We start from the raw sequence: 112682 nt of genomic DNA, 5'->3' as shown, positions 1-112682 counted from the left end.
TCGGGGAGTCACCTCCATTAACGTTAAGTCGTATGTCGTTCAGGAGAATCCCTGAAAACGAATAGTTTGTTTCAGTATAGTAGATTTACCAAAAATATTCAAAAAACAGGCGGAAAGGTTTCGACAAGAGGGGAATGAGGGAACTACAAATCGAGAAGAGATGAAGGAGGAATTGATATGGCTAACTATCCAGAACTAAAGGGAAAAGTCGCAGTCATCACCGGGAGTTCGAAAGGACTCGGGCGCGCCATCGCGGAACGATATGCGAAGGAAGGGGTTCATGTCGTCTTGAATTATCGTAGCAGCGAGGACGAGATGAACAAAGTCATTGAAGGCATCGAGGCTGCTGGCGGGAAAGCGGTCGCAGTCAAAGGGGACGTCGCCGAAGAGGGTCTCGCCGAGAAGATGATTGAAACGGCCGTATCGGAGTTCGGGAAGATGGACATTTTCGTCAACAATGCCGGCGTACAGGTCGAGGCGAAGACGCACGAGATGGAGCTCGATAACTGGAAGAAAATCATCGACACGAATTTGACGGGAACGTTCCTCGGTGTACGTGCCGCCCTCAAATACTTCGTCGACCATGAGATTCAAGGAAACATCATCAATATGTCATCGGTGCACGAAGTGATTCCACGTCCAGGCTATACGCATTATGCGGCGAGTAAAGGTGGCGTGAAGATGTTCACGAAATCGGTCGCCCTCGAGTACGCACCGAACAAAATTCGTGTCAATGGCATCGCACCAGGCGCCATCGACACACCAATCAATGAAGAGACGATGCAAGACCCTGAAGAGAAGAAAGGGCTCGAGGCACTCATCCCGACTCATGAGATTGGTCGTCCGGAACAGATTGCGGCCGTTGCGGCATGGCTTGCTTCAGACGAGTCATCATACGTCACCGGCGCGACGATTTTCGCGGACGGAGGCTTGTCGCTCTATCCATCATTCGGTCCTGAAAATAAAGTGCAATGATAAAAGGGAGGCTCCGCGTCAAGCGGCGTCTCCCTTTGTCTATTAACTGCTTAGTTGATCTTCCGCCGCGTATTTCGGCAAGATGATGGTGAATGTCGAGCCGTGGCCGACGCTCGAATCGACGCGAATCGTTCCGCCGTGTCCTTCGGCAATTTCTTTACAGATGGCGAGGCCAAGGCCCGTGCCACCGATTTTACGACTGGCCGAGTTGTCGACGCGATAAAACTTGTCGAACAGTTTCGGTAGCGCCGACGTCGGAATGCCGATGCCGGTGTCCTGAATCGAAATCTCGATGACATCGGACTTGTCATTCGTGACACAGACGGCGACTTTTCCACCTTCTGGTGAATATTTGATCGCGTTGTGGAGCAAGTTCGTGAACAGTTGACTCAAGCGATCTCGATCACCGTATACATATAGATTCGTATCACATTCGAGGTCGAGCTGATGATGTTCACTCGCACCTTGATGGATGGCGATCGTTTCTTTTAAAATCGTATGCAAGCTCTCGGGTCGGCTATGGTACGTCTGTTTTCCGGACTCCATCCGTTGCACATCGAGCAGGTTGGAAATCAAGTCTTCGAGACGGAGCGTCTCTTGGTGAATCATCCCTAAATATTGATCGATGCGCTCCGCGGGCATCGTCCGATAGCGAAGCAGCTCGGTGAAACCGATGATGCTCGTGAGCGGTGTGCGCAGTTCGTGCGACACGGTCGACACGAGTTCCGTTTTCAAACGGTCGACCTCGGTCTCTTGTGTCACGTCCCGGAAGACGAGCATCGTGCCGTGACGGGTGCCGCGCAAGTGGATTTTCTCCGCATACATCTGAATGAAGCGTTCTTCTTGATTCATCGAGAACGTCACACTTTCTTCCATGCTCTCGCCATCAAACGCGCGGCGCATGAATGAGAAGAACGAGTCTTTCTGATCGACTTGGAAACCAAGTTCTTCTAAATCGGCATCCAAACGATACAAGTCCATCTCGTTCCGTTTCGTGGCGGCTTGATTGAACATGATGAAGAGGGCCTGGTTGGCGAACTTCTCATGTGTCGTATGCTCGACATAAATGACCGCATCACGAATCGAGTGCAGGAGGCGCGCCGTCTTCTCGCGTTCTTCCTCGACTTGGTTGCGTTGTGTCGCGAGCGAAGAGGCCATTTGACGGAATGAGTTCGTCAATTGTCCGACCTCGTTTCGTGAAGATACGGCCGCTGGAATCGGAATGATGCGTTCATCCGCCAATCGTTCACTGTTGACGATCAACTCTTGAAGTTGACCGGTTAATCGTTTCACGTAAGGACGAGCAACGATAAAGAGGACGAGCAACACGGCGAGGAGGGAGAGGAGCCAGAGCACTTGCGCCCACTTTGTATGAGTGGCGAGTTGTTCTCGCAACTGATTCTCTTCTTCATTCAACGAGTTGCGGTATTCGGTGAACACCGTCTCCATATCGACGATGCTCGCACTCATGTCAGCTGCACTTTTTGAGTTGATTTTAAATTTGCGGTCGGCAGGCGGTTCCGCTTGCGGTGTCACTTTACCGAGCGTCGGCATTTTCAAAAACGGTTCTGTGACCGTCCCTTCGCGTTTGGCGATGACATATCGCTCTAGACTCGGCATGACGCGTTGTTGATAGGCCGAGAATAGCGTCCGTGCGTCGCTTGCATACGTCTTCTCTTTTTCAGTGACCGCGTTCGTCTCGAACCATGCGGTCTGAATCTCAATTAAGTCTTGTTTTTCTTTCACGCGGGCGAGCATCGCATCGTCGCCGAGGATGACATACCCGCGCATTTCATATTGCATCGACTGCCACGTCTCGAATAGTTCAGTCGCGTTCGTGCGACGTTCACTAATGTTCTCGAGCGATGACGTCGTTTGTTCGATTCGGTTTTCCGTATACATGTACACGGCGAGTGAGGTAAGGAGGATCAGTCCGATGAATAAATAGAAGACGAATAAAAACTGTCTTCCGATCCGCTGGTCAATCCATGCTTTCATAAAGACCGTTCCTTCCTGGAACTGCGTACGTTCCTACTGTGACAAATATCCTGCGAGTGTCGTTCCTTCATTGTACAGATTTGAACCAGTTGTTTCCACCAATCAAGAAATAAGCGGAAATTTAACTATTATCTATTGAATAATAGTGAATGATAAGCTATTGTTTAATATATAGTAGAGGAGGCGAAGAAATGAACCCTCAGTTCAAGAAAGGCGTACTCAATTTATGTGTGCTCGCGCTCGTCGAGACGCATGACCGCTACGGGTATGAGCTCGTGCAAGCCATCTCGGCAAAAGTCGCCATCTCGGAAGGGGCCGTCTATCCGCTCCTGCGGCGACTCACCTCGGACGGGTACTTCACAACGTACTTAAAGGAGTCGGCAGAAGGACCACCGCGAAAGTATTACACGATCACAGAGCAGGGGAAAGCTCATTTGGCAGAACTACGTGCGGAATGGGAAGCGTTCACGACCGGTGTCAACGAATTGATTGAAGGGGGAACGGACAAATGACAGAAGAACAATATTTATTGGAACTCGAACGGTTACTGATGGGAATGAGCGTCATCGAGCGGGTCGACATTTTACGGGATGTGTCGGAATACTTTGCGAGTGGACGAATCGACGGGAAGACAGATGCGGCGATGATTGAGGAACTCGGGGCGCCAAGCGCGCTCGCGAGCGAGTTGCTTGGTTCGGTCGACCCATCGCCTGACGTACGAAAAGAACCGGCCGTTGTCAAAAGCCAGAACGTGGCGTTTCGCAACGTCTCGATTAACGTCCTGCAAGCACACGTCCAAGTCGTGCCGTCTCATGACGGCTTTGCCTACGCCACGCTCGAGACGGAACGGGACCACGGGGTGACGATGGAGATCGTTGGGGACACCCTGGAGATTCGAATCGAATCAGAGCGCCGGTTCGGTCTGTCGAACTTGTTCGCCTGGGCAGTGACAAAGGCACCGGTGTTACACGTCGAGCTACCACGCCATGCGTATGAGCAAGTCGTCTTGAAAAATCGTCTCGGCTCCTGTGACGTGCGCAATCTCGAGGCCGCATCGGTCGAAGTTGAGAGTGAGAACGGGAGCATCACGGGCCATACTGTTAGCGCCAAGCGAGGCTCGTTCCGCTCTTCGAACGGGAAAGTCAGTCTCACGTCGATGACAGGGCAGGACCTTGACGCGCAATCGTCGAACGGACGCGTGGAAGTGCTTGGCTCGACTGTGGATCGTCTCGAGGTTCAGTCGTCGAACGGCCGTCTCGATATCCATGACGTGACAGGGGCAGTCGAGGCGAAGACATCGAACGGACGCATCGACTGTGTCATAGATGTGCTCGAGCATCCGGTCCGTCTGAAAACGAACAACGGACGCATCGATGTGCGTCTGAAGCGAGATCCGCGTGACGCCGTCATCCGGGCCAAGACGAGAAACGGCAAAGTCGAACTGTTCGGCGACCGGGCGAACGAGCGGACGTTCGGGGACGGGACGGTCGAACTCAAACTGACGAGCTCGAACGGGAGCATCACCGTCGAATAAGCATGAAAAAGACTCGCGCGTGAGCTATTCACGCGCGAGTCTTTTTGTTTACAGATCGTGGACAAGCAAGTAGGCGACACGGACCGGTCCGTGCACCCCAACAACCAAATTCATCTCGATATCGGCCGAGTTCGATGGACCTGAGATGAAGTTGACCCCGTTCGGCGAGTTGAGCTCACCGGAGCGGTCGAGGTCGGCTAGTTGTTTGGCCGCCTGCGTCATCCGCGGGACGAGCACCGATTTCGGGATGATGGCGATATGGTCGCGCGGCAATAGGCTGATTGTACGTGACTTGCCGGGTGCTGCGTATTGAACGATGGTTGCACTCTCGGCGAGGGCCTGGTCGGCAATCGTGATGCCGATATCGGCTTTTATGGCGAGGGAACGGCTGTCTTCCGGTCGCTCCACATCCCACCAGTCAAACGATTCGCTCGTGTTTGGGGCCCACGCCTGAATCCGGTCGTCATGTTCAGCGATGATGGCTTTCCCTTCATACCGATCAATTAACAGACGGAGCGTATCATCGAGGTTGGCCGACTCGCATTCAACGACGTCGGTGTGGATGCGCGTCGCGACCATACGGAACGTCTCGAGCAGTTCCTCGTCTGACGCGTCTTTCAACACCTCGTCTTGCGGCCGGTACTTGTATACTCGTTTCGGCGGCGTCAAGTCGACGTCACGTCCGAGTTGCCCCGCGATCCGTTTTAGAAAATCCTCGCGATTGGTGATTGTGCCTGGATTCATTCTGCATTCCCCCGTTTCTTGAACCAATCCCGCACCGTCTGTTTAGCCGGTTGCGGTAAGTCTTTCGAATCCGTCCATGCCGGTAACCCTTTATCGATTTGTCCCGCTTTCGTGAACGGCGACGACGCATAAGGGGCGATGTGTTCGGCCGCTTCAAATAAGAACGGACTTGAGGACGTGACGGCGAAGCCTTTCATGGCGATGCGCTCGACGAACGGTGATTGTTTCTTCTCTTCGACGATGACCCGGCGATGCTCAATCAACAGCTCGTGAAGCGGGATTTTGACCGGACAGGCTTCCGTACAGGCACCGCATAGGCTCGAGGCGTATGGCAATTCTTTATAATTCTCGTATCCATCGAGGAGCGGGGCGAGCACGGCACCGATCGGGCCCGGATAAATCGAGCCGTAGGCGTGACCACCGATATGGCGGTAGACTGGGCATACATTGATACAGGCCGCACAGCGGATGCATTGGAGCACAGACTGGAACTGTGTGCCGAGGATACCAGAGCGTTTGTTGTCGACGATGACGAGATGGAACTCCTCTGGTCCATCGACTTCGCCGTGACCGCGCGTGCCAGCGAACGTCGTGATGTACGAGGTGAGTCGTTGACCGACGGCGCTCCGACATAGCATATTGACGAGCACCTCGAACTCTTCATATGATGGCACGATCCGTTCCATGCCCATGACCGAGATGACCGTGTCCGGAAGCGACGTCACCATGCGACCGTTCCCTTCGTTCGTCACGAGCCCGACGGCACCGCTCTCGGCGATGGCGAAGTTACAGCCCGTGATGCCGACTTCTGCTTTCAAAAAGTCTTTCCGCAACTCACGGCGAGCATAACGCCCGAGCTCGGTCGGGTCGTTCGATCCTTCATAGCCGTGGGCCGTGAACGTCTCGTGGACGGCGTTTCGGTCTTTGTGCAAGGCCGGGGCGACGATGTGCGACGGTGGATCGTTGTCGAGCTGCAGAATCCATTCCCCGAGATCGGACTCGACGACCGTGCATCCTTCCTCATGGAGCGCCTCATTCAACCCGATTTCTTCTGTCACCATCGATTTCGATTTGACGATGTGCTTGGCATTCTTGGCGCGAACGACTTCCCGGATGTAACGGTTCGCTTCTTCCGGCGTCTCGGCGAAAAAGACGTTGCCGCCCCGTTTGGAGATATTCTCGCTCAATTGATACAAGTAATAGTCAAGATGTTCGAGCACATGTTGGCGAATCTCTTCCGAATGGTCCCGAAACGCTTCCCAATCCCCAAGCTCACCTGCCGCGTTCAGCCTTCCGTCACGTAATCGGTTCTGGGCCGAACTTACGGCTTGGCGCATGAATGGATTATCAATCCCGTCTTTGCGTCGATCTTGAAACTTCTCATCTAACCGAATCCCCATGCTCATGCTTGTTTCACCCCTTCGTTCAACACTTCCGCGATATGCATCACTTTGATCGGATGACCTTGTTTATGCAGGCGTCCCCCGATATTCATCAAACACGAGGCGTCCGCCCCGATGAGCACCTCGGCCCCCGAGTTCAAGATCGATTCAACTTTCTCATCGACCATCTGCACCGAGACGTCTGGCATCTTGACGGAGAATGTCCCCCCGAAGCCGCAACAGTTGTGGACATTGTCGAGCGGGAGCATCGTCAAGCCGTCGACATTTTTGAGCAACTGCCCCGGTGCCGCCTCGATGCCGAGCAGGCGCGTCATGTGGCACGAGGCGTGGTACGTCGCCTTGGCGGAGAACTTGGCCCCGACGTCCGTCACTTCGAGCACGTCGACGATGAACTGCGTCAATTCGAACGTCTTCGCCGCATGGGCCTCGGCCCGCATCTTCCAAGCCAGGTCATCTTTGAACAAGTGCGGATAGTCGCGCATCATCATGACACATGAACCGGACGGGCCGACGATATAATCGGCATCGGCCTTCTCGAACGTCTCAATCATATGCTTCGCAATCTTCTTCGTCTCTTCATGGTAGCCGCTGTTATAGGCGGGCTGACCGCAACACGTCTGCTCAAACGGGAAACTGACGTCACAACCTAGATGTTCTAATAGTTCGACCGTCGCTTGTCCTACCGATGGGAACAACGTATCAGAGAGACAAGTGACGAACAGTGCCACTTTAGGCATGTCCATTCCTTCTTTCCTGTTCATAGTTTTATTCGTAAACGGTTTCACAGTTATTATTCCATAACAAATAGCCACAAAACAGAAAAATGGGACGAATCTCTCAAATAAATGTAAAATCCTACCTAACTGAGAACTAAATGATAATGAATCAAGATTCAGGATGGAACTGATATACGACAGTGTTCCCGTGCTGAATAACAGAAAAACCCTCGTCGGTCGACGAGGGTTCGAATCTAACTTATAAGAAAAACATTTCCAAGATGAATAGCGCGCCGAACAAGTAGATGAGCGGGTGGACCGTCTCTTTGTTCATCGCTTTAAAGATTGGGTACAGGATGAATCCGAAGGCGATCCCGCGTTCGATACTGCCTGAGAGCGGCATGATGAGAATCGTCATGAACGCCGGGAAGTATTCGCTGAAGTCCGTCCAGTCGATATAGCGGACGTTCGTCAACATGAGTGCTCCGACGATGATGAGCGCCGGCGCCGTGATGGCGGCGACACCAGAGATGGCACCGATGAGCGGGCTGAAGAACAACGTCAGTCCGAACAAACCGGCTACGACCGCTGTCGTGAGACCGGTCCGTCCGCCTTGGGCGACACCGGCAGCTGATTCAATGTAGGCCGTCGACGGGCTCGTCCCGACGAGCGAGCCACCCATTGTCGCGAGCGAGTCGGCGAACAAAGCGCGGTGACCATTCTCAATCGTCCCATCCTCTTTCAACAGGTTGGCCTGTTTTCCGACACCGACGAGTGTTCCCGTCGTATCGAATAACGTGACGAGGAAGAATGACAAGACGGCACCGAACAAGCCGTATTGGATGACGTCTGAGAACGCCGTGAGCGGATTGACCATCAGTCCTTCCGGCAATGTCGGCATCGCCGTCACGCCTTCAATCTTCAAGAGACCCATGAAATAGGCGGCGATTCCGGTAAGTACCATCCCGATGAGGAGCGAGCCTGGGACGTTCCGAGAGAACAAGAGCGCCGAGACAATCAAGCCACCGAGGACGAGCAAGACACTCGGCGATGACAAGTCCCCGAGCCGGACAAGGTTCGCCTCATCCGCAACGATGAGACCTGACAACTTCAATCCGAGCGAGGCAATGAACAAACCAATACCGGTCGTGATGGCATGCTTGAGCGACGCTGGAATCGCTTGAATCAGTTTCGTCCGAATCGGTGACAGCGACAAAATCAAGAAGAAGACCGACGAGACGAACACGACGCCGAGCGCGGCTGACGGAGCAATCTGTTGCTGGGCGACGAGTGTATACGCGAAGAATGCGTTCAGTCCCATCCCTGGTGCAACGGCGATTGGGAGGTTGGCGTAGAACGCCATGAGTCCGGTACCAATCAAGATGGCGATGATGGTCGCCGTGAACGCTTGTGCGAACGGGATGCCGGCATCTGACAGAATCGCAGGGTTGACGACGGAGATGTATGCCATCGTCACGAACGTTGTGATGCCGGCCATCACTTCTTGTTTAACGTTCGTCCCATGTTGTTTCAATTGAAAAAAGTTCATGAATAAAACTCCCTATCATTAGTAATTTCCGAACAATAATGTTCGTCAATCTTCGAATTAACGTTATCAACTTGATGACTATACAAAATGAGCTGGCTGGCGTCAATGATTTTGAGTGAAAATACCTAAAATATTCTCATGTAAGCGCTGAATGTTCGGAAATAGACAAAATAAAAATAGTACTTGCTCTGAAACGCGTTTCAGACTGTACGGTTAAGTCAAAGGAGGGAAAGCTCATGAATCCGACAACGTGGAAGACATGGTGTAGTGGGATCGTCTACGAACTCGTCATCAATCAGTTGTATACGCCGCTCGGAAGAATGTTGTGCGCCCGTTTCCAAGACGAGTTTCTTCATCTACCCGTCGAAGAACGGTTTCGTCTCGTCCAAGCCATCCGGAAACAAGTGATTGCGAAAGGTGACAGTCAGGAGTCAGAGTGGGTACACTATATGCAAAGACTGACAGATTGAGGTGAAGCGGAATGGCGAACATCCGAGATATCGCGAAATATGCGGACGTATCCGTGACGACGGTATCGCGCGTGCTCAATGAGCATCCGTATGTGTCGAAAGAGAAGCGGGAACGGGTGCGACGGGCGATGGCCGAACTTGGCTATTTACGGAATCAGCAGGCGCTGACGTTATCGACCGGTCGCACACAGCGTTTCGTCGTCGTGTTGCCGTATTTGGATCATCCGTATTATGGACTGTTCGTCAACGGGCTCGCGAAAGCTGCCCTCCAAAGAGATTATCGACTCGTCATGTGGCAGACAGAATATCAACTCGACCAAGAGCGGCAAGCGCTTGATTTATTGAAGCACCGTGAAGTCGATGGGGCGATTCTGTTATCCCATACGATGTCATTCGATGAGATGGAAACGTATAGACAGTTTGGTCCGATTGCGGTCGCGACCGTCGGAGCGCCGCAGACGATTTCTTCGGTCCACGTCGATCATTACACCGCGTTCGTCGCCGGTTTGCGCGTGTTGGCGCAAGCGGGATATGCCGAAATCGGCATCGTGTTGTCAAGACAAGACAGTCCAAGCTCGATCGCGCGTCAGCAAGCGTACTTCGATGAAGTCGAACTTGCGCGTGAGCGGTGGGTCTGGACCGGTTACTTGACGAGCGAGGACGGAATCGGACTGGCCGATGCGTTTCTGCGTCAACAAGAGCGTCCTCGAGCGCTCTTTTTCTCGTCGGATTATGTGGCGCTCGGTTTTTTAGGGGAATTACGCCGTCGCGGTGTCAGCATCCCCGATGAAGTCGCCATCCTGGGCTTCGATGGTCATCCGATCGGTCAGGCGTTCGGTCTGTCGACGATGTACTCGCCAAATGAAGACATCGGACGGACGTTGTTCGATGTGACGTTCGAGGAGATGAGCGGTGGGGCTTCAGTCACAAATAGTTTAACCGTCACGTATTTGCCGGGTACGACCCTTTAAGCAACTTCCTCGCTCGGTTTTTCTGAAACGATTAGAATGGAGACAGAAGTCGAGAGGAGGATGACAGATGAAGATTAACGTGACAGAAGAAGCACTCCAATTTTTTAAAGATGAGATGGAGGTCGAGGCAGGCCAGACGGTGCGTTTATTCGCTAAATATGGGGGTTCGACCGATTTGACGCACGGCTTCTCAGTGGGCGTCATCACAGAAGACATCGACAACGCTGTAGTCGAAACGGAAGAGGACGGGATTCGCTTCGTCGTGGCTGAACAGGATGAATGGTTGTTCCAAGGACAAGACGTCAACGTCGAGATCCGTGGCGACGAGGTCGTATTCGTTCAAGCGTGACATCACAGTTTGTTAACAGAAAGAATACATCCGTTTGAAGCCATCCAGCTCGGGGAACAGTCTACGACATGACAAAACCGAAAGGATGAGACAGATGTCAGAACAAGATAAAAAGCGTGAACAAGAAGAACAAGAGAAGTTGAAACGAGACCAACCGGATATTTCGCACGAAGAAGATTCAAAAGGGGATCATTCGGACCTTGAAGAGACGGACGAAGACGAACAAGCGTAAAGAGCCCCTAGTGGCTCTTTTTGTTTGGGAATTGAAAGAATGAGTATAGACGTTATAATGGATAAGGGAAAACTATCATAGTGAGGAGAATGTATGATGAGTACAGTACTAGTCTTTGGACATAAAAATCCAGACACAGATACGATTTGCACGGCGCTCGCTTACGCGGAGCTCAAGAAAAAGTTAGGGATGGACGCCGAGGCGATCCGCCTCGGTGAAGTGAACGGGGAGACGCAATATGCGCTCGACCACTTCCGCGTCAAAGCACCACGCCTCGTGGAACGCGTCTCGGACGAAGTGAACTCGGTCATCTTGGTCGACCATAACGAGTTCCAACAAAGCGCGGAAGACATCGAGGACGTACGCATCCTCGAAGTCGTCGATCACCACCGTATCGCCAACTTCCAAACAGCAGATGCCCTCTACTATCGGGCGGAGCCTGTCGGATGCACGGCGACGATTTTGCTCAAACTCTATAAAGAGCACGGTGTCGAAATCGCGCCTGACATGGCAGGATTGATGCTATCGGCGATCATCTCGGACTCGCTCTTGTTCAAGTCACCGACATGCACGGACGAGGATATCAAAGCGGCAAAAGAACTCGCAGCTATCTCAGGTACAGACATCGAGACATACGGTCTTGAGATGTTGAAAGCTGGAGCTGACCTTAGCCAAAAGACAATTCCAGAACTCATCTCGCTCGACGCGAAAGAGTTTGCGATGGGTGACTACCGCATTGAGATTGCTCAAGTGAACACGGTCGACGCGAACGATGTGTTGAGCCGTAAAGCTGAAGTCGAAGCGGCAATGGCCGTGAAGATGTTAGACAAAGAACTCGATTTGTTTGTCTTCGCCATCACGAACATTTTGACGAACGATTCAGAAGCACTCGTTGTCGGTAAGAAGACGGATCTATTCGAGCAGGCGTTCAACGTTAAATTGGTCGACGGTCTTGCGACACTCCCTGGTGTTGTCTCACGTAAAAAACAAATTGTGCCTGTGTTGACTGCTGCAGCCACAAACTAAGAAATGCATGGACGTCCTGTCGATCGACTGGGCGTTCATTTTTTGTTTTATAACGAACAAGGCTCGAAGCGTCTGCTTCGAGCCTTGTTCGCATATATATTGTCAGGATTTCGTAATCACGAACAGCATGAACCGGCGTCCCTCTAGTTGGATTGTCTTCCATATGTTCCGATGCGCCATAACTTCTCGAACGGACCATATCGATGCGATTTGAGCCACCACATCGAGAAGAACGCTTGGGCAATCAAAATTGCGATGCTTAAGAACAATCCTTCCGTCAACGACAGGCGACCGTAGTAGCCGAGGGCGATGACCGGCAGGACGACGACGAGCGTGTGCGTCAAATAGTTCGTCAGCGCCATACGGCCGAGCGCCTGCAGTGGACGAAATGCGCGCCCGTTACGGACGGCAATCGTAAAGAGACAGACGTACGTCGTCGCGAGCAGTTTCCCAGAGACGAGGACAGCCGCAGAGTTCGTCGCCGAATACTCGGCACCGCTACCGTAGTGATGCCAAATAATGACTGCGAAGAACGGTATGGCCGCTATCGTACAGATGATGGCCGTCCGTGTCAATCCTCGGATGCTCCACGTGAGGAGTTTCCGTTCCCGTCCGATATAAAGTCCGAACAAGAACAGGCTTAGAATTTCAACCCCGACAAAAAATGAGTTTTGGAACATGTCAAAAATCTCTTCGTCTAAGCGATAGTCGAACCATGGGCCGAATCCAGAATTAAAGATTGCCGGGAAAGGATCACCACTAAACCTAAATCCGAGCGATAATTCTAAGTACATGGATGAGACATAGAAGAGTAAAAAGCTCCCAATCAACAAACTCCATGCCCATGTCAAAATCGCCCGGTTGCTTAATCCATAAAACAGTGGGAGCAACAAGCCCCACATCGCGTACGTATGTAAGATGTCACCCGACCAAATGGCCAGGTGAACGAGTCCGAATAGAAACAAAATCACGATACGGCGGATATAACGGGCGACCGAGTCCCCGCGCGCATACGAGCGCTCGAGAAAAATCGAGAAGCCGATTCCGAACAAGAGCGAGAAAATCGTGTAAAACTTCGTCTGGACGAACAAATCGAATAGCGTCCGAACGAGTAAATCGCTCCCCGCATAGTCGGCGCGACCGGAAATCCAGTCGCTTCCGAGCATTGTGGGGATGTTGACGAGAAAGATGCCGCATAGGGCAAACCCTCGAATGATGTCATATAGAACGATACGTTCGTTTACTTGAATCGGGCCAGCCATACGCCACTTCCTCTACACGGATTAGAATACTTTTGTCGTCCACGATTCGCAGTTCCAGACGTCGGTGACGATGTCTTGATAGAACTCCGGTTCGTGACTGATGAGTAGGATACTGCCTTTATATTCTTTCAACGCGCGCTTCAACTCTTCCTTTGCGTCGACGTCCAAGTGGTTCGTCGGCTCATCGAGGAGGAGCAAGTTCGATTCGTTGTTTTGGAGCTTACAGAGACGGACCTTCGCCTTCTCTCCACCACTGAGGACCGCGATTTTACTCTCGATATGCTTCGTCATGAGACCGCATTTCGCGAGCATGGCACGGACTTGTTGCTGGTTGAGTGATGGGAACTCGCTCCAAATCTCTTCGATACATGTGTTGTTGCTGACGGCCGCTTCTTGTTCGAAGTACCCAATCTCCAAGAACTCACCGCGTTCGACGGTTCCTTCAAGCGGGTTGATCATGCCAAGAAGGCTCTTCAACAGTGTCGTCTTCCCGATCCCGTTCGCACCGACGAGGGCAATCTTCTGACCGCGCTCCATTTGGAGGTCGAGTGGTCGTGAGAGCGGCTCATCATAACCGATGACGAGATTTTTGGCGTCAAAGATGAGACGACCTGACGTGCGTGCCTGCAAGAACCGGAACTCTGGTTTTGGACGTTCCGCACTCAGTTCGATGACGTCCATCTTATCGAGTTTTTTCTGGCGCGACATCGCCATGTTCCGCGTCGAGACGCGTGCCTTGTTGCGGGCGACGAAGTCTTTCAAGTCGGCGATTTCTGCCTGCTGGCGTTTATAAGCCGATTCAAGCTGCGAGCGTTTCATCTCGTACACTTCCATGAACTTGTCGTAGTCCCCGACATAGCGTGACAAGTCTTGGTTCTCCATATGGTAAACCAAGTTGATGACGCTGTTTAAGAACGGGATATCGTGCGAAATCAAGATGAAGGCGTTGTCGTAGTTCTGGAGATAACGCTTCAACCACTCGATGTGGGCCTCGTCCAAATAGTTGGTCGGCTCATCGAGGAGAAGGATGTCCGGCTTCTCGAGAAGCAATTTCGCGAGCAATACTTTCGTCCGCTGACCACCTGAGAGGTCCGTGACGTCACGGTCGAGTCCGACATCTAAAATACCGAGACCGCGTGCGACTTCTTCGACTTTCGCGTCGATGATATAGAAGTCGTTCGAATCGAGCATTTCCTGCAGTTCGCCGACTTCGGCGAGCATGTCGTCCATCTGTTCAGGCGTCGCATCGCCCATTTCCATGTAGAGCTCACCGATTCGTGTTTCGGTGTCAATCAAGTATTGGAATGCGCTCTTTAACACGTCCCGAATCGTCATCCCACGCTCGAGGACAGCGTGCTGGTCGAGGTAACCGACACGGACGTTTTTCGCCCACTCGATTTTGCCTTCGTCCGGTTGGAGCTTACGTGTGATGATGTTCATGAACGTTGATTTTCCTTCACCGTTCGCTCCGATGAGGCCGATGTGTTCGCCTTTCAATAGACGGAAAGACACGTCGTTCAAAATGGCGCGGTCACCGAAACCGTGGCTCAAGTTTTGTACTGTTAATATACTCATATTTCTTATTCGTTCCCTTCAAAGTTGACTATCCGATATTGTAGCATGGATTCAAAAAAATTAGTACGCCAGTCCGACTGATTGGCGGATGAAGAGTTGGTCTTCAACGGCGTTCAGCATGAACTGGGCGACATCGGCCCGTGAAATCTGTTTTCCGTTGTCTGGAATGCTGTCGATAGACGTTCGATACACCGAGGTCCGGGGACCGTCCGTCAATTGCATCGGCCGCACAATCGTGTAATCGAACGACGAGTTGCGCCATAAATCGACCGCGGCCCGGTGATCACGGAGCGGTTTCCGAAGCATGAACGTGACGACCGTGCCGGCGATACCTGGAATCTCTTTGTCGATTCCGGCCGAGGCGAGATAGACGACCCGACTGATGGCGTTTGCTTTCAGCGCCGGGACGAGTGCGTCGGTGACGCGGGCCAAGAAGTCCGAATCGCTCAAGTCGGTCCCGAGACAGCTGATGACGGCGTCATGACCAGCGAGGGCATCTGTCAAAGCGGCGCTGTCTGTGACGTCGCCTTCGATGATTTCAAGTTGCGGGGTCGGAATCAATTTTTTCTGTTCCCGTACGAAAGCGGTCACATGATGACCATGCTCGATGGCTTGATCGACAAACTGATGACCGGTCCGACCGGTGGCACCTAAAACGAATAGCTTCATAATGGATGTGGCTCCTCTCGTTTTTCCAGTATCTTTAGTATACAGCAGTTTCAGAAAAATCGAACTTTTAGCCGTCTTTTCCAAAACGGGTTGCAATTTATAAAATATCGTCTAGAATAAGTCCTATCTTATATAAATAAAAGATTCGCACTCGTATATCCGTGAGAATATGGCTCACAAGTCTCTACCGAACCACCGTAAATGGTTCGACTACGGGTGACGCTTGTCGTGTGCATTCGTTTTGTTTCCATGCGGTTCGTCGTCCCCGGGTTGGGGTGACGAATCGCATTTTTTTATTGGAGGGAAAACAATGAAGCAATTAGAAGACAAAATCAGAGATGAAGGGCAAGCGTTGTCCGAACACGTATTGAAAGTCGATGCCTTCTTGAACCATCAAGTTGATCCTGTCTTGATGCAGGCGATTGGTCGTGAGTTCGCGGACCGGTTCCGTGACGCGGGAATCGATCGTATCGTCACATTGGAATCGAGCGGAATCGCCCCAGCCATGATGACGGCGCTTGAGATGGACATCCCGTTCGTCTTTGCCCGTAAACGTAAATCACTTACGCTCCAAGACGATCTCGTCGAAGCGGATGTTTACTCGTTCACGAAACAAGAGACGAACCGCATCAGTTTGAGCCGTCGCTTCGTCCAACCTGGGGAGCGCGTGCTCGTCATCGATGACTTCCTCGCCAACGGGGAAGCCGCACTCGGTTTGACGCAACTCGTCGAATCCGCCGGTGCGGTCGTCGCCGGTGTCGGCATCGTCATCGAGAAGTCGTTCCAACCGGGACGGGACAAGTTGCTCGAGCGAGGCTATCAAGTCGAGTCACTAGCCCGAATTGCCAAGCTTGAAGCAGGTGAGATTTCCTTCGTGGAGGTGGTCCGATGAATACGTTTAAGACAGCCAGCCTTGGTTTCCAACACTTACTCGCCATGTACACGGGCGCGGCCATCGTCCCGCTCATCGTCGGTGGTGCCATCGGACTCGGTCCGACGGAACTCGCGTATCTCGTCGCCATCGATTTGTTCATGTGTGGTGTCGCGACGCTGTTGCAAGTCTGGACGACTCGTTTCACCGGTGTCGGTCTGCCAGTCGTACTCGGTTGTACGTTCACCGCGGTCGGTCCGATGATTGCCATCGGTAGTTCGAGCGGCATCACCGCCATCTATGGGGCACTCATCGCGAGCGGAATCATTGTCATCTTAATTTCAGGCTTTGTCGGGAAACTGGCTCGCTTCTTCCCGCCGGTCGTGCTCGGCTCGGTCGTGACGATTATCGGTCTCTCGCTCATCCCAGTCGCTGTCAATGATATCGGCGGTGGGATGCCAGGTGAGCCTGGCTTCGCTTCGATGCAAAACTTGGCGCTCGGTGGCTTGACCATCGGTTTGATTCTCGTCTTGAACCGAATCGGTACCGTGTTCACGCGCGCGGCCGCTGTCTTGTTTGCGGTCTTGATCGGTACAGGGGTCGCCGCGTTCCTCGGTCTCGTCGATTTCAGTCCGGTCCGTGAGGCCGGTTGGTTCCAAATGGTACAACCGTTCTACTTCGGGATGCCGACGTTTGACGTCTCGGCCATCCTCGTCATGACGCTCGTGGCCATCATCTCGATGATTGAATCGACCGGTGTCTTCTTAGCATTGAGCGATATCACGAAAAAACCGATTGGCTCGAACGAGTTGACGAAAGGGTATCGGGCCGAGGGTGTGGCAACGATTCTCGGAGGGATTTTCAACAGCTTCCCGTACACGACGTTCAGTCAAAACGTCGGTCTCGTCCAATTGTCAGGCGTCAAATCACGTCGCGTCATCTTCTGGACGAGCGGTCTGTTGATTTTGCTGGGCTTCTTGCCGAAAGTCGCGACGTTCACGACATTGATCCCGAAACCGGTTCTCGGCGGGGCGATGCTCGTCATGTTCGGCACGGTCGCCGCGTCAGGGATTCGGATTTTGAGCCAAGTTGATTTTGCGAAAAATGAGAACTTGATTACAATCGCCTTGTCGATCGGTGTCGGGCTTGGCATCACGGCCAACCCGGCCATCGTCGCAAATATGCCGGAAGCGGTGCAGTTGTTCACGGACAGTGCCATCGTCGCCGGATCGTTCACTGCCTTGTTATTGAACGGGTTCTTCCGACTCGTCGACCGGTTCCGTCCGGCCGAGGTCGTTGCCGATAACCGGCAAGTCAGCTAGACTGAAAGGAACTACGTAACTAGGGGGGAACAAGCATGGGGAAAACTGCACTTGTCGTTGGCGCCACCGGATTGATTGGACGCGAACTCGTCGAACAGTTGCTCGAACAAGAACGGTATGATCAAGTCTGGATAATCGTCCGCCGCTCGAAACGATGGAGTCATCCGAAACTGCATGAAGTCGTCGGATTCGAAGAGATGGACGAGGCGTTGCCGCACATTGATGACGTCTACTGCGCACTTGGGACGACGATTGCCGTCGCTGGTTCACGTCAGGCGTTCAAACATGTCGATCTCGACTTGCCGCTTGAAGTGGCACGTGTCGCGAAACGACACGGGGCGACACGTTACGCCGTCGTCTCGGCACAAGGCGCGTCACTTCGGTCACCTTTCTTCTACAACCGGGTGAAAGGGGAGCTCGAGAACGGGCTCAAAGTGTTTGGCTTCGAACACTTGATTATCGCCCGTCCGTCGCTCTTGCTCGGGGATCGAGAGGAGTTCCGTCTCGGCGAGAAAGCAGCCGAGGTCGTCAGCCGTCCGCTCCAACCGTTATTGCTCGATAAATTACCAGATGCTGCACCGATTCAAGCGCTCCATGTGGCGCGCGCGTTGATTATGGCCGCGGAAGAAGGACAAGGCATCGAAGTATTGACGTCTGGCATGATGCAGAGGATGAGCCAATGAACCCATTAACGAAGAAACGGACCAAAGCCGTCTTGATTGACGGTGTCATTGCCGGATTGCTAAGTTTTGGTGTCGAGCAGCTCGTCCGCAAGAAAGTGAAGAGCGAGTTCGTCCACGTCGTCATCACGCCGACACTCATCGCCTACGCGCTCGAGGCATGTCAGATGCGCCGTGGCGGACAGACGCTCGGGTATAAGCTGATGGGTCTCGAGTTGAAAAATGACGATGGGACACCGGTGACGGCCGAGCAGGCGTTCAAACGAGCACTGCACCGCGATACGCGTTCGATTGTCACCTACGTCAAGGACCGCGCACACTTCGAGGCCGAAGACGGTGCCGTCTTGCCGCACGACGCTGCGTTCCATATGCACGTAACCGAAAAAAACTGACCTCACGCGAGGTCAGTTTTTTTTAGTCTTTGATACGGCTGAGGATGGCTGTCGTCAAGGCGACGATTGTTCCGAGGACGAGTCCGTTCGAGAACACGGTCGCCAAGAGCGGCGGCAAATCGTTCATCGCCCCAGGTGGGAGCAACATCGCGCCGGCCCCAATCACAAGTGGAAGACCGACAGTGAGTGACGCCGTCTTTTGGTTCAATTCGAACGCTGCCTCGTTAATCCCGATGATAATCATCGTCGCGATGAGCGGGGTGACGATGGCGTATCCGACGGCGGCTGGGATGCTCGCGATTAGCGAGACGAACGGACCGATGAGGGCGAGCACCATCATCACAGCATGGGCCACGAGATGGGGTGAGCGATGAACGCTCTCCGTCGAGGATAAGAAACCAGCCGTTCCAGAGATGGCGACCGGTCCCGGTGTCCCAAACATGCCCGCCACCATTTGACTGATCCCACTGACGACACCAGATGCCGGGACGTTGCCTTCGATTTGACGCTTCTCACGCGAGCTGACGATGCGTTCAATCAATTTGATATTGGCAAGGACGTTCGTCATGAGAAGGAGCGTGATGACGAACGCAGTCGGAAGCAAGTTCCAATCCCACACCCACGTTCCGAACGGGAACAGTTCAGGAACAAGGAAGAATGACTCGGAACGGACAATCGGGTTGCCGAGTCCGAGCAAGTTGAACAACCAAAATCCGGCGATGAGCGTCATGACGAGTCCATACTGTTTGAACCGGCTACGCTCGAGTGTGAGCGCGAACAACACGAGACCGGCCGTCGCGACGGCTTGAACGATGTTAATGCCGTCCTCGGTCACGCCAAAGCCGCCTTTGATGACGGCACCCGACAGTTGCAGGACGAGCAGAATCATATAGACCCCGAGCACTTGCGGGGTGAACAACGACAGCATCCGTCGCAACAGGCCGGTGACAGTCATGACGACACCGAGCACACCACTTAAGAACAACATGAAACCGAGCGCTTGGAGCGTCTCTTGTCCGCTCCCATAAAGTGCTGGACCGATGGAGGCATAGAGTGTGAACACACCCCACCAAATCCCGGCTGGTCCTTCTAAGATGGGCAGGCGGTGGCCGAGAAGCGTCTGGATGATGCTGAAGAGTGCGAAGACGAACAGTGAACGTGAGATGAACGTCATCGTCTCGCCTGGCGACAGTTCAAATAGGGCAGCGATCGAGAGCGGTGGTACAATGTTTGTAGCTAAAATAAAAATAAACCACTGAATCGTCGTGGTTACAGAACTTTTGGTCATGGTGTCCCCCTGGTATTTCCCTTTTTTAATATTAGTGTACCGTGACGGGGAAGTGGATGCAAATGGAGGTATATAATGAAGAAAAAACTGAAGTGGATTGGCCTCGGCCTATTAGGAGTCATCTTGGTCGCCATCATCGGCTTCCTCGTGTGGACGCAACTGACGTACGGACCGACGGAAGAAGCGCGCGGTTACGCGGCTGAGGCGACGAAAGTGGACAATCGACTCGAGTTCGGGCAGACGGACAGCGAGGTTGGGTTCATCCTGTATCCTGGGGCGAAAGTCGAGAAAGAGGCGTACGCTTACTATGGCACCAGACTGGCAGAGGAAGGTGTCTTCGTCGCCATCCCATCGTTGCGCTTGAATCTCGGGATAGCAGATATCGATGCTGCGGAGACGATTATCGCCGCCCATCCAGACATCGAACGTTGGGTCGTCGGCGGTCATTCACTCGGCGGTTCGGCGGCGTCCGGTTATGCGCTCGAACACGAGGAGCAAGTCGAGGGGGTCATCTTCCTCGCATCGTATCCGATCAGTACGATGGCGGATAGCAATTTGCGTGTTTTGTCCGTCTCCGGGGAGATTGACGGTCTGGCCACACCAGCTGATATCGAGGCGAGCCGTGACAACGTCCCGGATGACGCCGTCTTCTATCAAATCAAAGACGGCAATCACGCCAACTTCGGGATGTACGGCCCGCAAGACGGGGATAACGATAGTCCGCTCAGCGCCAAAGAGCAACTCGACGAGACGATTGACCAAATTATCGAGTGGCTCTAAAAAACAGCGTGCCCACATCATGGGGCACGCTGTTTTAACGTTGGTCGAGCTGATGACTGACCGCGGTCAATAAGGCGGTCACGAGCGCGACGGCGCCGGCGACGAGGGCGAGCGTCATCACGGGTGCGTTGGCATAGACAAGACCACCGAGCGCCGAGCCCATCCCGATGCCGACATTACTTGCGACCGGCATGAGCGATGACGCCAGTCCTTTAGCGTCCGGATTGAACTTCTCGGCCAAGTCGATCAAGTAGATTTGCGTCGATGTCGTCAGTAGAATCGCCATGAACGACATGAGTGCGATATTGATTAGACCGAGCGTCACGTTCGACGTCGTCACATACAAGGCCGCCAAGACGAGCGCTTGGATGAGAAAGACGAACCGGAGACGTCCAATCGGATTATGGCTGGCGATTTTCCCGGCCGCCATATTGCTGAAGATGGAGATGAACCCGTAAGCAAACAGGATTGGGCTAATCCAGGCGACCGGGACGCCGAGTACACCTTTCAAAATCGGGACGAGATACGTATAGACGACGTACGTCGCGCCGAAGCCGAACGCCGGGATGAAGAACGCGATTAAAATCCGCGGGTTCGTCAGTAGGCGCAACTGATCGGCAATCGACGTCTTGACGCTCGTCAACTGACTCGGGACGACACGGTAGACGGCGAAGAGCGCGATGACACCTAAGGCGGTCGTCAACAGGAACGTCGTCTCCCATCCGGCCCGTTGGCCGATGAACGTGCCGAGCGGGACACCGAATACGTTCGCCATCGTAAAGCCACCGAAAATGAACGAGACGGCAATCCCGCGCTTCCCGGTCGGCACTGATTCACTGGCGACGAGCATGGCGAGCGAGATGAGCACACCCGTCACGACGGCGGTCATCATCCGGAGGACGAGCAATATCCCGTACGTTGGAGCGAGGCTACTAAACAAATTGAAGACGATGAACGCAGCGGTGAGTGTGAGCATCAGTTTTCGTTTCGGCAAATGGCTTGTGAACGACATCGTTAGTGGTGTTCCAATAGCGAAGGTGATCGCGAACGCCGAGACGAGCGTTCCGGCCGTGGCAATCGAAATCGATAGGCCATCGGCGATATCGGGTAAAATCCCGACGATGACAAATTCACTCGTGCCGAGCACGAACGTGAGCAAGGCGAGCGATAAGATAAGCGTCCAGTCGGTCCGACTGAGCGATGGGGTAGTCGTCAAAATAAAATCACTTCTTTCGTTCAAGGTTGTTAGACTTCAGTCGTTTTCAACCATACAGGATTTCCACGCAAAGCAAAACCCTTTTCCCTTCCGTGAGGAAAAGAAAAGGGTACCATTTACCGCCAAAATGCCGTTGCTTCGACACCGGCATGATCCGAGACGAGCGGACCGTTCTCGCCATCAAAGACGACGGCATGGCGTGAGACGTGGATCGGGGCGTTCGTCAGCATCAAGTCGATGCGAAGCGCCTGCTTGTTCTCGTCCCAGCCGGCAATCTTGCCTTGGACGGTCGCATCGCCTTCACGCTCGGTCGCCAAATGGAACAAATCTTGGAGACCGTGCTCAATCAAGTAATCGTACCCTTCGCCACGGATGAAGGCGTCGTTATTGAAGTCACCGAGCAGCAAGGCGCGGTCGTCGTCCTCTACGCGGCGCAACAGTTCATCGAGCTGATGGCGCACCGGTTCATCGGCATCATGCCACCAACCGAGGTGACAGGAGTAAATCGCCGTCGGCGCGTCCATGCCGTCCACGACCGCCTTGACGATTTTCCGAGATTTGTAATCGTTCGGGTCGGTCGTCTGGGAGACGAAGAACGATTCGGTCGATACGAACGGGGTGCGCGACAAAATGGCGACGCCTTCTTCGTAGATATCATAGCCATAATGGGCGAAGTCCCACGTCATGTAGTAATCGACGCCTTGCTCTTTCAAACGCTCGACGAGCACGTAGGCGAAGTTGTTCTCTCGAATCAAGCCGTCGATGAGCGGGGCTTCTTTATGTTGATTCACTTCTTGGAGTGCGATGATGTCATATTCCTCGCTCGCGATTCGTTCGACGATCGAGTCGATTTTCTCTTGTTGACGGTCCTCTAACCAGGCGTGACAGTTCAGCGTTAAAATATTCACGATAGTCCTCCTTTAGAAAAAACAGGCCAACTCGTACGAGCTGGCCTGTTGATTATGCACCGATGACGTCTTGAATATCTGACTTCAATACGTCGGCTTTCGGGCCGTAGATTGCTTGGACACCGCGGTCTTTCAAGATGAGACCCATGGCGCCGTTCTTTTTCCATTCGCTCTCTTCTGAGACGAGCGACATATCTTTGACTGTGACACGGAGACGCGTCATGCAGGCATCGACGTCCTCGATGTTCTCTTCCCCACCGAGTAGAGCGATAATCCCCATGACCTGTTCGTTGCCTGTCACGTTCGATTTCTCTGTCACTTCTTCCATATAGTTCCCGTTACGACCTGGCGTCGGAAGGTTCATCTTCTTGATGAAGAAGTTGAACACACCGAAGTTCAAGAAGAAGAAGGCAGCCGAGACGAGGAAGAAGTTAATCAAGTCTTGCAAGAGTCCCGCTTTGACAATCATCGGGATGCGTGTGAGCAATTCAATCGCACCGAACGCGTGGACACGAAGGTCGATGACATCTGCTAAAGCGAAGGCGGCACCGGCCATGAGCGCGTAGACGACGTAAAGGACTGGAGCGACGAACATGAACATGAATTCGATTGGTTCTGTGACACCCGTCAAGAAGACGGCGAGACCAGCCGACAAGAACATCGGTTTGTATTGTGCTTTCTTGTCTTCGTCGACGTTGCGGTACATCGCGTAAGCAGCACCGATCAAGGCAGCGAATGACAAGATGACTTGACCGACTTTGAAGCGGGCCGGTACGACGTCAGCAAGCAAGGCGTTGTAAGCGGCTGTATCACCAGCGGCGCGAAGGTTAACGAGGTCAGTGACCCAAGCCAACCAGAGCGGATCTTGACCCGCAACGACCGAACCAGCTGTCGCACCTGTCAAAATCGTGTACGTGCCACCGAGCTCCGTGTAGTTCATCGGCACAGTGAGCATATGGTGAAGGCCGAACGGCAAGAGGAGACGTTCGAGCGCACCGTAGATGAACGGCGCGAGGACTGGTGCCGTGTTGCGTGATGTGGCAATCCATTCACCGAAGCTGTTGAGCGCGCCTTGAATCGTCGGCCAAATGATTGACAACGCGATGGCGGCAACGACCGAACCGAGGATGACGACGAATGGCACGAAGCGCTTCCCGTTGAAGAACGAGAGGGCGTTCGGCAATTTGTTGAAGTTATAGAACTTGTTATAAAGGGCTCCACCGAGGAAACCAGCGATAATCCCGACGAACACGCCCATGTTGAGAGCTGGTGAACCGAGTACAGATGTGAAGTAGTCGGCGACGACAAGGTCGGCTCCGAAGAGAGACTGGACTGTCGCTTCCGGGTCTTGGAGCATCGTTCCATTGACGGCAAAGATGGCGCCTGTGACGCGGTTAATCAAAATGAAGGCGATCAGTGCAGCGAAGGCACCGCCGGCTTTATCTTTCGCCCACGAGCCACCGATGGCGACTGCGAACAAGATATGCAAGTTGACGATGATTCCCCAACCGAGATCTTCAATGATGCGAGCCGTCGTGAGCAAGATGCTGACGTCTCCGGCTGACATGCCAATCAATTTACCGATCGAGATCATGAGACCTGCGGCCGGCATGACGGCGATGACGACCATTAAGGCCTTGCCGAGTTTCTGCCAAAAGTCGAACGAGATGAGTTGTTTCATGTGATACGCTTCCTTCCTATACGGAACTTTTTATCTGTCTATGGCGACTGTCAATGCAATCGCTTGCATAGATGATTGTAATCGATTGCATAACTTTGTGCAACCGTTTTCCTAATTTTCATAGAATTTCATAATTGAAACCAATTTGGCTCGTTTCTCACCTAACTTGTCAGTCGGAACGAATCTCGCTACAATACTAGAGGTTGAAAGGGGCGAGAACGATGGGATGGAGACAGACGACATCGGCATTATCAAAAGAAGAGCAGACGGCCATGCTTGAGGAGTTGTTGCAATCGGGCCTGTTATTAGAAGAAGACCGACTGCTATATAGCATGTTGATGCCAGACCGGGTCAAACGGATGCAAGAAGTGTTGGAGTTACGGACGAACCATATCACGATTTTGACAGAAGGGGTCGATGATCCGCACAATCAGTCGGCCGTGCTCCGTTCGGCGGACGCGTTCGGTGTCCAGACGTTGCACGTTGTCGAAGGGCGGGCTAAGTTCAAACCGAACTCGATTATCGCCAAGAGCGCCGATCGGTGGGTCGACGTGGTCGAACATCCTTCGATCGAGGATGCGATTGATCGGTTGAAGGCGGACGGTTACCAAGTGCTCGCGACGGCACTCAGTGAAGAAGCGGTCCCACTCGAGGATATCGACGTGTCAAAACCGACCGTGCTCTTGTTCGGGAATGAACATCACGGCGTATCGGAACGGGCGCTCGCCAAAGCGGACGGCAATTACTTGATTCCGATGCAAGGATACGTCCAAAGTTTGAACATCTCGGTCGCTGCCGCCATCTCGTTGTACGATGTGACGACGCGGGCGCGCCACGTCGTGACGGAAGGCTATGGACTGAAGGCGAAAGACAAGCAACGCATCTTAAAAAATTGGATGGTGAAGAGCCTTCCGAAGCGGTCGCTCGGCGTGTATAAGCAAAAAGGTTTGACCGCTTTTGCGCGCGAGACAGGAAAAACGGAGTAAACGGCGAAAGGTACAGGCGTACGAACAACTTGTCCATATTCGGAAAGGGGATGGAAAGATGAGTACGACCAGTTCATTTATCGTGAAAGATGTGACGACGCATTTCAAAGACTATGAAGAGGAATTCTTTAACCTGTACCGAACGCTTTACGGGGACATCGATCAACTGCGTTTTAAAGAACGGCTGTATCGCCATGCGAACCCGCTCGTGTTGCTTGCGTTTTCAGACGAGCGTCTCGTCGGGTTCAAAATCGGTTACGAGGCCGAGCCATATCGCTTCTATAGCTGGGCCGGCGGCGTCCACCCTGAGTTTCAAAAGCATGGCATCGGCCGCAAGCTGATGGATACGCAACTCGAGTGGGTGAAAGCGCAAGGGTTCCATTCGATTCGAACGAAAGCCCGTAACACGAACAAAGGGGTCATCATCTTGAACCTGTTGTGTGGCTACGACATCATGGGGGCGTATACAGAGGATAACGAGCCTCGCATCATGATGGAGAAACAATTGAACTGACCGAAAAGCCGTGGCGCATGCCGCGGTTTTTTTGTGGGCATGAAACCAAATGGGGCCGCATCCGTATTATAGAAAAAAAGGGGGAGACATCATGGTCCATGCGTTTGCATTTGGAGAAGAAGTATACATCGATTCGACGGGGATGGGGGATTCGTTTTTCGAAGGGATGTTCGGTATCTTCCCGATTGTAATCATTAGTATCATCGGATTGTTTTTGTTCGCCGTGATGGCAGGCATCCGTAATCAAGTGAAGACGAATAGTATCTTGAAAGACATGCAACGGTTCGCCTCCGATTTAGCCGACCATCCGAGTGATGAATCGGCGAATCGGCTCGCCGACTATTTGCGGGACGTGACCTCGTTCCCGGTGCATCGCACACAGATGGAGCCGTTTCGGGTCGCGCTCGGGAGCTATCAGTTGGTCATGGAGTCGCCGCACGTACACGACGAGACGAAAGAGCGGATTGACCGCCAATATAAACGGCTCGGCATTTTGGACGGGGAAAAGTTCGCCGACGAGCCGGCACCGCGCCGCCGTTCAAGCTCGCATCATCACAATCATCATGACCATCATAATCACCACATGTGAAAAACGCGCCAGGGAATGTTCCCCGGCGCGTTTTCGGCGCACTTGAATCGTATCTGGTTAGGAACGAGTGACAAGTAAAGGTGTCATCGGTCATCGGTAATTGGTTGGTCCATGGCCGTATGCTCATCCTAGACGTAGGAACAAGTGGTGGCGCCAATCCTTGACCCGGAGTCTCACCGGGCCAAGGTCACATGTAACGACTCGGGTCAAAGTCAATCTCCGTTCGATAGTTGGCCGCGTTGATGGCGTTTGAGATGCGGTTCGCCCGCTTCTCGACGTCAATCGCTTTCAAGCGATATAGCTCCGGATCGTAGAGTGCATGCTTGATGACGGCAGTCCCTTCACCAAAACCGTATTGAAACTCGCGCTTCGGACGCTCGGATAGTTCTTGATACATGCGGGCCTGAGCACGTAGTTGAATCGCGAACTCAATGGCCTCGACGAGCGGGAGTGGCCCGTCGTGCGTCTCGATTACCGTCTTCAAGTTCGCCTCATAAACGAGACGATCGAGACAACGCATATCTCGACGAATCGACTCGAGTTCGACTTCGATATCCTCGAGTGAGCGCGATTGAATCGTCGGGAGCGGCTCGTCTTTCTCGAGTTCGATGAACGCGACGCGCTCGACTTCTTCTAACAATTTATCAATCTGCTTATGGAGCAGGCTCTTCAGTTTGATGGCATCTGCCAAGTACATAGGGATTCCTCCTTCTGCTTTTTCTAACCGTACCATAATGTGACTCCTAAAAAAAGGAAGGCGTTACTTTTTCGAGACGAGGCGATATGATGAAAGAAAGAGAGGAGGGCGACCGATGAACAAGTGGAAAACGCAATGGATGATTGCCATCGTCTTGGTCGTGTTCGGGACGGCGATGTTCCTCTATCAATGGATCGATTTGCGACCAGCGGAGATTCAGGATTATATCGTTCAATTCGGTTGGCTCGCCCCGCTCGTCTATATCATCCTGTTCACGTTTCGTCCGCTTATCCTGTTTCCGACGTCCGTCCTATCTGTCGCCGGCGGCTTGGCGTTCGGGACGTTCGCCGGCGTTGTCTATACGGTCATCGGGGCCACACTCAGCGCGCTCGTCGCGTATTACGTGGCGATTCGCTTTGGCGACCGCTTTTTGCATCATTTCGAAGCGAGCAGCTATGAGAAGCTCCAACATAAAATCGAAGAGGACGGGTTCTTTTACGTTTTGATTTTACGCCTGATTCCGCTCGTCAACTTTGACTTGGTCAGTTATGCCTCCGGGCTGGCGAAAGTGCGACTCCCGGCATACGTGCTCGCGACGACGGTCGGCATGATTCCGGGGGCGTTCGCCAACAACTTCCTCGGCAGCAGTATCGCGAGTGGAGACTTTAAGATGATCATCCTCGCCCTCGTCGTCTTAGTCGTCCTGACGCTCGTTGCAACCGTGTTCCGCGAACCGATTAAACGACAAATTAATCGCTATAAAAAGAAGTAGGCGCTCAACGGGAGCGCCTACTTTTTGATTTATCGGTTGTCGACTGTCTCAGGATACAAGTCGTGATTGAACAAACGATGTTCAGCCATTCTTTCGTATTTCGTGCCCGGTTTTCCGTAGTTGTAGTACGGGTCGATCGAGATGCCGCCGCGGGGCGTGAACTTGCCCCACACTTCGAGATAACGTGGCTCCATCAACTTGACGAGGTCTTTCCCGATGACGTTGATGCAGTTTTCGTGGAAATCGCCGTGGTTGCGGAAGCTGAACAAGTACAACTTGAGCGATTTCGACTCGACGAGCTTCTCGTCCGGGATGTATGAGATGTAAATCGTCGCGAAGTCCGGTTGATTCGTGATCGGGCAGAGTGACGTGAACTCTGGGGCGTTGAACTTCACGAAGTAGTCGTTCTCCGGGTGACGGTTCGGGAACGCCTCGAGGACGTCCGGTGCGTATTCAAAAATGTATGGGACGCTCTTCTGTCCGAGGAGCGACAAGTCTTGTAAGTCTTCTGGTCTCATAGGTATTCTCCTTAGACGCCACGTTCGTTGGCGTACAGTAATGTGTGCAGTTGTGGCAGGACACGGACGCTTTGCCATGACGGGTCACGGGCTACGTCCTCCCACAGTTCTTTTAAGCGACGGAGCTGGGCGTCGGTGATGTCACCGTCCGCACCGGGCTCAGGATTGCCGGCCGATAAGTACATGACGTCCGGGGTGTAGCGCGTCTGGACCGATTTCGCATAGGCGAGGTCAATCTCGTCGAAGACGGCGACTTTGAACGTTGTCTGTTCGGGACGTAGCCGTTCGACGATGGCGTCGAGTTTCTCCCAGTCGGTCGTCATGCCGGAAGACGGTGGTTTCGGACTGAGCGTCACGTCGTCGATGTCAGCGAGCCAATCCTGATAGCGACTGCCTTGCGTCTCGACGGCGAGTTTGACGTCACGCGCCTTCAGTTTCGTCACCAAGTCTTTCATCGCAGCGATGAGGAGCGGGTTGCCGCCCGAGATGGTGACATAGTCGTACACGCCGAGCGCGTCGAGCCGTTCGATGATTTCGTCGGCTGTGAGCATGTCAGGTTTTTCTGAGCCGTCCCAAGTGAAGGCGGAGTCGCACCACGAACAGCGATAATCGCAACCGGCGGTCCGGACGAACATCGTCTTTTGCCCGATGGCGCGGCCTTCCCCTTGAAACGTCGGGCCGAACACTTCGAGGACAGGGATTTTCATCAGTCCACCAACCATTCGCGGCGGAACTCGGCGTACGAGGTCGGCGTCTCGTACAGTTTGACGAATTCGACGCGGACGTCGCGCTCGTCAGGCAAGTGCTTGGCGAGCTGTTCGAAAATCCAGTAGCACATGTTTTCGGCAGTCGTATTCATATAAGGTAACGACTCATTCAAATAACGATGGTCGAGGTATGGTTCGAGTTCTTCTTTAAAGATGGCTTTTAAATCACCAAAGTCGAGCGTCATGCCACGGTTATCGAGAAAACCGCTGATGCCCATTTGCAATTTATACGTATGTCCGTGCAGCGCGCGGCATTTGCCGTTGTAATCGAACAAATGATGGGCGGCATCGAATGTCACTTCTTTGACGATTTGGACGCGGTGCGGACAGTAGATGAGCGAGCCGTCTTGTTTAGCTTCGACACTCGTCGGGGCGAGGAATGGAGCGTTCTTCATACGCGCACCTCCTCATAAGCGGCGAGGCCGTTTTGACGGAGTACGCAAGCCGGGCATTCGCCACAGCCTGATCCAAGGATGCCGTTATAGCACGTGAGCGTCCGTTCTTTGACGTAATCGAACGCACCGAGTCGGTCCGCGAGTTCCCACGTCTGTTTTTTGTCGAGCCACATGAGCGGTGTATCGATGACGAACGGATAGTCCATCGCCAAGTTGAGCGTCACGTTCAAGGATTTGACGAACTGGTCCCGGCAATCCGGATAACCTGAGAAGTCGGTCTCACACACGCCGGTGACGATGTGATGCATACCGAGCTGTTTGGCCATGACGGCCGCAAAGGATAAGAATAAGTGATTGCGTCCATCGACGAACGTGTTTGGGACGTCCGCATTGTCGATGTCGAGATCATGTCTCGTCAACGCGTTAGAGGTGAGTTGTCCGAGTAAGGACAAATCGAGGATGTGGTGCGGGACATCGAGTTCGGACGCAATTTCTTTTGCGACCTCGATTTCCGCGTCATGGCGTTGCCCGTAGGCGAACGTCACCGCTTCCACATGAGAGAATTGTTGTTTTGCCCAAAATAGGCAGGTGGTTGAATCTTGACCGCCGCTAAAGACGACCAATGCTTTTTCGTGTTGCAACGTGCACACTTCCTTTTTCGCTAGTTTTGATGTCGGAGGAGGTTACGAACTCCGGAGGTCACCCTCGAGCGTTTACTTTACCATAAAAAGACGTTTGACAGGGAAAAGAGAAGCAGGTATAGTAAAGAACATCACTGAAACACTTTCGCGCATAAAAGCGTTTAAGCGGTTAGGTAGAAAATAATGGAACTGAAAGGAGGGGACGTCGATGCAGATGAAAGGAAAAGAGGCTGTATTCGTCGTGCTGATGAGCGGTATTTCCCTGCTCGCACTGATGTTTTTGGCCAAAGCGACGCCACATATGGCGATCTTTGGCACAATGGTATTAATAGGGGGTTACGCGTATTATCGGACGCGTGATTTCAAACGAATTGAAGCGGCGATGATTAGCGGGATTCGTGAAGCCATCATGCCGGTCTTGATTTTACTGTTGATCGGGATGTTGATTGGCGTATGGCAAATGTCTGGCACGGTGGCGACAATCCTCTCCATCGGTTTAGATACAATTTCAGCACAATGGTTCTTGCCGAGCGTCCTGCTCATCACGATGATCGTCTCGTCGTTCACGGGTAGTGCCTTCACGACAGTCGGTACGGTCGGGGTCGCCTTGTTCGGAATCGGGATGGCGCTCGGGATCTCTCCGGCGCTCGCGGCCGGGGCCATCGTTTCGGGTGCACTCTTCGGTGACAAGATGAGTCCGCTATCGGATACGACGAACTTCGCACCGGCCGTGGCTGGTGTCAAACTGTTCGACCATATCCGCTTTATGATGGGGACGACCGTACCGGCCATCCTCATCACCCTCGTCTTGTTCACGCTTCTCGGTCGGAGCGGTCAAGCGGCGGATACGACGCAAATCGCTGAAGCGCAGGCAGCACTCGCTGGACGATTCAACTTGTCATGGTTGACGCTACTCGCGCCGGTTCTCGTCGCGGTGCTTGCGTTCCGTCGCATGCCGGTCTTGCCGACGATGCTCGTCGGGATGTTCGCCGGAGTGTTGACAGCTGGTTTCGTTCAAGGCAACTGGAACGTCACAAACTGGTTCGGTGTCATGCAGGCCGGGTTCAAGTCGGGTGTCGAGAACGAGACGATTGCAGCTGTGCTCGATCGTGGCGGACTCGAGTCGATGCTCTGGTCGGTCAGTCTCGTCTTGATTGCGCTCGCGTTCGGTGGCTTGCTCCGTGAGCTCGGCGTATTCCAAGCAATCGTCGATGCGTTGCTCGAACGATTGAAATCACCAGGCAGCTCGGTGTTGTCGGTCGTCCTCAGCTCGATTGGCGTCAACTTGCTCGCGGGCGAACAGTACTTGTCAATCTTGCTCCCAGGTCAAGCGTTCAAGCAAGGGTTCATCGATCGCGGCATCGATCCCCGTTACTTGTCACGTGCCCTCGAAGACGGTGGGACGGTCATCAACCCGCTCATCCCATGGGGCGTGTCGGGTGCGTTCTTCGCGGCCACGCTCGGGGTGCCGGTGCTTGAATACGCACCATTCGCCTTCTTCCTCTGGCTCAGCCCGATTTTCTCGATTATTCTCGGATATGTGAAGTTGGGAAAGCAGCGTGAGACGATGCGAATCGCATCTTAATCGAATCACTCAAAAAAACCATCCAGGACAATTAGCTGTCCTGGATGGTTTTTGAGTGTCTCAGATAAAAGAGTTCTCGAGTTGCCATAACGCATCCCCGAACTGGTCGATGAGCGCCTGAGCCCTCGATTCGATGTCCGATGGCAAATCAGCTCTTGAGAAATACTGCAAGTCCAGACTTTCTCCGTCGTTCATGGCCAACGTCCCTTGCACGTGCTTCGCATGGAAGAGGTTGATGACACTATGCGTCTCGTCCCCGTTCGGATACTTGAAGTAAAACTTTGGTCCCGAACAGACACCGACGAGTTCAAATTGATTGGTTTCAAGACCAGTCTCTTCATTCAATTCACGAGCGGCCACTTCTTCTAACGTCTCGTTCAACTCCATCGATCCCCCGGGCAATCCCCAATCATTCGTATCGGAACGATGTTGAAACAGCAACTCATGATTGTCATTCAAGACGAGCACGGTCGCCCCGACACTGATGAGCGGCCTGCTCCCGACTGTCTGTCTTAACTCTAATAGATACCCCACCTTGTTTCGCCTCACTTTCTCGTATGTCATATAGTTCGGCTCTCATCATGAAATCCCTTTGATCAGAAAAGGCATCTTCTTTGTGTCACCCCGTCTTCATTTGAGAAAATAAACCGAAGGAGGGATGACGATGAAACGACTCGATTTATCATTTTACGAGCAACCGACGCTCGAACTCGCCCGGTCACTACTCGGTCATTATCTCGTCCACGATCATCTCGACGGTCAGATTGTCGGCAAAATCGTTGAGACGGAGGCCTATCTAGGTGCCGTCGATCGGGCGGCCCATAGCTTCGGCGGCAGACGGACGAATCGGACCGAGGTCATGTTCGGGATGCCGGGACACGTCTATACGTATCAGATGCACACGCATACACTCTTGAACGTCGTGAGCGGTCCGGTCGGCACGCCGGAAGCCGTCCTCATCCGAGCCATCGAGCCGATTGAAGGACAGGCGATTATCGACATGCATCGTCCTGGCATCAAACGGTTCGATCAGACGAACGGTCCTGGGAAACTGACGAAAGCGCTCGGGATCACGATGGACCTGTATGGGCATTCGCTCCAACATGAACCGCTCTATATCGTCGAAGGGGACGTCATTCCAGACATCGAGGCCGGTCCGCGCATCGGCATTCCTAACACGGGTGAAGCGCGTGACTATCCGTATCGTTTCTTTGAACGCTCGAATCCGTACGTCTCCAAGTTTCGCTGAATGTTTATGCTCCGGTTAGGTGTGGAACACTCCCTATGTGCATAAAAATAATGAGGGAGTGTTTCAATATGGCAAAAGTAGCAACGCTAATCACAGACATGTTTGAAGACGTAGAGTTCACGGGTCCACGCGACGCATTGGTGGAAGCGGGGCACGAAGTTGTCACGATTGAAAAAAAATCTGGGAATACAGTCGAAGGCAAACAAGGGGAGTCGAAGGTCACAATCGACAAAGCCATCGACGACGTTTCACCAGAAGACTTTGACGCACTGCTCTTACCGGGCGGATTCTCACCTGACTTGTTACGCGAAGATGACCGTTTCGTCCAGTTCGCCAAGGCGTTCATGGACGCGAAAAAGCCGGTATTCGCCATCTGCCATGGACCACAGCTGTTGATTACGGCGAAGACGCTCGAAGGCCGCGATGCGACCGGCTACAAGTCGATTAAAGTCGACATGGAATACGCTGGAGCGAAGTATGCGGACAAAGAAGTCGTCGTCTGCCAAGAACAGCTCGTGACGAGCCGACAACCGGATGACATCCCGGCGTTCAATCGCGAGATGCTCAATCTGCTTAAATAATGTGCAGGCCACGGAATTTTTCCGTGGTTTTTTTTGTGCCAGCGGGAATAGACAAATAAGGAGGAGATGCATGATGAAACGAGCACGTTCACCTAGTTAAGTCGGTCGAAACGTTGTGTTGCTCGGCTGGATCCGTTGGTTCGATGCGCTTATCCCAGCCTACACGATTGAACGTCTGTTTTGGGAGTCACGGACGATCACGATTCAAGAGGTCGTCTATCTCGAAATACTTTACGCCGTCCTCGTCGTGATGCTTGAAGTGCCAACAGGTGTGTTGGCCGATCGCTTCGAACATCGACGTCTGTTGCAGATTGGGACTGCGCTCGAGTGGGGTTCCTTTGTCGTGTTGCTTGTTTCCTTTTCGTTTGGCGGTTTTGCCTTAGCCATCGCCTTGTCGGGCATTGGGGCGGCGTTTCGGAGCGGGGCCGAGAACGCGTTGTTGTACGAGACGCTCGAACAGGACGGGAAGGCGGGAACGTTTGAACGCACGATCGGTCGATTGAATGTCATTGGAATCGTCGCAGCCGTTCTCGCTGCCATCAGTGGTAGTCTGCTGGCGACACGCTTCCCGTTCGAGCTGAACTACGTGCTGTCGATTGTCAGTTTGTTCATCGCGACAGCATGTAGTTTTGGCCTTGTCGAACCGAGACGAGTCGTGTCGGACGAGCGCTTGACGTGGGCGGACATCGCGGCCGGTTTCCGCTTTATTCGGCAACATCGTCGCGTGTTTATCGTAACGTCGTTGTTTGTTGTGACCATTAGTGCGTTCAATTTTATCGATGAGTTCTGGCAGTTGTATGCGCGCGATGTCGAGCTTCCGCTTTATTGGTTCGGGATGATGTCAACGATTCTGCTGCTCATCCAAATACCTGGACAGTTAATCGTACCGATTCTGTTACGCTTTACTACGGCCGAGCGTTGGCTGCGCTGGATTGGGTGGGGCACCGGTATCGGCTTTGTCGTTCTTGGCCTCTATCCAGGGCCTAGCGGTCTCCTGTTGATGGCTGGAATGGCCTGTCTTATTGGAATCGTCGAGCCGCTCTATCTCGGGGCGTTGCATCACCGTGTCCCATCCGGAATCCGGGCGACGACAGAATCGTCGGTCTCGATGTTGCTGCATGGCGGCATCATCCTGTTCTGGCTCGTGTTTGCCGTCGGGGCAGGGGTGACGCTGTTCGCCGCCTTTTTGTTCATCGGAATTACCGTTTGTGTGCATCAAGCGATTGTCACGGTCAGAGCGTGGAAAGAGGATGCTTCCTGAAGCGTCCTCTTTTTTTACGCCTCAAGACCTAGGGCGGTTGAGAATAAATTTGTGTATGATAAGAAACAATACTGGAGTAGGAGATAAACAATGGAATGGTATGAATTATTTATTGGCTTTTTGTTAGGCGTCGTCGAAGGACTGACAGAGTTTGCTCCGGTATCGTCAACGGGACATATGATCCTCGTGGACGACCTGTGGCTCAACTCGAGCAGCTTTCTCGGCCAAGAGGTGGCGAACACGTTTAAGATCGTGATTCAGCTCGGTTCGATTTTAGCGGTCATCGTCGTATTTCGAAATCGGTTCAAGGAGTTGTTGAATCCGAAGGAATTGCTCGCGATTCGTAGCAGCGGGCCGACAAAGAAACTGAACTTGCTACATATCTTCATCGGGCTGCTCCCGGCAGGCGTGCTTGGACTGTTGTTTGAAGACTACATCGATGAGAACTTGTTCTCCATCAAGACCGTCTTGATTGGGCTCGTCATCGGGGCATTCTTCATGATTGCAGCGGACTTGTCAGGCGTGAAGCGTCAAACGACGGCCACGCTCGATGAGATTTCGTATAAACAAGCGCTCGGTGTCGGCTTGATTCAATGTTTCTCGCTCTGGCCAGGTTTTTCACGATCAGGGTCGACCATCTCAGGGGGCGTCCTCTTAGGGATGAGTCACCGGGCCGCAGCGGACTTCACGTTCATTATGGCCGTACCGATCATGTTCGGTGCTAGTGCACTGTCGCTCTACAGCAAATGGGAGTACTTTACGATGGCGACCCTCCCGGTCTTCGTTGTCGGATTCATTAGCGCGTTCTTGTTTGCGCTCTTGTCGATTAAGTTCTTCTTGAAGTTGATCAACAAAGTGAAGTTGACGCCGTTCGCGATTTATCGCATCGTGTTGGCGGCTGTGATTTACTTCTTGTACTTCTAAGAAAAAAAGCGCATGTCAGCACATGCGCTTTGAAACCAATGATCCATCAAGTTCGTATAACCAAGTAGAGGTGAGAACATGGAACATATCGTTGTCGTATTGGGAACGTTAATCGGCTTAGGAGCTGTCGGTACATTATTGTACGTGACACGCCTTGCCTATGAATCATGAGAACGGATAGTGATAGAAGCGCTCACGTTGGAGTAACTCCATGACGTGGGCGTTTTCTGCGTTGTCGATGGCGCGTAACAGGCCTTCCGTCTGTGAACGGTGGGCGAGCAACGCTTCACGCTTCGCCGCGCTCTCTTGACCGACTTCGATGACGACGTGCGGTTTTCCGAGTTCGGCGTCGGTGCGATGGTCGAACGCGACTCCTAAAAATTCAGGACGCTTCGAGGCATCGATGTCTTGCAACGCTCGGACGACCGCACGTGCCGTCGCCTCGTGATCGGGGTGGACGGCGTAACCCGGATAGAAGGAGATAACGCGTGCCGGCTGTACTTCCTCGATTAAGGCGCTGAAACGTGCCGCGAGTTCCGCTTCGTCTTCGAATTCGACGGTCTTGTCGCGAAGTCCCCACATGCGGAGGTCGTCGATGCCCATGACGGCACACGCTTCCTCGAGCTCATGTTTACGAATTTTCGGCAACTCTTCACGCGTCGTGAAAATCGGCGAGCCCATATTGCGGCCCATCTCACCGAGCGTCAGACAGACGTACGTGACCGGGAATCCGTGTTTATGGTGTTGGATAATCGTCCCGGCCGAGCTGAACGCTTCATCATCGGGATGCGGAAAAATAACGAGTAATGGTCCATTCATTGGCTTTCCACCTCCGAGGCTCCTTGTGGGAGCGGTTTGATGTCTAAGTGTAAGGCGCAGGCGAGGCGTCCGAGACGGTCATGGCCGGCGAGCAGGAGCTGGTCTCCGTGCTGTTCGTAGTCGGTCAAACCTTCGACGTAAAGCCAACCATGATCGAGCTTCAAGCCGACCCGGTATGGTCCATCGCCCTTGATTTGGCCGATGCTATATTCGATGACGACGTTGCGGATAAACATACCGGCGTTATGAAAATCAGGGTCGTTATGCGTCGCATACGCCCCGTTCGTCGTCTCGACATGGACATAGAGCGGCATGGATACATGCGCGTCCAAATAAGTCTGGATGGTTGTAGGTTGAATTGATTTCACGCGGTTCCCTCCAATGGAAACGATGACCCGAGACACGCGTCCCGGGCCACCCGTTATGATTGTGTTGCTAGTTTTTTGCGGTAACCGGTATGGTTCGTTGGCCCAACATATTGGTTGAGGCGGAACGAGTGACGGACAGCTTCCGTGATGAACTCTTTTCCGATTTCGATGGCTTCATCGACCGAGTGACCGTTCGCGAGTGAAGCCGCGATCGCTGACGAGAACGTGCAGCCGCCGCCGTGTGTGAAGGCAGGGTCGATTTTTTCGCTCTCGAGGAGACGATACTCGTTGCCGTCGTAAAGCACGTCAAATGCTGTGTCGAAGCCGAGCTTGCCACCGACTTTGACGATGACGATTTCAGCGCCGAGTTCATGGATCAAGCGAGCAGCCTCTTTGATTTCTTCCATCGTTGAAGGTGTCTTATCGAGGCCAGCGAGCATACGCGCCTCGAACAAGTTTGGTGTGATGATTTTAGCGACCGGTACGAGGTGCTTGCGCATCGCGACCGCGACGTCCGGGTTGAGAATCTCGTCGGCACCTTTACATGCCATGACTGGGTCGACGACCGCGTTTTGGATGCCGTACTCTTTAATTTTACGGGCAGCGAGTTCGATAATCTCTGGAGTCGGGAGCATCCCTGTCTTGACGGCATCGACACCAATCCCAGCGAGGACCGTATCAATCTGTTTCTCAATCAACGTCGTGTCGATTGGGAACACTTCGTGATGCCACGCGTTATGCGGGTCTTGAGCCACGATGACCGTGAGGGCGGTCATGCCGTAAACACCTAGCTCTTCCATCGTTTTCAAGTCAGCTTGGATGCCTGCACCGCCACTCGTGTCCGAGCCAGCGATTGTTAAAGCTTTTTTCATCGTCATAGTCGTTCAATCCCCTTTGTCTGTTTGGATAGTTTCACTATAACGACTTTTTGGCGTTACGACAAATCCCGAGGTCGCATCCAGACCGGAATAAGTTTTGAAAATTGATGGCAGGATTTCAATCGTATTTGGGGAATAGTAATGAATAGGGTGTAGACCACTTTCAATTTGGCTAGGAGGAAAACCGCATGTTAGTGCATAGCTTATGCATTCCGAAGAAAGATGTCGTCACAATCAGTGAAAAGGCGACATTGCGCGAAGCGCTCGACACGCTCGAAAAGACAGGCTACCGTTGTGTCCCTGTGCTCGATGAGACGGGAACGTTTTTCCGCGGTAATATTTATAAAATGCATATTTATCGCCACGGGATGAGTGGGGCGAGCCTAGACGATAACGTTATGGAACTCATCAAGAACACGCAAAAGTACGTTCACGAGTCAGACGGCTTTTTCAAAGTCTTCTTCTCAATCAAAGAACTTCCGTATATCGCGGTCTTGAAAGACGAGAGCAACGAATTTTACGGGATTTTGCCACACGGGAAGATGCTCGGCATGCTCGAAGAGGCATGGAGCCGTGACACGGGGAGCTATGTCGTCACGATTGCACTCAGTGAGCAGGCAGGGGCGCTCGAGAAAATCACGAAAGTCATCAGCAAATATTCATCAATCGCCAGCCTCATGACGCTTGACGCCAAGAGCAAGGTGTTGCGTCGCGTGTTAATCACGTTGCCGCCGGACTGTGACGAGAAGACAAAAGACAAGATTGTCGCCAAACTCGAACAAAAAGGGTTCCGCGTCGTCGAAGTCGAGAATTTAAATAACTGACGAAAGGCCTTCCTCGATGCGAGGAAGGCCTTATTCAATCCAATCGTTTTTCCATCCGGATATCCGGCCAAAATTGACCGTCCCAGTATGTGAATGCCTCGATACGGGCAATTTCGTGATAACCGAGCTTTTGATAGAGGCGATGCGCCGCTTCGTTGAATCCGAACACACCTAGCTCGATGCGTGGCACACCTTGGGCACGAAGTCGATCTGCCAGCAACGTGAGGGCTGCGGTGCCGACGCCTTTCCCGCGACCTGTCTGTTCACCGATGACCAGACCAAGCCAAGCGCTGCCGCGTTCTTTGTCATACAGGTGCGGGGCGTCATAGATGACGTTCACCTCGCCGACGAGCCGGTCATCGTCGTAAATCAAGAAAATATCGTGCGTGTCCAGTCGTTCCGTCAAGTCTGCGACCGTCATCTGATGTTCCGCGACGAGTTCGGCTTCGGATCGGGCCGGACGAATCAAATGGACGATGGCGGGATCGTTATTCCAACGATTGAACGTCGCGACGATGGCGTCGGACGCTTCTCGCAATGGGACGAGCGAGATGGGCATCGAGTCCCCCTCCTTTCCTTTCAGGCATACTTCTTCGCCCTCGAACTGAAAACTCTCCCTTTTACTGAATCGGCTTCAAGACGTTGAGGTGGCTCGGAAGCACTTCGAACGTGAGCGGGAGTTTACCGCCCGTATCTCCGTCGGCATTGACCGGAAGTGATTCTGGCGAGTCGACATGGACCCGTTTCGTCGTGAAGGACGTGACGCTGTCCGTCTCTTTCAACTTGCCGGTGAAGAGGGCCGGCGCGAGTTGGATGGCGTCTTTAAAGCCGAGGTTCTCAAACAGATAGACGTGAAGTAACCCGTCGTTCAGTTCGGCGTCCGGTTCAAAGTTTTCAAACCCGCCGACCGAGTTCGTGAGGGCGATGACGACCAAATAGGCGTCTCCATCGAACGTGTGCTCTTCGGCTTGGACCGACAAGGCGTATGGACTATGCTCACGGAACGCTTTGATTCCTTCAATCAAGTAGGCGAACGGGCCCCATTTTGTTTTCTCCTCGACACTGACCTCGTCGACAGCCTCGGCGATGAGGCCGATCGCGATGACGTTCATGAAGTAGCCATTCTCGTATTTGCCGATATCCATCGGTGTCGGTTGCGCCGTCTTGAGTGCCTCGATGGCATCTGCGGGGTCGCTCGGGACGCCGAGCGCGCGTGCGAGATCGTTGACGGTACCGAGCGGGATGATGCCGAAATCAGGACGATGATCCGCTTCGGCGAGCCCCGTTACGGCCTCGTTCAGCGTCCCGTCGCCACCCATCGCGATGACAGCTTTATATTGTTTCGATGCCGCTTCTTTCGCAAAATGTGTGGCATCGTCTGCTTTCTCCGTGAACCGGACATCGACGTTGCCGTAACGCTCTCGCAAGACTTCCTCCGCGGCCGCGGCGTGTTCTTTCCCTAACTCTTTCCCGGACGACGGGTTGACGATTAACATGACTGTATCCATCAAAGCACATTCCCCTTTTCACATTCAGATATTGTCATCTATTCCCGTCCTGTGGCGAGACTAGTCATAAAAAAACAACACAGACGTGTTGTTTAATAATGGCGGAATGCCGACATATCGAGGTGGCTTGCATCTGATTCGTCGACGGCGAGTTCAATCTTCAAATGTTCATGGAACGGCGAGTCGAATGCACCCATGCAGGCGACCGGCTCATGGTCCGGGACGGGGGACTTACGTTTCGTTTTGACGAACAAATAGTCCTCACGCGACAACGTCAATAAAAAGCGTTCGACCGCATGGGGTTCGCGCGTGACGTTCGGCCATGGCAAGTGGTTGAATAGTAAAAAGACCGCGCCTTCTTTTTCGAGCGCATAGTCTGGGGCGATCCCTTCCCGGTTCAACAACTCGATGACCGTACTCAAATAGGCTTGTTTAATCGTCAATGATATCTCGTAATACTCACGCATACCGTCCACCCTTTCTAAAAATCGCAATAATTCCATTCTATACGTTTCAGACAGGGGCGACAACGAAGAAGTTTCTTGACGAAGCGTTTTTCCCACCGTATACTGCTCATGTCCTGCTATACTAAAGGTAAATGATGAACGAATTGAGGTGAAACCGACATGATTGAATCACTCGAATTGAAGGCATGGATCGTCTTGGCACGAGCGATGGACGCGATCAGTGACCGTGTGAAGGACGATTTACGACGCCACCAATTGAATTCAACAGAGTTCGGTGTTTTATCCGTCTTGTATAAACGAGGGGATACCCCGCTCCAGCAAATCGGAGACCAAATTTTGATTACGAGCGGAAGCGTCACGTACGTGATTGATAAGCTTGAAAAACGTGGCTTAATCGAGCGTGTGGCTTGTCCTTCTGACCGACGCGTCACATACGCCTCGTTGACAGAGGAAGGCAAGCGCTTGATGGACGTCGTCTATCCAGAGCACATCGAGATTTTTAAAGACATCTATGGTCCCCTTAGCGACCAAGAGACTGAACAGTTAATCGATTTATTGAAACGAGTCGGTTATAACGCGGCAGGCAAATAACGCCTGCCTGTTTTTTTGACTAATTATCTTGAAGTTAAACTAATTGACTGCGAGATATACAGATGATATAGTTCTAACTGTTGTTACAAAATAGAGATCACACTTATGGAGGAACCCATTTATGAAAAAGGTATTATACGTATCGGCTAACCCGAAACCAACAGAATTGTCATACAGCAAACAAGTCGCAGAAACGTTCATGACGACACTCACGAATGAGAATGCGTCACTCGAAGTCGAAGCAATCGAATTATACGATGTCGATGTTCAAGAAATCGACGGCGACGTCCTCAGCGCATGGGGCAAATTCGCTTCAGGCGAAGTCCTCACTGACGTCGAAGCGGCTAAAGTCGCGACGATGAACGGCATGCTCGAGAAATTCATGGAAGCTGACATGTACGTGTTCGCAACACCGATGTGGAACTTCTTCTTCCCAGCTCGCATGAAAATGTTCCTCGACAGCGTATTGACTGCTGGTAAAACGTTCCGTTATACAGAACAAGGCCCAGTCGGTCTTCTCGAGAACAAACAAGCGATCCACATCCAAGGTACGGGTGGAATCTACACAGGTACAGACCTCAACTTCGCAGACGCATACCTTCGTCAAGCACTCGCATTCGTAGGCGTGACAGAAGTGACGACACTTCCAGTTGAAGGCATGAACCAATACCCAGACAAAATCGAAGAAATCGTTGCTGACGCAAAAGCGAAAGCCGAAGCACTTGCGAAAGAAGTCGCAGGCGCAGTCACAGTATAATGATCAAGGGCGAGTCCAATCGGGCTCGCCTTTTTGTGTGCCATCGATTCGGGTATGATAAGACGGAAAGGGGAGAAACACATGGGAGAACAGTTATCAAATCGCCTGCTCGGGGATTGGAGCGACATCATCGCATCCGAGATGGCCGAGCCTTATTTTACTAACTTGAAAGCGTTCGTCGATGAGGCGTATGCGTCATCGACCGTATATCCGGCCCGAGAAGACATTTGGAATGCGTTCGTCTATACGAAGTTCAAGGACGTCAAATGCGTCATTCTCGGACAAGATCCATACCATGGGCCAAACCAAGCGCATGGACTGAGTTTCTCGGTCCAAGACGGTGTACGTTTCCCACCGTCGCTTCGAAATATCTTTCAAGAATTGCATGATGATATCGGCTGTCCCGTGCCGACCAGCGGGAATTTAGAAGCATGGGCCCGTCAAGGCGTGTTGCTGCTCAACACCGCGCTCACGGTCGAAGCAGGCAAAGCCGGTTCGCATCGGGGACAGGGATGGGAGCAGTTCACCGACTCCATCATCGAGCGACTTGGGCAGCGGGAAGATCCGCTCGTGTTCATCTTATGGGGGAACGACGCGAAGAAGAAACAGAAATTTATTGGCCCGCAACACGCCGTCTTGACCTCGGTCCACCCGAGTCCGCTCTCGTCGCATCGCGGCTTTTTCGGATCGAAGCCGTTCTCGCAAGTGAATGCGAAGTTGAGTGAGTGGGGTCAACCTGAAATCGATTGGTGTTTGTGACAGTCTGCAGATGCGGACTGTTTTTTGTTGACGGCGTCCAAATCGTCTGTTATCGTTACTAGCAACAAGATACTTTAGTGCTTAAAAGCGAATATGCATAGAAGCATAACTGTATAACAGTATAAAAGCGATGACCGAACCGAAGTAGAGACATCTTCCCTGGCCCAGAGAGCGTGTGGTGCTGTGAACACGCCCATAGGATGAATCGAATTACAGTTCGCGAGCTCTCACGTGTTGAGCGGTCCCCCGTTATCGGAGTAGAGTGACTAGACGTCCGTCTAGTAATCAGGGTGGTACCGCGGCATCGTCGTCCCTATCGAGTGAATCGATAGGGATTTTTTTACGTTCAGTCAACTAAAGGAGGAAACATCATGCTCACACAAATCATTCCACGCCATTTGGCCCCTCATATTTCGCCACAGTTCTACGACGAGTACACGCCGACCGATCATGCTGTCTGGCGCTTCGTCTTACGACTGAACTTGCACACGCTTGAAGGGAAGGCCCACCCGTTCTACATCGAAGGGTTGAAAAAGACGGGGATGGGACCGGAGCGTCTCCCGAACGTCGAACAGATGACCGAAGAGATGCGGTCGGCCGGTTGGTCGACGGTCGCAGTCGATGGTCTCATTCCAGGCGTCGCTTTCTTTGATTTCCAAGGCAACGGGATGTTGCCGGTCGCGACCGATATCCGAAAAGTCGAGAATATTTTGTACAGTCCGGCACCGGATATCATCCACGAGGCGGCCGGCCATGCACCAATGTTGATGGATCCTGAATTTTCACAGATTGTGAAGCGGTTCGATCAGCTCGGGGCGAGGGCATTCATGAATCGAGAAGAACATGCCTCGTTCGCAGCACTTAAACGATTGACCGTCGTGAAGGAGAATGCGAACTCGACGGACGAGGAGATTGCAGCCGCGGAAGCGGCAGTTCATGCGGCCAAAGCCCAAGTGACCGGCTTCTCTGAAGCACAACAAGTCGCCCGCATCTTTTGGTGGACGGTCGAGTTTGGCCTCATCGGTGATGTAGACAATCCGCTCATCTACGGGGCAGGCCTGTTATCTTCGGTCGGAGAGAGCCGTCACTGTTTGACAGACGCCGTCACGAAGCATCCATTCAATTTGGAGCACGCCCTTGAGACGAAACAAGACGTGACGAATATGCAACGCGAGTTATTCGTCATTCCAGACTTTGAAGCGTTGAAGGACGCGCTAGACGAACTCGAGTCACGGATGGCGGTCAACCAAGGTGGGATCGCTTCGCTCGAGAAGGCGCTCGCGTCGGGCAGTCAATCGACCATCCGACTAGAAGACGGGACGGATCGCGTCGGTGTGATTCGTCACGTGACACGCTCTGGGGCACGTGCCCTCATCCAATGGGACGACTGTGTGAACGTCAATCACGGTCAATTGACGAACTTGCATAATCATGGCCTGCTCGTGCTCGATGGACCGCTTCAAGACGTGTTGGCGACAGCGGACATTCGGTTAGACGGTCAAGTCGTCAGCGAGACGACAGAGGCGTTGCATCTCGAAGACGTCGTCGTCACCATCGAAGGACGACAGATTAAACTGGAGACACTCGAAGTGAGACAAGATACGCTGCCGTCGATTTTCCCGGGTACCGAGATTGAAGAACTCGTCATCTTGGAGAAGCCGGTCCAGATCGAACGTGACGCCCGAGTATGGACGAACGATGACCCGATGTTCAATCAGGTCCGCAATATGCGGGAGCAAGGCGAGTCGATTGATGAGCTCGTGCCGACGATTCTTGCTGATCATCCCGATGCTTGGTTGCTCCACATCGAATGCTTGGAGCTCGTCGAGTCTGATGCGCTTCGACAGGCGTTGACGGAACGGTTGCACGCGTTACGTGAGACGTCACCGTCGCGGCATGAGTTGATTGGCCGCGCGCTCGCATTGCTCAACTGACAAAAATAATCCCCGCCCAATGATGGGCGGGGATTATTTGTTAACGCGTCGTTTCACGCAAGAACGTGATTAAACGGCGATACGTTGCACTGGCTGCCGGCTTATCCATCTCAAAATGGTAGTCGTGGCCGAGTGTGTGCTCGTTTCGGTCATAAAAGACGCTCGTGACGTCCGCACGACCTGAGAGGATCGTCGCAAATTCTTTCGCTTGCGTTTCGAACGAACCGGTGTTGCCATCGGTGATAAACGTCGGAACGAACGTGGCCGGGATATTCACGAGCGGCGACGCTTCCGCGACGACCGGCAAGTCTTCCCAATTGTACGTTCCGAAGTAAGCCCAACCGATCCGTTTGAACAAGAAACGGTTGACCGCCTTCGATGACTCGATGATGCTTCGTTTCAAGTCATAAGGACCTGACATGAGAATCGTGCCGAGAATCGACGTTTTCGGAACGACTTGATTCACTTCGGCCGATGGTGCGTAGTCGTCGTTCAATTGAATACCGACGAACTGAGCGACGAGTTGGGCACCGTTCGAATCGCCCGCAAAAAAGACGCGGTCGAGGTCGAGACGGAAGCGGTCATTGTTTTCCGCGATATACGTGTAGGCTTCTTCAAGCTGCTGGAGCGGGACGGGATACGTGACATCAGGGGCAAGCGCGTAGTTGACGCTAACGACGTTATAGCCGTTGCTCGCGATTGACGTCGCATATTTGAAGACGTCGGCCTTGTCGCCACCGACGAACGAACCGCCGTGCACCCAAAAGATGGTCGGAACAATTTGTTTCTCGCCTTCATAGCGAATCAAGTCGAACGTCCCGTTCTCATAGGCTGAATGGTAGTCGATATCTTTCCGGACCGATGTTTTTTGAACGACTTCATCGAACCCTTTGATGGCGACTTCGTTCCCGCCGGCAAATGAGGTCTTGACGAGACGTGAGGTCGGTTTCGGGGACAAGAATACATAGGCGGCACCGGCGACAGCCGTACCGACCAGTCCAAGTCCTGCTCGTTTCAATCCTTTATTCATCGTAATTCCTCCTTGGTACAATCCAGTTTGTTCACTTACCGATCGACGAGGACCGTTCCCATGAACGTCTCAATGACGTGGGCAATCCCGTCTTCGTTGTTTGATTTCGTGATGAAGTCGGCTTTGCCTTTGACTGTCGTGTTGGCATTGCCCATGGCGACACCGAGGCCGGCCCATTCAATCATCGTAAGGTCGTTGTTCCCGTCACCACAAGCGATGACGTGGGCCTGTTCGATTCCGACGTGTTCGGCGAGGAAAGCAAGGCTCGTCCCTTTCGTCACACCCGCTTCCGTGAACTCAAGGAAAAACGGCTTCGAACGTGCGACCGCAAGTTTCCCTTCAAGTTCGACTTGCAGTTTCGTTTCGATTGGAGCGAGCGTGTCGCCGTCACCGAGCATGAGACATTTGACGACAGGCGTCTTGACCGCTTCTTTGAAGTCGGCGACATGGATGACCGGCATCCCCGTCAATTCACCTTCGATATCAGTATACGGGTTCGGTTGATCGGTTACGATTTCGTTACCGATGTACGTATGAATCGCGATTTCTTCCCGGACACTGATATCATGGAGATGGGCGACCGTTTCCGGAAGCAACGTACTCGAGAAGATTTCTTCATTCGTCTCACAATTGATGATGGAGGCACCGTTGAATGAGAGAATATAGCTACCATATTTGGCAAGTTCGAGTTCACGGGCGGCATCCCACATCGCGTATGTCGGGCGACCGCTCGCGAGCACGACTTTATGTCCGCGTTCTTGTACATCTAGCAAGGCTGCTTTCGTCTTGGCGGAAATTGTATGGTCGCTCGTGAGGAGCGTATCGTCCATATCTAAAACAATCATCTTGTAACTCATAATGGTAAGGAGTCCTCCTTCAGAATCTAATGACTCCATCCTAATACGATTTGAGGTCAATTGACAACCTTGTCGCAAAAACGTAACTATAATGTAGAGTAGTGAACTTCAGAAGAGGTGGATATATGAATCGAATATTAGTAGCCGAAGATGAGCATGCGATTCGCAGCTTTATCATCGTTAATTTAAAACGAGCCGGATTTGACGTCTTTGAGGCGACGAACGGACGCGAAGCGGTCACAGCGTTCGACCGTGAGCCGTTCGATGTCGTCTTGCTCGACGTGATGATGCCTGAGATGGATGGATTCGAGGCATGCGCCGCCATCCGCGACTTAGATGAGAACGTCGGCATCATCATGCTGACGGCACGCACGCTTGAAGAAGATAAGATTGAAGGGCTCGGCAGAGGGGCGGACGATTATATCGCCAAGCCGTTTAGCCCAGGTGAGCTTGTGGCACGGATTCAAGCACTCCTGCGCCGTGTCGAGAAAGTGAAGCGTAAAGAAAAGAAACGGTTGAAGTCCGGACCGTTCGCCATCGATTTGGCGGCGAAGCAAGTGACGAAGTATGGGCAGGCGATTGATTTGACCCCGACCGAATACGATTTGATTTGTCACCTCGTCCAAAACGAGGAAGTCGTCTTATCGCGTGACGCGCTGTTAGATGCCGTCTGGGGCATCAATTACTTCGGGGACAGAAAGACGGTCGACGTCAACATCCGTCGTCTCCGTCAAAAGATTGAAGACGACCCGAGTCACCCGGCTTATATCGAGACGCTATGGGGGCATGGGTACAAGTGGCGGAGACATGACGGATGAAGCAACAGCTCGTCATTCGGATTATGCTCGTCATGACGCTCGTGCTCGTCTTGCTCGTGAGCGTCCTGTCGTACGGAACGTACCGCTATTACTATGAATATGAATCAGAGGCACTACTCAGCCATGCGACGACGAGCGCCTATCTGTATCCACAGGCGCAAGTCGGATTCGAGACACCGAGCGCGTTCTCGGTGCTCGTTCGGACGTTCGGCTATCCCGGTACCGACTTAACGATTGTCGACCGGACCGGTCAAATCATCAAAACGACGGGACAGCGGGCGCAACAGGCGGCCTTTTCGACCGAACAGTTGCAAGATCTCGCTCGAGGCGAGTCCGTCGTCCAAGACTACGATGCCGATGGGAATCACTATTTGTCGGTGACGAGTCCAATCATCACGGAAGAGACGAGTGAATTCGCCATCAGCTTCACGCGGCCGCTCGCCGACCTTGACACGTTGATTCGCGAGATTTGGATGGCTGTCGTCATGATTGGCGTCTTGATTTGGTTGGTCGCGCTCTATGCTGTCATTCGGATTGCAGACCGATTCGTGCGACCGATTCGAGACATCATTGAGACGGCCGATGAAATGGCGCAAGGTGATTTCGATGTTGAAGTCTATTCCAATGAAAAACATGAGCTCGGGGCACTGGCCCGGACGCTCACATATTTAGGTGCGAAAGTCCAGCAGCACCAATCGACGCGAAATGAATTTCTATCCAACGTGTCGCACGAGTTGCGGACGCCGCTCACTTCGATTAAAGGGTGGACGGAGACGATTCGAGGCGGGGACGAGAAAGTGTCGGACGAGACCGAGCTCGGTTTGAGCATCATCCATTCGGAGACGGAGCGGATGATCGGGCTCGTCGAGCAGCTGCTCGATTACACGAAGATTGAAGAGAGCCGGCTCGTCTTGTATCGGCAAGAACTTGATCTCGTGTCGTTGTTACGGAAAGTGACGATTCAATTGAAACAGTCACTCGAAGACAAACAGATTACGCTCATTGAGCGATATCCGCAAAAGTCGATCGGACTGTTCGATGAGAACCGACTGAAGCAAGTATTTTTAAACTTGCTCGAGAACGCCATCCGCTTCTCGCCAGAAGGTGGGACGTTGACGGTAAGGTTCGTGCAATCGGAGCGAGTCGCGTTCATCTCAATTATTGACGAGGGACCTGGTATTTCACGGGAACACTTGCAGCGCATCACTGAAATGTTCTATCAGGCGCAAGTGACGAAAGGGAGCAGCGGGCTCGGCCTGGCGATTGCTAAGGAGTTAATCGAGGCCCACGAAGGAAAGCTCGTCATCGAAAGTGAGATCGGTCATGGGACGACGGTGACCGTTCTCTTGCCGCTCGACCCGAGCGAACTGCATTAAAAGGGTTAAACCTTCCGAATTCAGGATACATGTAATTGTATGTAGAATGAGGGAGGTTTTTTTCATGGCAACGAAATCATTGAAGCCATTGTCAGGTAGTCCGAACGCCGTCTCGACCGAAACGACAATCGAAGCGCTACGCATGGAGCCGCTCCCGTACGGGCGAGACCGCGCCGAGAGCATCGAGACAATCAAGATGGTGATGGGGCAACTGCCTCGGACCGAGCTCGTCAAGGAGACGGAGGACACGCTCCATTATGTCGTCACGACGAAACTGATGCGCTTTAAAGATGACGTCGAATTTCGATTCGACGATGAGACAAGACAAATTGAATTCCGCTCGGCATCACGACTCGGTCACTCTGACTTTGGAGTGAACCGGAAACGGATGCAAGACGTGAGTGAACGCTATCGGAGGTTGATGAGATGAAGGATTATCAATTGATTGTGATTGGTGGGGGTGCGGCCGGGATGACGGTCGCGGCCGGTGCCGCAAATTTAGGGGCGAAAGTCGCTTTGGTCGAGAAGAAAAAACACCTGGGTGGAGACTGTCTTCACGTTGGGTGTGTCCCGTCGAAAGCGCTGATCGCCGCCTCGAAAGAAGCGAGCAGCATGATGCAAGCTGCCCGAGTACTCGGAGCCGAGTTTGACGGCCGCGACCATTACCAGACGACGAAAGCACGCGTCGACCGTGCCCGTGCCATCATTCAAGACCATGACGGGACGGAACGTTTCGAAAAACTTGGGGTCGACGTGTATATCGGCGAGGCCTCGTTCCAAAGCCCATACGAACTCAAAGTCGGTGACGATTTACTGATTGGGAAGAAATTCGTCATCGCGACCGGCTCGCAACCGACCATACCGCCGATTGACGGCTTGGACGACGTGCCATACTTAACGAATGAGCAAGTGTTTGAAGAAGAGACGTTGCCGGAGAGCATCATCGTCATCGGGGCCGGGACGATCGGTCTCGAACTCGCCCAGTCGTTCGCTCGTCTTGGTAGTCAAGTGACCGTGCTCGAGGCTCAGGACACGTTCTTACCGCGAGAGGACGAATCGGTCAGTAAGTTGCTCCGTTCGCAGCTCGAGATGGCGATGCGCCTTAAAATCGGCATCAACATCAATCAAGTCTCGGAAGTCGAGGGACGCGTTCACGTCACCGGCGAAATCGATGGCGAAACGGTCACGTACGAGGCGGACAAGCTGCTCGTGGCGACAGGACGGAAACCGAGAATCGATGAGCTTCGACTCGACCGGGCTCACGTCCACGTCAAAGACGGATTCGTCGACGTCACGTCGACGTACCGCACGTCACAACCTCATATCTTTGCGATTGGCGATACGATTAAGACGTTACCGTTCACGCACGCAGCTGGCGAGGAAGGAAAAGCGGTCGTGGCCAACGCCTTGTTCGGACTTTGGAACAAGGTCGACTACACGAAGATGCCGTGGATCACGTTCACGGAACCGGAAGTGTTCCACGTCGGCATGACCGAAGCTGAGGCACGGGAGCGTCATGGTGACGATGTCGAGGTGTTTGAAGCGAAACTGTCCGAGGTCGACCGCTTCGTCGCCGACCGACAAGAGACAGGTTTCGTCAAAATCATTACGCGTAAGAACGGAAAAATCATCGGCGGACACGCCATCGGCATGACAGCCGGGGATTGGATGCAAATCGTCGTCTATGCGATGCAACGAGGCGATAAAATCGGCAAGCTGTCCCGCATGATTTATCCGTATCCGTCGCGGAGCGAGGCCGTGAAAAAAGTGGCCGACCTTTACTGGCGGAAGCGCTTGTTCAACAGCCCGCTCACGGATTTGTCACGCAAGTACTTCGAATGGACCCGATAACGAAAAATCCCACTCTCGACAGAGTGGGATTTTTTATGGCAAGACGATCGTTTCGAGCATCTTCGGTGAGCCTTCTGATAAATCGACGAGTGGTTTAATCAACACTTCGACGCGGCGGTTTTTCGAGCGCCCTGCTTCGGTGTCGTTCGTCGCAATCGGTTTGTATTCTCCGTAACTGGCAAGCGTGAATTGTCCGGGATTCAAAGCATCGTTCGTCAACAGGCCGCGCATGAAAGCCGTGGCCCGGGCTGAACTGAGTTCCCAGTTCGACGGGAACCGGGCCGTGTTGATCGGGATGTTATCGGTGTGACCCGATACGACGATTTCACGATTGCCGGCTTTTTCCAGGATACCGCTAATCGAGCCGGCCACCGTTCTAGCCTCGGCGTCAAGCGTCGCTTCCCCCATGCTGAACAAGGCTCGGTCTTGAATCGTCAAAACGAGACCGCTCGAGTTGATGGTCGCTTCAATCTCTTGTTCGAGCCCGTTCTTTTTGATGTATTGATTGACCTCTTCTTTTAACTCATCCAGTTTGGCGAGCTCATATGTCCGAGGATTCGCTGTCGTATCTGTCTTGTTCGTACGGCTGATGTCACTGTTCGAGGCGGTCGACGCTTGGAACACGCTCGTCCCGCCAGAGAACACTTGATTAAAGGATTGAGACATTTTCTCGAGCTTCGTCTGGTCGATGTTACTCGAGGCGAACAAGACGATGAAGAGGGCGAGTAAGAGCGTCAATAAATCGGCGTACGGGATTAACCAACCTTCCGGGATATGTTCCTCATGATCATGCTTCTTTTTGCGCTTCATAGTCGGCTCGCTCCTTTGGAGACAAATACACAGACAATTTATCTTCTAACGTCTTCGGAGACTCCCCACTTTGAATCGAGAGAATCCCTTCAATCATCATCTCTTTGATGATGACCTCGCTCTTCGAATACTGCTTCAATTTATTGGCGAACGGGAACCAGAGGACGTATCCTGTGAAAATCCCGAACAACGTCGCGACGAACGCGGCTGAAATCGCGTGACCGAGCTTTTCGATATCAGACAAATCTTTTAGGGCCGCAATCAACCCGATAACGGCTCCGAGAACCCCGAGTGTCGGCGCATACGTGCCGGCTTGGGTAAAGATGTCCGAGTTCGCTTTATGGCGTTGCTCCATGTTCTCGATATCGCGCGACATGACCTCGGCGATATATTCGGACGGTTGGCCGTCGATGACCATCATCATCCCTTGTTTCAAGAACGGCTCTTCGACTTGTTCGAGCGCTGTCTCGAGCGACAAGAGTCCTTCTTTACGCGCTTGCGTCGACAAGTCGACGAACTGTGTCAACAGCCCGGATTTACTTGGCAACTCCTGCTTTTTGAAGAGAATTCCGAACAACTTCGGTACGTTTTGCAGTTGTTCTTTGGAGACGGCGATACTGACTGCGGCCGCTGTCCCTACAAAAATGATGACGAGTGCTGCCGGGTTGATGAGCGGGGCAATCCCGGCTCCTTTCAATACCATCCCTCCGACGAGGGTGAGGAACCCAAGTATGAGTCCTACTAACGTGACGACATCCATGTCTATGTTTTCCACCTTTCTAAAAAAAATCAGGAGACAAAAAAAGCGAGAGACTTAACTCGTCTCCCGCAAATGCGTTCCCGATGGTTAAGCGCCGTTTTCGTCAATCAGCATTTGGATGCTGATATTTCGTTCTTCACGCTCTATATCGGTTAACACGTCGTATTTTTTTAATAATGCGTACAATTGATTCACAACTTCTTGATCAAGTGACCAATGTAGCAGTTCTTCGAGCTGGAAATAAAGATGGGCGGGCATACATTGTGACTGACGCTCCAACCTTCGCGAGACATCCGTTAGCGAATGATCTACCGTACTAGGGTCCACGGTTTCATTCAACCTCCTCAACATTCATAAAGTCTATCTCTCATATTACCAAAAAATCTGGCAAACAGTTAGCGATACATTTTTCTAGTTGGCAATTTTATAAGTGAGGAGTAATATGAGCCTTAGAAAACTTGATTTGAAGGAGATAGCGAGATGCGACATCGATTGACCGTACGGGAATTGCGCATAAAACGAATTGAGGCGCTTTACCGGCTCGTGTTTGAAAAGCCGGCCCGTTTTATCGCGACAGGCTTTTTGCTCGCCATTTTTTTAGGGGCGACGTTACTCTATATGCCGTTCGCACAGACACAGCCCGTGTCCTGGATTGATTGTCTGTTTATCGCGACGTCGGCCGGAACGGTGACCGGATTATCGACAATTGATATTGGGACTTCCTTTAATACGTTCGGTGAGCTCGTCATCGTCGCCTTGATTCAAATCGGCGGTTTAGGTTTTATGACGGTCGCGCTCATGCTGCTTAGTGTGCTCGGAAAGAAAATCGGTTTAAAGCAGCGCATCTTGCTCCAAGAATCACTCAACTTGTCGGGACCCGGCGGCACGGTCCGTCTCGTCCGCAACATCGTCTTCACGACGCTCATCGTCCAGTTTCTCGGCATGTTGTTTTTGACGGTCGAACTGTACAGCACCGGTGAGTATCGCTTTGGTGAGGCGCTGTATTATGGCTTTTTCCACGCGGTCTCAGCGTTTAACAACGCCGGGTTCGCCCTATGGCCGGACAATTTGATGCAGTTCGAGCAGAATACGGCCATTGTGATCACGATTGCTGTGCTGCTCATGATTGGGGGTCTCGGCTTCACGACCATCGCGGATGCGACCGAGGTGAAACGTTGGAAGCGCCTCGCCCTCCATTCGAAAATCATGATTGCCTCGCTTGCCATCGTCAACGGGATTGCCTGGTTCTCGCTCATGTTGTTTGAGTGGGTATCGAATGAGGGCGGACTGTATGGCCGTCCGTTCGGAGAAGCGATGCACGTCACCTTCTTCCAGGCTGTGACGACACGGACCGCAGGCTTCAATACAATCGACCTCACGACGATGGCGCCGATCTCAATCGGGGTCGTCTTGATTCTCATGTATATCGGTGCTGGAGCCGCTTCCACTGGGTCTGGGATTAAAGTGACGACCGTAGCCGTCATCTTGGCCGATATGTGGGCGTTCATCGTCGGGAAAAAAGAGACGGTCATCCTCGAGCGGACGATTGACGCGTTCCAAATTAAAAAAGCGTACATCGTGGCTATTACGAGTTTCTTCTTCATCTTATTGATTACCGCACTGACTATCTTGACGAACGGTCATATTCCGGCGACAGCACTCTTGTTCGAGACAGTCTCGGCCTTCGGGACGGTCGGGTTATCACTCGGGATCACGGCGGAACTGAACGATGCAGGTAAGAGTTTTATCATGTTCATGATGTTACTCGGTCGTGTCGGTTCGTTGACGATCCTCTTCACGGTCGCACGCCAGATGGACCGGAAGATTCGCTATCCAAAAGAGAAGTTGCTAATCGGATGACACACAAAAAGCCCTAATTAGGGCTTTTTGTGTGTCTCGTAATAGGCAACGACTTTTGGCAGATAGTCCTTTAAATCCGGACAGACGATATCAGTGCCGCTGAGTGCGCGGAGCGTCTGTGTCGTATCGAAATGGACTTGATGCTTAAAGTAGGCGAGTAGCTCACGCGGAACGCCGTAACGTTCCGACAGATGTAGCGCCGAGAATCCGGTCTCCGCGACCGCATGCGGGATGGTCCCGCGTGGAGGGCGACCGAACATCTCTTCGTGAATCATACGGTACACTTCGCGGGCCCCGTGTGGAAACGGGTCGGTCAAATGAAACGTCCGCTTCAAACCGACCGGAGCGTGAGCGAGATAAGCGGTTGCCTCGACGACGTAATCATAAGGAACGAGGTTTACTTCGATATTCTGTCGTCCAATGTAAGGCAGCGGGGCAGCTTGACGAAGTTGGTCCATTAACTTTAAGACGAAATAGACCCCGTCAAACTTCTTCGTCTCGCCGGTCTCGCTATGGCCAATGACGATGCCCGGACGGATGATGGTCACCGGCATCGAGCCGAGCTCGCGCGAGACGATGGCCTCGGCCTCATACTTCGTCGCCTCGTAATGGTTTTTAAAACGGACGCGGTGCCATAACTCGTTCTCATAAACGGTCCCTTGACGGCGTCCAGACACATAGGCGGTGCTGAAGTAGACGTACCGCTTTAAATAGGGTGCCCGTTTCGCCAATGAGGTGATGTGTTTCGTCCCGAGCAAGTTGATGCGATATCCGACATCATACGGGATGCTCAAATCGTAAGCGGCTGCCAAATGGAACACGTAATTCACTTCACGCTCGATGACGGAGCGCATGATTGGATCAAGCACGACTTCAGGTAGCGTGATATCGGCCTCGACGAGCACGAGCTGATCATCTCGTAACGACGTCGCTTCCAACAGCTCCTGTTTTAAAGCATGTGCGCCGGAACGTTCGGTCGGGAGGTGGAGTGCGTAAATCGTCCCGATCTGATTCGGCAATGACGCGAGGTGCGTGATCATCTTTCCGGCTAAAAAGCCGGGGAAACCGGTGAAAGCGTAATGGTTCATAGTGTCTCCTCCGCTAAGTCCAACGTGAACGTGAATGTCGAGCCAACGCCAACGCTCGATTCGACCTCGATACTTCCGCCGTGCGATTCGATGATTTCCTTACAGATGGATAGCCCGAGACCCGTCCCGCCGATTTGGCGTGTATCCGAGTTGTCGACTCGATAAAACTTCTTGAACAGTTCTTCGAACGCATGCTCCGGAATCCCGATACCAAAGTCTTGAATCGAGACGTGGGCTTGATTTCGTTCTTTGCGCACCCGTACCTCGATTTCGTGATGGTTCGGCGAATACTTGATGGCGTTCGATAACAAGTTGATGATGACCTGCTCGATGCGGTCCTGATCGGCGACGAGGTGGAGCACTTCATCGGCATCATCGAAATGGATGGAGTGGTTGCTCGTCTCGCGGAAGCGTTCGACGACGTCACGGACGAGTTCGTTCAAGACGAAATGGTCTTTCTTATACTCTTGATTGCCGTCTTCCATGCGTTGAATGTCGAGAAAATCGTTTAACAAGTCGGTCAAACGCTTCGCTTCTTTCGCCATCGTCTTTAAGTAACGCTCGCGCTTCTCGGGATTCAAGTCGCGGGTAAGCATCAGCTCGATATATCCCGACAGTGACGAGAGCGGGGTGCGAAGTTCGTGTGAGACGGTGCTGACCAGTTCGTTTTTGATTTGGTCCATCCGCTCTTCCTCGGTCCGGTTGCGGAACACGAATAAGAAGCCGCTGTCCATTCCGATTTGGCGTTTTGTATCCATACCGGTCCCGTACATCTCGTAATACTGTTCATCCCGGTCGTTCGGCTGCGGGATGGAGAAACGCATCGACACTTCGCGGGCAGAGCCGTCGAGTAATAAGTCGATTTTTTTCAACATCTCGGTGCGGTCGCGCGTGCGGAACGTCGACAGGAGCGGGATCCGCTCTTGCATCTTGTTCGGGGCGATTCCTGGCAAATCGAGCAGGCGACGGGCGTGCACGTTCATGAACAGGACGCTGCCGTTCGATTCGGTCAAAACGAACGCTTCATTGGAGGCCTGTAAAATCGATTGGATGATATCTCGTTGCCGGGCGATGGCATTCTTCTCCCGCTCGAGCATCCGCTCGACTTTCTTCCGATCGCTAATGTCGCGCATGACGGCGACCCGGAGCGTCTGGCCTTGGAACGTCACTTCTTTCGGATACACTTCCATCTCGAGGAACGTCCCGTCCTCACGACGGCCGATGACCTCGTAAGGTGTCTGGATGTGGTTCCGGATCCGGCGCAACACGTCGGCCCGATAGCCTTCGGCGATAAATTCAATCGTTTGGCGACCGACCATCTGTTCGGCCGGGATTCGGAAAATCGATTCGGCCGCCTTGTTCGCATCTAAGATGGTCCCGCCCTCGTGAAACAGGACGGCTTCGATGACCGATTCGGCGAACATGCGATACCGTTGTTCTTTATGCAGCAACTCGCCTTTCAAGGCGATTTCAGGACTGACATCGAAGACGAAAAAGAAAAAGCCGATGATGCGAGCTTGTTCGTAGACCGGATGCATGAACAGTTTTCCAACGAAATGGGTCCGGTCTTTTCGTTGAAACTTCCATTCACGGTCGCCACGGTCTAGTGCCACACGCAGCATCTGTTCGAATGACAACAACCGCTCTGTCTCGTCTTGATAATGGGTCCGTTTCTCGCTCAGCTCGCGCGACTCGAATAGACCAAACGGGGTCATTTCGTAGAGTACTTCATGCGGCTCGTAACCGAACAGCTCGGTCGCTCCTTTATTGAAGCGATTGATTAACAGATTGGCATCGGTCATAACCATCGCCATGTCGAGTTCGGTGTGCATCATCGCTTCGAACGCGTTATGTTGGACGGTCACCCGCGTATCGAGCGGGAGAGGTTCAATCGATAAGATATAGACGTCACCGTTCGGGATGGCGTGGATGCGGATTGTCGGCATCTCGTACGTCCAAGGCAAGCCTTGCTCCATTCGTCTCGATAGCTCCATCGTAATCGGTGATTGGTTGACCATATGAAAGATGTTTGTTCTCGTTTGTAAGTCTTCAGGGAATTGCTCTAAAAACGGCCGGTTCGCTTGGACGATTGTCCCGTCCGTCATGATTAACGCTACACCGTAAGGCAAGGCGTGCAGCAATTCGTTTTGGAGATGTCCTCGGTTCTCCATTAACGATGATCCCTCCTTCTGTATGTCACACGGGTACATCTTCAATACATTCGACAGCTCCCCCTTTGTTTTCCTGCCTCCAAACGGTAAAGTGAAGACAAGAACAGATAGAGAGGACGATAGATGTGAAGGGAATGGGGCTCAGCTTGTTGATCGCCATCGGATTATGGTGGGGAGATGCGCCGATATGGAGTATCGTCGCGTGTTTAGGAATCGGCCTGCTCTGGCTCATCTGGCGTATGCGTCTGTCGACGATTCACCGCATCGATCGGATGGACGGTCGTGAATTTGAGTTATTTTTAGAAGAAGTGTTCACCGCACTCGGTTACACGGTGACGGTGACGCCGGCGTCGCGTGACTTCGGGGCGGATCTGCTCCTTGAAGCGGAGGACGGATGGTCAATCGCGGTCCAAGCGAAGCGCTATGAAAAAGCGGTCGGGCTTGAGGCAGTCCAACAAGTCGCAGCCTCCGTTCCATACTATGGTGTGAACGAAGGTTGGGTCGTGACGAACTCATTTTATACCGATAGTGCATACGAATTGGCGGAGCCAAATCAAGTTCGTCTGATTGCAAGAACGGAGCTCGAAGAGATGTTGAAACAGGCCGGTTTCAAGCGATAATATCAGGCGTGTTCACAAGTTTGACAGAATGGCGGATTGTGTCGAAGAAAAAGGGGTTGTCTTTTTCACGAATAGGTGCAATAATCATCTTCGTCATATGAAATATGTAGTCGCTGAAACGAGAAAAAGCGACGCGCAGTACCAATTTGGGGGTTTCATAGAAATACCAACCAAACACACACAAATCAACGGTTGGAACGTATTAGGAGGAAAAGCGGTGCGCAAATTAATTTATGTAAAAGGTTGCGTCTTTACGCAAGGAGAAGCGACCATTTATGACGAGACAAATGATGCGATCGGATCTGTTCACCGCGACGCGGAGGGCAGTGTTCAAGTGCACAACTTGTCAGGCCGTCAAATCGCTCACGGGAAGTATATCCCGAACTGTCAGAAGTGGGTCGTCATGAACCACGATGGACAAGCGATTGGTCAGTTGAAGGACAAATTCTCGTTATTCGGGAAAAAGTGTGAGTACAACGTCTACGAACGCGGTCTCTATACGATTCAATACGATGTCGAGCGTTACAAGTTCAGCGTTCGAGACAAAGCAGGTAAGCTTGTGGCGGAACTCCGCAAACAAGACGATGATTGCTTCTGCCTGACGAAAGAGGCCGACCAACTCTCGATGTTCGAGTTGTTGTCTGTCCTTAAAACGTTGACAGTCAAATCACGGATGCCAATCGCGGTATCGGTGTAACCAATATGACGAACACCAGTCACTGCGACTGGTGTTTTTTTCTAAAAAAAAGCCTCATTCGACGAAGATCAAATGAAGCGGTTCAAATAGTGTTTTGCCTCGATCTCGAGTGTCGTCACGCGATGGGCGTATAGACAGAGTTTGAGGACGTGCAAGATGTTCGGGTGGGTGACCCCCATCTTTTCAATCGAGCGCTTCGCACGCGTGTCGAGGAGCTCGATCGGGCTCGTCGACTTGGCGTACTCGGCATAGAGACGATAAAAGTCAATGGGCGAGATGAGGTCGTCCTCGTCGCGGTCAGGATTGTTGAAGATGAGTGCGAGGAGAGAACTCGTCTCTTCAAGTGAGAACAAGTGCTTCAAATCATCCAGCAAATAAATGATAGCCGCTTGTTGGAGCGAGTATTTCTTTCCGACCCGGGGGACCCCGATGATTTTGCGGACTTCTCGCTTCGTCCAGTTTTGAATCGTGGTCGCGGATAAATGTTCTCCGGTCAACGTGTTCGCCAAAGCGACGATTTGATTGATTGACAGTCCGTTCTTTTCAATATGAAACAAGTGGATTTTGCGAAGCTCTTTCGGGAAATGCTCGCGCACGTCCTCGGGAAAGAGCGAGATGGCCCGGTCAACGTCGCCAACCCGCATATAGTGAAGGCAATCAGCCAAAGTTTGAATCGAAATTGCGTCGCGCATACAGGCATCCTTTCTATAGCCGCCTTCGTTCGTTGGCTATACAGTCATTTGACCTCATTCTACCAAATGTTTGAAAAGGAAGCTAGGCTATCGCTCGATTAAGGTATAATGAAAACGTACAAAAAAATGTAGATAAAGGTGGTTCAAAGATGAATGAATGGGTCAGTTCCATCCTGTCCATCGTCATTGTCCTGGTGTTTCTCGTCGGTCTTGAACAGATTGGCAAACGCCTCGGCTGGACGGATGAGACAATTCGTAAAAGTGTACATATCGCGGTCGGCCATTGGTCGCTGCTTGCAGTTTGGTTAATGGAAACTTGGTACGTCGCCGCCGTGCCGCTCGTCTTTTTCACGTTCGCGAACGCGTTCCTTCTTTATAAGAGTCCGTCACCGGTTCATCAGACGGAACGTAAATCGCTCGGCACCGTCTATTATCCGATCGCCTTGCTCGTCATCCTGTTCTTCTTCTTTGAATCAGAGCCGCTCGCCTTTTTGGCAGGATCGCTCGTCTTGGCGTGGGGCGATGGCCTGGCCGCGCTCATCGGTCGGAAGTACGGGACAGTGACCTATGATTTATACGGACAGAAGCGCTCGTTCCAAGGTAGCATGGCCATGTTCCTCAGCTCGTATGCCGTTCTCTTTTTATTATTTTTGTGGGATGATATTCCACTTTGGCAAGTGGTAACATATGGATTCATTATTTCAATCATTGCCACACTCACAGAAGCAATTTCGTATCGAGATTGGGATAACTTTACAATTCCTATCGTCGTTGCCGTTGCTACATCATTATTGTTATAAACCAATTCCTTTATTGTAAAGAAAACGTTGCTTGTCACCCCTGTCAAAGATTTGTATACTGTGTTTCGTACTGAAATCATTCAGTGACGTGCCTGCCTCTCTCTTGACGAACCGAGGCATGCTTTAAAATTGAACGTAAAGGATTGAGGCAACGCATGAGCTTTTTAAATCAACTACTCACTATCATTCCGGCCGATCGCGTGAAGCAAGATGAGCCGCTGTCGGCACACACGTATACAAAATTAGGTGGGCAGGCCGATTATTTCGTGGCCCCGCACACGTATGAAGAAGTTCAAGCCGTGCTTGAGCTCGCCCATCGCGAGAGCGTCCCATTCATGATTCTCGGGTTCGGGTCGAACTTGATTGTCCGTGACGGAGGCCTTCGTGGCATCGTCTTAAACTTGAACGAACTGAAAACGATTCGTCGAGACGGGAATCAACTGATCGCCCAAGCCGGTGCGGCCATCATCGACGTCTCACGTCAAGCGTTGACCGAAGAGTTATCTGGCTTAGAATTTGCCTGTGGCATCCCGGGAACGGTCGGTGGCGCGGTGTATATGAACGCAGGCGCCTACGGTGGAGAAACGAAAGACGTTATCACGAGTGCGGTCGTATTGTCGCCTGAAGGGCAGCTCATGACACTTACGAAAGACGAACTCGATCTCGACTACCGGACGAGCCGGATTTCGAAAGACGGGTTGATTGTGCTCGAAGCGACGTTTGAACTCGAACCGCTCGGCTATGAAGCGATCAAAGACGTCATGGACGACTTGACGTACAAGCGCGAGTCGAAGCAACCGCTCGAGTATCCATCATGCGGTAGCGTCTTCAAACGACCACCGGGCTACTTCGCCGGCAAATTGATTCAAGACTGTGGCCTGCAAGGGAAGCGGATCGGTGGAGCGGAAGTCTCACTCAAACATGCCGGATTCATCGTCAATATCGATGAAGCGACAGCGACTGAGTACATCTCGCTCATCCGACACGTCCAGGCGACGGTGAAGGAGAAGTTCGAGATTGAGCTTGAACCAGAAGTGAAAATCATCGGTGAGGACATCGCCGTCGAGAACGCATAAGCACAAAAACGCTCGAACCGATCGGTTCGAGCGTTTTTTTATAGAGTGCCGACATCAAAAAAGCCGCCAGCAATAATGCTGACGGCTTTACGTTTATGCTTGTAGTTGCTTCGTGATGGCTTCGGCTGGAGCGACGAATGTGTAGCCAAGGTCGCGGGCGACGGCTTCATACGTGACCGTCCCGTCGATGACGTTCAATCCTTTAAGCAAGGCTGCGTTCTCGCGGAGTGCCGGGAAAATCCCTTTTTGTGCGCACTCGACGATATACGGCATCGTTGCGTTCGTCAAACCGAGTGTCGACGTGCGTGGGACGGCACCTGGCATGTTGGCGACGGCATAGTGTTGAACCCCGTAACGCTCGTACGTCGGCGCGTCATGTGTCGTGATATGGTCGATGGTTTCGCAGATTCCGCCTTGGTCGATGGCGACATCGACGATGACCGAACCTGGTGACATCTGTTGGACCATTTCTTTCGTGACGAGCTTCGGTGCTTTCGCGCCTGGAATGAGGACGGCACCGATGACAAGGTCACTTTCAGCGACTTGTTTGGCGATGTTGTAGCTGTTTGAGATGAGTGTGTTGATTGTGTTGCCGAACTGATCATCGATTTGGCGCAGGCGAGCCGGGCTGATGTCCATAATCGTGACGTTGGCACCAAGACCGATCGCGATGCGGGCGGCATTCATCCCGACGACACCGCCCCCGATGACGGTGACGTTCGCACGTGGTACGCCTGGCAGGCCAGACAAGAGAATCCCTTTTCCACCGTGTGGTTTTTCAAGGATTTGGGCGCCGATTTGAGCAGCCATCCGTCCGGCCACTTCGCTCATCGGTGTGAGGAGCGGCAATGTGCGGTCGATCTCGACCGTCTCATAGGCGATGGCCGTCACACCAGAATCGACGAGTGCTTTCGTAAGTTCTGGTTCGGCCGCCAAGTGCAAGTAAGTGAAGAGGGTCAAGTCAGGACGGAAATAACGATATTCCGATGGTTGCGGTTCCTTTACTTTCAACGCCAATTCCACGTTTCCCCAAACGTCCGCGGCGGTGTCGACGATGGTTGCCCCCGCATCGACATACTCCATATTTGTGAAGCCGCTACCGACGCCCGCTTCCGTCTCGACGAGGACCTCGTGTCCAAGTTCAGTTAATACAGCTGCACCCATCGGCGTCAAGGCGACGCGGTTTTCGTTGTTTTTAATCTCTTTCAATACCCCGATTTTCATGTAAAGTTCCCCTTTCTCTACTGACACAATTTGTTCACACCTCTAGTATAGACCCATCCGAAAACGCTGTCTTTAGCATGGATTCTAAAAGTGATAACGCCCACTTTGTGAAAAAACACAAAGTAGGCGTTAATCGTCTTGGCGGTATTGACCGGCCTTAATGGCAAGATAAACGGCGGCCCGTTCAGGGAGCGAGACTTGTGTGATGTTCGTCAGTTCTTCAATCCGCCGAATCCGGTAGAGCACGGTATTCGGATGGATGTGAAGATGAGCGGCGACACGCTTGACGTTCCCATCAAAATAGAAATACCATTCGAGCGTCGTGACGAGCTCGGTATGATGTGTGACATCATACGCCTGTAGGCGCTCGATGGTCGGATGCGTCTCGAGACGAAGCCCGATGCGTCGGGCCAAATCGGGTACGAGCTGATAAATTCCGATCTGTTCGAACGTGCGCGATGTCGCAAGCTCATACGGGAACTTTCGGCGAAGCGACGTGACGCGTCGTGCTTCTTCCATCGCCGCATAGAGCATGTCGCTCTCAAAAAAGCGTCGACTGATGCCAAGGCGCGGCTCCGCTTCAATGAACTTGTCTCGGAGCTGCGTTTCAAAGCGGTCGGCCCACTGCAAGAGCGCAGTTTCTTCCTCGGCCAGGTCCGATTTCATATAATGCCAGACGAGTAACTGCTGGCCATCGATCGCGTGCAGGACGACTTCAATCGCTTGCTGGGTCGCCAATACATAAAACAGTCGTTCCGCCAGTTGGGGGGTGACCGGCTGGGCACATTCAATCACGGTGAGACGGCTGGCGACGGCAATCGGTGCGAGCTCATTCAAGCGGTCGCGGTGGGATGGCGATAAAACGGGAGTGGCCAGCACTTCTAAAAAGAAGCGTTCCAATTCGGCGTCGATGCGCCGTTCGTGCATCGCGATGGTCATCAACAATTTTTTGGCGATGTTTGCCCCTTCCTGTAGGACGGTGAGTTCCTGTTCTGAGAACGGCGTCGTTCGGGCCAGGCTCCAAATGTAACCGAGCACGTCACCTTGTTGCTTGATGACGACGGCCGCCCGCTCACCGAGACCGACGGCCATTCGGGCCGGGATGACGACCGGTTCGTCGCGGTCGATCACTTCTTGAAGGATTCCACTTTCCCACAAGTCCTCGATGACCGCTTCCGGGACACGGCGGCCGATAATCGTCGCGATTCGTGCCGGGTCCGTCGAGTCGGGGTGGGTGCTATAGGCCAGTAACTGATGGTGTCGATTCTCAATCGTGATGGGGGCCCGAATCGCTTGTCCGATTGCTTCGGCGAGCGTATCGAGCGACTCATAAGATTTCTGCAAAAAAGGCATGTCGATTCCTCCTCTCTTTCACTATACCGTCTCTGTTGTGAAAGTTCACAAAAAGATGGTGAGTTTTTAGAAGGAGGGAACGACATGCCTGCATCATTCACATTAAATTGGGAAAAACAGTCCGACCACGAGACCGAGTAAAGCCCCGACGATGACTTGGAACGGGGTATGACCGACCAGCTCATTTAAGATGGGTGTCTCGTGCTTGATTCCTTTGAAGTAGTCGTTCAACAAACGGGCCTGGAATCCGACCGCTTGACGCACGCCGGTCGCATCGTACATGACGATCGTCGCGAAAATCAAGGCGAGTGCGAACATACTGGAATCGATTCCTTCGACTCGACCGATGACGGTCGCTAAGGCGACGACGGTCGAAGAGTGGGAACTTGGCATCCCACCCGAGGCAAACATGATTTCTAATTCAAAATCTCGTGTTTTAATGAGTTCGGTTACGAGCTTGGCTGCTTGTGCGATGAACCAAGCGAGCAAGGCGGCGAGTAAAGGTTCGTTAAAGAGCAATCGATTCACTTCCTGTCTGACAATGGTATCTACACTATACCCGATTCTGTCATCGGCTAGACGTAAAGTTTCTGTCAAAAAAGCACCTCGAGCATAGGCTCGAAGTGCTTTCTGGTCGATTTTTGTTACCCGACGACGCCTTCAGTCTCCTGAAGTTTGTCCGCGATATTCTCGATGATATAGCGGTTACGTGGATGCTCCTGGCACTCTTTCGAGCATGAACGCATTTGTTTCGGTTCACACTCTTCACAACAGAAGTGTTGGGCATTACACACCGGGTTGGCACAATTAACGTAGCGGACCGTCTTCGTTCCGCAGTGCATGCACTCCGAAACAACGGACGGATTGACCGTGTTGACCGGGACGTTGATGCGCTCGTCAAAGACGTAAAGCTCACCTTCCCAGTCTTCGCCTTTCGTGGCTTCGTCTTTGCCGTACATGGCGACGCCGCCTTTAAGGTGGAAAATGTTGTCGTGACCTTGGTCACGCATATATGCGGTAAATTTCTCGCAACGGACGCCTCCGGTACAGTACGTGAGTAACGTTTTCCCTTCGTAGAGGTCCTTGTTCTCTTCGAGCCAATCTGGCATGTAACGAGAAGCCTCTACATCGATTTTGATCGCGTTTTTAAAGTGACCAAGATCGTACTCGTAGTTGTTACGAACGTCGAGGATGACGACATCGTCGCGATTCATCATCTCTTTCCATTCTGCCGGTTCGAGGTATGCACCGTGCTGTTTAGGCACGTCGAACTCACCATCAAAGCGCCACGTCACAAGCTCTTTCTTATGACGGACAAAAATTTTCGAGAACGCATGCTCTTCGACTTCATCGATTTTGAACTCGATGTCGCTGAATAGCGGGTTCGCTTTCAAGTCGCTCATGTACTGCTCGGTCTGTTCCCAAGTCCCAGAGCACGTCCCGTTGATTCCTTCGGAAGAAATCAAGATGCGTCCTTTGATACCGAGGTCCTTGCAATACTTGAGGTGCTCTTGTGTGAGCGTTTCTGGGTCTTCGATATTGACGTACTTATAGTACAGCAAGACCCGCATTGGTTTTGTTTCCATGTGTGTTACTCCCCTGTGTTCAGTTTTTTGCAGGAAAACGAACGTTGGGTTGTGTCGTTCGACGAACGGACTTGCCTGCAACCACAAGTCCATATTATATGATAGATATCACAGCGGAATTTCGCAAATACTTTTTATTTTTTTACGGCGGTGGGCAGGGGGATGCGTCTTCCTGAGCGAAATCGGGTAAAAAGGGAATAACGAAAGTTGAAGGTGGAAACTGACATGCTGACATCACTCCAACAATATATTTTAAACTTGATTGAATGGCTACAAGGACTTCCGGGCGGACCTTGGGCAGGACTCGGGGCACCTTTCCTGGAAGCCATCTTTCCATTTCTCCCGCTCGTCCTCATCATCTCGGCGAACGCAGCAACGTACGGTTTTTGGCTCGGGACGTTATTGTCGTGGGTCGGAAGTTTGCTCGGGACGATTCTTGTGTTTGCAGCTGTTCGCTACGTCTTTCGAAAGCCGATGACGCGATGGCTCGAGAGGCACAAACAAGGCGTCTATTGGCTCGAACGCATCAATCATATGAGTCCGGTCTCGCTCGGGTTTCTCTACTCGCTCCCGTTCATTCCGGTCAGTTTGATTACGTATTTACTCGCCCTCATCCAAATGCCGCTCCGGACGTTCATTATGGCGGCCGGGTTTGGGAAGTTGCTCGTCGTCTTGATTTTCTCTGTCATCGGTGACCAGTGGGAAGAGTTTATCCAAAGCCCGTTCCGATTATCTATGCTCGTCCTGTTGCTGTTCGTTCTGTGGGTAATCAGCCGCGGACTCGAAGAACTGCTCAAACGGCGTGCCTTCAGAAAACGTAACGAGCAGCTGAAACGTGAACTTGAAGCGAAACGACAAACGACCTTGTGAAGCGACAGCTTCACAAGGTCGTTTTCGTTAAGCGCGTTTTTTGAAACGCGGGAAGTTAAAGGCGATGGCCAATCCTCCGCAAATGAACAACAAGAACGGATAGAACATATACGGCACGAGCGCCGGTGATGCCGTGTTCGTCAGTTCGGCCGCAATGAGAAGCTGTGCCCCGTAAGGCAACAGACCTTGGACCCCACACGAGAAGATATCGAGTACACTCGCAGACTTTTTACGTTCGATGTCATAATCGTCGGCGATGTTCGCGGCGAGCGGCCCAGCCACGAGAATCGAAATCGTGTTGTTCGCCGTCGCGACGTTTGTCGCACTGACGAGCCCGGCGATGCTCCACTCCGCGCCGGCCCGTCTTTTAATTCGGGACGTGAGCGCGTCACGCAAGTACGTGAGTCCGCCGTTATGCGAGATGAGTCCGACGAGCCCACCCATGAGCAATGTCAGGAGTGAAATCTCGGCCATGCCCATCATGCCGTCCGCCATGGCGGTGACGTACGTGGTGACGGCTAGACTGCCATCCAACAGACCGATGATGCCGGTCAGGGCGATGCCGCCGAGCAAGACAAGGATGACGTTCATTCCCGTCAAAGCGAGCACGATAACCGCCAGATACGGAATCAACTTATACCATTCAAACGCCGCCGGCTCGATGGTGGATTCTCCGCTCGATAGGACAGCGAGTAAAATCGTTGTGATGACGGCTGCCGGCAAGACGATCCAAAAGTTGGTGCGGAACTTGTCGCGCATGTTCGTCCGCTGGGTGCGGACGGCTGCGATCGTCGTGTCTGAAATGAACGACAAGTTATCTCCGAACATGGCACCCCCGACGACGGCTGCCGCCGCGATAGCGATATTGACGCCGCTCTCCTCATGGATGCCGAGAGCGATCGGCGCCAGTGCGGCGATCGTCCCGGTCGACGTACCCATCGCCATCGAGATGAAGGCTGCGATGACGAATAGGCCGCTCAATAGGAGCGAGGGCGGTAGTAACGTCAATGCCGCATTGACGGTCGCGTCAATCGCACCGATTGCTTCGGCGACGCTTGAAAACGCACCGGCGAGCAAGAAGATGAACACCATGATGAGGATGCTCGGGTTCCCGGCACCTTGGGCGACGCGTTCGACCGTCTGGGTGACGCTCCCTTTCGTCATCATCGCCGCGACGATGACGGCAATCAAGGCCGCGATCAAGACGGGAAATTTATAAAAGTCGTCATAGTAGATGCCTGCCCCGATAAAGAAGACGAGGAAGACGAGTAAGGGCAAGAGCGCCCATTTGTTAGCTGTTGGTTGTTCCAATCGATTCACCTCATTCATTAAAATAAAAAGAGAGCCTTCTGAAAAAAGGCTCTCTCGACAAGAAACACTTTTTTCATCTTTCGAGCAGACCGCTCGCTGGATTTGGCACAGGTTACCCGCTGCCGAGACGTCATCGGGCCAGTCCCTCAGTCTCTCTTGATAAAAAAGTTGTGATATTTAGTTATAAGACACGTTCCCTAACGTACCTGTTTCAAATCTGCTTGTCAATAGCAAACCCCCACGCGATGAACGTGGGGGCGAGTCAGGTCGTTAAGAAATTATAATGGGCGACGCGGTTGCGACCGGCGTATTTACCGCCGACGTAGAGCGCGCGGTCGGCGTTACGAATCGTATCGTCAAGACGTTTGTCGCCGAACGACTGAATCGTATCGACACCGATTGAAGCGGTGACGGGTATATCGATTCCATCGACGTGGAACGGTTTGTTCTCGATTTGTTGACGGATGCGCTCAGCAATCTCGACGGCGGCCTCAACATCACAACGGTTTAAGAGCAAGATGAACTCTTCACCACCGTAACGGGCGGCAAAGTCTTCGGTGCGGAGCACTTGACGAATGCGGCGACCGAATTCTTGGAGCACACTGTCTCCGACTTGGTGACCGTGCGTGTCGTTGATTTTTTTGAAGAAGTCGATATCGAGCATCGCGACGGAAATCGGATACATCGAGCCGTCCGAGATCTGTTGAATCCCGTATTCATAAAAAGCCCGTGCATTGGCAAGCAGCGTCAAGCTGTCCGTCCGGCTCTCGGTATAGAGGCGGTCGCGTTCATGACAACGACTGATCGTCCGATTGAACGACTTGAGCAGTTTGACAATCTCGCGTTGAATGATGGGCGGATAGCCATAGACGTGCTCGCCCGTCATCACAATCCACGTGCGGATTCCTTCGATTTCCTCGGAACGGACCGAGATGAAGCTATGATAGTCTTCATTAAATTCGTTCGACAGCGGGGCGTCCCATTCGAAGCGCATCTCGTACTCGACCGAGGATTCGTTCGGATAGGTTGCATCGAGTAATTCAAAGACGACATGGCGATCGATCGGCTGGCGCGTCTTCAAATCAAAGTAAAGTGTGCGATCAAACAGTTTGAACTCGACGTACCCTTCATCGTACTCGTTGAGTCGCTCACATTGACTGAGGAACACTTCGATGGCTTGTGCCTCGCTTTGCGATAGCGATACGGCTTCTTTTGCTTCATCATATTGTTCAATCAACGATTTGAAGGCGTCTTGTCGACCTTTTTGAATGATGAGTCGCTTAATAAAGAACGTGAGTGCGGCGGCGATACTGCTGACGACGAGCAAGTTCGTCTCTCGGAAGAGCGAGGCCGCCAAAATGAAGACGAGACTGACGATATACGTGTAAAACGCGATGCTTAAAAAGTCGCGGACCGGGATGTCGACGCGGAACCACCAGCCGACTTGATACTTTTGGACGACCGTGTTCAAAATGATGGCAATAATCAAACCGGCAAGCGGAAGGAACGAGTCTTGGGAATAGAATCCGAGACCGGTCACACCACCAAGTGCCAAGTAGACACTGGCCGGGATGGCGATTTCCAAAAATGACGTGATGGCATTCCACGGATACGTAAAACGGAACCGTCGAAGCGCGACGCGCGGTTTCAAGTTGACGAACTGGAAGACGAGTAGTCCAATCTGATTGACGAACAGCGCTGTCTCAAAATCAAAGAATAAAAAAATAATTAAGACGATACTTTCTGAAAAGGTAAAGTAGACGCCTTTCCGTTCAATGGAGTCCATTTGAAAAATAATGACGAGCAACGCGATCAAGATGAACGGTAACGGCTCGATGGCCGGCATGTTCAATCCGCCTGTAGCGAACAAGATGAGCGTCAAACCGAATAGCATACTCCAAATACTCCAACCAAGGACGGACATCTTGCGGAAATGGTTCATGGTTCCCTCCTATGTGGGAAAAATTCAATTATGTATGGTAGGAGATTCGGCACAATCACGCCTGAGTCCTGCCTATCCATCATAATGGCGGAATTCTAGCATTGAGTCTATATGAAATATCCTCTATAATGAAATTGCTTTTCAACCACATAGACGAAAGTCGATGAAAAAGAGAGTAACGATCGTTCCGTCAACAAAGCGACCTAGGGATTGGTGAGAGCCTAGGCTGACAAACATCGCGAAACGCACTTTTGAGATGCTATCCGAACTTGAGTAGGCGTAGCCGGGGGACCCCCGTTATCACCGATAAAGCGGTCTGCGTCAAGCAGGCAAGAAGAGTGGTACCGCGGGCCATCCCGTCTCTTTGCATCTGTGCAAAGGGCGTTTTTTTTATGAACAAATGATAAGGAGGAATTAGAATGAGTTATGAACGCAAATATGCGGAAGCCTTGTCCCGTGTCATCGGGGACGAGTTGACGCTCGACCAGATTGAAGCATTGATTGAAAAACCGAAACATGAGGCACACGGGGACCTTGCTTTCCCGTGTTTCCAACTTGCGAAAGCCTATCGTAAAGCACCGGTCATGATCGCGACGGATATCGCGAACGACTTGAACGACGAGTTGTTCACGAAAGTCGAGGCGGCCGGCCCGTATGTGAACGTCTTCTTGAGCCGTGACGTCGTCTCACAAGAAATCATCAACACGGTGCTCGATGAACAAGCGGACTATGCGACGCATGCGACACGCAACGAGACAATCGTCACCGATTTCTCGTCACCGAACATCGCCAAACCGTTCTCGATGGGACACCTTCGTTCAACGGTGATCGGGAATGCCATCAACCAAATCGCCCGTAAAAACGGCTATGACGTCGTCGGCATCAACCACCTCGGGGATTGGGGCACACAGTTCGGTAAACTGATGGTCGCCTATAAAAAATGGGGCGACGAGGAAGCGGTCCGGGCACATCCGATCGCTGAGCTCTTGAAGCTTTACGTCCATTTCCACGAAGAAGCGAAGACACAACCGGAACTTGAGGACGAAGGCCGTGCGTGGTTCAAGAAACTCGAAGACGGCAACGAGGAAGCGACTGAGCTTTGGACGTGGTTCCGCGAAGAATCACTCAAAGAGTTCCAAAAAGTATATGACCTCCTCGGTGTCGAATTCGACAGCTTTAACGGGGAAGCGTTCTATAACGACAAGATGGACCGCGTCGTCGCCATGCTCGAAGAGAAAAACCTTCTCGTCGAAAGTGAAGGGGCGATGGTCGTCTCACTCGAGGACGAGAACTTGCCACCATGCTTGATCAAAAAGAAAGACGGCGCGACGCTTTATGCGACACGCGACTTGGCAGCTGCCGTCTATCGTCATGAGACGTACAACTTCGTCCAGGCGAACTACGTCGTCGGCGGCGAGCAGGCGCTTCACTTCAAACAACTGTTCTCAGTCCTGCGCAAGCTCGGCTATGACTTCGTCGATGGCATGCATCACGTGCCGTTCGGCTTGATTTTGCAAGAAGGGAAGAAGATGTCGACACGTAAAGGTCGCATCGTCTTGCTCGAGGAAGTGCTCAAAGAAGCAATCGAGAAAGCACAGGCGAACATCGCTCAGAAGAACCCGGAACTTGCGAACGCGGACGACGTGGCACGCATGGTCGGTGTCGGCGCGGTCATCTTCCACGATTTGAAGAATGAACGCATCAACAACATCGAGTTCGACCTCGATAGCATGCTCAAATTCGAAGGTGAGACGGGCCCGTACGTGCAGTACACGAACGCGCGTGCGAACTCGCTCCTTCGTAAAGGCAACTATGACGGCTCGACGTTCACTGGCGCAAACGACGACCACACGTGGGGCGTCGTGACGATGCTCAACGCGTTCCCACACGTCATCACACGTGCCCACGAACGCCGCGAACCATCGATCATTAGCCGTTACGTGCTCGATTTGGCGCAAGCATTCAACAAGTATTACGGTCATGTCCGTGTCCTTGAAGAAGATGCAGGCAAACAATCACGTCTCGCCCTCGTCAAAGCGGTGACGATCGTATTGACGGAAGGACTCCGTTTGATCGGTGTTCAAGCTCCAGAAGAAATGTAAGGACGAGAAAAGGGACCCGTTTCGTGGGGTCCCTTTTCTTATGCTTTCATCCGCGTGACCGTCCGAGCTTTCGTGTCATACAGACACCACTCCCGGTCGAAGATGACGGCGCCGACGTTGATGACGTAACGTTTTTTCTTTAGGACGAACGGCTGTCCGATTTCCCAGGGAATCGAGCGGCCTTTCCGGTAAATCCCCGGAATATGGCTGTGTCCGATAAAGACGAGCGGATACTTCCCTTTCTCGACAAGCGGTTCCCAGTCCGGACTCCATTTTACTTGGTGTCCATGCAAGAATAGCGCCTCATCGAGCGTCGTCTGCTCCGGTAATAAGGCGATTCGTGTCTTGACCGGATGCGACACCACGAGCACTTCGTCAATCCGCTCTTCTTGATTGCCGCGCAGACTTGGGAAGGTGAGGAGCGCCTCGTAGTCAGGGTCGTACGTCACGACATCGGACACTTCATGGAAGCGCTCGTTGCGCCGTTTCTTACCGATATGACACTCGTACAGATCGCCGAGGCAAAGGATGTGCTCCGTCTCGCGGCGGACCGACTCGAGCACGGCTTTCAAATCATCAAACGAACCATGTGGGTCACTGATGATGGCGAGTTTCATCGGTAGTTTGTGAATTGGGCATCGACGGACAATTCGAGCTCACGGACGAGCTGCATGACGGCTTGAAGGTCATCGCGCGACTTGGCTGTCACACGGATTTGATCGTCTTGAATTTGTGACTTCACTTTCAGTTTTGATTCTTTGATGGCGTTGTTAATTTTTTTCGCATCGTCTTTATCGATACCGCTCTTCAATTTGACGCGTTGACGCACTGTGCCGCCGAGCGCACGTTCCACTTTTTGATAATCAAGGTTTTTCGTCGGTACGCCACGTTTAATCAATTTCGTGATCATGACGTCTTTCAATTGCTCGAGTTTATAGTCGTCATCTGAGACGAGGACGAGGTCGCCGTTATCAAGTGACATCTCACTCTTCGAACCTTTAAAGTCGTAACGGTTCAAAATTTCTTTCTCGGCGATTTGAATCGCGTTCTTCACTTCTTCGAGGTTCATTTCTGACACAATATCAAAAGAATTGTCTTTTGCCATGTTTCATCCATCCTTTACAAGGGTTTTGTTATAATGATAGCAGATTTGAAGTAGTGAAGGAGTGAAAGAGATGGAACATACTATCGATCAACAGACAAATGTAGATTTAGACCATATGGCATATCACGGCAAAGACCTCGGGGTGACGTTTAAAAGTGACCTCATCCGGTTGCGGGTCTGGTCACCGGTTGCCGAAGAGATGACGGTAAAACTTTACCGGACACCGCGAGCGCGGAAGTTCGAACGGTTGTCGTTAGAACGGGCCGAGAAAGGGACGTGGGTCATCGAACTCGATCGTGCTTTGTTCGAAGGTCAGTTTTATGTGTTCGAGGCGGTCGTAGCTGGGAAGCGTATCGAATCGCTCGACCCGTATGCAAAAGTCGTCGGGGTCAATGGGAAGCGCGGGTGTCTGCTCGACCCATCTACGCTCAACCCAGACCATTGGGTTAAAGAACGTCCGCTCTTCCACTCGTCACAAGAAGCGGTCATCTATGAAGCGCACGTCCGTGATTTGACGAGTCATCCGGACAGCGGTGTCATGCATCGCGGGAAATTCCTCGGGTTGACCGAAGTCGGAACGAAGACACCGACGGGTTATCCGACAGGGCTCGACTATATTACCGGGCTTGGCGTCACGCATCTCCAACTCATGCCGTTCTTCGATTACGGTTCGGTGAATGAGTCACGCGAGAGTGAGGCGAATTATAATTGGGGCTATGACCCGGTCCATTATTTTGCCGTCGAAGGCTCATACGCTTCCTCAGCGGATGATCCGGCCGCTCGCATCATCGAGTTGAAAGCGATGATTCAAGCACTTCACGATCGTGGCATCCGTGTCATCATGGACGTCGTGTTCAACCATACGTATGATGCATTGACGACGCCGCTCGGACAGTTCGTACCGGACTACTATTACCGCTTGAACGAGGACGGTACGCTCGCCGACGGTTCGGCGTGCGGGAACGATACGGCGTCCGAACGGGCGATGATGCGCAAATTGATCGTCGAATGTGTGTCGTATTGGGCGAAAGAGTTCATGATTGATGGCTTCCGCTTCGATTTGATGGGACTCCATGACGTCAAGACGATGAACCAGGTCCGCAAGGCGCTCGATCGCGTCGACCCATCGATTCTCGTGACCGGAGAAGGCTGGGATCTCGACACGCCGCTTCCGGTCCGGAAAAAAGCGAACCAACATAACGCCCACAAGATGCCGCGCATCGCCCAGTTCAACGACGCGATTCGCGACGGTGTCCGTGGGGATGTGTTCATCGAAGACTTGCCAGGTTGGATCAGCGGCAACGCGGATATGACGGCGGACGTCAAACGTGGGATTGCCGGTGCAGTCACGAGCCAAAGCTTTGCTGACGAACCGAACCAAGTCGTGAACTATGTCGAGTGCCATGACAACTTGACGCTTTGGGACAAACTGGCCGTTACGAATCCGGACGACGATGAGACGACACGCCGCCGCCGGCATCGTCTCGCGACATCGATTGTGTTGCTCAGTCAAGGCATCCCGTTCCTGCATAGCGGTCAAGAGTTCTTCCGCACGAAAGACGGGGACGAGAACAGCTTCAATTCGGGGGAGGTCGTCAACCGTTTGGATTGGACGCGGGCCGAGCAAGAGACGCCGAGCGTCGAATATGTGAAGGGCTTGATCAGCCTGCGCAAACAATATCCGTTGTTTCGTCTTGAGAACGCGGAACAGATTCGTAAACATTTACGTTTCTTCGATGAAGACGAGGGCGTCATCGCCTTTGAACTGAGTCGCCACGTCGAAGGTTACGTCGAACGCCATCTCGTATACCATAACGGACTCGAAGAAGCGGTCGAGGTGAAACTCCCGTCCGGCAAGTTCGAGGTCCATGTCGAAGATCACACCGTCAATTTGACGGCACCACGTCTCCTCGAGGAGCGGCATGTCACGGTCGCGCCGTTATCGACACTCGTCGTGACGGAACGCCGTCCGGATTACAGCAAATATGCGGTCGCCGGTGGAGCTGCCTTGGCTATCCTCGGTCTCTGGTATGTTGCGAAAAAACGGAAACCGAAACAAAAGTAAGCGCGAAAAAAGGAGACGTCATTCCGTCTCCTTTTCCTCGTTCGTTTCAGTTTTGGCTGCCTCGAGCTCCATCATCTTTTTGACGATGATGTGTTTTGGCATATGCATGAGTTCCTCGAGTGGGACGTTTAGCTTTTTGGCAAGCTCAACCGCCGTCTCGGGAGAGAGTTGAAGTGGGCGCATGAGGGTTCCTCCTTTCCAATTACGGGTATGCTACTGCCAGTATACAGGAAAAGCGGACAGATGGAGAATGTGTTCTGTGAACACATTCAAAATCGAAAAATGCGTCGTGCGTTGCTAAGCTGAAACTAGGAAGTGATCAAATGTACAAACAAGTAGCAGACTATCAATTTCATCAAACGGTTGAATGGTTAGAGCGCGTTGGTGGAGGATGGATGTTGTATTTGGCGCAAACCGGGTTTCTGTTTTTTGACGAGACGTTCCAAATCCGATGGGAACTCGAGTGGAAATGGGCACCTTGCGCACTATATATTGAACCACATGGTAGAAGAGCCGTCGCGCTATTTCGAGATTTGCAGACATACGGAGTCATGGATTTGACGAACGGGACGATGGAACGTCACCCAATTCCGCGGACGTTCCATGACGATTGGTTCAGTAACCTGCACTACTGGTCAGGGGACGATTTGTATTTGTACTCGGCCGAATCAGATATCGTCGCCTTGAACTTGAACGATCACACGTTTCGGTATAGCCGTTACGAGGAGATCCCAGAGTTCGGGAACATCATCGAACTCGCATATCAATCGACCTATGATTTCGAACGATTCACGGCACCTGGCCTCGTGACCTTGTACGATGAACGGAATCAACAGTTCATGGTCGAGGACGTCGAAGCGGGCGCGCGTTGGAAGATTCCATACGGGGGTGACCGTGACTTGGTCATCGTCGATCAAATGGGTGTGACGACCGCCATCACCTCGATGACATCGTTCCAACTGTTTGAGCGCGATTGTGAAGTGTTCTCATCAGAAGTATGTGCCGAGACCGAATTGTTGAAAGTCGTCTTATTGGACGAGCCGGGCGACAGACTTGTCGTCCTATCGACGCCGCGTCGCTTCTGCCATAGTTGGCTGCAAGTGTTCGAGCGTTGACAATCCTGGACCAGGGCATGGTTCAGGATTTTTTTACGAAGGCTTACAGAATCTCGTCTAAAAACGGGAACAGTCTTCTTAGATGGAGAGGAGTGGACAGGGATGGAACGATTAGGACAAGCGTTAGTCCGATGGCGCTACGCTGTCGTGTTGATTTGGACGGTATTGCTCGCGGTATCGGTATATTTCGGATTACAGTTGCCAAGTGAACTGCGCGGCAATGGATTTGCGATTCAAGACGGGCGCTTCGCCCAAGTGGAAGATACGTTGAACGACCGGTTCGACCGGGCCGGGGCCTCGATGATCGTCTTGTTGGAAGGTGGCGACCTTGATACGGTCATCGAGCAGCAACGGGATCGACTGATTGACGTCGATGGGGTCGACGGCGTGATCACGCCAGCCGAGAATCCCGATGCCCGCTCAGGGGACGCAGCTTACTTATTGCTCGAGTTCGAGGATTACGATACGGCCGAGGCGTCAATCGATGACGTTCGCAACGCCTTGATTCGAGATACGGATACAGACGTGCGATTGACCGGAGAGCCGGTCTTCGCGGATGACTTGAATGAAGCGTCGAAGAATGACTTGATTCGGGCCGAGTTGATTGGAATCCCGGTCGCGTTGCTCGTCCTCTTGCTCGTCTTCGGGACGCCGCTCGCCGCGGTCATGCCGTTATTCGTTGGATTGATTACGTTCATCGTGGCTGCCGGCTCGTTGTTCTTCTTTGCCCAAACGATGGAACTGTCTATTTTCGTCTTGAATGCGGTCGCGATGATCGCCATCGCGCTCGGCATCGATTTTTCCCTATTGCTCGTCAACCGTTACCGGGAAGAGCTCGCACATGGGAAGTCGCGAGAGGCAGCCATCGTCCGAACGGTCGCGACGGCCGGACGTTCGATTCTGTTCTCAGGGCTTTGCGTGTTCGTCGGACTGGCCGGGTTGTTATTCATCCAAGTCGACGTGTTCCAAGCCATCGCGCTCGGTGCGCTGATTGCGGTGGCGGGCGCGGTCTTATCAGCGCTCACGCTGTTGCCGTCCGCCTTATATATCGTCGGAGATGCGATCAATAAAGGGCGTCTTATCAAAACGAATGAGACGCGTTCTGAAGTACGGTGGCAGAAGTTGGCCCGTTTCGTCATGAGACGCCCCGTCACGATGACGCTCGTCGCGCTCTTGCTGCTACTGCCAAGCCTCTGGTTCGTTCGTGACCTCGAACTGAACATCCCGGACGCCGATGCACTCCCGACCTCGTACGAGTCACGGGCCGCCCTTGAGCGGTGGGACGACGTGTTCGGGGAGACGTCGACCGATGCGGTGCTCTTGTTTGAGACGAATGACTTGACCGATTCGATGATTCTCGATGAATTGACTGCACTCACCGATGAGCTATCCGAGGATCCGATTGTCGACAACGTCACGACGTTCTTGACGGCATCCGGTCTCGAACCAGCCGAATTCCAACAACTCGCTGAAGCGGCACCAGAGCAACTCGAGGCGTTCGAACGTCTCGTCACGCTTGAAGGGAATACAGACCTTGCCCTCGTCAACGTTAGTTTCAACGTCCCGCCGAGTGATAAAGACGCGCAAGCATTCGTCCGAGATTGGCGCGAGAGCGGTTTTGACGTCGGGGGACCAGCCGCGTTCAACGAAGAAATTTATGAAGAGATTTATGACAGCATCCCGTATGCGGTCGTGACTGTCATCTTGGCGACGATGGTCATTCTCATGTGGGCGTTCCGCTCAGTCTTGATTCCAATTAAGGCGATCATCATGAACGTGCTCGGTCTCGGGGCGACGTTCGGTCTGCTCGTCATCATCTTCGAATCAGGCTACGTGTACGATGCCGAGACGATCAGTATCTTGACCCCGGTGTTCATCTTCTCGCTCGTGTTCGGCCTATCGATGGACTACGAGGTGTTTCTCGTCTCGCGGATTGAGGAATATTATCGGGAGACCGGGGATAACGATTACGCGACGGAGATGGGACTCGCCAAGACGAGTAAAATCATCACGTCGGCCGCAGTCATCATGATTGTCGTCACGGGGGCGTTCGCTTTTACTGGTGTCAGTCCGATCAAACAGCTCGGTGTCGGCATCGCGCTCGCGATCTTTATCGATGCGACAATCATCCGGATTTTACTTGTCCCATCTTTGATGAAACTGCTCGGGGACTGGAACTGGTGGTGGTTCGGTAAGAAAGATTTACCGAAACGTAATTTACACTAAATATACATTTAATGAAACAATCGCGAGAGTATGTTAAAATAGTCTCATGATTACGCGCAATTTGGGAAAGGAAGGTCTTTATGGATACCGAGAGGACATGGCCTCTGTTTCAATTACCGGACTTCTAGCGTTGAGTTTTTACAAGCGACATCAATGTAAAAATCAACAAACGGAAGATCGGAGATGGAACAGATGGAACCGCGGCTACGACTGAGGATCCTCCTCTCCGTTGAAAACGGGGAGGACAATCGGAATGAAACGAGTTGCTACCATAGTGCTCGGAACGCTGATCATGGCGTTCGGTTATTATTATTTGAATGAACAGTTTGGTTTGGCAGAAGGGGGCTTCGTCGGGCTAGCATTGCTCGGCCGCTATTTATTTGATATCGATCCGGCGATCTCGATGATCGTACTCGATATCCCATTCTTTTTAATCGCCCTTTGGTGGAAAGGCTGGCGCTTCGTCGGGCAAGCCGTGCTTGCCGCGGCGTCACTGTCGCTCAGCTACGCCATGTGGGATCGGTTGGATTTACTCACGTTCGATATCCAAGTGTGGCCGGCGACGTTGTTCGCCGCCATCGCGAGCGGGATTGTGACTGGTTACGGTCTCGGTCTCGTCTTGAAATCGGGCGGGGCGACCGGGGGCGACGATTTATTCGCACTCGGCCTATCAAAATGGACCGGCGTATCGGTCGGGACGATTCTCATCATATTTGATGTCATCGTTTTGGCGATCTCGCTCATCTATTTGCCATTGTCGAATGCACTTTATACGCTTCTCGCGGTCTCGATCGCAGGTCGTGTCGTCACGAAAATGTTGACGGACGATGTGGTCGAAGTAACCGTGCCAAGTGTGACCAAACTAAAAACAAAAAACGATCTCGCATGAGATCGTTTTTTGTTTTGTAAAATTTATCACAGTTTTACAGTCATCTTTCTTCTACACTACACATAGAAGGAGGGAGTCACATGAAATGGATGATTCCAAAACAGCACGGCGCTTGGTCGATGCTGATCTTACCGTTCTTACTCGGCGGCATCGTCGGAGGGTGGACGCTCGCGCACATCCCGTTCGCCATCGCCTGGTTGTTCGTTTATATGGGTACATTTTTCTTGTTCCAATACATTAAGCAACGAAAAAAGTCACAAGAGCTGTTGCGCACGGTCGTGACGTATTTGACGATTGCGATTGTAGCCGCCATCCCGGTGTTTTTGTCCGAGTGGCGTCTTGTCTGGTTTGTCCTTGCTATGATTCCATTCGGTCTCACCAACGCCTACTTCGCCAAAATTAAGGATGAGCGCAACGTCTGGAACGACGTCAGCGCCGTCACCTCATTTTGCATCGGCGGGATGGCGAGCTATTATCTCGGGTCACATGCTTTGGACGGGACGATAGTGTGGATGTTCGCTTTGCCGTACTTATATTTCCTCGGAAGTATCTTTTTCGTCAAAACGATGATTCGGGAGAAGAAGAGCTTGTTTTATCGGAACGTATCATGGGGATATCACTTTTTGCTCGTCGCCATCTTCATCGCGTTTGGCTATCCGGTCTTGGCACTCGCTTACGTGCCGAGTCTCGTCCGGGCGGTCGCATTCTACGGCAAAACGATCCCCATCATGAAGATCGGGATCGTTGAAATCGCCAACTCAGTGTTCGTGCTCGGTTGTCTCAGTTGGTATTTATTTAGTTGAGAAGGGGAAACCCTTCTTTTTTTAGTCGCTCGAAGATGTGCTCGAAATGATAGCCACGGTCGCCGCTGCCGTTGCTGCCTGTTGCATCGCGAGCAGATGGGCGAACGTCCCGTGCAACAGTAAATCGCTCGCATCTTCCTTGATGTTGTTTGCCGCGACGAGTTGCAGGGCGACCGTCAACGCGTGGGTGTGGAACCAGCGATGCTTTTCCTTCTCAGCGTTCGTAATGTCGATCAGGTCGCGCTCGTCGTTGTCGTTCGGAGCCGCGACGATGGCCAAGAGGGCGAGCGCTGGCAGATGCTCATTTTTGACGGCGATTGCTTGTCCTTGGAGCCGCGCGCGCCACTCGAGCAGGCGGTTGATGACCTCGTCTGAAGGCAAGTCGCTAAAAGCAAGCAGATGGGAGACGAGTTGGAGCTCGTTTGAGCGGGGCAACTCGGCTTTCAACGCTTCGTAATACGTCTCAATCCGTTGACTCAACGTATCGTGGTCATCGAACGCTTGAACGAGGACGAGGGCAGACAGAAGGTCTTCTTCGCTCGTCAGCCAAGGATGGTTTCGTTTGAACGTTTGATAGAGTGCGCTCGCCTCGTCAAGCCGGCGCTCGGGCTCATCGACGTTAATCAGTTGGCTCGCGATGAAGGGGCGCAACATACTGAAGCGGAAGTGTTTCCGGTCGAGCAACGTATCGAGCCGGAGTGCCTCGTCGATGGCCGGTTCGATGTCTTCATACTTGGCATCGAGAAACGACAGCCAGACGAAATTATTGCTGCCGCGAAACTTGGAGAAGGCTTTCGTTTTCCGTTTGACGGCCGCTTGAGCCTGCTCGAACCGCGTTTCATCGAACGGGGTGTCGTGTATGGCATAATTGATGGCCATCAAGCGTCGGAAATCATCGGTGAACCACTTTGTCGCTCCTCTGATTGCCTCGAGCGCTTCGAGGTAATGCGTATAGCGTGTCATCATCAGCAATTCCTCCTTTTCCTCCTTATACGAGCCCAATCGAAAGAATGATTCAAAAAAAGCCGCCCTGGATTCGTCCGGGGCGGCTGCTTGTTATTGGACTTGCGTATACAACTTCTGCATATACTCGTTCACTTCATCGGCCGCTTGGAACATCATGAATGAATGTTGCAAGATGATCTCTGGCGAGAAGCCGAGGTCGAGGTCGAGCGTCGAGGCGAGCGTGACATCACGGTCGCTGTCGAGCACGCAGCGGAAGTATTTGAACTCTTGGTTGAACTCGTTCAAGGCGTTCAGAATCGGTAGGTCTTCGACGTAATCCGGCACGTGTGTGACCGTCGCGGCATACAGTTCCGCATCTGTCGTCTTTTTATTGAAGGCGATAATCATAACGGGCTGAGCCCCGGATTTAGTCGTTTCACGCGTCAAAAATGTGACATGCGTTTCAGTCTCGCTCTCTTTGAACGTCATATTGCGTTCAGCGACGAGCGCTTTAAATGATTCTACTTTTTCTTCGAAGTTCACAAACAAGTCCCCCTTAAAAGTCGTTACTCTAACTTTCGCCCATTTGCGGAGGGAAAGCAAGGGGAACTAGCGTTTCATCAACATTTTGATGGCTTCTTCGACGGTTTCTGACGTATCTTCGCCATCTTGTTGGGCGGTGATGATGCACTGCTCCAAGTTCTTCGCGACGATGATGGTCGAGGCGCGGTCAAGAGCTGATCGAGCCGCACTCAACTGTGTCACGACGTCACGGCACTCTTTCCCTTCTTCCATCATGCGGATGATGGCCCGGATTTGTCCTTCGACCCGTTTCATCCGGTTCAACACTTTTGCATCGTATTGATACTGTTCCATTAGATTCACCTCTATATTCAAATCGTTCAGTAACCCAACTATTTATTGTGTAGTCTCATCTTAATACGTGGGGGAGTATGTGTCGAGCAACAACGTTTGATGTGAAACTTTTTCAAACGTTTACCGATTCGACAAACAAATCCCTTGCAATCAAATACCACAGGGGGTATATTAATGACGTGGAAGCGATATGTTCAACGAATCACAAACTTTCGTCGAACGCCCGCTACCAAGCTGACGAATAAATAAGTGAAATATTATAGATCAAAAGGATGGGTAAACAAACATGAAAGCATCTGCCTTGAAACGTCAAATGGATTTTGAAGTACCAGTCAACATCGTCGACGTTCGTGAACGTGACGAGTTCCAAGAAGCGCACATTGCTGGCGCGACAAATTATCCGCTCTCCGAAATGTCGGAATGGATTGAGACGCTCAATCCTGAAGAAGAGTACATCGTCCTTTGTCGCTCAGGTGCTCGCAGCACGCAGGCGACTTGGCAAATGGAAGCGAAAGGTTATAAAGTGGTCAATATAGAAGATGGCTTGATGAGCTGGCCAGGTGAAGTCGTCAAAGGAGGAAATGCGCAATGGGTAAAAAAATCGTAATCGTCGGTGGGGTCGCCGGTGGTGCTTCGGCAGCCGCCCGCCTTCGTCGCTTAAATGAAGAGAATCATATCGTCATGTTCGATCGGGGCGAGTATATCTCGTTCGCGAACTGTGGTCTTCCCTATTACATCGGTGACGTGATTCAAGACCGTCAAAAATTGCTCGTTCAAACCGTCGAAGGGATGAACAAGCGTTTCCAACTCGACATCCGTAACTTGACGGAAGTGACGAAAATCAACCGTGCCGAGAAGACGGTGTCGGTGAAAAACGTCAAGACAGGTGAGACGTACGATGAGTCATATGATGTGCTCGTCTTGTCACCAGGGGCGAAACCGATTCGTCCGAACATCCCTGGGATTGAAGAAGCAGAAGACATCTTCACGCTCCGTAACATCCCAGATACGGATAAAATCCGTAGCTACGTCGATGATAAAGCGCCAAAACACGCGACGGTCATCGGTGGCGGCTTCATTGGAATCGAAATGGCTGAAAACTTACGGGAGCGTGGCGTCGACGTCACGCTCGTCGAGATGGCCGATCAAGTCATGACACCGCTCGACCGCGAGATGGTCTCACCGGTTCACGAGCACATGCGCCTTCACGGCGTCGATCTTCAGCTTTCTGACGGTGTCGACTCGTTCTCTGAGAAAGGGAAACGTGTCCACTTGAAGAGCGGTCGCGTCATCGATACTGATATGGTCGTCTTGTCAATCGGCGTCGTGCCAGAATCGTCAATCGCAACGGAAGCAGGACTTGAAACAGGCATCCGCGGCGCCATCCGCGTCAACGAGAAGATGCTCACGTCAGACCCGAACATCTACGCAATCGGTGACGCCGTCGAAGTGCTCGATTATATCTTTAAAGAGCCGACGGTCGTTCCACTCGCATGGCCGGCCAACCGCCAAGGTCGTCTTGTAGCTGATATCATCAACGGTCGTGACGTTAAATACAACGGAACGATGGGGACTGGGATTGCCAAAGTATTCGATATGACCGTCGCCTCGACAGGTTGGAACGAGAAGCGTTTGACAGCGGCCGGTAAAGAGTTCGAAGCCGTCCACGTGCACCCGGGTTCACATGCGGGTTATTACCCAGGATCGACACCCGTATCACTCAAACTCTTGTTCCATCCGACGACAGGTGAAATCTACGGCGCGCAAGGCGTGGGGATGAACGGCGTCGATAAACGGATCGATGTGATTGCGACAGCGATGAAAGGTGGCTTGACGGTCCTTGACCTTCCAGACCTTGAACTCAGCTACGCACCACCGTTCAGCTCAGCGAAAGATCCGGTCAACATGATCGGTTACGTCGCGTCGAACGTCGTCCTCGGCGATAACGAAGTCGTGCACTGGAATGAGATTGACGAGTTGGTCCAAAACGGCGCGACATTGCTCGACGTCCGTGACGAGTCAGAACATGAACTTGGCAAAATTCCTGGTTCAATCAACGTTCCGCTCAACTCGCTACGCGATCACTTGGACAACTACAGCAAAGACGAAACGATTTATGTGACATGCCAAGTCGGACTTCGCGGATATCTCGCATCCCGCATCTTGCGTCAAAACGGATTCAAGGTTAAAAACTTGAGCGGTGGCTACAAGACGTGGTCACAAGTAAAACGCGATTTCGATGCCATCGAGGCAGACGCATCGGCAGCAAATGAGACTGCCGCAACAGCAACGGAGGAGGCACCACCAGTAATGATGAATGAACCAATCGGGGAACCGATTTTCCTAGATACGTGCGGTCTGCAATGCCCGGGACCAATCTTAGAAGTCAATAAAAAAGTAGCCGAACTCGGCGAAGGCGAGACGCTCCGCGTCCTCGCAAGTGATCCTGGCTTCTTTGCGGACATCGAAGCATGGGCGAAGAAAACGGGTAACAAGCTCGTCTCGAAACAATTTGTGAACGGTCGCGTCGAAGCCGTCCTTCAAAAAGGCCAAGGCCCTGCAGCCGTCCAAGCGGGCGCACCGGCAGGCGACGGCGCATCGATGGTCGTGTTCAGTGGAGACCTCGACCGTGCACTCGCATCGTTCATCATCGCGCAAGGTGCAGCGGCAATGGGTAAAGACGTCACGATGTTCTTCACGTTCTGGGGACTCAACGTCATCCGTAAACCAGATGCACCAGAAGTGAAAAAGCAAGGCCTCGAGAAGATGTTCGGCATGATGATGCCATCTCATGCAGGTGAGCTTCCGCTCTCGAACATGAACTTCGGTGGCGTTGGTCAGAAGATGATGAAGAAAGTGATGAGCGACAAAAATGTCCCGTCACTCGATCAAATGATTAAATCGGCTCAAGAGGCAGGCGTCAAAATGGTCGCTTGTACGATGTCGATGGACGTCATGGGAATTAAAGAAGAAGAGTTAATCGACGGCATCGATCTCGGTGGTGTGGCAGCATACCTCGGGGCAGCCGAAGGTGGTAACTTGAACCTCTTTATCTAATTAAATGAGTTAATCTAGTCGACCGGTCACTTGACCGGTCGCTTTTTTGTTGTTCGACACCAAAAATGAAAATTGTCGAAAAAGATTGCATTTTTTTAACGTTTTTCCTATAATTCTACTCATGTAAAGAAAGTTGACATAACTTTTTCTTATAACTTACACATACACGGAGGATTTAAAGATGGAGAAATTCGTAGAAGATCTCGTTACAAATGCCAACGACCTGCTCTGGTCGTCAGTGCTAATCGTTGTCCTTGTCGCCTTAGGTTTGTATTTCACCGTTCGCATGGGGTTCGTCCAGTTCCGGATGTTGCCTGAAATGTTCCGCCTCTTGTTCAAAGACGGCATGAAGCGTGAAAAAGGCCAAGTCTCGTCATTCCAAGCGTTCGCCATCGGGACGGCTGCACGCGTCGGGACCGGGAACATTGCCGGTGTCGCGACTGCAATCGCGCTCGGAGGCCCGGGAGCCGTCTTTTGGATGTGGCTGATCGCGCTCATCGGATCGGCTTCGGCATTCGTCGAAAGTACGCTCGCGCAAGTATATAAAATTCGCGACGGTCGCACATGGCGCGGTGGTCCGGCTTACTATATGGAACGTGCGCTCGGTCAGCGCTGGCTCGGGATTTTATTCGCCATCTTGATCACGTTCTCGTTCGGCTTCGCCTTCAACTCGGTTCAATCGAACACGATTTCGTTGTCAGTCAGCAACCAGTTCGGGATTAGCACGACGACAGTCGGTCTCGTCTTGGCTGTCGTGACAGCCATCGTTATCTTCGGCGGGATTCAATCAATCGCCGTGCTCTCGAGTATCATCGTGCCGATTATGGCTGGCGGTTACATCTTGCTCGCCGGGTGGGTCATGATTTCGAACGCCTCATTGTTGCCGGAAGTCTTCGGCTTGATTTTCTCAGAAGGAATCTTCGGACTTCAACAATTGTTCGGTGGTGCCATCGGAGCGATGGTGCTCCAAGGAATCCGACGCGGTCTCTTCTCGAACGAAGCGGGGATGGGTTCAGCCCCGAACGCGGCGGCGACTGCTGAAGTATCGCATCCGGTCAAACAAGGATTGATTCAATCGTTCAGCGTCTTCGTCGACACGCTTCTCGTCTGTACGTCGACAGCGATGATTATCCTGTTGTCAGGTGTCGCCGGTTCAGAGTCGTTCGCAGGTGTCGAATTGACACAAGCAGCGCTCACAGCAGAGATTGGTCCGATGGCGACATCGTTCCTCACGATCGCGATTTTCTTATTCGCGTTCAGTTCGATTCTTGGAAACTACTACTATGGTGAGACGAACATCCAGTTCATCTCGGATAAAAAGATTTACGTCACACTCTACCGTATCGGTGTCGTCGGCATGGTCCTCTTCGGAGCCGTCCGTTCGGCCGGTCTCGTCTGGTCAATCGCGGACGTGTTCATGGGTCTCATGGCACTTGTCAACTTGTATGCGATTTTCCGCCTCGCAAAAGTTGCCCGTCTCGTCCTCGACGATTACTTGGAGCAACGCCGTCAAGGTGAAGATCCGGTCTTCTACGCCGATTCGATTGAAGATCTGCCAGGTCGCGAGTACATCGAAGCTTGGGAATCAGAAGAAGAAGTCAAAACAGGCACGATCCGTTCATAAACGACAAACCGTCTACGAAAGCGCGTAGACGGTTTTTTTGCGCCCGAAAGATGGGTAAACTGAAGAAAAGGGGGGCGTTCAATGATGGAGACGACACACTATATACGCATTTCCCCGGAAGTATGGGTCTCGTTCGGCCAAGACCCGGAAATGATTTTAGATTGGCTGTTGCACGTGCACAGTCAACAACGTGACACGTATGAGACGTTGACGCTCCCGAGGATCGAACGCTTCCAAAAGATTCTTGGACAAATCGAGATTTATATCGATGGGGATGACACGTATAATTTAGAGATGGCCGTCATCGGGGAAGAGTTGATTGTCAATGAGAAGCAGGCGGTCGTCGTCGGGATTTTGACGCCGCAGTTGCTCCATATCGTCAAAGATGCGATGAACGCATTTACTAAAGAAGATGTGGCCGATATGGCGTTCGTCGACCATGACGGGTTCGATGACGTTTGGCTCAAATGGACGCTGTTGAAACGATTCTGTGAAGAGGCGAGTGAGCGGGATGAGCTCGTGTTGATTTACTATGAATGAACAGGCTATGAAAACAACTTAAAAATTGGTAAACTATTACAAATGGTTTCTCAAGGAGTGGACGTATGCTTGATTTCTTTGCCCAAATGACGTTTGTCATCGGTATCTTAAGCCCAATCTTCGCGTATCGGGCAGGTCGTAAACAGTTAGGTCGAATCAATCTCGTCACCGTGTTTGCATTTTTGATTATATGGTTTTACGTCATCTCGACGGGTCCAGCCTATAATCATCCGATTTCGATGCTCTTCTACGCTTTGATTGTAGTGAACTGTGGCTTCGCCATAGGGAATAGTGTGCTCTTCCTACGCGAACGCAATCCATTGCTGAGTTTGAAGAAGCTGCTCGCGACGCTTCTCTGTTTGACGGTGCTCTGTTTCGTGTTCATTGAACTGATGTACCCGACGAACGTGATGAGCGATACGCTTCTTCAAACAGTGATGCTGACGGTGCCGATTTTCGTATGCGGCGTCATTTGGGCGAGGCTTCGACAAATCGACCGGGAACCAGAACACACATAAACAGCTCGACGCTAACGCGCCGAGCTGTTTTTTTTGAGACTCTTATTTCAATGCCGTCTCAAGCGCTTTGACGTTCTCGCGCATGAGGTCGAAGTAAGTCTTATCCATTTGCTCTTTCGTGACCGATTCCAAGTTGTAAATCGTCACCGTCTCCGCACCGATCTCGTTTTGAACGACCTGGGCGATTTTCGGTGTCACCGTGTCTTCGAAAGCGATATATTTCAAGTCGTGAAGTTGTGCCTCTTCGATGACGCGCTTCAACGCTTGCTGTGACGGTTCTTCCGAAGGTGTGAGACCCGTGATCGGGAGCTGGTCGAAGCCGTAGCGTTCTGCCAAGTAACCGTAGGCTGCATGCGTCACGAGGAGCTCAGACTTCGAGCCGCCGTCGACTGCTGCTTTGAGCTCGGCGTCGAGCGTGTCGGCCTCTTCTTTGAAGGCGCTCAAACGATCCGCGAACTCATCTTTATAGTCAGGGGCCTGTTCGCTGAATGCCGCTTCGACCGCTTCAGCCATCGAGACGGCATTCGTTGGATCGAGCCAGACGTGTGGGTCGTACTGGCCGTGGTTATGGCTGTCTTCTTCGCTATGACCGGCCTCTTCCTCGGCATGGTCATCTTCCTCGTGTCCGTGCTTGTCCTCACTATGCTCGTCCTCACCATGGACGTGGACCGTGTCTTCTGCCGAGAGGAGTGTGACGTCCTCGGCCGTTTTCACGAACGTGACGTTCTCATTGGCCAAGCTCTTTTCCATCGACTCGACGTATGGTTCGAGGTCATGGCCGACCGTCAAGAACAAGTCCGCCTCGGCGATGTCGGTCATCTGCTTTGAGGTCGGCTCGTACGTATGGGGATCAGCGCCAGGCGGGATGACCATCTCGACACGGACGCGATCGCCCCCGATTTCCTCGGCGAATGATTTCAAGGCGAACGTTGACGCGTAAACGGTCAACTGGTCGCTCGTCTCCTCCGTCGCACCGCTCTCTTCATTACTTGCACATCCACCTAATAGAAGTGTGCCGGCAGCGGCGACACTTAATAACTTTTTATTCATGAACTCTTCCACCTGTCCTCTCTATGTGAACCTTTAAATCGTAACCGTTACGTTCTGTGACTGCGAGTTATATTATAGGTGGCGAATCCGTGCACGTCAAGTCCGACTTCAGATGGATGGTTTTTCGAGAAAAAGGGAATATGATTAAAAAAAGAACGAGGAGTGGATGTATATGAGAAAGGAGACCGCCTGGTTCGTCGGTGGCGCGGCGCTCGCGGCCGCCACGGCAGCCGGGGCCAGCGTGTGGAACCAGTATGGATCGCTCGTGCGTTGGCAAGAGCCCGAGTTGCCGGTGCGCCCCTCGACCCGCAAACGCCGGACTCACACGTACAAGATTGTCAATGACCGTCCGCTCCAGTTTGACGTGTATTATCCGCCAGGGGATGGACCGTTCCCGGTCGCGGTCTATGCCCATGGGGGGGCGTTCGTACGAGGGAATCGAGGTATGGTGACATTGTTCCATCCGTTGCTCGACCATTTTCTCGCCAAAGGGTTCGCGGTCATCAGCATCGACTATCGTCTGTTCGAGGACGGGGTCTATTTCCCGGATAACATTATCGACGTCTCCGATGCGCTTTGCTACTTGAAACAGCACGATGGTCTGCTCAACTTGGATATTAACCGACTGATCGTCTGGGGTGACTCGGCAGGTGCGGCCCTCGTCTTAGCGACGGCGCTCGATCGAAGCAAACAGTTCACCGGTGAACTAGGTGATGACGTCCCGCCGATTAAAGGGGTCATCGCCCTCTATCCACCGACGAACTTCTTATTGTTCAAGTTCATCCAGACGTGGCTCGCGCATTTGAAATTTTATGAGGGGAGCCGGGAGGCGTGGCGCGAGCTGATGGTGAAGTGTTCACCGGTCACGCATCTTTATGACGACGCCCCGCCCATCCTCATCTTGCACGGAAAGAAAGACCCAATCGTCCCGTTCGGACAGGCGCTCCATTTCGTGGAACATGCGAGCGAAGTCGGTGCGAACGTGCAACTGATTTCCTTCCCGAACGGTACGCATTCGTTAGCGAGCTTTCTCCAATCCGACAACCCGATCAAAGAAACGCAACTCATGGCCCGCATCGATCGTTTCATCGATGACGCGATGATGTGACGTTGCGCTTTTTCGCAAAGATGGTACGATGGGGTAGGATTTAGGAATCATAAAGGAGTGACTCGCGTGACAGAACTTTGCTTGGTCCGACATGGTCAGACCGATTGGAACTTTCAAGAAATCATTCAAGGACGGGAAGACATCCCGCTCAACGCACTCGGACATCGGCAGGCCGAAGAGAGTGCGGCCTTTTTAAGTCAAGAATCATGGGACGTCATCGTGGCGAGCCCGTTGTCACGGGCCGTCGACACGGCGCGTTACATCGCGGAGGCGTGCGGCATCGACGAATCACATATCATCCGAGACGAGCGTTTCATCGAGCGTGAATTCGGGGCCGCGTCGGGAAAACCGGTGCCGGGCATCTATGAAGCCGTCCAAGCCGATGACCAAGACCGCGTACCTGGTCTCGAGTCAGAAGACGAGATGCGAGCCCGTGTCTTGAGCGGTATGCATGATCTCGTCGAGACGCATGCCGGAAAACGTGTCATTGTCGTCTGTCATTCACATGCGATTAAAGCTGCGCTATCGGCGATTGACGACACGTATACGTTCCGTCATGCCATGCGCAACGCCTGCTCGAACTATATCGAACATCAAGATGGTCAGTTCGTGGTCAAGGCGGTCAATGTCGCCGACCATATTACGAATGTGATTGTCGCGAAGTGAGGAGAAACTCATGACGACATTGCTCTGGATATTCATCATCGCATCATTTATTGTCGCGTTCGCAGGATTGATTTATCCGGTCATCCCGAGCGTCTTGTTCTTATTCATCGGTTATGTGATTTACGGCTTCGGCTTCTCGTTCGAGCCGCTCACATGGACATTTTGGCTCTGGCAGATTTTGTTCTTGATCTTCCTGTTCGTGGTCGACTATATCGTCACCCGGGCTACGGTCGATAAACGAGGCGGTTCTGAACGGGCGAAATGGGGAGCGACGATCGGTTTGATTGCGGGACCGTTCATCTTCCCGCTCGTCGGGGTGCTCATCTTCCCGTTCATCTTCGCATTTTTAGCGGAACTCACGCTCGGTAAGTCGACGCGTGAAGCGTGGAGTATCGGTGTCGGGACCGTACTCGCTTTCCTCGGCAGCACGGTGCTCAAAGTTGTCGGGATGACGATGATGGTCATCTTGTTTTTCATCTACATTTGAGGCGAAGAAATTTCTTCGCCTTTTTGGGTTGAGTTATTTATAAAAACGGGGAAAGAAAAACAAGACCGTTCGACTTATTCGAACGATCCTGTCTTGACGAGCTGTGTGAAGGCGGAGCGGCTGAACGACTGCTGCTGTTCGACTTGTTTTTCGAAGAAGGACGGTTTGAGTTCGGCGTTCGCCACGCCTTCGGAAATCAACGAATCGAGCACTTGCTTGGTCGGGTCTTGTTTCGGCATCAGCATGAGCCCTTCCGCGACGAATGTGTGGTGGTCGCTGAGCGACCGTTCGCTCGTGAACGTCAGCGCGAGTGCGGCCGGGCGGTTCGCCGGTGACGTGATGACGGCTTCGGCAAGGAGTAGGATTCGCTTATTCAAATAGTGATGAAGCGTGACGGCAAATTCGGTCGGAACGAGCATCTCGAGGAGCCATTCGTTGTCATGCTCTTTCGAGATAATCAACCCATCGAGCAGTTCGACGGGGAGGTTCAACTCGTTGCCATACTCGTCTTGGACGAGGCGAACTTGGACTAGGCGGAACGTTTTCATCGTATCGATCCCTTCCACATTTTCTTTAATCCATCTTAACATAGTCTGGTTCGAAGATTGTGTTACGATAGCGGGGAAGCGACGTAAAAAATAGAGGACAAGGAGGCATCAAGATGAGTTGGGTTGTTGGCATAATCGGGTATATCGCGATTCTAGCAATCGGTTATTATGGTGTCCTTTTCTTCAAAGTAAAGCAGGAGCGGAGTCGGGCCGGATATCGAATCTTTCTCTTGCTCGCGGGATTGTTCTTCGTGAGCGGGAGTGATTATATCATCGCGTTGTTCCAAGGGGATACGGAAGCGACGTTTTGGCAACGGACCGTTTACTTCATATTGATTTTGATCTCTCTTTCAATCGCTCTTTACTTTCGGAGAAAAGAAGATAAAATCCATGCGAACGAGATGACGACGGCATAAAACCATCATCAAAAGAGGCTACGGAACAAATCCGTAGCCTTTCGTTTTATTTCGGGATCCGTGTTTGACGAATCATTTCGAGTTTCAAGTCCCAGAGCGGTTTACTGAACGTGACCGAGTACACTTCCGGCAAACGGAGGCGTTTGTACTCTTCCCATAGACCGTTCATCTGCTCATGATGATACGCGCGAATCGCTTTCGCGTTCGGTAAGTCATAGACGCGTTCGCCGTCTTGGAAAATCGGGACGAGCAAACGTTTGACGCTAAAGTTGCGTGTCTTGATCCGGAACGCAGGGTCGCGGACGTCAATCAAGTCGATCTCGTTATACGTTTCGACCGGCTCATCAGCCAGGGCGATATAGTCCCCTTTGAATTTCCCGGTCTCGTTATCGATGATGCGATACAATTCTTTCTTGTGCGGCGTCGTCGTCTTCACTTTCGAAGACGAAACTTTGATGACCGGCTTCAACTTCCCGTCGGCGCCTTCGCGGGCGACGAGTTTGTACACCATGCCGAGTGCAGGCTGTTCATACGCCGTGATGCCGCGCGTCCCGACGAGGAACGTGTCGGCTTCAGCGCCCTGCATCCGCAAGTCTTGAATGACGTACTCATCGAGGTCGCCTGAGACGACGATTTTGACGTAGTCGAGCCCGGCCGCGTCGAGTGCTTTGCGAGCCCGTTTCGACAAGTAAGCCAAATCGCCCGAGTCGAGTCGGACCGACTTCAAACGATAGCCTTTTTCCTCGAGTTCCTTGGCGACCGTGATCGCGTTCGGAAGACCCGACTTGAGCGTGTCGTACGTGTCGATCAACAGGCTCGTGTTGTCCGGATACATCTCCGCGAACGAGCGGAACGCCTCGAGCTCTTCATCATGGAACTGGATGTCGGCGTGCTCCATCGTTCCGCCGGTCGGGACATCGAAATCACGTCCGGCCGAAACCAAACTCGTGACGTCGAAGCCAGCGATATACGCGGCTCGTGTGCCGTAATAGGCGGCATCGACGCCTTGGGCGCGGCGGGCCCCACCTTCGAGCAACGTCTCATTCGGTGCTGCCTGACGGATGCGCGCGTATTTCGTCGCGATGAGTGACTCATGGTTGGCGATGTTCAAGAGCGCCGTCTGGAACAGTTTCGCCTCAAAGATTGTCGATTCAATTCGGACGACTTGTTCGTTCGGGAAGATGACTTCTCCTTCGCGGACGCTATAAAGCGAACCGGTGAACTTGAAGTTGCGGAGCACGTCCGCGAACTCGTCCTCGAAGTCGAGTTGTTGCTTCAAGTAACGGATGTCCTCTTCCGTGAACGAGACGTTCTCCAAGTAGTGGACGATGTTTTGTAGGCCGGCGAAGACGACGTAGCCTCCGCTAAATGGATTCGAGCGGTAATACAGGTCGAACACGACTTGTTCGTTGTGACGGCCTTGTTTCCAATAAATATACATCCAACGTGGGAGGTATAGGTCGGTATGAAGCGCTAGGTTGCGATGTAACATAATCGTTCCTTTCTGTTTTATGTCACTTCCCGGTCACAGTGGCCCCGAGTGTCGTGACAAAATGTTCGAGCGCCCAATCGTGACCGACTGGGTTGAAGCTTTGGACGGCATCGGCGTGAACGACGATTGTATAGCCGAGGTTGTACGCGTCGACTGCCGTATGGAGCACACAGATGTCCGTGCACACACCGACGAGATGAATCTCCGTGATGGCCCGTTCGCGCAAACGCAAATCAAGGTCGGTACCGGCGAAGGCGCTATAGCGTGTCTTATCGATCCAATGATCGGCCCGGCTCGCCGCGGTTTTAACGGCGCCGTAAAGTTCGCGGCCTTCAGTCCCACGAATGTTATGAGGCGGAAAGAGCGTCGTCTCAGGGTGATACGTGTCACCAGCGTCGTGGACATCGTTCGCGACGACGACATAATCCTCGTCCGCGAACTCCTCAATCAACTGGACGATTCGTTCTTCTATGTCTTGCCCTGGTTTTCCACAAGTCAAACGACCCGTGTCTGCGATAAAATCAAACGTGTAGTCGATCACAATCAATCCACGCATGGCGAGATCTCCTCTCTCATGTAAAGAATAGTTGGCTATCTTTCTTATTCTAAATCATTTTGCATGAAGCGAAAAAGATTATTTTTGATCGCGGTCGGGTACTAGGTGTAAGAAGAACTGTTTGCGAAAGGGGAATCAGCACATGCTGCTGTCATCAACCGAACTGTCAGAGCAACTGTCCCGCTTAAACGGCTGGGACGTTGTCGAAGGGGAATTGCAAAAGACGTATCGTCTCGAGACGTTTCCAGAGGCGATTCAATTCGTCCATCTCGTCGCCGATTTGGCGGAGTCGCTCGATCACCATCCGAACATCTTAATCGAGTATCGGAACGTCACGTTGACCGTGTCGACGCATGACGAAGGTGGAATCACGGAGAAAGATATCATGCTCGCGAAAGGTTGTGAGGAGCTTGTCTAAGCTATTCATGACATTCGCCTCAGGTACGGTCGCTGAACGATTGCGTCAACAACCGGGTGTGCTCGTCGCAAACGGGACGGAAACGATTTTACTCGCCGAAGGGGACAAGTCTCCGTTCCAGAGCGGAAAGACGTTTCAAATCGAAGAAGCAGAAGGACAATTTGCCCCGAAAGGGAATATTGTCTATGCGAACATTCCGGTCGATTCGAACGCCCGGTCGCTCTTGTTCCATCGTTTGTTGAAAGACAAATCACGTCTTGGGTCTGGCCATAGCGGTTTTGCCGCCTATCGGCTCGGTGTCGACCCTGAAGACAACCACGGGGTTGTTTTCATTCAATTCACCGAAGGCGGGAATCGTTTTCGTGATTCGACCGACTACATCTTGTTCCAAGAATGGCTGAAAGAAGCCGTCGAACAAAAAGGAGCAGGTCCAATCATAAAACACTATGTCGTCGATGCAACAGATGACCTATAATAAACATAACGTCACGTTAGGGGAGGATTTTTTATGAACAAGAACTATTTCTGGTTAGGTATGGCCGCAGGTGCCGTCATCGGAGCCGGGGCATCGCTTCTCCACAGAGAGACGCGCGAGCAACAAGTCAGCCAGCTCAAGCATATGAAATCACGACTCAAGTCACACGATACGTCTACACAAGCTCATTCGGTCGGCCTTCAAGCCTCTTCGAAAGCGAGTTTGAAAGATCGTGTCATGGATTTGAAGGCGCTCTATGAAGAGAACCAAGATACGATTCAAAATCTCGTCGAAGACGTGAAAGACTTGGTCGACGCGCTTCAAGACGCTCGTCATAAAAATCAAATTTAATTCATATCCACGGTCCGGTGCTGTTGCGCCGGGCCGTGTTTTCATGTTCTGGCAAGACTCTCTTTGTTTACTTTGTATAAAAATACAATTGACAGTATAAATATACGTGTGTTTTAATCAATTTATTCTTTTAAGGAGGTTCGGCAGATGATCACTTGTGGAATCGTCGGCGTCACGGGATACGCCGGGATGGAGCTGTTGAAGCTCATCGGGAAACATCCCGAGTTCACGCTCGTCCGGGCGATGAGCGATTCGAGCGCCGGGTTGACGCTTGCGCAACTGTATCCGTGGTTAGAGATTAAGGATTTGACGCTCGAACCGTTCCGGGTTGACGCATTGGACGACATCGACGTCATCTTTTTAGCAACGCCAAGCGGAGTGTCGGCGCAATACGTGACGCAGTTGACGGAATATGAAGGGGTCATCATCGATTTGAGTGGAGACTTACGCCTGCCGGCATCGAGCTACGAGACGTGGTATGGCAAACCGGCCGTACCGGCATCGCTTCAAGCACAGGCGGTATATGGATTGACGGAATGGAATCGAGACGCTGTAAGGTCGGCCGATTGGATTGCCAATCCCGGGTGTTACGCCACGGCGGTCGCGCTCGGCTTATTGCCGTTCGTGAACGGAGGCTGGATCGACCCGAACGAAATCATCGTCTCGGCCTGCTCCGGAATTACGGGAGCCGGGAAGGGACTCAGCGCCAAGACGCACCACGCCCGCTCCAACGAAAACGTGCAACTGTATAAAATCCATACGCATCAACACATCCCGGAGATTGAACAGACGCTTTATGCAGTGAGCGGGACGCAAGCGACCGTGTCACTCTCGACACACCTGTTGCCCATCAATCGAGGCATCATGGCGACGATGAGCGTCGTCCCGACGCTTGAGCAGAGCGAAGCGGATTGGGTGGACGCATTGCGACAGGCTTACGCGGATGAACCATTTATCCGGGTGCAACAAGGCGAACCGGAGATTCGAACTGCCGTCGGGTCGAACTACTGCGACTTGTGGGTGTATCTCGACCAACGAACGAATCGACTGACCATCATCTCGGTCATCGACAATATGCAAAAAGGTGCGGCCGGACAAGCGATTCAAAACGCCAATGTCCGCTTTGGATTAAACGAAACAGCCGGGTTGAATGAACAACCCCAGTACATATAAGGAGGTAGAACGAATGATTGAAACAACGATCAGCCCTGTCGTCCACGTCGTCACGCCGAAAGGGTTTCAAGCGTGCGGGGTTCACGCCGGACTGAAACGAAAGCGTAAGGATTTAGCCCTGCTCGTCTGCGAACAGTTGGCTAGTGCCGCCGCGGTGTATACGACGAACCAATTTCAAGCGGCTCCGATTCAAGTGACGAAAGAAACGCTACACGCGTCGAGCGGGAAGATTCGTGCCGTCTTGATTAACAGTGGAAACGCCAACGCCTGCACCGGTCCGCAAGGGCTCGAGGACGCGTATACGATGCGCGATAAGGCGGCCGAACATATCGGGGTCAAACCGGAAGAAGTGGCGATTGCCTCGACCGGTGTCATCGGTCAACTGTTACCGATGGAGACGCTCTTGAACGGGATCGATTTGCTTGAACCGATCCATGAGGAGACGGGGGCGGAGTCGTTCGCGGAAGCGATTTTGACGACCGATACGGGAACAAAATGTACGGGCGTCGAGTACACCGAAGGAGGCGCGACCGTGACAATCGCAGGTGTGGCCAAAGGCTCGGGAATGATTCATCCGAACATGGCGACGATGCTCGGCTTCATCACGACCGATGCCGTCATCGCGCCCGACGTGTTACAACGGGCGCTGAAACAGAGCGTGGACGCCTCGTTTAACAGCATCACCGTCGACGGGGACAGTTCGACGAACGATATGGTGCTCGCTTTGGCGAGCGGACTGACCGAGATGGATGAAATCATCGAAGGGACACCAGCCTATGACCGCTTCTGCCAAGCGTTGACGGACGTGTGCACAGATCTCGCCAAGGCGATTGCTCGTGACGGGGAAGGGGCGACGAAATTGATTGAGGTCGAGGTCGTCGGGGCGAAGACGGATGAGGCGGCTCGGATGATTGCGAAACAAGTCGTCGGCTCGTCGCTCGTGAAGACGGCCGTCTATGGACAAGATGCGAACTGGGGACGCATCATCGCCGCCATCGGTGCATCGGAGCAACCGATTAACGTGAACCACGTCGACATCCGCATCGGGTCACAGCATGTGCTGATGGAAAGTGCGCCGGTCTGGTTCGATGAGGCGCTCGCGACAGAAGAGATGGGACAAGACGTCGTCTCGATCCAAATCCGATTGCAGGACGGCACCGGACAAGGTCAGGCGTACGGCTGCGATTTGACTTACGATTACGTCAAAATCAACGCGAGTTACCGGACATGAAACAACGGAAAATCGTCAAACTCGGCGGGAGCGTTTGGGACACGCTCCATCCGGACTATTTCAACGAGTGGCGGACGTGGCTCGACGCAGGGCATGAACTTGTGATCGTTCATGGGGGTGGACCTGCGTTGTCCGCTTATTGCGAGCACCAACAAATCGAACCGGTGTTTCAAGACGGACGTCGTGTCACGACAGCGGACGTGTTGACCGGTGCCGAGCGCGTGCTCGCGGGGGAGATGCAGACCGAAATCGTCGCTGCCCTCGGTCGTCATCATATTCAAGCGGTCGGTCTCTCGGGTGTGGACGGACAGACGCTGACAGGAAAGCAATTGGTGGAACTCGGGGCGGTCGGTGAAGTCGACCGGGTCGAGACAGACTTGTTCGAGCTGTTGCTCGCGGGTCGCTATGTGCCTGTCGTGACATCATTATTACACGGTACGGAAGGCACGTTGAACTGTAATGGGGACGATTGTGCGATTGCCGTCGCGGTCGCGCTGCAGGCCGACTGCTTCGAAATGATCACTGACGTCCCAGGTATCCGGATTGATGGGACGTTCCGTCAAACGCTGACACGTGAAGACGTCCAAACGGCCATCGCCACAGGGGATATCTATGGGGGGATGATCCCGAAAACCGAGGCGCTCTTAGCAGCTCTAGCAGGAGGGATTGCAGTCGCCGTCATCCGTGACGGCAAGGACCCGGTTCATCCCGGGACAACACTACAGGAGGTGCACCATGCATTCACTACTACCGACATACGGACAACGACATATTGAGATTGAGCAGGCGAGCGGGTCCTACGTGACCGATACGGCGGGGAAGCGGTATCTCGATTTCGTCATGGGCATCGCTGTCTGCGGGACGGGTCATCGTCATCCGCACGTGAGCCAAACGCTAGAGGCGCAGCTTCAAAAAGTGTGGCACACCTCGAACCTTTACAACATCAGCGGGCAAGCGCGCGTCGCCGAGACGCTCATGTCAGGGACGCATTTGACGCATGCGTTCTTCTGTAACAGCGGGACCGAGGCGAACGAAGGGGCATTCAAATTGATTCGGAAATGGACGAACAAGACAAAAATCGTGACGTTCACGAAATCGTTCCACGGTCGCTCGTTCGCCATGCTCGGGGCGACCGGACAAGACAAGGTCAAAGCCGGATTCGGCCCGATGGTGTCTGATTTTGTACACGCGCCGTTCAACGATATGGATGCACTCGACATGATCGATGACGAGACGGCTGCGGTCTGGCTCGAAATCGTCCAAGGCGAGGGTGGGGTCGTCGTCGCTGACGCGGCATGGCTCGAAGCGCTTCAAGCGAAAGCGACTGAGCATGGTGTCAAAATCGTCGTCGATGAGGTGCAGACCGGGATTGCCCGCACAGGTACCCGTTTCGCGTTCGAACAGACACCGCTTAAACCGGACGTCGTCACGCTCGCGAAAGGGCTCGGTAGTGGTTTTCCTGTCGGAGCGATTTTGACAGCAGCAGGTGCGGAACACGTCTTCACGGCTGGCAGTCACGGTTCGACGTTCGGCGGCAATCCGCTCGCGATGGCCGCGGCGGAAGCGACGCTCGACATTTTGTTCGAGGCGGACGCACTTGCCCACGTCAATGCGATGGGCGCGCGATTACGAGCGGGCTTGGAACAATTTGTCGACGGAGAGACATTCACCGAGGTACGTGGACTCGGTTTGATGCTCGGGCTCGTCGCGACGCAATCGGTCGCGGCATGGATCGAACAGTTGCGAGACGCTGGCCTCTTGGTCGTTGCGGCAGGTCCTGACGTGATTCGCTTCTTGCCGTCTTTGTTGCTTACAGAAGCCGAAGTGGATGAGGCGCTCGCAATCATTGGACATGTGATTACAAAGGAGATGGTGTCATGACGGGGACAGTGACGTTACAAAGCGGTCAACAGTTCAACGGGACGTGGGAGACGAGTGCGCGCTCGGCGAAAGGGGAGGTCGTCTTCTTCACAGGGATGACCGGTTATCAAGAAGTGTTGACCGATCCTTCGTACGCCGGTCAAATCGTCGCGTTCACATATCCGCTCATCGGACAATATGGGTTGACCGACGCAGTATCTGAAAGTGCGGACATTCAAGTGGCGGGCGTGCTCGTCCAGACGTTAGCTGGCAACGGGGCGGCGACCGACTTGAAGGATTGGTTGGAGCAGTCCGGAGTGCCGGTACTGTCTGACGTCGACACGCGCTCGCTCGTCCATGCCCTTCGTGAACACGGGGATCAGTGGGGTGTGATGACGTCTGAATCAGATGTGTCGTTCGATGGGGATCTACATCAGATTACGGAGACCGTTTCGACGCCACGTCATGTGCGTCACGGCGACGGGGCGAGCGGACATATCGTCTGTCTTGATTTCGGCGTGAAGGCGTCGATGGTTCAAGCGATGGTGGAGCGAGGGTACGCGGTGACAGTCGTTCCGTTCGATACGACGGCTGCCCAAGTCCATGCGCTCGCGCCGACCGGGATTCTCGTGTCGAACGGTCCGGGAGATCCACGTGATTTGGTCGACTACCTCGATCATGTGCGTGAAGTGGCATTGGCGTATCCGACACTCGGCATTTGTATGGGCCATCAACTGCTCGCGCTCGCGTTCGGGTGTGGAATTGAAAAACAGACGTACGGACACCGCGGATCCAATCATCCGGTCCGGAACGTCCAGACGGGTGAAGTGTGGATGACATCGCAAAATCACGGGTACGTCGTCAAACGGGACAGTTTGGAAGCGACGCCGCTCGAGCTACTATTTGAAAATGTTAACGATTTATCGGTCGAAGGGACGTTGCACCGGACGGCTCCAATCCTCTCGGCCCAGTTCCATCCGGAGGCCAGTCCGGGACCGAAGGAAGCACAAGCCATCTTTGACCGCTTCGACGAAATGATTCAGCAAGGGGTGAACGTCTATGCATAAGAAAGTACTCGTCATCGGTTCAGGTCCGATTATCATCGGACAGGCGGCCGAGTTTGACTATTCGGGCACACAGGCGTGCCAAGCGCTTCGGGAAGCAGGCTGTGAGGTCGTGCTCTTCAACTCGAACCCGGCCACGATCATGACCGATCCCGGTTTGGCCGATCACACGTACATCGAGGCGATGACGTTAGAGAAGGCCGAGTTGATTATCGAGACAGAACGTCCGACCCACTTGCTCGCCACGGTCGGCGGGCAGACCGCCCTCAATTTGGCGCTCGCCTTGGACGAGGCTGGCGTGCTCGAACGATACGGCATCGCTCTCCTTGGGACGTCGCTCGAGACGATTCGCGACGGGGAGGACCGCGAACGGTTCAAACAGAAGATGAACGAACTCGGGGAACCGCTCCCGGTCAGCACAACCATCGAATCGATCGAGGCCCTTGAAGGCTTTATCGCCGAGACAGGCGTCCCGCTCATCGTCCGTCCGGCGTTCACGCTCGGCGGTACCGGCGGCGGGATTGCGGAGACGATTGATGCCGCCTACATGCTTGCGCAACGTGGTCTCGAGGCGAGTCCCATCTCGCAGTGTTTAATCGAGCAGAGTATCGCCGGGTATAAAGAGTTCGAATATGAGGTCATGCGCGACGCCAACGGGACGTGTATCATCGTCTGCAACATGGAAAACATCGACCCAGTCGGCGTCCATACGGGCGATTCGGTCGTGTTCGCCCCGGCCCAGACGCTATCGGATGTCATGCATCAGACGTTACGGAGCGCCGCGTTCCGAATCGTCTCGGCACTTGGTGTCGTCGGCGGGTGTAACATCCAGTTCGCCGTTCATCCGACGGAAGACGCCTATTACGTGATTGAAGTGAACCCGCGTGTCTCACGTAGCTCGGCGCTCGCCTCGAAGGCGACCGGTTATCCGATTGCGAAGATTGCCACCCGTCTCGCGCTCGGGGAACGACTCGACGATTGCATCAATCCCGTCACGAACGGGACGATGGCGAGCTTCGAGCCGGCCCTCGATTATGTGACGGCGAAAGTGCCGACGTTCCCGTTCGATTTGTTCAATGGGACGGACCGGACGCTCGGACCGCAGATGAAAGCGACCGGGGAGAGCATGGCGATGGGCAAAACACTCGAAGAAGCGCTACAGAAAGCGTGGCGCGGTGCCGGTGTCGAGCAGAGTCCGCTCTATCCGAGTTGGATGGCGACAGCTGATCCTGACGCGCTCTACGCTGAAATTTCGGCACCGACCGATCGTCGTCTCCTGGCGTGCCTCGCGTTACTCGATCGGGGAATCGCCACGGCGTCACAGCTTGAAGCGCTGACGGGTATCGCCCCGCACTTCATGATGACGTTCGAGCGACTCGTGACGACAATCCGTCTGGACCTGTCTATGAAAGAAAACTTGTTGCGAGCGAAACGGTTCGGTTTCACTGACGCCCAGATTGCGCAACAGATGAACGTCACGGCCGACGCAGTCGCAGCGATGCGGCTCGAACACGACATCCATCCGGTCTATCAGATGATTGATACGTGTGCCGCCGAGTTCGAGAGCCACACACCGTACTTTTACGGGTCGTGGCACGGGACGTCTGAAGTCGTGCCGAGCGAGCGCCCGAAAGTCGCCATCATCGGGTCAGGGCCGATTCGCATCGGGCAAGGTATCGAGTTCGATTACAGTTCGGTGCACGCTGTCTGGGCCCTTCAAAAGCTCGGGGTCGAGACGATTATGATCAACAACAATCCGGAGACGGTGTCAACCGACTTCACGGTCGCAGACAAACTGTACGTCGAACCGTTGACGTTTGAAGATGTCGTCCACGTATTGGAGGCAGAAGGCTGTCAGGACGTCCTCATCCAGTTCGGCGGCCAGACCGGCATCTCACTCGCCCGTGCGCTAGAAACCAAAGGCTACCACTTGCTCGGGGCGACGGCAGACGTCATCGATCAAATGGAGGACCGGGATCGGTTCTATCAATTCCTTGACGAAATCGGGGTGGCCCACATCCCTGGAGAAGAGGTCGGATCAGTTGACGAGTTGACGTCCGCGATCGATCGTCTCGGGTATCCATGTGTCGTCCGTCCCTCCTACGTCATCGGTGGAAAAGGCATGTTTATCATCCGGACTGCGGCGGAGTTGGCTCAAGTCGAACCGCACTTGACTTATCCGCTCCTCGTCGATGCGTATGTCGATGGACGTGAACTCGAAGTCGACTGTGTCACTGACGGGAAAACCGTCTACGTTCCGGCCTTGCTCGAACAGATTGAGGCAGCCGGTGTCCATTCGGGCGATTCGACGATGATTCTGCCGCCGATCAAGACGTCACTCGCGCAACAAGCCGAGATTGAAGCCATCGTTCAAACAATCGGGCGAGCACTCACGTACCGGGGCGCGCTCAATATCCAATTCGTTTTGAAGGGCGACGTCATTTACGTGCTCGAAATCAATCCGCGTGCATCTCGGACGGTCCCAATCGTCAGTAAAGTGACCGGGGAACCACTCATCGAATGGGCGACGCTCGCGGCGTTCGGCCATGAGTTGGCAACCGTCGTCCCAGAGGCACGTCCGGTATGGAGCGGCTATGCCATCAAGACACCGGTGTTCTCGAGTTTGAAATTGCCAGGCGTCGACCCGCTCACCGGACCCGTCATGCGCTCGACCGGAGAGACACTCCAATTCAGCATGACCCCTTACGTGTCCGAACGGTTCTGTTACGATGCGACGACGACGCGCGTCATGAATCGGACTGAGACCGTAGCCGGCCAAGGCTGGTCGTCATATAGTGATCAAACGCTTGATGAGACGACCGAGTTCCAAAACGTGTCGGTCCTATTCTCGAACGCACCAGAAGAGCAAGCGGCACGTGAGACGGCGGTCCGAAATGGCGTCCACGTCATCTCGGAGACACATCTTGCCGAATACTATCAACAAGCGATGCAAGCGGAACCGATGCCGGTCCGTTCACTTCAAACGATGCAGACAGGAGAGGGACTACCATTATGACGACGAAAACCATCAATCATCTACTGACACTCGAGGAACTGACTCCGTCCGCCCTCGACGACTTGCTTGGACTCGCGGCCGAAGTGAAACGACAGCCGGAAGCGTTCCAGTCGGCGCTCGCCGGCAAGAAAGTGGCGCTCTTGTTCGAGAAGGCCTCGACCCGGACCCGGATGTCGTTCGAGGTCGGTGTCGTCGAACTCGGCGGTTATCCGCTGTTCTTGAGCAGCAGTGATTTACAAATCGGGCGTGGGGAACCGCTGACGGATACGATACAAGTCATGAGCCGTTATGTCGATGCGCTCATGATTCGGACGTACGCCCACGCGACGGTCGAGACGCTCGCTTCGGCAGGTTCGATTCCAATCATCAACGGATTGACCGATTCCCATCACCCGTGCCAAGTACTCGCCGACTTGTTGACGGTTGAGGAAGTGTTCGGGTCACGGGCTGGTAAAACGTTAACGTACATCGGCGACGGCAACAACATGGCCCACTCGCTCATGATCGGGGGTGCGCTCAGTGGGATGCACATCCGCATCGCCTCGCCGGAAGCGTACACGGTCGAGGCCGACATTTTTGAACGGGCGAACGAACTCGCGGCAACGACAGGAGGTAGCGTCACGCTTTGGCAAGACCCGGTTGCTGCCGCCTCGGGTGCGGACGTGATTTATACGGATGTGTTCGCGAGCATGGGGCAAGAAGCGGAAGCGGCGGAACGGTTGACGCAGTTTGCGACGTTCCAAGTCGATGCTTCGCTCATGCAGCAAGCGAAGTCAGAGGCGATTTTCCTACACTGCCTCCCGGCCCATCGCGGCGAAGAAGTGACGGCCGACGTCATCGATGGTCCGCAGTCGGTCGTGTTCGATCAAGCCGAGAATCGCTTACACGCGCAAAAGGCGCTCATGCTCACTTTGCTCGCCTAAACAAAAGAGAGGATTCGCCGCTCGGGCGAATCCTCTCTTTATTACTGTCATAAGAAGCGGGCGAACAAACCGAACACGGCCAGTCCGACGATCACGTAGAAAATCCATTTGCCTTCACCCGTATGAATGATTGGGGGCGAATACTTGCGCGGCTTGTACTTTCCGTAGCGGAGCGGGCGCGAGTATGGGACCGCGAACCGGGAGAGCGGGATTGCGAGCACAAATCCGGCGAGGAAACCATACACATGTCCCCACAGTGATACGTTCGCCCCGATGAGCGTGAACACGGCGCTGATGGCGACGAAGATATAGACGAGTCGCGCGTCCTGGCTATAGATGAGCGTTCGGCGGAACCGACCGATGTACACGTAGAAGCCAAGAATCGCTAAAATCGCACCGGACGCACCGGCTTGCAGATAAAACAGTTCACTCACTGTGAAGAACGTGAGCAGGTTGGCAAGCACACCGGCGACGATATAGAACACGGCGAATTTGATATGGCCGACCATGCGTTCCATGGCAGGTCCGAAGATAATCAAAGCGAACGAGTTGAACAGCAAATGACCGAGCCCTAAATGGATGAAGTTGGCCGTCAAGAGACGGTACCATTCCCCTTGGGCGAGCGCGAGATGGAACGACCCACCGAGTGCGACGATTCGGAGGTCAGGTACCAAAGAATCGATGACAAACACGAGCAGTTGGATTACAATGAACAGCGTTACGAGCGGATAAGCTCGGACGAACGTTTGAACATTCTCAGTACGACTAAACATAGCATCACCTCTTTCCTTAATTGTATAAGGAAACGAGTGAAAAAGGAAAGGAGCGAGTGTCCTGTGATTGTGGGAATCGGAATCGATATCGTCGAGCTCGAGCGGATTGCTCGCTCGATCAAGAATGACCGTTTCGTCGCGCGTCTGTTGACCGAAGGTGAGCGGGCGCTCGCCGACGCCTATCCAGAACAACGCCGCATCGAATTCGTCGCTGGACGGTTCGCGGCGAAAGAAGCGTATGCCAAAGCGGTCGGGACCGGGATTGCCCGGGGCCTGTCGTGGCAACAAATCGAAATCTTACCGGATGAGGCCGGGCGACCACATATGACGGCGCCTTACTCAGGCCGGATTCATGTGAGTATCAGCCACAGCGAGCAATACGCCGTGGCACAAGTCATCATTGAAGAGGGGGATCACGATGTTTCGTCCAAGTTGGATTGAAATTGATCGGGCGGCGATCAAGCATAACGTAATCGAAATCAAAAAACGGATCCCGCAAGCGCTCATGGCCGTCGTCAAAGCGAACGCTTACGGACATGGAGCCGTCGAAGTCGCGAAAATCGCACTCGAGAACGGGGCAACGATGCTCGGCGTGGCCTTGCTTGAAGAAGCCATCGAGCTCCGAGAGGCCGGGATTAAAGCGCCGATTCTCGTCATGGAGGCCCAGTTCCCAGAAACTGCGGGCGTCGCAGCCGAACACGATGTGACGTTGTCCGTCTTTTCGGCCGACTGGTTGCGTGAGGCGTGCACACATCTATCTGACCGTCCACTCACCGTTCATGTGAAAGTCGACACGGGGATGGGTCGTCTCGGTTTGCGGACCCGCGCCGAACTTGATGCCCTTTTAGAAGCGGCAGATGACCGTTTTATCGTCGAAGGGATTTATACGCATTTTGCGACAGCGGATGAGCCGGACAGCCAGCTATATTATGAGCAACAGGAGCGGTTCGGTCAGTTGATAGATGGACTCCACTCGCAATTCCGCTACATTCATACGTCAAACTCGGCCGGAGCGATCCGCATGGCCGGACAAGATGTGCCGTATAACTTGGTCCGGGTCGGCATCGCGCTCTATGGATTGTATCCGTCGGCTGAGATGGCTTCCTTCTATTCATTCTTACGTCCAGCCTTCACGTTGAAGAGCAAGCTCATGCAAGTGAAGCAACTCGAGGCCGGACAGACGATCAGCTACGGGGCGACGTATACGACGACTGAAGATGAGTGGATTGGTACCGTGCCGGTCGGATATGCCGACGGCTGGATTCGTAAAGCGAGCGGCTTCAAAGTCGACGTAAACGATCACCGTTGTCCGATTGTCGGTCGTGTCTGTATGGACCGCTTCATGGTGAGGCTTCCCGAGTCAGTTCCGGTCGGGACGGTCGTCACGCTCATCGGCGGACCGGTCGCGATTGATGAACTGGCCACGCATCTCGAGACAATCAATTACGAGGTCGTCTGTCAATTGACGAGCCGCCTCCCACGACGTTATGTGTAAAGCGGAAAACGTGTGAAATTATCTGAATTCTTTCGGGAATCCTCTATATTTTCCCAAACTCGCGTGTTATATTGGTAAAGAACGCGGGAAGATTTCCGCCAGTCATTGAAACGATTCTGGAGGTGTAAGATGTTGAAACAGCGAACTGCGGGTGCTTTAGCGTCCGTTCCAGATCGGTTCTCGCAACATGTGGGTCCGATTTCGATGAAAGATCGTGAATCATTGTCATTGAACGATGTAGTGACGTACTTGTCCAAAGAAATTGCTGATCGACAACAAACACTGCGCGAAGAATTGGCGAGAGGCTATCAAGAGATGGCCGCGTTTAATTTGAATATGGCAGAAGAGATGCTGATGATTGAGACGGAAGCCGAACATGCTCTCTTACGTCAAGTAAGCGGGGTGTGAGCGGAGTGATCGTAAAGCGTGGTGACGTGTTTTATGCGAATCTGTCGCCCGTAGTCGGTTCAGAGCAAGGTGGAGTTCGTCCGGTTCTCGTCATTCAAAACGATATCGGCAATCGCTTTAGCCCGACCGTCATTGTCGCTGCGATTACGGCTCAGATCCAGAAAGCAAAACTGCCGACTCATGTAGAGGTATATCAAGTCAAACATGGTCTCGAACGAGATTCCGTGATTTTGCTTGAACAGATTCGAACGATTGATAAGCGTCGTCTGACAGATAAAGTCACTCATCTCGATGATGAGACGATGCACAAAGTTGACCGAGCGCTAGAGATTAGTCTGGGATTAATCCCTCTCTAGCTTACATATAAAGAAACCGATACATGGGTATCGGTTTTTTTTCAAAAAAATCTTCAAAAAATAGTTTAGAATTCTGTAAAACGGGAATTTAGTTTAATTGTACTCAATTTTTATGTACGCACATTAGGAGGGAATATACGATGGATTTAGCGATTCGCGAGCAAGTCATTGGAGAACAATTACACCTTTACGTATCCGGAGAAGTGGATACATATACCGCACCAAAATTGAAGGAAGTCTTGCACCCGGCTATTACGGAGCAGGATGTTACCGTTCATTTGGATGAAGTGGACTATATGGATTCAACTGGTCTTGGCGTATTTGTCGGTGCCCTTAAAATAGCCAAACGTAACGAGAAAGAGTTGTCGCTCGTCGGCGTCACCGACCGCGTCAACCGTCTCTTTGAATTGACAGGGCTGCACAAGTTGCTTTCGATCAATACAAACGTAAGAGGTGGCACGCAATGAGTAACATCGAACAGACGGTGATGACGTTCCCGGCCAAACCGGAGTATGTCGGTGTGGTCCGTTTAGTCGTCTCAGGAATCGCTAACCGTATGGGATATACGTACGACGAGATCGAGGATATTAAAATCGCGGTCTCGGAAGCCTGTGGCAATGCTGTTCAACATGCCTATGAAGATCAAGAAGGTGAAGTGAAGCTTACGTGTGGCGTCCATCAAGATCGTCTCGAAATGACGATCGAGGACTCGGGCAAAACATTTGCCGACGACGTGAAACGCCAAGCGGCACCAGTCGAAGAGACGGCTGAAATCGAATCGCTTCACGAAGGGGGACTCGGTCTTTTCCTCATTGAAGCCTTAATGGATGACGTCTCGATCAACAAGGACAATGGTGTCAAGGTGACGATGACGAAACTCCTTAACAGGGACGAGGTGGATCAGAGTGCCAGCAAAATCTCAACAACGCCATCACAGTGATGATGAAGTATTAGAGTGGATCGAGCGTTATCAACAGGACGATCAAAATGAAGAAGTCCAAATGCTCCTCATCAACCGATACTCGGACCTCGTTGAGGCGCTTGCACGAAAGTTTTCGCGAGGCCGGGCCATTCATGACGACCTCGTTCAAGTCGGCATGATCGGACTTCTCGCTGCCCTTCGTCGTTTCGACCCTGAGTTTGGACGCAGTTTCGAGTCGTTTGCCGTTCCGACGATTATCGGTGAAATCAAGCGTTTCATCCGTGACAAAACGTGGAGCGTCCACGTTCCACGCCGGATTAAAGAGCTCGGACCGAAAATCAAGAAGACGGTCGAAGAGTTAACGACCGAATTGCAACGTTCACCACGCATAGATGAAATCGCCGATCACCTTGGTGTTTCCGATGAAGAGATTCTCGAAACGCTCGAGATGGGTAAGAGCTACCAAGCCCTTTCCGTCGACAGCTCAATCGAAGCGGACAACGAAGGTTCGACCGTCACGCTCCTCGACCTCGTCGGGAGTCAAGAACGTGGTTACGAATCGGTTGACCAGCGCCTCATCCTTGAAAAAGCGTTCAGCGTGTTGAATGAACGGGAACAGGCGATTCTGGAATGTGCTTATTATAAAAACATGAGCCAAAAAGAGACGGGTGAGCTCCTTGGGATTTCACAGATGCACGTATCGCGCTTACAGCGTCGTGCGCTCGAAAAATTACGCGAGGCCATCAAAGTCCCGCTCAATGAAGTATTCTCAAACGATGACTAAACGGTCATCGTTTTTTTGTCGTCTACGCGTGAGTTTGCTACACTTCAAGAGAGAAGAGAAAAGGAAGTGATTCGATTGATTACGAAAGTCGCAAAAGATTTGAAGTTGAAGACGAGTCAAGTCGAGACGGTACAACAGCTTTCCGCGGACGGAGCAACGATTCCGTTCATGGCCCGGTATCGTAAAGAAATGACCGGTAATCTCGATGAAGTGGAGATTAAAGCCATTCTCGACGCCTTACAATATGAAGAGAGTTTGCACAAACGTAAGACGGACGTCCTCGCCAAACTCGAGGAACTCGAGAAGGCGACACCAGAGTTGACCCGTGCGCTTGAAACGGCGACGAGCCTGCAACAAGTCGATGACATCTACCTTCCGTATCGTCCGAAGCGACGGACGAAAGCCGAACAAGGTCGGGAGAAAGGGCTCCAACCGCTCGCTGACTGGTATCGTCAACCAACACCATATTCGGTGACCGAAGCGCAGTCGTTAGCAGGGGACCTCTCGCTTGAAGAAGCACTTCCGTTCGTCCAATCGATTATCGGGGAGGAGTGGGGCGAAGTGGCGACGCTTCGACAATCACTCCGTACACGAGTCCGGAAAGAGGCGCTCCTTCGTTCACAGAAGAAAAAGCAGGCGGAAGATGAGAAAGAAGTGTTCGCCCAGTATTATGAATATGAAGAGAAAATCGCAGGAATCGTCCCACACCGAATCCTCGCCTTGAACCGTGGAGAGCGCACGGATGTGTTGCAAGTGAAGATCGTCTTCGACGAGACGGGTTTCATGCGACAAGCGCTCGGTAAGTTTGACCGCTTGCCAACGGAGAAACGCGAACTCGTTACGCTCGCCGTGAAGGATGCCTTCAAGAAGTCGGTGTTCCCGGCCATCGAACGCGAAGTCCGGAGTGAGTTGACCGAGACGGCTGAAGAACAGGCAATCGATGTGTTCTCAAAAAACTTGAAACAGCTCTACATGCAACCACCGCTTCGTGAGGTCGTCGTCCTAGGAATTGACCCGGCCTATCGTACAGGTTGTAAATGGGCCGTCGTCAATGAAATTGGAAAAGTCGAAGAGGTCGGTGTCTTCTATCCGACGGCACCGAAACACGATGTCGCGGGCTCAGAGAAAGTGTTGGCGTCGCTCGTGAAACGTTATCCAATCTCGGTTATCGTCATCGGGAATGGGACCGCATCCCGTGAAACGGAGCAATTCGTATCGAACTGGCTAAAGAAGGCGGAACGCGAGATAGCATATGCCATCGTCAACGAGGCGGGGGCGAGTGTCTATTCGGCTTCAGAAATTGCCCGATCAGAGTTCCCGGAATTGAAAGTGGAAGAACGTTCGGCCGTCTCAATTGCTCGACGCATTCAAGACGCGATGGCGGAACTCGTCAAAGTCGATCCGCAGTCTGTCGGGGTCGGGCAATATCAGCATGACGTCAGTCAGAACAAGTTGAAAGGATCGCTCGAGTTCGTTGTCGAGAGTGTCGTCAACATGGTCGGCGTCGATGTGAACCGGGCTTCGGAGTCACTGCTCACGTATGTATCCGGATTGAATAAGACGACGGCTAAAAATATTGTCGCGTATCGTGACGAGTTCGGCCGGTTTGATACACGGAAAGAAATCAAGAAAGTACCACGTCTTGGAGCGAAGGCGTATGAACAAGCAGCCGGTTTTTTACGGATCACGAACGGGAGTGATGTGCTCGACCAGACGGAGATTCATCCAGAGAGCTATAAACTGACACTCTCTCTATTGAAGGAACTCGGTGTTTCGAAGCAAACGGTAGGAACGGCCGAACTGCGGGAACGATTAAAGACGGTCGATGCCAAAGTGCTAAGTGAGAAGCTAGATGCCGGATTACCGACAGTCGAAGATATCTTGAAGTCGCTCGCGAAGCCTGGACGTGACCCGCGCGAAGATATTCAGAAACCATTGCTTCGGACCGACGTCATGAACTTGGAGGACCTTCAAGTGGGGATGGAGTTCCAAGGGACGGTGCGAAACGTCATCGACTTTGGGGCGTTCGTTGATATCGGGGTGAAGCAAGATGGACTCGTCCATATTTCGAAATTGTCGAATCGCTACGTCAAGCATCCGCTTGATGTCGTCGCAGTCGGTGATATCGTCACCGTATGGATCGAACAAGTGGACGCCAATCGTGGACGGATCAGTCTCACGATGTTGGAGCCGAAGCGTTAAATAAGAAGGAACTAGTACCGGGCAAAATGTTTTTCATTTTGCTCGGGTTTTTTTTATAAAAAAGTGTTGACGGTCTTTTCTGCCCGTGCTATCTTATAGAAGTCGCCGAGAGACGACATGGAATATTAAAGCTTTTCTAAAAAAGTGATTGACAGGTTTCTGGTTTGCGGTTACAATTTAAATCGTTACTTCGATAAATTCAAGCAACGTTCCGCAATAGCTCAGTGGTAGAGCAACCGGCTGTTAACCGGTAGGTCGTAGGTTCAAATCCTACTTGCGGAGCCATTTTATTTTGGAGACGTACCCAAGAGGCTATAAGGGGCTCCCCTGCTAAGGGAGTAGGCTGGGAAACCGGTGCGAGGGTTCGAATCCCTCCGTCTCCGCCACTTAATTTTTAGAAAACACATACATCTGGCCCGTTGGTCAAGCGGTTAAGACACCGCCCTTTCACGGCGGTAACACGGGTTCGAATCCCGTACGGGTCACCATCATACGGAGGATTAGCTCAGCTGGGAGAGCACCTGCCTTACAAGCAGGGGGTCGGCGGTTCGATCCCGTCATCCTCCACCATTTCAAATTTAAGCACGTATAACGGTCTTGTGGTGTAGGGGTTAACATGCCTGCCTGTCACGCAGGAGATCGCGGGTTCAAATCCCGTCAAGACCGCCATTTACGTTGGGCCGTAGCCAAGTGGTAAGGCATCGGATTTTGATTCCGACATGCGAAGGTTCGATCCCTTCCGGCCCAGCTTATAATTTGAGTCATTAGCTCAGTTGGTAGAGCATCTGACTTTTAATCAGAGGGTCGCAGGTTCGAGCCCTGCATGACTCACCATTTTTTATCCCTCGTAACACCTTAATACGCTGCGGTCGTGGCGGAATCGGTAGACGCGCTAGGTTGAGGGCCTAGTGGTGGTTAACACCGTGGAGGTTCAAGTCCTCTCGACCGCACCAATATGCACCCTTAGCTCAGCTGGATAGAGCGTTAGACTACGAATCTAAAGGCCGGGAGTTCGAATCTCTCAGGGTGCACCATTTTTATTATGGGCCTATAGCTCAGCCGGTTAGAGCGCACGCCTGATAAGCGTGAGGTCGGTGGTTCGAGTCCACTTAGGCCCACCATTTAAACTGACGAACTTTGAAAACTGAACGATGAGGCAAAAAAAGTTTTACAATTTTTGAATGAAGCGCAAGCTTCGTCATTTTTAAAGAGCTATATCAAATTCTTTGGAGAGTTTGATCCTGGCTCAGGACGAA

General features: G+C 52.7%; 119 protein-coding genes, 10 tRNA genes, 2 riboswitches and 2 other annotated features. Of the genes, 80 read left to right on the top strand and 49 right to left on the bottom strand.

Features of this window, described 5'->3' with window-relative positions:
- Window positions 1-177: 177 nt before the first annotated feature.
- A complete protein-coding gene (locus KNP85_RS04430) occupies window positions 178-975 on the top strand; it encodes a glucose 1-dehydrogenase (protein ID WP_029596296.1) in 798 nt (265 codons plus the stop codon).
- 42 nt (window positions 976-1017) lie between these two features.
- Here the strand turns inward: KNP85_RS04430 and KNP85_RS04425 are convergent, their stop codons facing one another.
- On the bottom strand, window positions 1018-2973 hold the full coding sequence (locus tag KNP85_RS04425; RefSeq protein WP_214715110.1) for a HAMP domain-containing sensor histidine kinase: 1956 nt from the start codon (window positions 2971-2973) through the stop codon (window positions 1018-1020).
- Window positions 2974-3164: 191 nt separating this feature from the next.
- Between KNP85_RS04425 and KNP85_RS04420 the strand changes: the two genes are divergently transcribed.
- On the top strand, window positions 3165-3485 hold the full coding sequence (locus tag KNP85_RS04420) for a PadR family transcriptional regulator (RefSeq protein ID WP_021068067.1): 321 nt from the start codon (window positions 3165-3167) through the stop codon (window positions 3483-3485).
- Entirely contained in the window at window positions 3482-4507 is a 1026-nt protein-coding gene (locus KNP85_RS04415; RefSeq protein ID WP_214715108.1) for a DUF4097 family beta strand repeat-containing protein, read from the top strand. The genes KNP85_RS04420 and KNP85_RS04415 overlap by 4 nt, the downstream gene beginning before the upstream one ends.
- A gap of 48 nt (window positions 4508-4555) precedes the next feature.
- Here the strand turns inward: KNP85_RS04415 and KNP85_RS04410 are convergent, their stop codons facing one another.
- From KNP85_RS04410 to KNP85_RS04395, 4 genes are all read right to left on the bottom strand, one after another.
- Window positions 4556-5251, bottom strand: coding sequence for a LutC/YkgG family protein (locus tag KNP85_RS04410; protein WP_214801572.1), 696 nt, complete (start codon window positions 5249-5251; stop codon window positions 4556-4558).
- Window positions 5248-6651, bottom strand: a complete 1404-nt coding sequence (locus KNP85_RS04405) for a LutB/LldF family L-lactate oxidation iron-sulfur protein (protein ID WP_483299347.1) — start codon at window positions 6649-6651, stop codon at window positions 5248-5250. The genes KNP85_RS04410 and KNP85_RS04405 overlap by 4 nt, the downstream gene beginning before the upstream one ends.
- A gap of 2 nt (window positions 6652-6653) precedes the next feature.
- Window positions 6654-7391, bottom strand: coding sequence for a (Fe-S)-binding protein (locus KNP85_RS04400; RefSeq protein WP_029596292.1), 738 nt, complete (start codon window positions 7389-7391; stop codon window positions 6654-6656).
- Between the two features lie 238 nt (window positions 7392-7629).
- Complete coding sequence (locus KNP85_RS04395) at window positions 7630-8919, bottom strand: NCS2 family permease (RefSeq protein ID WP_058765427.1); 1290 nt, start codon at window positions 8917-8919, stop codon at window positions 7630-7632.
- Window positions 8920-9155: 236 nt separating this feature from the next.
- Between KNP85_RS04395 and KNP85_RS04390 the strand changes: the two genes are divergently transcribed.
- From KNP85_RS04390 to KNP85_RS04370, 5 genes are all read left to right on the top strand, one after another.
- Entirely contained in the window at window positions 9156-9389 is a 234-nt protein-coding gene (locus KNP85_RS04390) for a hypothetical protein (RefSeq protein WP_131471640.1), read from the top strand.
- Window positions 9390-9400: 11 nt separating this feature from the next.
- Window positions 9401-10360: a LacI family DNA-binding transcriptional regulator gene (locus KNP85_RS04385; protein WP_214801566.1), complete on the top strand. Its 960-nt coding sequence runs from the start codon at window positions 9401-9403 to the stop codon at window positions 10358-10360.
- A 67-nt stretch (window positions 10361-10427) separates the two neighbouring features.
- On the top strand, window positions 10428-10709 hold the full coding sequence (locus KNP85_RS04380) for a HesB/YadR/YfhF family protein (RefSeq protein WP_029596288.1): 282 nt from the start codon (window positions 10428-10430) through the stop codon (window positions 10707-10709).
- A 94-nt stretch (window positions 10710-10803) separates the two neighbouring features.
- On the top strand, window positions 10804-10941 hold the full coding sequence (locus KNP85_RS04375) for a hypothetical protein (RefSeq protein ID WP_021068076.1): 138 nt from the start codon (window positions 10804-10806) through the stop codon (window positions 10939-10941).
- Between the two features lie 96 nt (window positions 10942-11037).
- Window positions 11038-11967, top strand: a complete 930-nt coding sequence (locus KNP85_RS04370; RefSeq protein ID WP_214801563.1) for a manganese-dependent inorganic pyrophosphatase — start codon at window positions 11038-11040, stop codon at window positions 11965-11967.
- 143 nt (window positions 11968-12110) lie between these two features.
- Here KNP85_RS04370 and KNP85_RS04365 read toward each other — a convergent pair whose 3' ends face one another.
- From KNP85_RS04365 to KNP85_RS04355, 3 genes are read right to left on the bottom strand one after another with little or no spacing between them, the layout of a single operon-like run.
- Window positions 12111-13229 (bottom strand): DUF418 domain-containing protein, encoded by a 1119-nt coding sequence (locus KNP85_RS04365; RefSeq protein WP_214801560.1) that lies wholly within the window; start codon window positions 13227-13229, stop codon window positions 12111-12113.
- A 21-nt stretch (window positions 13230-13250) separates the two neighbouring features.
- Complete coding sequence (locus KNP85_RS04360; protein ID WP_021068083.1) at window positions 13251-14804, bottom strand: ABC-F family ATP-binding cassette domain-containing protein; 1554 nt, start codon at window positions 14802-14804, stop codon at window positions 13251-13253.
- 60 nt (window positions 14805-14864) lie between these two features.
- Window positions 14865-15473: an NAD(P)-dependent oxidoreductase gene (locus tag KNP85_RS04355; protein ID WP_214801557.1), complete on the bottom strand. Its 609-nt coding sequence runs from the start codon at window positions 15471-15473 to the stop codon at window positions 14865-14867.
- A gap of 131 nt (window positions 15474-15604) precedes the next feature.
- Window positions 15605-15706: riboswitch (purine riboswitch) on the top strand.
- A 77-nt stretch (window positions 15707-15783) separates the two neighbouring features.
- On the opposite strand from KNP85_RS04355, the gene KNP85_RS04350 reads away from it, so the two are divergent.
- Genes KNP85_RS04350 through KNP85_RS04335 form a run of 4 tightly spaced genes read left to right on the top strand, consistent with a single transcriptional unit; the run spans window position 15784 to window position 18738 of the window.
- Window positions 15784-16365 (top strand): xanthine phosphoribosyltransferase, encoded by a 582-nt coding sequence (locus KNP85_RS04350; protein WP_214801554.1) that lies wholly within the window; start codon window positions 15784-15786, stop codon window positions 16363-16365.
- A complete protein-coding gene (locus KNP85_RS04345) occupies window positions 16362-17666 on the top strand; it encodes a nucleobase:cation symporter-2 family protein (protein ID WP_029596283.1) in 1305 nt (434 codons plus the stop codon). Before KNP85_RS04350 ends, KNP85_RS04345 begins: the two co-directional genes overlap by 4 nt.
- A 35-nt stretch (window positions 17667-17701) precedes the next feature.
- Window positions 17702-18349: an NAD(P)H-binding protein gene (locus KNP85_RS04340; RefSeq protein WP_029596282.1), complete on the top strand. Its 648-nt coding sequence runs from the start codon at window positions 17702-17704 to the stop codon at window positions 18347-18349.
- Complete coding sequence (locus KNP85_RS04335) at window positions 18346-18738, top strand: RDD family protein (protein WP_058765436.1); 393 nt, start codon at window positions 18346-18348, stop codon at window positions 18736-18738. Before KNP85_RS04340 ends, KNP85_RS04335 begins: the two co-directional genes overlap by 4 nt.
- Window positions 18739-18760: 22 nt before the next feature.
- Here the strand turns inward: KNP85_RS04335 and KNP85_RS04330 are convergent, their stop codons facing one another.
- Entirely contained in the window at window positions 18761-20026 is a 1266-nt protein-coding gene (locus KNP85_RS04330; protein WP_029596280.1) for a purine/pyrimidine permease, read from the bottom strand.
- Between the two features lie 75 nt (window positions 20027-20101).
- Here KNP85_RS04330 and KNP85_RS04325 point away from each other — a divergent pair, with 75 nt between their 5' ends.
- The gene (locus KNP85_RS04325) at window positions 20102-20806 is read left to right on the top strand and encodes an alpha/beta hydrolase (protein ID WP_214801551.1); all 705 of its coding nucleotides are present in this window, start codon (window positions 20102-20104) and stop codon (window positions 20804-20806) included.
- Window positions 20807-20840: 34 nt separating this feature from the next.
- Here KNP85_RS04325 and KNP85_RS04320 read toward each other — a convergent pair whose 3' ends face one another.
- The 3 genes from KNP85_RS04320 to KNP85_RS04310 all read right to left on the bottom strand — a co-directional run bounded on the left by KNP85_RS04320 (window position 20841) and on the right by KNP85_RS04310 (window position 24611).
- Window positions 20841-22022: an MFS transporter gene (locus KNP85_RS04320; protein ID WP_251136219.1), complete on the bottom strand. Its 1182-nt coding sequence runs from the start codon at window positions 22020-22022 to the stop codon at window positions 20841-20843.
- A gap of 116 nt (window positions 22023-22138) precedes the next feature.
- The gene (locus tag KNP85_RS04315; protein WP_214801545.1) at window positions 22139-22930 is read right to left on the bottom strand and encodes an endonuclease/exonuclease/phosphatase family protein; all 792 of its coding nucleotides are present in this window, start codon (window positions 22928-22930) and stop codon (window positions 22139-22141) included.
- Window positions 22931-22982: 52 nt separating this feature from the next.
- Entirely contained in the window at window positions 22983-24611 is a 1629-nt protein-coding gene (locus KNP85_RS04310) for a PTS transporter subunit IIBC (RefSeq protein WP_058765444.1), read from the bottom strand.
- Between the two features lie 221 nt (window positions 24612-24832).
- On the opposite strand from KNP85_RS04310, the gene KNP85_RS04305 reads away from it, so the two are divergent.
- The 3 genes from KNP85_RS04305 to KNP85_RS04295 all read left to right on the top strand — a co-directional run bounded on the left by KNP85_RS04305 (window position 24833) and on the right by KNP85_RS04295 (window position 26700).
- Window positions 24833-25597, top strand: coding sequence for a TrmH family RNA methyltransferase (locus KNP85_RS04305; protein ID WP_214801543.1), 765 nt, complete (start codon window positions 24833-24835; stop codon window positions 25595-25597).
- A complete protein-coding gene (locus tag KNP85_RS04300) occupies window positions 25569-26111 on the top strand; it encodes a GNAT family N-acetyltransferase (protein WP_214801540.1) in 543 nt (180 codons plus the stop codon). The genes KNP85_RS04305 and KNP85_RS04300 overlap by 29 nt, the downstream gene beginning before the upstream one ends.
- 91 nt (window positions 26112-26202) lie before the next feature.
- Complete coding sequence (locus tag KNP85_RS04295; RefSeq protein ID WP_251136218.1) at window positions 26203-26700, top strand: hypothetical protein; 498 nt, start codon at window positions 26203-26205, stop codon at window positions 26698-26700.
- A 187-nt stretch (window positions 26701-26887) separates the two neighbouring features.
- Here KNP85_RS04295 and KNP85_RS04290 read toward each other — a convergent pair whose 3' ends face one another.
- Window positions 26888-27433, bottom strand: coding sequence for a hypothetical protein (locus tag KNP85_RS04290; RefSeq protein WP_251136217.1), 546 nt, complete (start codon window positions 27431-27433; stop codon window positions 26888-26890).
- A 79-nt stretch (window positions 27434-27512) separates the two neighbouring features.
- Between KNP85_RS04290 and KNP85_RS04285 the strand changes: the two genes are divergently transcribed.
- Window positions 27513-28169, top strand: coding sequence for a TVP38/TMEM64 family protein (locus tag KNP85_RS04285; protein ID WP_214801536.1), 657 nt, complete (start codon window positions 27513-27515; stop codon window positions 28167-28169).
- Window positions 28170-28198: 29 nt separating this feature from the next.
- Here KNP85_RS04285 and queF read toward each other — a convergent pair whose 3' ends face one another.
- From queF to queC, 4 genes are read right to left on the bottom strand one after another with little or no spacing between them, the layout of a single operon-like run.
- Window positions 28199-28687, bottom strand: a complete 489-nt coding sequence (queF, locus tag KNP85_RS04280; RefSeq protein WP_021068099.1) for a preQ(1) synthase — start codon at window positions 28685-28687, stop codon at window positions 28199-28201.
- A gap of 11 nt (window positions 28688-28698) precedes the next feature.
- Window positions 28699-29394, bottom strand: coding sequence for a 7-carboxy-7-deazaguanine synthase QueE (queE, locus tag KNP85_RS04275; protein ID WP_251136216.1), 696 nt, complete (start codon window positions 29392-29394; stop codon window positions 28699-28701).
- Complete coding sequence (gene queD, locus KNP85_RS04270) at window positions 29394-29849, bottom strand: 6-carboxytetrahydropterin synthase QueD (protein ID WP_214801529.1); 456 nt, start codon at window positions 29847-29849, stop codon at window positions 29394-29396. Before queD ends, queE begins: the two co-directional genes overlap by 1 nt.
- Window positions 29846-30490, bottom strand: a complete 645-nt coding sequence (gene queC / locus KNP85_RS04265) for a 7-cyano-7-deazaguanine synthase QueC (protein WP_214801526.1) — start codon at window positions 30488-30490, stop codon at window positions 29846-29848. The genes queD and queC overlap by 4 nt, the downstream gene beginning before the upstream one ends.
- 208 nt (window positions 30491-30698) lie before the next feature.
- Here queC and nhaC point away from each other — a divergent pair, with 208 nt between their 5' ends.
- Window positions 30699-32075, top strand: coding sequence for a Na+/H+ antiporter NhaC (nhaC, locus tag KNP85_RS04260; RefSeq protein WP_021068103.1), 1377 nt, complete (start codon window positions 30699-30701; stop codon window positions 32073-32075).
- A 60-nt stretch (window positions 32076-32135) separates the two neighbouring features.
- Here nhaC and KNP85_RS04255 read toward each other — a convergent pair whose 3' ends face one another.
- Window positions 32136-32609 (bottom strand): NUDIX hydrolase, encoded by a 474-nt coding sequence (locus KNP85_RS04255; protein ID WP_214801523.1) that lies wholly within the window; start codon window positions 32607-32609, stop codon window positions 32136-32138.
- A 124-nt stretch (window positions 32610-32733) separates the two neighbouring features.
- Here KNP85_RS04255 and KNP85_RS04250 point away from each other — a divergent pair, with 124 nt between their 5' ends.
- The 4 genes from KNP85_RS04250 (at window position 32734) to KNP85_RS04235 (ending at window position 36090) form a co-directional block, all read left to right on the top strand.
- Window positions 32734-33324 (top strand): DNA-3-methyladenine glycosylase, encoded by a 591-nt coding sequence (locus KNP85_RS04250; RefSeq protein ID WP_214801520.1) that lies wholly within the window; start codon window positions 32734-32736, stop codon window positions 33322-33324.
- Between the two features lie 68 nt (window positions 33325-33392).
- Complete coding sequence (locus KNP85_RS04245; RefSeq protein ID WP_021068106.1) at window positions 33393-33905, top strand: type 1 glutamine amidotransferase domain-containing protein; 513 nt, start codon at window positions 33393-33395, stop codon at window positions 33903-33905.
- Between the two features lie 115 nt (window positions 33906-34020).
- Window positions 34021-35166 (top strand): MFS transporter, encoded by a 1146-nt coding sequence (locus KNP85_RS04240; RefSeq protein WP_353048911.1) that lies wholly within the window; start codon window positions 34021-34023, stop codon window positions 35164-35166.
- Between the two features lie 90 nt (window positions 35167-35256).
- On the top strand, window positions 35257-36090 hold the full coding sequence (locus KNP85_RS04235) for an undecaprenyl-diphosphate phosphatase (protein ID WP_021068108.1): 834 nt from the start codon (window positions 35257-35259) through the stop codon (window positions 36088-36090).
- Between the two features lie 165 nt (window positions 36091-36255).
- Here the strand turns inward: KNP85_RS04235 and bshB2 are convergent, their stop codons facing one another.
- Genes bshB2 through pdxK form a run of 3 tightly spaced genes read right to left on the bottom strand, consistent with a single transcriptional unit; the run spans window position 36256 to window position 38155 of the window.
- Window positions 36256-36909, bottom strand: a complete 654-nt coding sequence (gene bshB2, locus KNP85_RS04230) for a bacillithiol biosynthesis deacetylase BshB2 (protein ID WP_214801517.1) — start codon at window positions 36907-36909, stop codon at window positions 36256-36258.
- Complete coding sequence (locus tag KNP85_RS04225) at window positions 36906-37277, bottom strand: YojF family protein (RefSeq protein WP_029596267.1); 372 nt, start codon at window positions 37275-37277, stop codon at window positions 36906-36908. Before KNP85_RS04225 ends, bshB2 begins: the two co-directional genes overlap by 4 nt.
- Before the next feature lie 53 nt (window positions 37278-37330).
- A complete protein-coding gene (gene pdxK / locus KNP85_RS04220; RefSeq protein ID WP_021068111.1) occupies window positions 37331-38155 on the bottom strand; it encodes a pyridoxine/pyridoxal/pyridoxamine kinase in 825 nt (274 codons plus the stop codon).
- Window positions 38156-38343: 188 nt separating this feature from the next.
- Here pdxK and cbpA point away from each other — a divergent pair, with 188 nt between their 5' ends.
- Entirely contained in the window at window positions 38344-38979 is a 636-nt protein-coding gene (gene cbpA, locus KNP85_RS04215; RefSeq protein WP_021068112.1) for a cyclic di-AMP binding protein CbpA, read from the top strand.
- A 34-nt stretch (window positions 38980-39013) separates the two neighbouring features.
- Here the strand turns inward: cbpA and KNP85_RS04210 are convergent, their stop codons facing one another.
- The 3 genes from KNP85_RS04210 to KNP85_RS04200 form a co-directional block, all read right to left on the bottom strand.
- On the bottom strand, window positions 39014-39538 hold the full coding sequence (locus tag KNP85_RS04210; protein ID WP_029596266.1) for a GNAT family N-acetyltransferase: 525 nt from the start codon (window positions 39536-39538) through the stop codon (window positions 39014-39016).
- A 61-nt stretch (window positions 39539-39599) separates the two neighbouring features.
- On the bottom strand, window positions 39600-40487 hold the full coding sequence (locus KNP85_RS04205) for a diacylglycerol/lipid kinase family protein (RefSeq protein WP_021068114.1): 888 nt from the start codon (window positions 40485-40487) through the stop codon (window positions 39600-39602).
- Window positions 40488-40579: 92 nt separating this feature from the next.
- A complete protein-coding gene (locus KNP85_RS04200) occupies window positions 40580-40954 on the bottom strand; it encodes a hypothetical protein (RefSeq protein ID WP_021068115.1) in 375 nt (124 codons plus the stop codon).
- Between the two features lie 159 nt (window positions 40955-41113).
- Between KNP85_RS04200 and KNP85_RS04195 the strand changes: the two genes are divergently transcribed.
- The 4 genes from KNP85_RS04195 (at window position 41114) to KNP85_RS04180 (ending at window position 44995) form a co-directional block, all read left to right on the top strand.
- Complete coding sequence (locus KNP85_RS04195; protein ID WP_021068116.1) at window positions 41114-41545, top strand: MarR family winged helix-turn-helix transcriptional regulator; 432 nt, start codon at window positions 41114-41116, stop codon at window positions 41543-41545.
- A gap of 121 nt (window positions 41546-41666) precedes the next feature.
- A complete protein-coding gene (locus KNP85_RS04190; RefSeq protein WP_214801513.1) occupies window positions 41667-42302 on the top strand; it encodes an FMN-dependent NADH-azoreductase in 636 nt (211 codons plus the stop codon).
- A gap of 81 nt (window positions 42303-42383) precedes the next feature.
- Entirely contained in the window at window positions 42384-43061 is a 678-nt protein-coding gene (locus tag KNP85_RS04185) for a uracil-DNA glycosylase (RefSeq protein WP_214801511.1), read from the top strand.
- Between the two features lie 121 nt (window positions 43062-43182).
- Window positions 43183-43379 (top strand) — a binding site (T-box leader).
- A 53-nt stretch (window positions 43380-43432) separates the two neighbouring features.
- Window positions 43433-44995: an aromatic amino acid hydroxylase gene (locus tag KNP85_RS04180; protein ID WP_214801508.1), complete on the top strand. Its 1563-nt coding sequence runs from the start codon at window positions 43433-43435 to the stop codon at window positions 44993-44995.
- A 40-nt stretch (window positions 44996-45035) separates the two neighbouring features.
- Here the strand turns inward: KNP85_RS04180 and KNP85_RS04175 are convergent, their stop codons facing one another.
- A complete protein-coding gene (locus KNP85_RS04175) occupies window positions 45036-46025 on the bottom strand; it encodes an alpha/beta hydrolase (RefSeq protein ID WP_021068120.1) in 990 nt (329 codons plus the stop codon).
- A 35-nt stretch (window positions 46026-46060) separates the two neighbouring features.
- A complete protein-coding gene (locus KNP85_RS04170) occupies window positions 46061-46882 on the bottom strand; it encodes a Cof-type HAD-IIB family hydrolase (RefSeq protein ID WP_214801505.1) in 822 nt (273 codons plus the stop codon).
- Window positions 46883-47007: 125 nt separating this feature from the next.
- Here KNP85_RS04170 and KNP85_RS04165 point away from each other — a divergent pair, with 125 nt between their 5' ends.
- The 4 genes from KNP85_RS04165 to KNP85_RS04150 all read left to right on the top strand — a co-directional run bounded on the left by KNP85_RS04165 (window position 47008) and on the right by KNP85_RS04150 (window position 50927).
- Complete coding sequence (locus tag KNP85_RS04165) at window positions 47008-47700, top strand: response regulator transcription factor (protein WP_021068122.1); 693 nt, start codon at window positions 47008-47010, stop codon at window positions 47698-47700.
- Entirely contained in the window at window positions 47697-49076 is a 1380-nt protein-coding gene (locus KNP85_RS04160; protein ID WP_021068123.1) for a sensor histidine kinase, read from the top strand. Before KNP85_RS04165 ends, KNP85_RS04160 begins: the two co-directional genes overlap by 4 nt.
- Window positions 49077-49140: 64 nt before the next feature.
- Entirely contained in the window at window positions 49141-49506 is a 366-nt protein-coding gene (locus KNP85_RS04155) for a DUF1499 domain-containing protein (protein ID WP_058765475.1), read from the top strand.
- Window positions 49503-50927, top strand: coding sequence for a dihydrolipoyl dehydrogenase family protein (locus tag KNP85_RS04150; protein ID WP_058765477.1), 1425 nt, complete (start codon window positions 49503-49505; stop codon window positions 50925-50927). The genes KNP85_RS04155 and KNP85_RS04150 overlap by 4 nt, the downstream gene beginning before the upstream one ends.
- 33 nt (window positions 50928-50960) lie before the next feature.
- On the opposite strand, the gene KNP85_RS04145 is transcribed toward KNP85_RS04150, so the two are convergent.
- From KNP85_RS04145 to KNP85_RS04135, 3 genes are all read right to left on the bottom strand, one after another.
- Window positions 50961-51737: a flagellar motor protein MotB gene (locus KNP85_RS04145; RefSeq protein WP_021068126.1), complete on the bottom strand. Its 777-nt coding sequence runs from the start codon at window positions 51735-51737 to the stop codon at window positions 50961-50963.
- Complete coding sequence (motA, locus tag KNP85_RS04140; protein ID WP_021068127.1) at window positions 51715-52497, bottom strand: flagellar motor stator protein MotA; 783 nt, start codon at window positions 52495-52497, stop codon at window positions 51715-51717. Before motA ends, KNP85_RS04145 begins: the two co-directional genes overlap by 23 nt.
- Window positions 52498-52584: 87 nt before the next feature.
- Window positions 52585-52836 (bottom strand): hypothetical protein, encoded by a 252-nt coding sequence (locus KNP85_RS04135; protein WP_233005246.1) that lies wholly within the window; start codon window positions 52834-52836, stop codon window positions 52585-52587.
- A 141-nt stretch (window positions 52837-52977) separates the two neighbouring features.
- Here KNP85_RS04135 and KNP85_RS04130 point away from each other — a divergent pair, with 141 nt between their 5' ends.
- Complete coding sequence (locus KNP85_RS04130; RefSeq protein WP_058765479.1) at window positions 52978-54357, top strand: TrkH family potassium uptake protein; 1380 nt, start codon at window positions 52978-52980, stop codon at window positions 54355-54357.
- A gap of 17 nt (window positions 54358-54374) precedes the next feature.
- Here KNP85_RS04130 and KNP85_RS04125 read toward each other — a convergent pair whose 3' ends face one another.
- Window positions 54375-55445: an SDR family oxidoreductase gene (locus KNP85_RS04125; protein ID WP_214801501.1), complete on the bottom strand. Its 1071-nt coding sequence runs from the start codon at window positions 55443-55445 to the stop codon at window positions 54375-54377.
- Entirely contained in the window at window positions 55442-57616 is a 2175-nt protein-coding gene (locus KNP85_RS04120; protein WP_214801498.1) for a PAS domain-containing sensor histidine kinase, read from the bottom strand. Before KNP85_RS04120 ends, KNP85_RS04125 begins: the two co-directional genes overlap by 4 nt.
- Window positions 57617-57750: 134 nt before the next feature.
- On the opposite strand from KNP85_RS04120, the gene KNP85_RS04115 reads away from it, so the two are divergent.
- The gene (locus tag KNP85_RS04115; RefSeq protein WP_241764639.1) at window positions 57751-58236 is read left to right on the top strand and encodes a restriction endonuclease; all 486 of its coding nucleotides are present in this window, start codon (window positions 57751-57753) and stop codon (window positions 58234-58236) included.
- 217 nt (window positions 58237-58453) lie between these two features.
- Window positions 58454-58933 (top strand): LURP-one-related family protein, encoded by a 480-nt coding sequence (locus tag KNP85_RS04110; RefSeq protein ID WP_021068133.1) that lies wholly within the window; start codon window positions 58454-58456, stop codon window positions 58931-58933.
- 68 nt (window positions 58934-59001) lie between these two features.
- On the opposite strand, the gene KNP85_RS04105 is transcribed toward KNP85_RS04110, so the two are convergent.
- A complete protein-coding gene (locus KNP85_RS04105; protein WP_029596252.1) occupies window positions 59002-59625 on the bottom strand; it encodes a DUF1836 domain-containing protein in 624 nt (207 codons plus the stop codon).
- 149 nt (window positions 59626-59774) lie between these two features.
- On the opposite strand from KNP85_RS04105, the gene KNP85_RS04100 reads away from it, so the two are divergent.
- Together KNP85_RS04100 and murB are read left to right on the top strand one after the other, a co-directional pair.
- Window positions 59775-60425: a diacylglycerol/polyprenol kinase family protein gene (locus KNP85_RS04100; RefSeq protein WP_029596251.1), complete on the top strand. Its 651-nt coding sequence runs from the start codon at window positions 59775-59777 to the stop codon at window positions 60423-60425.
- A gap of 155 nt (window positions 60426-60580) precedes the next feature.
- On the top strand, window positions 60581-61501 hold the full coding sequence (gene murB, locus KNP85_RS04095; protein ID WP_021068136.1) for a UDP-N-acetylmuramate dehydrogenase: 921 nt from the start codon (window positions 60581-60583) through the stop codon (window positions 61499-61501).
- A 93-nt stretch (window positions 61502-61594) separates the two neighbouring features.
- Here the strand turns inward: murB and ald are convergent, their stop codons facing one another.
- The 4 genes from ald to trhO all read right to left on the bottom strand — a co-directional run bounded on the left by ald (window position 61595) and on the right by trhO (window position 65664).
- Window positions 61595-62725, bottom strand: coding sequence for an alanine dehydrogenase (gene ald, locus KNP85_RS04090; protein WP_021068137.1), 1131 nt, complete (start codon window positions 62723-62725; stop codon window positions 61595-61597).
- A 129-nt stretch (window positions 62726-62854) separates the two neighbouring features.
- Window positions 62855-64078, bottom strand: coding sequence for a PucR family transcriptional regulator (locus KNP85_RS04085; RefSeq protein WP_021068138.1), 1224 nt, complete (start codon window positions 64076-64078; stop codon window positions 62855-62857).
- A gap of 102 nt (window positions 64079-64180) precedes the next feature.
- On the bottom strand, window positions 64181-64606 hold the full coding sequence (locus KNP85_RS04080; RefSeq protein WP_131471602.1) for a divergent PAP2 family protein: 426 nt from the start codon (window positions 64604-64606) through the stop codon (window positions 64181-64183).
- A 116-nt stretch (window positions 64607-64722) separates the two neighbouring features.
- Complete coding sequence (trhO, locus tag KNP85_RS04075) at window positions 64723-65664, bottom strand: oxygen-dependent tRNA uridine(34) hydroxylase TrhO (protein ID WP_214801495.1); 942 nt, start codon at window positions 65662-65664, stop codon at window positions 64723-64725.
- A 225-nt stretch (window positions 65665-65889) separates the two neighbouring features.
- Between trhO and KNP85_RS04070 the strand changes: the two genes are divergently transcribed.
- The gene (locus tag KNP85_RS04070) at window positions 65890-66534 is read left to right on the top strand and encodes a TVP38/TMEM64 family protein (protein WP_021068141.1); all 645 of its coding nucleotides are present in this window, start codon (window positions 65890-65892) and stop codon (window positions 66532-66534) included.
- A 27-nt stretch (window positions 66535-66561) separates the two neighbouring features.
- On the opposite strand, the gene KNP85_RS04065 is transcribed toward KNP85_RS04070, so the two are convergent.
- Together KNP85_RS04065 and KNP85_RS04060 are read right to left on the bottom strand one after the other, a co-directional pair.
- Window positions 66562-67863, bottom strand: coding sequence for a Na+/H+ antiporter NhaC family protein (locus KNP85_RS04065; protein WP_034804307.1), 1302 nt, complete (start codon window positions 67861-67863; stop codon window positions 66562-66564).
- 52 nt (window positions 67864-67915) lie between these two features.
- Window positions 67916-68011: riboswitch (SAM riboswitch) on the bottom strand.
- A 96-nt stretch (window positions 68012-68107) separates the two neighbouring features.
- A complete protein-coding gene (locus KNP85_RS04060) occupies window positions 68108-69787 on the bottom strand; it encodes a GGDEF domain-containing protein (RefSeq protein ID WP_251136214.1) in 1680 nt (559 codons plus the stop codon).
- A gap of 154 nt (window positions 69788-69941) precedes the next feature.
- Window positions 69942-70154, top strand: a binding site (T-box leader).
- A 52-nt stretch (window positions 70155-70206) separates the two neighbouring features.
- Between KNP85_RS04060 and argS the strand changes: the two genes are divergently transcribed.
- A complete protein-coding gene (gene argS, locus KNP85_RS04055) occupies window positions 70207-71889 on the top strand; it encodes an arginine--tRNA ligase (RefSeq protein WP_021068144.1) in 1683 nt (560 codons plus the stop codon).
- Between the two features lie 38 nt (window positions 71890-71927).
- Here argS and KNP85_RS04050 read toward each other — a convergent pair whose 3' ends face one another.
- A complete protein-coding gene (locus tag KNP85_RS04050; protein ID WP_214715006.1) occupies window positions 71928-72506 on the bottom strand; it encodes a metallophosphoesterase family protein in 579 nt (192 codons plus the stop codon).
- Window positions 72503-72994 (bottom strand): YajQ family cyclic di-GMP-binding protein, encoded by a 492-nt coding sequence (locus KNP85_RS04045; RefSeq protein ID WP_021068146.1) that lies wholly within the window; start codon window positions 72992-72994, stop codon window positions 72503-72505. Before KNP85_RS04045 ends, KNP85_RS04050 begins: the two co-directional genes overlap by 4 nt.
- Before the next feature lie 70 nt (window positions 72995-73064).
- Here KNP85_RS04045 and pulA point away from each other — a divergent pair, with 70 nt between their 5' ends.
- A complete protein-coding gene (pulA, locus tag KNP85_RS04040; protein WP_214801492.1) occupies window positions 73065-75059 on the top strand; it encodes a type I pullulanase in 1995 nt (664 codons plus the stop codon).
- A gap of 18 nt (window positions 75060-75077) precedes the next feature.
- On the opposite strand, the gene KNP85_RS04035 is transcribed toward pulA, so the two are convergent.
- The gene (locus tag KNP85_RS04035; protein WP_021068148.1) at window positions 75078-75242 is read right to left on the bottom strand and encodes a YycC family protein; all 165 of its coding nucleotides are present in this window, start codon (window positions 75240-75242) and stop codon (window positions 75078-75080) included.
- Between the two features lie 140 nt (window positions 75243-75382).
- Between KNP85_RS04035 and KNP85_RS04030 the strand changes: the two genes are divergently transcribed.
- From KNP85_RS04030 to KNP85_RS04015, 4 genes are all read left to right on the top strand, one after another.
- On the top strand, window positions 75383-76174 hold the full coding sequence (locus KNP85_RS04030) for a hypothetical protein (RefSeq protein ID WP_021068149.1): 792 nt from the start codon (window positions 75383-75385) through the stop codon (window positions 76172-76174).
- Window positions 76175-76276: 102 nt separating this feature from the next.
- Window positions 76277-78400, top strand: a complete 2124-nt coding sequence (locus KNP85_RS04025; protein WP_029596244.1) for an MMPL family transporter — start codon at window positions 76277-76279, stop codon at window positions 78398-78400.
- Between the two features lie 253 nt (window positions 78401-78653).
- Window positions 78654-79289: a YitT family protein gene (locus tag KNP85_RS04020; RefSeq protein ID WP_034780845.1), complete on the top strand. Its 636-nt coding sequence runs from the start codon at window positions 78654-78656 to the stop codon at window positions 79287-79289.
- Window positions 79290-79369: 80 nt separating this feature from the next.
- Window positions 79370-80092, top strand: coding sequence for a YwiC-like family protein (locus KNP85_RS04015; RefSeq protein ID WP_058765494.1), 723 nt, complete (start codon window positions 79370-79372; stop codon window positions 80090-80092).
- A 21-nt stretch (window positions 80093-80113) separates the two neighbouring features.
- Here KNP85_RS04015 and KNP85_RS04010 read toward each other — a convergent pair whose 3' ends face one another.
- From KNP85_RS04010 to KNP85_RS04000, 3 genes are all read right to left on the bottom strand, one after another.
- Window positions 80114-81058, bottom strand: a complete 945-nt coding sequence (locus KNP85_RS04010; protein WP_021068153.1) for a DUF4003 family protein — start codon at window positions 81056-81058, stop codon at window positions 80114-80116.
- Window positions 81059-81148: 90 nt separating this feature from the next.
- Window positions 81149-81580, bottom strand: coding sequence for a type III secretion system chaperone family protein (locus tag KNP85_RS04005; protein ID WP_016509669.1), 432 nt, complete (start codon window positions 81578-81580; stop codon window positions 81149-81151).
- A 66-nt stretch (window positions 81581-81646) separates the two neighbouring features.
- The gene (locus tag KNP85_RS04000; protein ID WP_021068154.1) at window positions 81647-81913 is read right to left on the bottom strand and encodes a metal-sensitive transcriptional regulator; all 267 of its coding nucleotides are present in this window, start codon (window positions 81911-81913) and stop codon (window positions 81647-81649) included.
- A 286-nt stretch (window positions 81914-82199) separates the two neighbouring features.
- On the opposite strand from KNP85_RS04000, the gene KNP85_RS03995 reads away from it, so the two are divergent.
- The 5 genes from KNP85_RS03995 (at window position 82200) to KNP85_RS03975 (ending at window position 87652) form a co-directional block, all read left to right on the top strand.
- Window positions 82200-82520 carry a rhodanese-like domain-containing protein gene (locus KNP85_RS03995; RefSeq protein WP_214714994.1) on the top strand — a complete coding sequence of 107 codons (321 nt, stop codon included), beginning with the start codon at window positions 82200-82202 and terminating at the stop codon, window positions 82518-82520.
- The gene (locus KNP85_RS03990; protein WP_214714992.1) at window positions 82502-84970 is read left to right on the top strand and encodes a CoA-disulfide reductase; all 2469 of its coding nucleotides are present in this window, start codon (window positions 82502-82504) and stop codon (window positions 84968-84970) included. Before KNP85_RS03995 ends, KNP85_RS03990 begins: the two co-directional genes overlap by 19 nt.
- A gap of 181 nt (window positions 84971-85151) precedes the next feature.
- A complete protein-coding gene (locus KNP85_RS03985; protein ID WP_021068157.1) occupies window positions 85152-86594 on the top strand; it encodes an alanine/glycine:cation symporter family protein in 1443 nt (480 codons plus the stop codon).
- Between the two features lie 81 nt (window positions 86595-86675).
- Window positions 86676-87134 carry a DUF1877 family protein gene (locus tag KNP85_RS03980; protein WP_021068158.1) on the top strand — a complete coding sequence of 153 codons (459 nt, stop codon included), beginning with the start codon at window positions 86676-86678 and terminating at the stop codon, window positions 87132-87134.
- Between the two features lie 65 nt (window positions 87135-87199).
- Window positions 87200-87652: a hypothetical protein gene (locus KNP85_RS03975; protein WP_214801489.1), complete on the top strand. Its 453-nt coding sequence runs from the start codon at window positions 87200-87202 to the stop codon at window positions 87650-87652.
- Window positions 87653-87694: 42 nt separating this feature from the next.
- Here KNP85_RS03975 and KNP85_RS03970 read toward each other — a convergent pair whose 3' ends face one another.
- Window positions 87695-88702, bottom strand: a complete 1008-nt coding sequence (locus KNP85_RS03970) for a metal ABC transporter solute-binding protein, Zn/Mn family (protein WP_214714988.1) — start codon at window positions 88700-88702, stop codon at window positions 87695-87697.
- Between the two features lie 172 nt (window positions 88703-88874).
- Between KNP85_RS03970 and KNP85_RS03965 the strand changes: the two genes are divergently transcribed.
- From KNP85_RS03965 to KNP85_RS03955, 3 genes are all read left to right on the top strand, one after another.
- Window positions 88875-89810 (top strand): alpha/beta hydrolase, encoded by a 936-nt coding sequence (locus tag KNP85_RS03965; RefSeq protein ID WP_214714980.1) that lies wholly within the window; start codon window positions 88875-88877, stop codon window positions 89808-89810.
- 66 nt (window positions 89811-89876) lie between these two features.
- The gene (locus tag KNP85_RS03960) at window positions 89877-90476 is read left to right on the top strand and encodes a histidine phosphatase family protein (RefSeq protein WP_131471586.1); all 600 of its coding nucleotides are present in this window, start codon (window positions 89877-89879) and stop codon (window positions 90474-90476) included.
- Between the two features lie 10 nt (window positions 90477-90486).
- Window positions 90487-90963 (top strand): DUF456 domain-containing protein, encoded by a 477-nt coding sequence (locus tag KNP85_RS03955; protein WP_021068163.1) that lies wholly within the window; start codon window positions 90487-90489, stop codon window positions 90961-90963.
- A 74-nt stretch (window positions 90964-91037) separates the two neighbouring features.
- Here the strand turns inward: KNP85_RS03955 and KNP85_RS03950 are convergent, their stop codons facing one another.
- Entirely contained in the window at window positions 91038-91511 is a 474-nt protein-coding gene (locus KNP85_RS03950) for a YwpF family protein (RefSeq protein ID WP_021068164.1), read from the bottom strand.
- A 113-nt stretch (window positions 91512-91624) separates the two neighbouring features.
- On the opposite strand from KNP85_RS03950, the gene KNP85_RS03945 reads away from it, so the two are divergent.
- Window positions 91625-91927, top strand: a complete 303-nt coding sequence (locus tag KNP85_RS03945) for a hypothetical protein (RefSeq protein ID WP_021068165.1) — start codon at window positions 91625-91627, stop codon at window positions 91925-91927.
- A gap of 46 nt (window positions 91928-91973) precedes the next feature.
- Here the strand turns inward: KNP85_RS03945 and KNP85_RS03940 are convergent, their stop codons facing one another.
- Both KNP85_RS03940 and KNP85_RS03935 read right to left on the bottom strand, forming a co-directional pair.
- Window positions 91974-93419 carry a nicotinate phosphoribosyltransferase gene (locus KNP85_RS03940; protein WP_131471578.1) on the bottom strand — a complete coding sequence of 482 codons (1446 nt, stop codon included), beginning with the start codon at window positions 93417-93419 and terminating at the stop codon, window positions 91974-91976.
- A 22-nt stretch (window positions 93420-93441) separates the two neighbouring features.
- Window positions 93442-93975, bottom strand: coding sequence for a cysteine hydrolase family protein (locus KNP85_RS03935; protein WP_131471576.1), 534 nt, complete (start codon window positions 93973-93975; stop codon window positions 93442-93444).
- Window positions 93976-94117: 142 nt separating this feature from the next.
- Between KNP85_RS03935 and KNP85_RS03930 the strand changes: the two genes are divergently transcribed.
- From KNP85_RS03930 to argF, 10 genes are all read left to right on the top strand, one after another.
- Window positions 94118-94393, top strand: a complete 276-nt coding sequence (locus KNP85_RS03930) for a 4a-hydroxytetrahydrobiopterin dehydratase (RefSeq protein WP_021068168.1) — start codon at window positions 94118-94120, stop codon at window positions 94391-94393.
- Window positions 94386-94868 (top strand): hypothetical protein, encoded by a 483-nt coding sequence (locus KNP85_RS03925; RefSeq protein ID WP_235045196.1) that lies wholly within the window; start codon window positions 94386-94388, stop codon window positions 94866-94868. The genes KNP85_RS03930 and KNP85_RS03925 overlap by 8 nt, the downstream gene beginning before the upstream one ends.
- A gap of 33 nt (window positions 94869-94901) precedes the next feature.
- A complete protein-coding gene (locus KNP85_RS03920) occupies window positions 94902-95219 on the top strand; it encodes a hypothetical protein (RefSeq protein WP_021068170.1) in 318 nt (105 codons plus the stop codon).
- Between the two features lie 147 nt (window positions 95220-95366).
- Window positions 95367-96392, top strand: a complete 1026-nt coding sequence (gene argC, locus KNP85_RS03915; RefSeq protein WP_214714978.1) for an N-acetyl-gamma-glutamyl-phosphate reductase — start codon at window positions 95367-95369, stop codon at window positions 96390-96392.
- Between the two features lie 13 nt (window positions 96393-96405).
- A complete protein-coding gene (argJ, locus tag KNP85_RS03910; protein WP_214714971.1) occupies window positions 96406-97623 on the top strand; it encodes a bifunctional glutamate N-acetyltransferase/amino-acid acetyltransferase ArgJ in 1218 nt (405 codons plus the stop codon).
- Entirely contained in the window at window positions 97620-98399 is a 780-nt protein-coding gene (gene argB / locus KNP85_RS03905; RefSeq protein ID WP_214714969.1) for an acetylglutamate kinase, read from the top strand. Before argJ ends, argB begins: the two co-directional genes overlap by 4 nt.
- Window positions 98359-99504, top strand: coding sequence for an aspartate aminotransferase family protein (locus KNP85_RS03900; protein ID WP_214714962.1), 1146 nt, complete (start codon window positions 98359-98361; stop codon window positions 99502-99504). Before argB ends, KNP85_RS03900 begins: the two co-directional genes overlap by 41 nt.
- Window positions 99501-100550, top strand: a complete 1050-nt coding sequence (locus tag KNP85_RS03895) for a carbamoyl phosphate synthase small subunit (RefSeq protein WP_214714953.1) — start codon at window positions 99501-99503, stop codon at window positions 100548-100550. Before KNP85_RS03900 ends, KNP85_RS03895 begins: the two co-directional genes overlap by 4 nt.
- Window positions 100543-103563: a carbamoyl-phosphate synthase (glutamine-hydrolyzing) large subunit gene (gene carB / locus KNP85_RS03890; protein ID WP_214714951.1), complete on the top strand. Its 3021-nt coding sequence runs from the start codon at window positions 100543-100545 to the stop codon at window positions 103561-103563. The genes KNP85_RS03895 and carB overlap by 8 nt, the downstream gene beginning before the upstream one ends.
- A complete protein-coding gene (gene argF / locus KNP85_RS03885; protein ID WP_214714949.1) occupies window positions 103560-104486 on the top strand; it encodes an ornithine carbamoyltransferase in 927 nt (308 codons plus the stop codon). The genes carB and argF overlap by 4 nt, the downstream gene beginning before the upstream one ends.
- Window positions 104487-104533: 47 nt before the next feature.
- On the opposite strand, the gene KNP85_RS03880 is transcribed toward argF, so the two are convergent.
- Complete coding sequence (locus tag KNP85_RS03880; RefSeq protein ID WP_021068178.1) at window positions 104534-105259, bottom strand: rhomboid family intramembrane serine protease; 726 nt, start codon at window positions 105257-105259, stop codon at window positions 104534-104536.
- 63 nt (window positions 105260-105322) lie between these two features.
- Here KNP85_RS03880 and acpS point away from each other — a divergent pair, with 63 nt between their 5' ends.
- The 18 genes from acpS (at window position 105323) to KNP85_RS03790 (ending at window position 112547) form a co-directional block, all read left to right on the top strand.
- Window positions 105323-105700 carry a holo-ACP synthase gene (gene acpS, locus KNP85_RS03875; protein WP_214714938.1) on the top strand — a complete coding sequence of 126 codons (378 nt, stop codon included), beginning with the start codon at window positions 105323-105325 and terminating at the stop codon, window positions 105698-105700.
- The gene (gene alr / locus KNP85_RS03870) at window positions 105678-106754 is read left to right on the top strand and encodes an alanine racemase (RefSeq protein WP_214714936.1); all 1077 of its coding nucleotides are present in this window, start codon (window positions 105678-105680) and stop codon (window positions 106752-106754) included. The genes acpS and alr overlap by 23 nt, the downstream gene beginning before the upstream one ends.
- Window positions 106755-106883: 129 nt before the next feature.
- Complete coding sequence (locus KNP85_RS03865; protein WP_021068181.1) at window positions 106884-107162, top strand: hypothetical protein; 279 nt, start codon at window positions 106884-106886, stop codon at window positions 107160-107162.
- 5 nt (window positions 107163-107167) lie between these two features.
- The gene (locus KNP85_RS03860; RefSeq protein WP_029596222.1) at window positions 107168-107518 is read left to right on the top strand and encodes a type II toxin-antitoxin system PemK/MazF family toxin; all 351 of its coding nucleotides are present in this window, start codon (window positions 107168-107170) and stop codon (window positions 107516-107518) included.
- Window positions 107519-107658: 140 nt separating this feature from the next.
- On the top strand, window positions 107659-107985 hold the full coding sequence (locus tag KNP85_RS03855; protein ID WP_021068183.1) for an STAS domain-containing protein: 327 nt from the start codon (window positions 107659-107661) through the stop codon (window positions 107983-107985).
- Complete coding sequence (rsbW, locus tag KNP85_RS03850) at window positions 107982-108458, top strand: anti-sigma B factor RsbW (protein WP_021068184.1); 477 nt, start codon at window positions 107982-107984, stop codon at window positions 108456-108458. Before KNP85_RS03855 ends, rsbW begins: the two co-directional genes overlap by 4 nt.
- On the top strand, window positions 108424-109224 hold the full coding sequence (gene sigB, locus KNP85_RS03845) for an RNA polymerase sigma factor SigB (protein ID WP_021068185.1): 801 nt from the start codon (window positions 108424-108426) through the stop codon (window positions 109222-109224). Before rsbW ends, sigB begins: the two co-directional genes overlap by 35 nt.
- A 75-nt stretch (window positions 109225-109299) precedes the next feature.
- Window positions 109300-111426 carry a Tex family protein gene (locus tag KNP85_RS03840; protein ID WP_214715389.1) on the top strand — a complete coding sequence of 709 codons (2127 nt, stop codon included), beginning with the start codon at window positions 109300-109302 and terminating at the stop codon, window positions 111424-111426.
- A gap of 210 nt (window positions 111427-111636) precedes the next feature.
- Window positions 111637-111711: transfer RNA gene (locus KNP85_RS03835), tRNA-Asn, on the top strand.
- A 9-nt stretch (window positions 111712-111720) separates the two neighbouring features.
- Window positions 111721-111812 (top strand) — tRNA-Ser (locus KNP85_RS03830).
- A 27-nt stretch (window positions 111813-111839) separates the two neighbouring features.
- Window positions 111840-111914, top strand: a tRNA-Glu gene (locus KNP85_RS03825).
- Window positions 111915-111920: 6 nt separating this feature from the next.
- Window positions 111921-111996 (top strand) — tRNA-Val (locus tag KNP85_RS03820).
- Window positions 111997-112019: 23 nt separating this feature from the next.
- Window positions 112020-112095, top strand: a tRNA-Asp gene (locus KNP85_RS03815).
- A gap of 7 nt (window positions 112096-112102) precedes the next feature.
- Window positions 112103-112174 (top strand) — tRNA-Gln (locus tag KNP85_RS03810).
- Window positions 112175-112184: 10 nt separating this feature from the next.
- Window positions 112185-112260, top strand: a tRNA-Lys gene (locus tag KNP85_RS03805).
- Window positions 112261-112291: 31 nt separating this feature from the next.
- A tRNA-Leu gene (locus KNP85_RS03800) sits at window positions 112292-112379 on the top strand.
- Window positions 112380-112383: 4 nt separating this feature from the next.
- A tRNA-Arg gene (locus tag KNP85_RS03795) sits at window positions 112384-112460 on the top strand.
- A 10-nt stretch (window positions 112461-112470) separates the two neighbouring features.
- Window positions 112471-112547: transfer RNA gene (locus KNP85_RS03790), tRNA-Ile, on the top strand.
- Window positions 112548-112682: the final 135 nt, after the last annotated feature.

The sequence above is a fragment of the Exiguobacterium sp. s194 genome (genome assembly GCF_018618275.1).
GTDB lineage: Bacteria > Bacillota > Bacilli > Exiguobacteriales > Exiguobacteriaceae > Exiguobacterium > Exiguobacterium chiriqhucha.
Note: the sequence above shows the minus strand (reverse complement) of the source record. Positions and strands in the feature narration are given on the sequence as shown.

Coding starts and splice junctions, on each gene's coding strand:
- KNP85_RS04430 (WP_029596296.1), top strand. CDS start 178: ATGGCTAACTATCCAGAACTAAAGGGAAAAGTCGCAGTCATCACCGGG.
- KNP85_RS04425 (WP_214715110.1), bottom strand. CDS start 2,973: ATGAAAGCATGGATTGACCAGCGGATCGGAAGACAGTTTTTATTCGTC.
- KNP85_RS04420 (WP_021068067.1), top strand. CDS start 3,165: ATGAACCCTCAGTTCAAGAAAGGCGTACTCAATTTATGTGTGCTCGCG.
- KNP85_RS04415 (WP_214715108.1), top strand. CDS start 3,482: ATGACAGAAGAACAATATTTATTGGAACTCGAACGGTTACTGATGGGA.
- KNP85_RS04410 (WP_214801572.1), bottom strand. CDS start 5,251: ATGAATCCAGGCACAATCACCAATCGCGAGGATTTTCTAAAACGGATC.
- KNP85_RS04405 (WP_483299347.1), bottom strand. CDS start 6,651: ATGGGGATTCGGTTAGATGAGAAGTTTCAAGATCGACGCAAAGACGGG.
- KNP85_RS04400 (WP_029596292.1), bottom strand. CDS start 7,391: ATGCCTAAAGTGGCACTGTTCGTCACTTGTCTCTCTGATACGTTGTTC.
- KNP85_RS04395 (WP_058765427.1), bottom strand. CDS start 8,919: ATGAACTTTTTTCAATTGAAACAACATGGGACGAACGTTAAACAAGAA.
- KNP85_RS04390 (WP_131471640.1), top strand. CDS start 9,156: ATGAATCCGACAACGTGGAAGACATGGTGTAGTGGGATCGTCTACGAA.
- KNP85_RS04385 (WP_214801566.1), top strand. CDS start 9,401: ATGGCGAACATCCGAGATATCGCGAAATATGCGGACGTATCCGTGACG.
- KNP85_RS04380 (WP_029596288.1), top strand. CDS start 10,428: ATGAAGATTAACGTGACAGAAGAAGCACTCCAATTTTTTAAAGATGAG.
- KNP85_RS04375 (WP_021068076.1), top strand. CDS start 10,804: ATGTCAGAACAAGATAAAAAGCGTGAACAAGAAGAACAAGAGAAGTTG.
- KNP85_RS04370 (WP_214801563.1), top strand. CDS start 11,038: ATGAGTACAGTACTAGTCTTTGGACATAAAAATCCAGACACAGATACG.
- KNP85_RS04365 (WP_214801560.1), bottom strand. CDS start 13,229: ATGGCTGGCCCGATTCAAGTAAACGAACGTATCGTTCTATATGACATC.
- KNP85_RS04360 (WP_021068083.1), bottom strand. CDS start 14,804: ATGAGTATATTAACAGTACAAAACTTGAGCCACGGTTTCGGTGACCGC.
- KNP85_RS04355 (WP_214801557.1), bottom strand. CDS start 15,473: ATGAAGCTATTCGTTTTAGGTGCCACCGGTCGGACCGGTCATCAGTTT.
- KNP85_RS04350 (WP_214801554.1), top strand. CDS start 15,784: ATGAAGCAATTAGAAGACAAAATCAGAGATGAAGGGCAAGCGTTGTCC.
- KNP85_RS04345 (WP_029596283.1), top strand. CDS start 16,362: ATGAATACGTTTAAGACAGCCAGCCTTGGTTTCCAACACTTACTCGCC.
- KNP85_RS04340 (WP_029596282.1), top strand. CDS start 17,702: ATGGGGAAAACTGCACTTGTCGTTGGCGCCACCGGATTGATTGGACGC.
- KNP85_RS04335 (WP_058765436.1), top strand. CDS start 18,346: ATGAACCCATTAACGAAGAAACGGACCAAAGCCGTCTTGATTGACGGT.
- KNP85_RS04330 (WP_029596280.1), bottom strand. CDS start 20,026: ATGACCAAAAGTTCTGTAACCACGACGATTCAGTGGTTTATTTTTATT.
- KNP85_RS04325 (WP_214801551.1), top strand. CDS start 20,102: ATGAAGAAAAAACTGAAGTGGATTGGCCTCGGCCTATTAGGAGTCATC.
- KNP85_RS04310 (WP_058765444.1), bottom strand. CDS start 24,611: ATGAAACAACTCATCTCGTTCGACTTTTGGCAGAAACTCGGCAAGGCC.
- KNP85_RS04305 (WP_214801543.1), top strand. CDS start 24,833: ATGGGATGGAGACAGACGACATCGGCATTATCAAAAGAAGAGCAGACG.
- KNP85_RS04295 (WP_251136218.1), top strand. CDS start 26,203: ATGGTCCATGCGTTTGCATTTGGAGAAGAAGTATACATCGATTCGACG.
- KNP85_RS04290 (WP_251136217.1), bottom strand. CDS start 27,433: ATGGTACGGTTAGAAAAAGCAGAAGGAGGAATCCCTATGTACTTGGCA.
- KNP85_RS04285 (WP_214801536.1), top strand. CDS start 27,513: ATGAACAAGTGGAAAACGCAATGGATGATTGCCATCGTCTTGGTCGTG.
- queF (WP_021068099.1), bottom strand. CDS start 28,687: ATGAGACCAGAAGACTTACAAGACTTGTCGCTCCTCGGACAGAAGAGC.
- queE (WP_251136216.1), bottom strand. CDS start 29,394: ATGAAAATCCCTGTCCTCGAAGTGTTCGGCCCGACGTTTCAAGGGGAA.
- queD (WP_214801529.1), bottom strand. CDS start 29,849: ATGAAGAACGCTCCATTCCTCGCCCCGACGAGTGTCGAAGCTAAACAA.
- nhaC (WP_021068103.1), top strand. CDS start 30,699: ATGCAGATGAAAGGAAAAGAGGCTGTATTCGTCGTGCTGATGAGCGGT.
- KNP85_RS04250 (WP_214801520.1), top strand. CDS start 32,734: ATGACGATGAAACGACTCGATTTATCATTTTACGAGCAACCGACGCTC.
- KNP85_RS04245 (WP_021068106.1), top strand. CDS start 33,393: ATGGCAAAAGTAGCAACGCTAATCACAGACATGTTTGAAGACGTAGAG.
- KNP85_RS04235 (WP_021068108.1), top strand. CDS start 35,257: ATGGAATGGTATGAATTATTTATTGGCTTTTTGTTAGGCGTCGTCGAA.
- bshB2 (WP_214801517.1), bottom strand. CDS start 36,909: ATGAATGGACCATTACTCGTTATTTTTCCGCATCCCGATGATGAAGCG.
- pdxK (WP_021068111.1), bottom strand. CDS start 38,155: ATGACGATGAAAAAAGCTTTAACAATCGCTGGCTCGGACACGAGTGGC.
- cbpA (WP_021068112.1), top strand. CDS start 38,344: ATGTTAGTGCATAGCTTATGCATTCCGAAGAAAGATGTCGTCACAATC.
- KNP85_RS04210 (WP_029596266.1), bottom strand. CDS start 39,538: ATGCCCATCTCGCTCGTCCCATTGCGAGAAGCGTCCGACGCCATCGTC.
- KNP85_RS04205 (WP_021068114.1), bottom strand. CDS start 40,487: ATGGATACAGTCATGTTAATCGTCAACCCGTCGTCCGGGAAAGAGTTA.
- KNP85_RS04200 (WP_021068115.1), bottom strand. CDS start 40,954: ATGCGTGAGTATTACGAGATATCATTGACGATTAAACAAGCCTATTTG.
- KNP85_RS04195 (WP_021068116.1), top strand. CDS start 41,114: ATGATTGAATCACTCGAATTGAAGGCATGGATCGTCTTGGCACGAGCG.
- KNP85_RS04190 (WP_214801513.1), top strand. CDS start 41,667: ATGAAAAAGGTATTATACGTATCGGCTAACCCGAAACCAACAGAATTG.
- KNP85_RS04185 (WP_214801511.1), top strand. CDS start 42,384: ATGGGAGAACAGTTATCAAATCGCCTGCTCGGGGATTGGAGCGACATC.
- KNP85_RS04180 (WP_214801508.1), top strand. CDS start 43,433: ATGCTCACACAAATCATTCCACGCCATTTGGCCCCTCATATTTCGCCA.
- KNP85_RS04175 (WP_021068120.1), bottom strand. CDS start 46,025: ATGAATAAAGGATTGAAACGAGCAGGACTTGGACTGGTCGGTACGGCT.
- KNP85_RS04170 (WP_214801505.1), bottom strand. CDS start 46,882: ATGAGTTACAAGATGATTGTTTTAGATATGGACGATACGCTCCTCACG.
- KNP85_RS04165 (WP_021068122.1), top strand. CDS start 47,008: ATGAATCGAATATTAGTAGCCGAAGATGAGCATGCGATTCGCAGCTTT.
- KNP85_RS04160 (WP_021068123.1), top strand. CDS start 47,697: ATGAAGCAACAGCTCGTCATTCGGATTATGCTCGTCATGACGCTCGTG.
- KNP85_RS04155 (WP_058765475.1), top strand. CDS start 49,141: ATGGCAACGAAATCATTGAAGCCATTGTCAGGTAGTCCGAACGCCGTC.
- KNP85_RS04150 (WP_058765477.1), top strand. CDS start 49,503: ATGAAGGATTATCAATTGATTGTGATTGGTGGGGGTGCGGCCGGGATG.
- KNP85_RS04145 (WP_021068126.1), bottom strand. CDS start 51,737: ATGAAGCGCAAAAAGAAGCATGATCATGAGGAACATATCCCGGAAGGT.
- motA (WP_021068127.1), bottom strand. CDS start 52,497: ATGGATGTCGTCACGTTAGTAGGACTCATACTTGGGTTCCTCACCCTC.
- KNP85_RS04130 (WP_058765479.1), top strand. CDS start 52,978: ATGCGACATCGATTGACCGTACGGGAATTGCGCATAAAACGAATTGAG.
- KNP85_RS04125 (WP_214801501.1), bottom strand. CDS start 55,445: ATGAACCATTACGCTTTCACCGGTTTCCCCGGCTTTTTAGCCGGAAAG.
- KNP85_RS04120 (WP_214801498.1), bottom strand. CDS start 57,616: ATGGAGAACCGAGGACATCTCCAAAACGAATTGCTGCACGCCTTGCCT.
- KNP85_RS04115 (WP_241764639.1), top strand. CDS start 57,751: ATGGGGCTCAGCTTGTTGATCGCCATCGGATTATGGTGGGGAGATGCG.
- KNP85_RS04105 (WP_029596252.1), bottom strand. CDS start 59,625: ATGCGCGACGCAATTTCGATTCAAACTTTGGCTGATTGCCTTCACTAT.
- KNP85_RS04100 (WP_029596251.1), top strand. CDS start 59,775: ATGAATGAATGGGTCAGTTCCATCCTGTCCATCGTCATTGTCCTGGTG.
- murB (WP_021068136.1), top strand. CDS start 60,581: ATGAGCTTTTTAAATCAACTACTCACTATCATTCCGGCCGATCGCGTG.
- ald (WP_021068137.1), bottom strand. CDS start 62,725: ATGAAAATCGGGGTATTGAAAGAGATTAAAAACAACGAAAACCGCGTC.
- KNP85_RS04085 (WP_021068138.1), bottom strand. CDS start 64,078: ATGCCTTTTTTGCAGAAATCTTATGAGTCGCTCGATACGCTCGCCGAA.
- trhO (WP_214801495.1), bottom strand. CDS start 65,664: ATGGAAACAAAACCAATGCGGGTCTTGCTGTACTATAAGTACGTCAAT.
- KNP85_RS04070 (WP_021068141.1), top strand. CDS start 65,890: ATGCTGACATCACTCCAACAATATATTTTAAACTTGATTGAATGGCTA.
- KNP85_RS04065 (WP_034804307.1), bottom strand. CDS start 67,863: ATGAATGAGGTGAATCGATTGGAACAACCAACAGCTAACAAATGGGCG.
- KNP85_RS04060 (WP_251136214.1), bottom strand. CDS start 69,787: ATGAACCATTTCCGCAAGATGTCCGTCCTTGGTTGGAGTATTTGGAGT.
- argS (WP_021068144.1), top strand. CDS start 70,207: ATGAGTTATGAACGCAAATATGCGGAAGCCTTGTCCCGTGTCATCGGG.
- KNP85_RS04050 (WP_214715006.1), bottom strand. CDS start 72,506: ATGAAACTCGCCATCATCAGTGACCCACATGGTTCGTTTGATGATTTG.
- KNP85_RS04045 (WP_021068146.1), bottom strand. CDS start 72,994: ATGGCAAAAGACAATTCTTTTGATATTGTGTCAGAAATGAACCTCGAA.
- pulA (WP_214801492.1), top strand. CDS start 73,065: ATGGAACATACTATCGATCAACAGACAAATGTAGATTTAGACCATATG.
- KNP85_RS04035 (WP_021068148.1), bottom strand. CDS start 75,242: ATGCGCCCACTTCAACTCTCTCCCGAGACGGCGGTTGAGCTTGCCAAA.
- KNP85_RS04030 (WP_021068149.1), top strand. CDS start 75,383: ATGTACAAACAAGTAGCAGACTATCAATTTCATCAAACGGTTGAATGG.
- KNP85_RS04025 (WP_029596244.1), top strand. CDS start 76,277: ATGGAACGATTAGGACAAGCGTTAGTCCGATGGCGCTACGCTGTCGTG.
- KNP85_RS04020 (WP_034780845.1), top strand. CDS start 78,654: ATGAAACGAGTTGCTACCATAGTGCTCGGAACGCTGATCATGGCGTTC.
- KNP85_RS04015 (WP_058765494.1), top strand. CDS start 79,370: ATGAAATGGATGATTCCAAAACAGCACGGCGCTTGGTCGATGCTGATC.
- KNP85_RS04010 (WP_021068153.1), bottom strand. CDS start 81,058: ATGATGACACGCTATACGCATTACCTCGAAGCGCTCGAGGCAATCAGA.
- KNP85_RS04000 (WP_021068154.1), bottom strand. CDS start 81,913: ATGGAACAGTATCAATACGATGCAAAAGTGTTGAACCGGATGAAACGG.
- KNP85_RS03995 (WP_214714994.1), top strand. CDS start 82,200: ATGAAAGCATCTGCCTTGAAACGTCAAATGGATTTTGAAGTACCAGTC.
- KNP85_RS03990 (WP_214714992.1), top strand. CDS start 82,502: ATGGGTAAAAAAATCGTAATCGTCGGTGGGGTCGCCGGTGGTGCTTCG.
- KNP85_RS03985 (WP_021068157.1), top strand. CDS start 85,152: ATGGAGAAATTCGTAGAAGATCTCGTTACAAATGCCAACGACCTGCTC.
- KNP85_RS03980 (WP_021068158.1), top strand. CDS start 86,676: ATGATGGAGACGACACACTATATACGCATTTCCCCGGAAGTATGGGTC.
- KNP85_RS03975 (WP_214801489.1), top strand. CDS start 87,200: ATGCTTGATTTCTTTGCCCAAATGACGTTTGTCATCGGTATCTTAAGC.
- KNP85_RS03970 (WP_214714988.1), bottom strand. CDS start 88,702: ATGAATAAAAAGTTATTAAGTGTCGCCGCTGCCGGCACACTTCTATTA.
- KNP85_RS03965 (WP_214714980.1), top strand. CDS start 88,875: ATGAGAAAGGAGACCGCCTGGTTCGTCGGTGGCGCGGCGCTCGCGGCC.
- KNP85_RS03955 (WP_021068163.1), top strand. CDS start 90,487: ATGACGACATTGCTCTGGATATTCATCATCGCATCATTTATTGTCGCG.
- KNP85_RS03950 (WP_021068164.1), bottom strand. CDS start 91,511: ATGAAAACGTTCCGCCTAGTCCAAGTTCGCCTCGTCCAAGACGAGTAT.
- KNP85_RS03945 (WP_021068165.1), top strand. CDS start 91,625: ATGAGTTGGGTTGTTGGCATAATCGGGTATATCGCGATTCTAGCAATC.
- KNP85_RS03940 (WP_131471578.1), bottom strand. CDS start 93,419: ATGTTACATCGCAACCTAGCGCTTCATACCGACCTATACCTCCCACGT.
- KNP85_RS03935 (WP_131471576.1), bottom strand. CDS start 93,975: ATGCGTGGATTGATTGTGATCGACTACACGTTTGATTTTATCGCAGAC.
- KNP85_RS03930 (WP_021068168.1), top strand. CDS start 94,118: ATGCTGCTGTCATCAACCGAACTGTCAGAGCAACTGTCCCGCTTAAAC.
- KNP85_RS03920 (WP_021068170.1), top strand. CDS start 94,902: ATGAACAAGAACTATTTCTGGTTAGGTATGGCCGCAGGTGCCGTCATC.
- argC (WP_214714978.1), top strand. CDS start 95,367: ATGATCACTTGTGGAATCGTCGGCGTCACGGGATACGCCGGGATGGAG.
- argJ (WP_214714971.1), top strand. CDS start 96,406: ATGATTGAAACAACGATCAGCCCTGTCGTCCACGTCGTCACGCCGAAA.
- argB (WP_214714969.1), top strand. CDS start 97,620: ATGAAACAACGGAAAATCGTCAAACTCGGCGGGAGCGTTTGGGACACG.
- KNP85_RS03900 (WP_214714962.1), top strand. CDS start 98,359: ATGCATTCACTACTACCGACATACGGACAACGACATATTGAGATTGAG.
- KNP85_RS03895 (WP_214714953.1), top strand. CDS start 99,501: ATGACGGGGACAGTGACGTTACAAAGCGGTCAACAGTTCAACGGGACG.
- carB (WP_214714951.1), top strand. CDS start 100,543: ATGCATAAGAAAGTACTCGTCATCGGTTCAGGTCCGATTATCATCGGA.
- argF (WP_214714949.1), top strand. CDS start 103,560: ATGACGACGAAAACCATCAATCATCTACTGACACTCGAGGAACTGACT.
- KNP85_RS03880 (WP_021068178.1), bottom strand. CDS start 105,259: ATGTTTAGTCGTACTGAGAATGTTCAAACGTTCGTCCGAGCTTATCCG.
- alr (WP_214714936.1), top strand. CDS start 105,678: ATGTTTCGTCCAAGTTGGATTGAAATTGATCGGGCGGCGATCAAGCAT.
- KNP85_RS03865 (WP_021068181.1), top strand. CDS start 106,884: ATGTTGAAACAGCGAACTGCGGGTGCTTTAGCGTCCGTTCCAGATCGG.
- KNP85_RS03855 (WP_021068183.1), top strand. CDS start 107,659: ATGGATTTAGCGATTCGCGAGCAAGTCATTGGAGAACAATTACACCTT.
- rsbW (WP_021068184.1), top strand. CDS start 107,982: ATGAGTAACATCGAACAGACGGTGATGACGTTCCCGGCCAAACCGGAG.